This window comes from Coriobacteriia bacterium, from assembly GCA_034370385.1.
Lineage (GTDB): Bacteria > Actinomycetota > Coriobacteriia > Anaerosomatales > PHET01 > JAXMKZ01.
Genome location: JAXMKZ010000059.1, coordinates 57,672 through 173,014, shown reverse-complemented (window position 1 = coordinate 173,014; position 115,343 = coordinate 57,672). Strand labels below are relative to the sequence as shown.

Sequence of the window (115,343 nt, the reverse complement as noted above, 5' to 3'; positions counted from 1 at the left end):
GTTCTGGTTGACGCGCAGGTGCCGCTGCGGATCGCCGGGGGGCTCATGCTGGTTTGGCTCGGCTGGCGCGCAATCTCCACGCCGCCTGCTCACGAGGCGGCGCAGGCGCCGGACTCGGCGAGCGTCGTGCGGCTCTACGGCAGCGCGATTGCGCTCACGCTTACGAACCCGATGACGGTGATGGCCTTCGGCGCTGTGTTCGCCAGTGCCGGCCTGGTGGCCGAGCCGACTCTCGCCGGCGCCGGCGTCGCCACACTCGGCGTCATCCTCGGGTCGCTCGCGTGGTGGCTCGGTCTCACCACGACGGTAGCGTTGTTGCGGCACGCCATCAGCGACCGAGCGATCCTGTGGATCAACCGTGGGTCGGGAGTGCTCGTGGCCGCATTCGGCCTCGTGGCGATCGGGGCTGGGGTCACCGGGATCTCCGGCTGACGGACTCTTCGCCATCAAGATCTCGGTCGCCGAGTAGGATCTGCTAGGGGCGTATCGCCGATGCCGTCTTTGGCGGGCCGGTGCCACCGCGTTTCCACTGCGTTTCGCTTGGCGTTGAACCGTGCTACACTCTGGCTCCCGGTACAACGTCGTGCCGGAATCGAAGAGATCGAGCAACGACGCTCGCCTTGAAACCCACGGGTTTCGCGGCGGGCGTTTCGGGTTTCTTCGGGTGCCGTACACACGAAAGGACTGATGGCCGCATGAAGGAGTTCGCAGTCTTCTGGGGGTGCACCATTCCCGCGCGCTTTCCGTTCATCGAGAAGTCAGTGCGTGTCATGTTCGATGACCTGGGTGCTCAGATCCACGAGCTGCCGGGCCACACCTGCTGCCCCGAGGGTACGCTCGTCAAGGCGAACGACCCTGACTCGTTCTTCACCGCCGCAGCGCGTAACCTCGCCATCGTCGAGAAGGCGGGATGGGACCTGGTCACGCCCTGCAACGGCTGCTACTCGACGTTCAAGGAGTGCCAGAGCCACCTCAAGACCCACTGGCGCGAGCGCGACACCATCAACGACCGACTCGCCACTGAAGATCTGCACTACGACGGGACGCTTCAGGTGGTGCACTTCGCCGAGTGGCTGTCGGAGCACATGGGACCCGGGCTCATCGCCAGCAAGGCGAAGAAGCCGTTCTGGGGCATGAACATCGCGGTCCACTACGGCTGTCACCTGCTGCGCCCGCAGCCGGCGGTCAAGTGGGACGACCCGCTGCATCCCACGAAGGTCGAAGCCATCGTCACGGCGCTCGGTGCGACGGTCGTCGACTACCCGACCAAGATGCAGTGCTGCGGCGGCTACCTCGACCGCGTGGGCGAGCGTGAAGGCTCACTGGCGTTCAACCGGCGCAAGCTCTACGACCTCCAGAACCACCAGGTGGATGCGCTCATCACGGTGTGCCCGAGCTGCTTTCAGCAGTTCGACCTCAATCAGGCCGCGCTCCAGCGCGCGAACGAGCCGATCCACATCCCCGTGCTCTACCTGTCCGAACTCATCGGTCTGGCCTACGGGCATTCTCCCGACGAGCTGGGGATGGACATGCACCGCGTCAGCGTGCAGCCGTTCTTGGACAAGTGGGAGGCGCGCAGTGTCGAGAAGTCGCGACTGGCCCAGGACTTCGACGTCTCGCTGCTCAACAAGTGCGACACATGCCGTGCCTGCAAGGACGACTGCCCGGTGTGCAAGGTCGACCCGAAGTTCGACCCGTGCGACATGATCGGACAGCTCGTCAGCGGCGAGATCGACGAGGTGCTCGATGACCCCAACGTCTGGAAGTGCCTGGAGTGCTACACGTGCCTTGAGATGTGTCACTCCGACATCGGCATGGCCGAGACGTTCCGCAAGCTCAAGGAGCTCGCCATCGTGCGCGGTTCGCGCCCGGACTCGATTCCGCAAAGCTACGAGATGTTCATGACCACCGGCACCCTCGGCAAGCCCAAAGAGGGCGCACGCAAGAAGCTGGGGCTCGGCCCACTGCCTCCTACCGGGGGCGATGCGGTCAAGAAGCTGATGGGTTGCGACGCGGTCATCGCGGCGTGTGACTCCGAAGGAGAGGAATAGCATGGCGTACGAACCGCTTCTGGAGCGGATGCCCACGACGAGGCCTGCGGGCTTCTCGGATCGTGAGGGCATCTTCGACCTTGAGCGTCCCGCGTATCGCGAAGAGGCGTCGTTCAAGATTCACGGTGGCTGCGGCCTCATGGGAATCTGTGACGAGTCCGGCACGCTGATGAGCGGCGAGAACGCCATCAAGGCGATGGCCGTGCAGCGCGACCGGGGCAACGGCCTTGGGGGCGGGTTCGCCGGGTACGGCATCTACCCCGAGTTTCCCGATCATTTCTGCTTCCACATGATGTATCACGACGTGAAGGCCAAGGAGGAGGCGGAGGCCCTCTTCGACCGCTACTTCACCGTCGACCTTGCCGAACCGATGCCGACGCGTGCCGTCAAGGGCATCGCGGATGCCCCGTTGCTGTGGCGCTACTTCCTGCAGCCCGACCCGCACAAGCTCGCTGATGCCGAGATGAGCCCGGAGGACTTCGTCGTTCACCTGGTGATGCTCGTCAACTCGAGCGTGGATGGTGCCTTCGTGGCATCGAGCGGCAAGAACATGGGTGCCTTCAAAGGCGTCGGCTACCCGGAAGAGATCGGTCACTACTATCTGCTCGAGGAGTACGAGGGCCACACGTGGGTCGGCCACAACCGTTTCCCGACGAACACCCCCGGCTGGTGGGGCGGGGCGCACCCGTTCACGCTGCTCGACTGGTCCATCGTCCACAACGGCGAGATCTCGAGCTACGGCATCAACTCGCGCTACCTCGAGGCGTTCGGCTACAAGTGCACGCTGGGCACCGACACCGAAGTCGCCGCGTACCTGTTCGACCTCATGCTACGCCGCCATAAGCTGCCGCTGGAGCTTGCATGCAAGGCGCTCGCGAGTCCGCTGTGGAGCGAGATCGACCGCATGCCGGCCGACGAGCAGGCGGTCATGCGCTCGCTGCGCGCCGTCTACGGGCCAGGCATGCTCAACGGCCCCTTCGCGATCGTACTCGGCTTCAACGGCGGCATGGTGGCGCTCAACGATCGCATCAAGCTGCGGCCGCTGGTGGCGGCCCGCCAGGGTTCCATCGTCATGGTCGCCTCGGAGGAGAGCGCGATGCGCGAGGTCCTCGACGCGCCCGACGACGTCTGGGCACCCAAGGCCGGTGAGCCGGTCATCGCCCGCGTGGCGACCGCCGAGTGGCCGATCCATGGGGACCTGCATCTGTCCGCACAGGAGGTGTCGTGCGCCGTCACCGGCGTCGACGTCTGCGAACTTGAGACCGTCGAGGTGAACTAGCCATGCCCACGAGCCTCATCCAGCCCGAGTTCCGGGTCGATATCGACTACAACAAGTGCCACAAGTGCGGCCGCTGCGTGCAGCAGTGCGGCTGGGGCGTGTACAACTTCAACGAGCGCCCCATACCCGATGACAGCAAGTGCCGCGCATGCCACCGGTGTGTCACGTACTGCCCGGCGCACTGCATCACCATCAAGAAGAACGACCTTGCGCTGCGCGAGAATGCGAACTGGTCGCCCAGCCTGCGCAAGGCCGTTTGGCGCCAGGCGGAGAGCGGCGGCGTCATGCTCACCGGCATGGGCAACGACAAGCCGTATCAGAGCATCTTCGACCATCTCGTCCTTGACGCATGCCAGGTCACGAACCCTTCCATCGACCCGCTTCGCGAGCCGATGGAGTTGCGCACGTACCTGGGCCGCAAGCCCGACTCGGTGGAGGTCGTCTCCGACGGCAACGGCGGCTTTCGTCTTGCCGAAGGCGCGGGCATGGGCAAGAACATCAAGCTCGATACGCCGATGATCTTCTCGCCGATGAGCTACGGCTCGGTCTCGCTCAACGTACACAAGTCGCTGGCGATGGCTGCGGAGCGACTCGGCATTCTCATGAACACCGGCGAGGGTGGACTTCACGCTGACCTGTACCCCTATCAAGACAACGTCATCGTGCAGGTCGCCTCGGGACGTTTCGGCGTAAGCCCGGAGTACCTGCAGCGGGGCGCGGCTATCGAGATCAAGGTCGGCCAGGGCGCCAAACCCGGCATCGGCGGTCACCTACCCGGCGAGAAGATCAACAAGGAAGTCTCTACCACCCGCATGATTCCGCAGGGGTCAGACGCGATCAGCCCGGCGCCTCACCATGACATCTACTCCATCGAGGACCTGCGTCAGCTCATCTACTCGCTCAAAGAGGCCTCCGGCTACAAGCCGGTCGGCGTGAAGATCGCCGCGGTGCACAACGTGGCCGCCATCGCCAGCGGCATCGTGCGGGCGGGTGCCGACTACGTCTACCTCGACGGCTTCAAGGGCGGCACCGGTGCTGCGCCGCAGATCATCCGCGACCACATCGGCATCCCCATCGAGATCGCCATCGCCGTGGTGGACCAGCGCCTGCGCGACGAGGGTATCCGCAACCAGGCGTCGATCATCGCCGCCGGTTCGATCCGATCGTCTGCGGACATGGCCAAGGCGATTGCGCTCGGTGCCGATGTCGTGGCCATCGGCTCGGCAGCGCTCATGGCGCTCGGCTGCCACATGTGCCAGGGCTGCCACACCGGGAGCTGTAGCTGGGGCCTCACGACGCAGAAGCCCGAACTGACCCGTCGCGTGGATCCCGAGTGGGGTGCCGAGCGGCTCACCAACCTCGTCAACGCCTGGAGCCACGAGCTCCAAGAGATCCTCGGTGCGCTGGGTGTCAATGCCGTGGAGTCGCTGCGCGGAAGCCGTGAGCGCCTGCGCGCCATCGGGCTCGACGCGCAGACCTGCGAGATCATCGGCGTCAAGCCGGCTGGAATGTAGGGGAGGAGACACCATGACTACAGCTACCGTGAAGGGCCCGATCGAGGGCTACCTACAGATCGAGCCGACTGTCGCCGTCGATGGTGACACCGCCACGATCGAGTGTCAGAGCGTCTACTACAAGTTCGTCAACGAGGCTATCCGGCGGTGCTTCGCCGACGGCGTCAAGATCGTGAAGCTGATGAACGTCAACGGACAGCGCTACATAGGCACGGGAATCAAGGGCAAGGATCTGCGCATCGAGGTGCACGGCACCCCGGGGCAGGACATGGCGATGCTGATGGACGGCCCGACCGTGGAGGTGTTCGGCAACGCGCAGGATGGCGTCGGCAACACCATGAATGCGGGCACCGTCATCGTGCATGGCTCGGCCGGTGACGTTCTGGGCTACGGCATGCGCGGCGGACGCGTCTTCATCAAGGGCGACGTCGGTTACCGCGTGGGCATTCACATGAAGGCGTTCGAGGATCTGCGACCCACGATGATCTGCGGTGGCAAAGCGCGCGACTTCTTCGGCGAGTACATGGCCGGCGGCCTGCTCATCCTTCTCGGCATGCACTCACGGCTCGAAGGTCCGCTGGTGGGAGGGTACGTCGGCACCGGCATGCACGGCGGCGAGATAATCCTGCGCGGCGAGGTGGAGAGCTGGCAGGTTGGCAAGGAGTGCGGCATCTTCACGATGACCGACGAGGAGCTGGCTGAGCTCAAGCCGCTGCTGGAGGAGTACTGCTCGGCCGTCGGATTCGATGTCGACGAGGTGCTGTCGGTACCGTTCACGCGGCTCGTGCCCATCTCGCACCGGCCGTACGGGAAGATGTACACGTACGTGTAGACGATTCATCCATCGCCACGCCTGATTGGCCGTTTCGTATCGTCAACGGTTGCATCTGGTTGGGACGAAACGGACAGAGGGCGCGGCGATTCCATCGTCTCGTAGTGCGCGAAGGCCGCCTCTTGGGGCGGCCTTCTGCGTTCGGGGCGAAACCGAAACAACTCCGAACCACAAACCCCGCATCTTGCTGCGAACGACGTAGGGCTCCTCTATGAAGAATCCTTGACGTTCTCTATAGCGCGCGTACATAATTACGGTTGCGCGAGCGTACTTAACACTCGTTCGGCAGCGTGTGCGGTTGACCGCTCACCTTTGGCGAGCAGAAACCGCAGTGCGTCCATCCTCTCGCGCACATACTGTCCGAACGTGCTGGGGGCGGCACGGTGGATTGCGCGCGAGCGCGGTCCCGTACCGAGCGGGGGACGACTGTGTTCACTACGCTAATCGCAGGTTCGCGTGGGTTCGGCGCGCGCCAGCCGTTCTTTGTCGCCCTCGCTGCCATCTTGTGTCTGTTCGGGGCGGGAGTTGCTTACGCGGCGCTCGGCGATCCGAGCGCGAGCATGACCATCGAGAACGATGCACCCGTCGTGACGAGGCGCACGGTGACGCTCTACTCGGATGTCACCGATGCGGACGCGATGCGTTTCGTTCCCCCGATTGCCTCGATCGACAGCGGCATGGAGCACACGTTGGTGCTTGCCACCGACGGTACGGTGTGGGCGTGGGGCGTGAACCGCTGGGAGCCATGCGGAGCGCCCAGAGGGCCATTCCGGGCCACCCCGGTGATGATCGGGAGCGACAACGATTGGGTCCAGATCTCGGCCGGTTTCGCGTGCAGTATCGCGCGCAAGGCTGATGGGACGCTCTGGGCCTGGGGCGACAACTGGTACGGACAATATGGCGATATGGCACCGCAGCAGGGTACTCCTCGGCAGATCGGGTCCGAAGCGGGCTGGACCGACGTGTCAGCAGGCAATACGCACGTTCTCGCCATCAGGAGCGGCGAGCTCTGGGCGTGGGGTGAGAACGATCTAGGCCAGCTCGGCAACGATACCCCCGGGACGTCTGGACCGGTCCAAGTGGGTACCGATACCGACTGGGTGACCGCATTTGCGGGCAACCGGTCCAGCTTCGCGATCAAGACGGACGGGTCGTTGTGGGCCTGGGGATCCAATATGACGGGCCAGCTTGGGACCGGAGATGGCGCTAACACATCGACGCCGACGCAGGTGGGCACGGATAACGACTGGCTCAAGGTCTCGATGGGCGAAGTCAGCACACACGTTCTCGGGCTCAAGGCGGACGGGTCGCTCTACGCATGGGGCGACAACTACATCGGGTCGCTGGGGCTCGGGTTCTCGGGTGGAGCGATGTTCGGGCCGATGCCCGTCGCCGTCGGTACCAGCTTCAACGACATAGCGACTGCAGCCTACGCATCGGTGGCTTGTGCGAACGGAACCATGTATTGGTGGGGCAATCTGGGTGCCGAATACGCATCCAGCCCGGCGCAGGTCGTTGGCCTGCCGTACTGCAACATGGTCGCAGCGGTCCCGTGGACCGCATGCTTCGCCGTGAGTGGCGGTGACCTGTGGGGTTGGGGCGACGGTCGATTCCTGGGTAACGACTCGGATGCCATGGTGAGCACGCCAATGCAGATCGGGCACTGGGAATCGTACTCGCCGATGCGTCCGTATCTCTTGCCGGCCGATGACGGCGCGTCGGGCACGCAGGTGGTATCGGTGATGTTTCGCGACGCGGGTGGGGCAACGCGAACGCTGACCGATGAGGTCGCCTATGACTTCAGAGGGGGCACTACGAGCGTCGCCATCAACTGGGGCGCGCCGTATGCACAGTCGACGGCGGTCACGCTGGAGATCGACGCACCGACCGCGGTGGAGATGTCGATCGAAGGTGGGGAATGGGTGCCCGCCGCCGGTTCCGCGCCCTACACGCTGCCCGACGCCGACGGCGAGTACACGGTTGCGGTGAGGTTTCGCGACGCGACACTCACCGAATTCAGCGCGAGCGACTCGATAACGCTCGACCGGCAGGCTCCGCTCGGGACGATGGCGTTGAACCACGCCGCGACCTCCACGCGAGGCCGGAAGGTCACCATCGATTCGGACTTCTCCGACGCTGTCTCGATGCGTATCGGCTATCCGTCGACGTGGAAGTCCGTGTCGGTCGGTGGGTCGCATGCGGCCGCGTTGCGGACCGACGGTTCCTTGTGGACATGGGGCGACGGTGCCAGGGGGCAACTCGGAGACGGGGTCTTGCAGCGCTCGACGCCGGTGCGTGTGCCGGGCGGCACGTGGACCGCGGTGGCTGCCGGGGGTTCCCACACCGGTGCGATCAAGGCCGACGGAACGCTCTGGATGTTCGGCGCCAACGAGTCCGGGCAGCTTGGCGATGTTGGCAACGAGGGCATTCGCGCCGATCGCCAGCTGGCGAGCCAGGTGGCGGTGCCAGGCGGAGGCCAGTGGAGCTTGGTCGCTGCCGGCGAGAATCACACGCTCGCACTGACCACGGACGGGCGCTTGTTCGCTTGGGGGAAGGGCGAGCGTGGACAGCTCGGTGACGGCGGCTTGAGCTCAAGCGACCTCCCGAGCCAGGTAACGCCATGGATGACGTTCACTGCGATCGCTGCGGGCGGCGACTCTTCGTACGCTATCGACTCGGCCGGTGCGCTGTGGGCCTGGGGAGCGAATGACTCGGGGCAGATGGGCAACGGTGCGGTCGGCGACCAGCACGCTCCCGTGTTGGTGTCAGGGGCCGAGCCGGCCTGGACGTCGATCAGTGCTGGCGCCGAGACGCTGGCCGCGCTGCGCAGCGACGGGACGCTTCACTGGTCTGGTCGCCTGGGTGAGATGACCGCGTCGACGCTCACGCAACTCGACGGCACCTGGCTCAGGGCCAGCGCCGGAGACCGGTTCATCATCGCCGTCAAGCATGACGGAACACCGTGGGGCGTCGGGGCCAACGACCTCGGCCAGACGGCTGGCGAGAGTACCGTCGCACGCGTCCTCCCTCTCGCGCTTGACGCGTCCCTGAACTTCTCAGCGCTTGATTCGGGTGGTGCCAGCACAGTCGCCGTTCGAAGCGATGGCAAGCTGTGGGCCTGGGGCGCGAACGGCTACGGTCAACTCGGCGATGGCACCACCAACAACGTGCGTTACCCGATCAACACCGACTGGATGCCGTATGAGGCGTCGCTCGTCCGCCCGCTGCCAGCCGCCTCGGGTACGACCGGGTTCGCTTGCGCCTACAAGGACGCGGCGGGGAACGCCACCACCGCGCAGGACAACATTGTGCTCAATCCGGGCCAGTCGGTCGGGACGATGACGGCGACCAGTCTGGGTGGTCATTCGATCGCGATCGCCTCGAGCGTGCCGACCGCTACGGAGATGCGTATAGCGCAGCCGCCGCTCGCCCTCGGTTTCAGCTCCGGGTACTGGTATCCCTACGACGGAGGCTACCAGAGCGATTCTTCGTTCATCGTCTCCCAAGACGGGCCGCTTCACGCAACCGGCGCGAACTGGGCAGGCCAGCTCGGTGACGGGACCACCTCGCAGCGCTCGGCCTACACGCGCACGCCGGGGCATCAGGCCTGGAAGGCCGTCGCGATGGGGGCCGCCCACACCCTTGCGATCAAGAACGATGGGTCGCTATGGGTCTGGGGATCGGACACCTCGGGTCAGCTCGGCGATGGCGCTGGAGCCAGCGCGACGCCCGTTACCTCGCCCAAGATGATCGATGCGGACGGATGGGTCGCAGTCGCCGCATACGGTAATGCCAGCGCCGCCGTTCGAACCGACGGCTCGCTGTACACGTGGGGTTCCCCGAGCGGCGACTCGGGACTCGTGTACCGCGGCGGCGGCCCGCTCACCGGCATCCGTTACCGTCAGGCATCCCTCGGCAGTCAGCACATGCTGCTGCTGACCGATGACGGCACACTGTACGCATCGGGCGAGAACTACTACGGACAAGTCGGTGACGGAACCCGTACCGGCCGAGAAGCCCCCGTGCTCATCAGCACAGGCTGGAAGTCCGTTTCCGCGGGACACAATCACTCCCTGGGCATCCGCACCGACAACACGCTCTGGGCGTGGGGCAGCAACGCCAACGGTGAGATCGGCAACGGCGGCGGCAGCGACCGCACCGCTCCAACACTGATCGACTCCGGCAGTTGGCAGCGCGTCTCCGCGAGCGGTTCGTACGGTGGCACTTCCTCCAGTGCAGCTATCCGCGCGGACGGGTCGCTTTGGGTCTGGGGTGACAACTCTCTCGGTCAGCTGTGCGATGGCACGTATGAGACGCGTCGCACTCCGCTTCGTGTGGGCACCGGGACGGAATGGTCGCTCGTGGCGGCAGGGCCGACCGGCATGCTCGCGTCCACGACCGACGGTGCGGTGTACGGCTGGGGCACCAACGGGCATGGCGTTCTGGGTCCGGTCCGTACGCCCCGCTGGAACAGCTCACCCTGGCCCGTGCAGCCGGCCTGGTTGCAGGACTGGAATCCGCCACCCGCGATTTGGGAGCCTTACCAGGCGGACAAGACCATCGAAATCGACTGGGCACTGGGGACGACGACTTTTCGTGTCGGATACCGCGACGAGCCGGGCAACATCGACTGGCTCAGTTCAACCGCTTTTGTGGACGTCGCGCCGCCTGAAACCTCGATACTGGCGACTCCCTACGGCTGGTCGCAGACCCCCGTGCGGATCCAGTTGTTCACTTACGACGACTGCTCCCCGACTACGACGTACTACCGACTTGGCGAGGGCGTCACCACGACCTACACGGCGCCGTTCGAGGTGTCTGACCCGGGGGTCACCAGGATCACCTTCTGGGCCGTCGACGCGACCGGCAAGATCGAGGGTGCGCAGACCTACGACGTGAAGATCGACTACGTCGCGCCGGTCACGACGTCCACGGTCACTGAAGGTGTGTTCCACGATGGCGCCATCTACCTCAGCGCTACCGACTCGCTCTCCGGCATCGCGTCGACCTGGTACTCGTTCGATTCGGAACCGGCGAAGCCGATCGCCTTTCCGCTTCCCGCTGTCACGGAAGGCCCCCATACCCTCGAGTACGGGAGCATCGACAAGGCCGGCAACATCGAGACGACCAAGACCGTCAACTTCGTCTACGACCACAACCCGCCGACCACAACAACGACGCCGCTTCCGAGCGGCTGGTCTACTAAGACCGTCGAAGTGACGATAATCGCCGAGGATATCGCGGCGCCGCCGACCGCGTACTACACGCTGGACGGTGGCGTGGTCACCACCTACACGGCGCCGTTCACAATCGGTGACGGCACACATACGCTTCGCTATTGGTCGGTTGACGGGGCGGGGCATGTCGATCCCACGCATACGGTGACCGTGAAGGTCGACACCGCCCCACCGGTGACCGCCGCGAGCCTGCTCGGCGGCACCGCGGTCGAGCTCACGCCGGTCGACGCGGTCTCGGGTTCAGTCGGCACCAGGTATCGCGTCAACGGTTCCGCAGCCGCCACCTACACGGCGCCGATCCCGCTTGGCACCTCCGATATGCACCTGGAGTTCTGGAGCGTTGACGCCGCAGGCAACGTCGAGGAGATTCGGAGCGAGGTCTTCGACGTGCTCCCTCCGACCACCACGATCAGCTCGATCCCAGTGGGCTGGTCGACCGAGTCAGTTGAGATCAGCATAACGGCGTTCGACACGGTCTCTTCAGTGATCGCCTACTACCGCCTCGACAACGGCGCCGTGACTGAGTACTCGGCACCGTTCATGGTCGGCGAAGGTGACCACACCCTCTACTACTGGTCCGTCGATGCGCTCGGCCACGTGGATCCGACCGAGACCGTGCGCGTCCAGGTCGATGGCACTGCGCCGGTGACCACGTGCGACGACACCTGGCCGTGGGACACCATGCCTGTCTTGCACGCGACGGACGGCCTCTCGGGCCTCGGGTCGACGTGGTACTCGCTCGATGGCGGCGCTCCCCGTGAGGCACCCATCGAGCCGCCCCTGACCCAAGGGGAGCACTTGCTCGAGTACTGGAGCATCGACGTGGCGGGCAACCGTGAAACGCCGCACTTGATGACCTTCCGTTACATACTCGCCCCGGCTCCCACCGGCACGGTTTCTTTCGCCAACGACGCCACCGCCATCAACACGATCACGGTGCCGGTGGTCTCGAAGATCACCAGTGTGGTGGACATGAAGCTCGGGTCTGGCGAATGGCAGCCGTACTCAGCGGTCGCCACCATGGCTGTCGATCCGGGCGACGGCCCGAAGCAGCTTTCGGTCCTCTTCCGTGACGAGTACGGGAGAATCACCGAGTTCGCCAGTCAGATTATTCTCGATACACAGGCTCCCACGGGGACGTTCTCAATCAACGCAGGAGATGCCTCGACGAGATTCCGCACGGCGGTTGCGGTGACCTCCGTGAGCTCGGACGCGGTGGGCATCCGGACCGAGCCTCCGGCGGGGTGGGGTCAGATTACAATCGGCTCCAAGACGATGCTCGGCGTCCGGGGCGATGGAACGCTGTGGGGACGCGGTACGGACGAATACTTCGTGTACACCGGCAACGGCCTCTCCACGACGAACCACGTGCCGGGGGTCTTCGCTCAGGCGGGCGACGGAGCCACGTACAGGTCGGTTGCAGTTCACGACTACTTCGCTGCCGGGGTCAAGACGGACGGGTCGCTGTGGGTGTGGGGCGACAGTCAGGGCGGGCAGCTTGGGGTATCCGGCTTCGCCCCGGTGCGCCTACCTATCCGGCTTGGTACCGCGAGCAACTGGTCGACGGTCACCGTCGGGGGCCAGAGCGGAGCTGCCATCACCACAGGCGGCGCCCTGTATACCTGGGGTCACAACGGCCAGGGGCAGTGCGGCCTTGGCAACTCGGTCACCCCGCAACTCACGCCCGTCAACGTCCAAGCTGGCACAACGTGGAAGGCCGTGTCCGGCGGTAGCGGCGACACGTTCGTGGGTATTCGCACGAATGGTTCGCTCTGGACGTGGGGCTTCAATACTTCCGGACAGGTAGGCGACAACACCCAGAGCGTCATGTCGACGCCCGTGCAGCCGAACGGCACGAGCGGATTCACCGACTGGATCTCGGTCTCGGCGCGTGGAACCACGACGTATGCCGTGCGTGCCAACGGCGATCTCTACGCGTGGGGATCCAACAGCTACGGGCAGATCGGAGACGGCACGACGACGGATAGACTCGTCCCGACCCTCATAGGCACGGGTTACAAGTCCGTGGCCGGCGGCGAGTATCACGCCACCGCGGTGAAGGCGGACGGGTCACTTTGGGGCTGGGGCTACAACTCCGATGGTCAGGTGGGCGACGGCACTTCCCAGACCAGACTGACTCCGGTACGGGTAGGTCTAGCGAACAACTGGGCGTCGGTCGCCAATGGTGACAGTGTCAGCATGGCTACCGACAACTCTGGAGAGTTGTGGGTCTGGGGCTTCCCGGTGGCACTGTACGGCAACGAGACCGGTGTCGTACGGCCCGCTCCGGTTCGTGCCGACTGGTTCAGCTACACGCCACAGCACCGGTTCACCTTGCCGGCGGGCAACGGCGTCAAGAACGTCAACGTGAAGGTCGTGGATGCCGCCGGCAATATCGGGTCGTTGACTGACTCGATCACGCTCAACACCGCAGCAACACCGGGGACGGTTGTCGTCGAGGGGGGCGCTGCCTGGGCAGGGACGCAGACGGTGGTCGCCAGCATAACCGTGCCCTTCGCAGTTGAGATGACGAAGGATACGCCGTTCACCGCCGTGGCGGCAGGCGGCAACAGCATCGGCCTCATCCGTGGTGATGGACGACTTCACTCCATGGGTTACAACCCAGTCAAGAAACTCGGCGACACTACCTCGACGAATCGCTCGACGCCGGTGTCATCGACGCCTTTGCGTGACTTCGTTGCGGTCAGCTACGGCATCGAGCATGCGCTGGGGCTCGCCGCAGACGGCACGCTGTATGGCTGGGGCTCGGAGAGGTATGGGGCGGTCGGCACCGGGCACATCGGGGGTCCGTTCGGTAGGACGGCCGCTCAGGTTGGCGCGGCCGGCGAATGGGCCAAGATAGCGGCGGGGGCCAACCACAGTCTGGGCCTCAAGAAAGACGGATCCGTATGGGCGTGGGGGTACGGTGGCAACGGTGCTCTCGGACTCGGGGCAGACGTTCAGGACAAGCCCCTCCCCACGAAGGTCTCGGGCGCGGGATTGGTGTTCACGGCCATCTCAGCCGGATCCACCTACTCGATGGCGGTCCGAAACGACGGAACTCTCTGGGTGTGGGGTACGGGGTCTCAGTATCAGCTTGGGATCGGGGCAGGCACATTTGCGTCCGCACCCATACAGGTCGGCACGGCGACCAACTGGGCGTCAGTCTCCGCGGGCTCTTCGCACGCGATGGGCTTGCGCACGGACGGTTCGGCCTACGTGTGGGGCAACAACACCTACGGGCAGATAGGCAACTCCGGGGCCGCCAGTAGCTACAACACGCCACAGGCGCTGGGGTCGGTGGGCTGGCAGTCGCTGTCGGCCGGTGATGACTTCTCGACGGGCATTCGCACTGACGGCTCTTTGTGGGCATGGGGTCGTTCCGATCGCTACCAGACCGCAACGGGCAACGCCCCCACCGTTCCGCGGCGCATCGATGCAGCCACCGACTGGGTCGCGCTCGACGCAGGCACGGCATCGGTCGTTGCGCTGAAGCGAGACGGCGCCGTCTACACGTGGGGGGGCAACGTCTACGGCGAGCTGGGTACCGGCGCGGGGACGGTAGGCGTCTCGACGTGGGTGCCGACTGCGATCATGCCGTCCGCATGGCAGTCGGTCATTCCGACCGCGGCGGTGTTCGTGGAGCGCGGTGGGCTCGACACCAACATCGCATTCGGCTTCCGCGACATCGCAGGTAACGTCTCTGTGGTCGGCGACCGCATCGGCTTCGACTACACGCCACCGGTCACGACCGCAACAGGCATCCCGCGCTGGTGGGGATGGGATGGGACGTTCACCCTCGCCGCGACCGATCCCGGGGCCGGCGTCGCACATACGTTCTATAACTTCGACGGTGGGTCACCGACGACGTATACCTCGGAAGTAGCAATCAGCACCGAGGGCACCACGCTGGTGGGCTACTGGTCGGTCGACTTGTACGGGAATGCTGAAGCACCCAAGTACGGCTACGTGCTCGTTGACAGTACTGCGCCCGTCATCGGCTGGAACATCCCGTCAGCGGGCTGGCTTGCGACGGACACCCTGAGCGTCTCTGCGACGGATGCGTTGTCTGGCGTGAACTCCCATCACGTCTGGCTGAATGGGTCGCCGAGGGCATATGAGAACCATACGTATGCATACGACGTACACACCGCCACCTACCGCTTGACTGAGGGCAGCCACCTCGTGCGGGTGGAGGCCAGCAACCGTGCCGGCGCCTACAGCGAACGCAGCCAGACGGTGTCGGTGGACTTCACGCCGCCCAGTAGCACGGCTACCGGGATTCCGACCGGATGGTCGCCGACGGACGCGGTCATCTCCATCGCCGCGACTGATGCGCTGTCAGGAATGGCTGGCGTTCGCTACCAGGTCGATGGGTCTGCGGCGAGTACCTACTCGGCGCCCATCGTCATCGGCGATGGGATCCATACCCTGCGCTGGTGGGCGGTCGATGTCGCCGGCAACGCGGAGCCAGCTCACGTTGAGACGCTGACGATAGACACCTCATTCCCGGGCTCGGTGTCGACGATCGATGACACGTGGCGCAAGACGCCTCAGACGTTCTCGATCGTGTCCACGGATGCGCTCAGCGGATGGAGCGGCACCAGCTACCGTATCGACGGCGGTCCCGACATGCCGTACTCGGTACCGGTGACCGTGTCCGACGAGGGCACGCACACCGTCGAGTACTGGGCGTGGGACCTGATGGGCAACATCGAATCCCCGAAGAAGACCGGCACTATCCGGATCGACTACAGTCCGCCGCACACCGTGCTCTTGGGCGCGCCTGCAGGCGTCAGCGCGGCTGTCGTGGAGCTTGTGCCGATGGCGACGGACGCTGGCGTAGGGGTCGCGCAGACGTACTATCGGATTAACGGCGGCCAGGTCCGGCCGTTCACCGCGGATCAGACAGCGATCATCGTTGCGGACGAGGGAACAACCACGGTCGAGTACTGGTCGGTCGATCTGTTGGGCCATGTGGAGAGCCGTCACTCGCTCGACGTCGTTGTTGACTACGTGGCTTCCGGCGGAGGGAGCGGGACCACAACCAGCAATGCACCGTGCATCACGTGCCATGGCGCGGCGGGGGCTCCACCCCAGATGGCGGTCAACTTCGGCGTCCAGAAGGTGGACCGAGAGACGGCATGTCCTCGCTGCCACACGTACGGGCTTGCGGGCACGCACCCCAATCACTATGCAGGCGGCAACTGCGGCGCGGTGTGCCACAGGGGGCTGATGGGCGCGAGCACGCTGGCTGCGACCCCAACGAAGATCACGCCCTACGGATCCTTTGCCTCGTTGGGCTCGAAGGATACGACCTCGGGCGATCTTCATGTGATACACGCTGCCGTTCGTTGGCCCGGTTCGATCACCAAGGGAGACTCCAAGTGCAGCAGCTGTCACGCTCCTGCTGCGTGCGAGGCCTGTCACTCGGGCGCGTTGTCCCCCCTGCATGCCGAGCACAGCAGTATCGGCAATCCCCGCTACACCGCGAGAGCCCCCGTCGCCACACGCATCTGCTACGGCGTGGTGGGCGAGGACCAGTCGTTTGTCTCGGTCACCGAGTCGTTCCAGCAGTGCGGAATCGGCGAGTGTCACAACACCGCAGGTCTGGCCGAGGCCGAGCCGGTGTCTTTCGAGGACTTCACCCATGCGGCGATCGGCACGAAGCCCGCGAACACGGTGGTGAAGACCGGAACGTGGATGACGCAGACGAAGACCGCTTACTCGATGCAACGCCGCAGCGCTTCGGTTGTGAAAGGTTCGACGCTGGGCATTTCGTTCATGGGCACCAAGGTTGCCATCAGTGGCGGTAAAGGACCCAACTTCGGCGAACTCGAGGTCTCGATCGACGGCGTCGTCGTCGCGACAATCAATGGCTACTCTCCGACAGTCGTCGACAAGACGACGCTGTTCACGTCAAGCACGCTCGTTCGTGGACCCCATACGGTCTCAGTGCGCGTCACGGGCGTGCGTCCGGCTGGTTCTTCAGGCATCGCCGTGGCGGTGGACGAGTTCCTTGTCTGGGACAAGCAGCCCTCCGCTGTTGCGCCGGCGTGCACGCAGTCCTGCCACCCGGACCGCGTGACCGCGCACGGCTATGAAGATGTCGATCACGTCGCGGACTCAGGGGCATCCATCGAGCCCGTCAGTGGCGCGCGCTGCGATGCGTGCCACTCGATGGACCTCATGGCGGAGCACACGCGCAAGGGCTCGGTGACTTCTGCCAAGGGCTGCGCCACCTGTCACGACAACCCGCGCCGTACGTTCGGGTCCTGGAACCAGTCCTGCCAGCAGGGCGGTTGCCACACTCCGGGGACGACGGAGCAGCGTCACGCGGGGCTGCCCACCGTGCACGACGTGAGCATGAGCCTCAGTTGCACGAAGAACTGCCATGAGACCGCGGTCTCCAAGGAGCACGCCAAGGACGCTGGTCGGCGCAGCGCTGTTGGGTGTGTCGAGTGTCACAACTCGCCGGAGTACGTGGCCGGAGTGCGATCCGTACCGGCGGCCACGTGGTCTAAGGACTGCAACGCCTGTCACCCGAGCACCCATGCCCCGAACGCTGCGGGCAACGGGCTGTGCCTTGACTGTCACGGCGCTTCCAGTGCTGCGATCGATGCGCTCGTCGGAGCGGGCACCTGGAACAACACCGGCGGTGATCATGGCGCAGGTTACGCAGGGTCGGCCCACGGATCATCCGTGATGGCTGGTTCTGACGGCGCCGTGCCGTCGAACACCGCGTGCGAGGCGTGCCACAACCACAACGCGATCGGCGCAGGCGCGGCCACCGAGTTCCGGACTGCAGGCGGCAGACAGGGGCAGTCGGCACTGTGCTTCGAGTGCCACTCTGCCAGCGGCGACGAGACGCGGACCCCGGTGCCCAACACGTGGAACGGTCGCGATCTCGCGGTTGAGTTCGCCCGACCGAGTGCGCATCCGGTCGAGGGAGCGTCGTCCGTAGGTACCACTCGAGAAGAGACGGTCGGCGTGTTCACCCAATCGACGCCGATCGAACTTGCTGCGAACAACAGCTTCCAGGTCTCGGCTTCGTCCACTATGGGCGCGCAGCTGCTGTGGGATAGCTGGACGATTCCGTCTGTGACCCGCCCGCTTCTGTTCTTGGCACCGGAGAGCGTCCATCCGGATCCTCGGTCCTTCTCGCAGTACGACCCGGACCTGAACGTGTGGAACGGTCACAGTTACGATCCCACGAATCCGGCGGCGGGAACTGCGTACTACGGCAGCAGCGGGCTCGCGGTGCAGGGTAAGTTCGTGTGGAGCGTGGGGCAGGGATTCGACACGAGGATGTCCTACACCCCGATCAACGTTTCAAGCCCCGACTCGTGGAACTCGCTGAGTCCGCTCCCGTTCGTCGCGGACAGGCATGTGCTGTCTTCTGCTGACCCTGATGCAGGGCTTGTATACTACGCAGGAAACAACACGGCAGGCACCGTCTACCGATGGTTCGCACCTACTGATACGTGGATGGCTCCGTTCGTCATGAAGAGCGCTGGCGGCACGCCCATCGACTTCACGAGCTCCGACTTCGCCTACTCGCCCATCAATGACCGGCTCTACGCGGTGACGAAGAACTTCAACCAGGCGCCCGTGATTCGCTGGGTCGATTCACCGTCGACCGCTTCGGGCCAGGCCACCTACAGCCAGCAGGTGCTTGCACAGCCCGGGAGCACGTGGGGCAGCGGCGACCTGTACATGGGTTTGACGCGCTTCACCTTGGGGGGGACCGACTACTTGGTCTACGAGGGGCCGACCTCGGACGCCTTTGGAGGTCAGAGGGCGTACCTGATCAGCGGGCTCGCTTCGGGGGTCCACTCCATGACTCCGCTACCCGAATTCTTCTGGTACCACGGCGGGAAAGGCACAAAGCTTCTGTGGGACGGGGGCGACTACATCTACGCGCTGCACGAGAACAGCGGCCCGAACCCCGGACGCATCCGAGTACCGGCCGACCCGCTCACCGGCGATTGGGGCACATGGGAGTTGCTTCCCACGCCGCCCACGGCACTCGGCGAAGTCCGCAACGGTTCGATGGCGTTCCTGCGCGTTTCGACCGCCAACATACCGGTCACCGGATACCTGGCTTCGGGCACAATGCGTGCTGAGATCGACCTGCCTGCGGACGCAATAGGCTGGGGAGAGTTCGCCTGGGCCAGTTTCGAGCCACTGGGGACAGAGCTCTACATGTCGGTCGAGGGCTGGAATGGAGCGAGCTGGACGGCGCTTCCCGGTATGGCGAACAAGCGGTATGGCCCCCTTGATCTTTCGGGAATCGATTCATCCGCGTATCGCCGGATTCGCCTCACGGCGCAGCTCGTCACGAACTCAGAGACCATTACACCCTCGCTTCGCGGCTGGAGTGTCACTGCTCGCATTCCTGTGGACGATAACTCAGGAGTCGCATCGTTGAGCTGCGCCAGCTGCCACAACTCTCACACGGTTGAGAAGGGTGCGGGGGCGTGGGACGTAGTGCGTGTCTCACAGCCGGGCAACACGACCCTTAGGCCTACCGACATGACGACGTTCTGTCTTGAGTGCCACTCGAGCGGCAACCTGAGCCGCGCGATATCAGCCGGCAACGTGGTGCCCTATGACATCGGATTCAGCGTGTTTGGCAGCGACTCCTTCTTCCCCGGCTGGGAGAAGGATGTCGGTCCGGCCGCATTCAAGAAGTCGGGGCATTTCACGACTTCGGGCACCAAAGCACTGTGTGAGAACTGCCATGACCCGCACGCGTCTCAGAACCCACGACTCACCGCGTGGACGAAGCCCACGGGCTTCGTCGGCGGGCGGGCCGGCACGCGCGACAACACGTCGAGCGCCGGCTTCGAAGAGAAACTGTGCTTCCAGTGTCACGGCAACGGGGTCGTCGGCACGCAGGCACCGGGGGCGCAGGATGTAGCGTCGGTCGTCTTGCTGCCTTATCGACACGATCCATCAGCGTCCGGCCTGCACTCCGACGCAGAGTCGGCAGTCGACAACGGGACGAAGCGACACGCGGAGTGCACCGACTGCCACGACCCGCACGCCGCGCAGCCCGCGGGCGACCGTCTTGCCGGCGGAGTACCCATCGCATCTCCTGCACTGCTTGGTGCCACGGGACTCAAGCCGATCTGGGGCAGCACGCCGGGGTCGACGCTCACCAGCTACACGGCGACGCGGCTCCTGGGTCGCCCGGGCGACGTTGAGGCCTACGTGTGCTTCAAGTGCCACACGTCGGCTTCTGGACGCCCCGCTGCGGCGACATCAGGAGGGGTTCCCTACACCTCCACCGACCTGGCGGCAGAGTTCAACCCGAACAACCAGAGCTTCCACAATGTCCTTGGTCTTTCGAAGGGGATGAAGGACTCGTTCCTGGTGGACGGGACAACCTACACCTGGACGTTGCCCCCGGATGCGAGCTTCCTCAAGCCAGGATGGACCCGCAACTCGGCTGTGACGTGCTCGGACTGCCATACCTCAGGTGCGATGTCGTCGGCGAAGGGGCCGCACGGCTCGAGCGTGCGCTTCCTCATCGATCCGGCGTATCCTGCGGACTATCGCCAAGCCTCACTCGACTGGCGCGAGCCGGACAACGTGTGGCCAACGGGCCAGGTTATCTGCACCAAGTGCCACGTGTTCAGCCCCACCCAGAACGATGCACACGGCGCGCGTGCGCTCGCGCAGGGAGCCGGCAACAAGATCCACACGCGCGAGTACGATGACACGATGAAGTGCACGTCCTGTCACATCGCGATTCCGCATGGCTGGAAGCGCCCGAGGCTTCTCATCAACTCGAGTGACCCGGCAGCTTATCGAAGCCCTTACGCGAGGGGACCGCTCAAGAACATCAAGCTGCGAAACCGGACACCGAACGACTGGCCGGCAAGTGACTGTGCTGGTTGCGGCAGTTGGCCCCACCCCGATCTTGGTCCGGTGTGGCCGTAGGCAACACCCTGGTGTTCAGATCACGCGAAGGCCGCCTCTTGGGGCGGCCTTCTGCGTTCGGGGCGAAACCGAAACAACTCCGAAACATTGACCGTGTATCTTGCTGCCCACGACGTATGAATAACGTCACCGGCGGGCACGCCTGACAGGCGTGCCGGGAAAGGGAGGTCACACGTATGCCGATGTCATTCGACAAGGACTATGTCCTCAAGACCGTCGAGGAGCGCGACGTCAAGTTCATCCGCTTCTGGTTCACGGACGTGCTCGGCGTTCTGAAGTCGTTCGCCGTCACCGACAGCGAGCTCGAAGGTGCGTTCGAGGAGGGCATGGGCTTCGACGGATCCTCGATCGACGGCTTCACCCGCATCCAGGAGTCCGACATGGTCGCGTTCCCTGATGCTTCCACGTTCCAGATCCTTCCGTGGCGTCCGTCCGAGCAGGGCGTCGGCCGCATCTTCGCCGACATCACTACGCCCGACGGCCAGCCGTTCGATGGTGACCCTCGCTATGCTCTCAAGCGCATGCTCAAGAAGGCCGGGGACATGGGCTACACCATGTACGTCGGTCCTGAGCTCGAGTTCTTCTACTTCGCAGATGACGAAGGCACCCAGATCATCGACAAGGGTGGCTACTTCGACCTCACTCCGCTCGACATCGCGAGCGACCTGCGTCGCGAGACCGTGCTGACCCTCGAGAAGATGGGCATCCCGGTCGAGTACTCGCACCACGAGGTCGCCCCGTCGCAGCACGAGATCGACCTGCGCTACCAGGAGGCGCTCACCATGGCCGACGCGGTCATGACGTACCGCCTCGTGGTCAAGGAAGTCGCCATGGCCAACGGCGTGTATGCCACGTTCATGCCCAAGCCCATCGCCGGCATCAACGGTTCAGGCATGCACACCCATCAGTCGCTCTTCACCAAGGATGGCAACGCGTTCTACGACGCATCCAAGCCGGGATTCCTGAGCGACACCTGCCGCCACTACATCGCCGGTCTGCTGAAGTACGCTCCTGAGTTCTGTGCCATCACCAACCCGCTCGTGAACTCGTACAAGCGACTGGTTCCTGGCTACGAGGCTCCCGTGTACGTTTCATGGGCGCAGGCCAACCGCTCCGCGATGGTTCGCGTGCCGCTCTACAAGCCCGGCAAGGAGGCCGCAACCCGCATCGAGCTCCGTTCGCCGGACCCCTCGTGCAACCCGTACCTCGCCTTCGCCGTCATGCTGGGCGCCGGTCTGAAGGGCATCGAGGAGAAGCTCGAGCTCATGCCTGAAGCCACCAACGACATCTTCGAGATGACGCCGGCCGAGCTCGAGGCCGCTGGCATCAAGACCCTGCCGCGTAACCTCGGCGAGGCCATTGAGTGGTTCGAGAAGTCAGAGGCGATGAAGGAGATCCTCGGCGAGCATATCCACACGTTCTACGCCAAGAACAAGAAGGCCGAGTGGACCGACTACATCAAGGACGTCTCTCAGTGGGAGCTGGATCGCTACCTGAGCGTGATCTAGCCCGCGAAACGCAAGCGATAGACGGCAACGACGCCGGGCGGGGAAGCTCTCCGCCCGGCGTCTTGTTCCACAAGATTGCGACGGGAGCGCTAGAATCGTGCACATGCGACACGTGCTCATAGTCTCAGATGACGACCTCTCGCGGGCTTGGATCCGCTCGCCGCTCGACGGCCTGGATGTGGTGATCGTCGAGTGCGGCTTGGCCGAACTTCCCCGGCGCGCCCTCGACGGAAACGTCGAGCTGGTGATACTGGACGGCGGCAGGAGCCCGGAGGCCCTGACTCACGCCGTCGAGAATGCGGCGTCCGGCGGCGCTGAGGTCAAGCTCCTCGTGGTGGTTGAGAGTGAGGCGCTCTCCAGCATGAGGCTTCCCGTGCAGATGCCCAGTGACTTTCTCGTTCGCGGAAGCTCATCTGAGGAACTGGCCGTGCGGGTTCGCAACCTGCTGTGGCCCGGTGAAGAGGTTGCGCGTCAGGAGCTCATCCGCGTCGAGAACCTGACGCTTAATCTGGCCACGTATCAGGCGCACATCGATGGTCAACCCATCGATTTCACCTACCTCGAGTACGCGCTGTTCGCCTTTCTGCTCACCCATCCCGGACGTACGTATTCGCGTGAGGTCCTGCTACGTCGGGTGTGGGGAAGTGACTACTACGGGGGCTCTCGTACGGTCGACGTCCACATTCGACGCATCCGCGCGAAGCTGGGCGCTGAGTTGTCGCGCCGTCTCGACACCGTGCGCAACGTGGGCTACCTCTGGAACGCGTAGTGCGCCAGACGCGCTAGCCCTTCTCGCCCAAGAAGTAGTACGAGCGCGCTGACGTGGGCACACAGGTGCCCGATACCCCCCGCTGTGCCAGATAGGTGCACAGGTCTGCGGGCCGGAAGAAGGCCGCTGGTTCGCCCAGCACGCGCTCTGCCCACACGATGAACCGGATCGCGTCAGGGTCGTAGTCGAGGATGAAGAGCGCCCCGCCCGGCCTCAGCACGCGAGCGATCTGGGCAACGGCGCCGTCCTGATCGCGGAAGTGATGGAACGCGTCTGAGACCACTGCCAGGTCGAACGAGCCGTCGGGAAACGGCAGCGACTCGGCGACCCCCACGAGGCCTGTGACGCGTTCGTGCTGGGGAAGGTAGCGCAGCATCTCGGGCGCAGGGTCGAGCACGGTGACCGTCGCAGGCAGCGCATCGGCCAGCCGGACGGCCAGCGCCCCGGTGCCCCCACCAAGGTCAAGCAGCCGCGCTTCCTGGCCGGCGTACGGGCGCAGGAGATCTGCGATCTCGGAGATGTGATCTTCGCTCCAGCGATTGGCGAAGCGGTGGAACACCGGGGCGGCCCAGTTGAAGAACCCCATCGCGCCTCCGTGTCGGGTGGCTCGGGTACACTCGGAAGTGCGGGTCACCTCGCACTGAATCGGTATCTTCCCGAAAGGCGTCACATGCCCCAGCGCACCATTGCCGTGATCGATGGCAACAGCCTGCTCCATCGCGCCTTCCACGCATTGCCCGAGACGATGACGGCGCCCGACGGGCGGCCCACCAATGCCGCATTCGGATTCCTCTCGATGCTTCTGAAGCTGATCGCAGACGTTCGACCGGATGGCGTCGTCGTGGCCTTCGACCGGGGCAAGCCGGCCTTTCGAACGGAGGCGCTTGCACAGTACAAGGTGCATCGCCCGCCGACCGCCGAGGCGCTTCGCGCGCAGTTCCCCATGGTCAAGACGCTCATCGAAGCACTCGACGTTCCCATCGTCGAGATCGAGGGCTGGGAGGGCGACGATATCCTCGGTACGCTCGCCAGCAGGGGAGACGCTAGCGGGCTGCGCATGCTGCTCGTGACCGGTGATCGCGACGCTTTTCAGCTGGTCGGAGAGAACGTGCGCGTCGTGACCACGCGCAAGGGGATCACCGACATCGCCATCCTCGGTCCCGATGATGTGTTCGAGCGCTATGGGGTTACCGCGGCGCAGGTGCCCGACTACTTGGGCCTGAAGGGCGATACCAGCGACAACATCCCCGGGGTGCCCGGGGTCGGCGAGAAGACCGCCTCCAAGCTGCTCCAAGAGCACGGGACCCTCGACGCGGTGCTCGACGCTGCCCGGCAGGGGCTGGTGCCCGGCAAGGTGGGCGCCAATCTCGTCGAGTTCGAGAGCGCGGCACGGGCAAGTCGGACGGTCGCCACCATCGCGTGCGATGTGCCCATCGAGCTCGACCTCGAAGCCGTGACGTTCGGCCAGTTCGATTCTGTGCGTGTCGCCGAGGCGTTCGGCGCCCTGCGGTTCACCTCGCTGCTGGAACGCGCGATGGCTCTGCGTGGCGCCGGCGCGCCGAGCGACGGGATCTTGGTGGGTGACGTACCGGGAGCAGGCGCCGCCATCGAAACCGCCGCCGCCGAACCGAGCAGGTCCTCCCCCTGCCTGACCGGCTCGGAGGCCACGTCGCGGCTGGACGAGTGGCTCGCGGCGCCGGACGCAACGAGACTCGGCGTCGCCTTCGGACAGGCGTGCGAGACGCTCTTCGACGATCAGCGGGACCTCGCTATCGCGGGACCGGCTGATGTCGCGATCGTAAGTGGTGACGCTGCGCAGGGCACGTTGGCAGAGCTGTTCTCCCGGGCACGGGTGGCTACGTCCGACGCTAAGGCGCTGATTCACGAGATCTGCCCCGCCGACGAGTCACAGCCGTGCGATCACGCGGGGCTCGACGTCGACCCCGCGCGCCTGTTCGACGTCGGCATCGCGGCGTACCTACTCGAGTCGAACCGTTCGGACTACGGCCTCGCCAGTCTGTCAGCCGACTACCTGAACAGGCCGATTCCTGCGACGACGCAGGAGTATCCCGATGCTGCCGCGGCTGCTCGCGCCTCGGTTGACCTGGCCGATGAGCTGGAGCTCAGGCTTGAGGCGGATGGTTCGCTCGAAGTGCTGCGGCGGATCGAGTTGCCGCTGGTACCGGTTCTGGCGCGTATGGAGCGCACCGGAGTCGGGCTGGATACCGCGGTGTTGGAGCGGCTCGCCGTCGAGGCGCGCGAGAGTACAGCCGCCTTGCGCGACGAGATCCACACGCTGGCGGGAGGAGAGTTCCTCATCGACTCACCCAAGCAGCTGGCCGAAGTCCTCTTCGACCGGCTGGGGCTGCCCACGCAGAAGAAGACCAAGACCGGGTACTCGACGGATGCGAGCGTTCTGGCCACCCTCGCACCACTGCACCCCATTGCGCAGAAGGTCGTGGCCTACCGCGAACTCACGAAGCTGACGAGCACCTACCTCGAGGCGCTTCCGCGGATGCTCGGAGGTGACGGACGTCTGCACACGAGCTTCAACCAGACCGTCGCTGCGACCGGGCGCCTGTCATCGAGCAATCCGAACCTGCAGAACATCCCGGTGCGAACCGAACTCGGCCGAAAGATCCGTGCCGCATTCGTCCCGGCGGCCGAAGACGATGTCATGGTGAGCGCTGACTACAGCCAGATCGAGCTGAGGATCCTCGCGCATCTGTCAGAAGACGAAGGCCTGATCGAGGCGTTCACCAGTGGTGCGGACTTCCATGCCGCCACCGCCGCGCGCGTCTTCGGGGTGGATGTCGGAGCGGTCGAGCCGGGGATGCGCGCGCGGGCCAAGGCCGTCAACTTCGGTATCGTCTACGGTCAGACGGCTCACGGGCTCGCTGACTCGCTCAAGATCGGCAACGCAGAGGCCCAAGCGATGATCGACAGGTACTACGCGGCCTACCCCCGCGTTCGGCTCTACCTCGATGAGACCGTCGCTTCCGCGCACCGTGACGGGTTCGCGGTGACCATGTTCGGTCGCAAGCGGCGAATTCCCGAGTTGCTCTCGTCGAACTACAACGTGCGCTCCTTCGGCGAGCGGACCGCCATGAACCACCCGATGCAAGGCAGCGCGGCCGACGTGATGAAGCTCGCCATGCTCGAGGTGGACCGCCGACTGCGAACGGAAGGGCTGGCCAGCCGCATGGTGTTGCAGGTGCACGACGAGCTCGTCTTCGAGGCTCCGCTCTGCGAGGTCGAGCGGCTGACGCTACTCGTGCGAGAGGCGATGAGCGGGGTCGCCGATCTGGCGGTTCCGCTTGACGTGAGTGTCGCGAGCGGCGCTGACTGGGCATCCGCCAAGTGACGATCGACCGATTGCGCTGCTTCGTAGTCGGGTCTTGATTCCCCCGTGTGAGCGAGTAGGATGTGTGATGTACATCACACTACGGAGGTTCAGTTCATGCTTGCAGAAGCAGTTTCGATGGTCCAGATCGGGCATCTTTCTCTGTTCGTCGCAGGACTCGCGTGCTTGTTCTGGGCTGGCCCCGTCTTCGTCGCTTCGTGTGGCACGCGTCAGACCCTGCGCACGCTCCGCCCGCGTCAGGTCTGGGACTATCAGCGGGGTTACGCCGCCCTTGTGCGAGGCACCCGCGTCCTGATGGTCGCGTCCGCGTTGGCGGTGTTCGTGTGGGTGGTCTTCTAGGGCCGTAGGTGCCGCAGCGCACCCTCGTTGCGCGCGGTCACGTGACCGGCACACGAAGGTCTGCTCTCGGCTATGGCTACACCCGGACGCGTGGCTCTGGCGCTCGAGCTTCCAAGAAGCTATAGTTATCAGTCGGTGCGCCAGAATCCGCTGGCGCCGTGACACTGTAGGCCCCCGAGGACATGTAGGCACCTGTAGGCGACGGACTACTACGTAGGCGACGACTCTGTAGGCGACGGACATGAACGCTGGGGCCCCGTGTTTGGAAGGGGTCCACGAAGTGAGCGACCAAGAGCAGCAAGGCACCATCATCGAGCTGACGGATTACACCGACGAAGAGATGAACGCACTCATCGACGGTACGTTGACCGAGTTTGATGATGGCGATCTGGTGAACGGCAAGGTCGTTCGCGTCGAGCGCGACGAAGTCCTGCTCGACATCGGCTACAAGTCCGAAGGCGTCATCCCCGCCCGCGAGTTGTCCATCCGCAAGGATGCCAGTCCGTCAGAGATCGTGTCGGTCGGCGACGAGATCGAGGCCTTGGTTCTCCAGAAGGAGGACAAGGACGGGCGGCTCATCCTCTCCAAGAAGCGCGCCGAATACGAGCGCTCCTGGCATAAGGTCGAGGAGATGTTCGAGTCCGGCGAAGACGTCGAGGGCGAAGTCATCGAGGTCGTCAAGGGCGGTCTCATCATCGATATCGGTCTGCGCGGCTTCCTGCCTGCCTCGCTCGTCGACCTTCGCCGCGTCAAGGATCTCTCTACCTATCTCGGTAGCCGCCTTGAGGCCAGAGTCATAGAGATGGACCGCAACCGCAACAACGTCGTCCTTTCGCGCCGCGTGGTGCTGGAAGAGGGCCGCAAGCACGAGCGCGCCGAGATTCTCGGCAAGCTCCAGAAGGGCATGATCCTGCCCGGTACCGTTTCGAGCATCGTGGACTTCGGTGCGTTCGTCGATCTCGGCGGCATCGACGGCCTCGTGCACATCTCCGAGCTGTCCTGGAGCCACGTCAATCACCCCTCCGAGGTCGTCAAAGTCGGCGACCCGGTCAACGTGCAGGTGCTCGACGTCGACCTCTCGCGTGAGCGCATCTCGCTCGGCCTGAAGCAGACGACCGAGGATCCCTGGAAGCAGCTTGTACAGAACTACCCGATCGGTTCGATCATCGAGGGCACCGTGACCAAGCTCGTGCCGTTCGGCGCCTTCGTCGAGTTGGGTGACGGCATCGAGGGTCTGGTACACATCTCGGAGATGGCCAAGGGCCACGTCGAGACGCCCGACCAGGTGGCGAACGTGGGGCAGAAGGTCCACGTCAAGGTCATGGACGTCGACACCGAGCGCCGCCGTATCTCGCTTTCAATGCGCTCGGCCGCCGAGACTCTTGGTATCGAGATCGAGATCACCGGAGCCACCGAGCCCGAGGAGGGCGAGGACGGCCAGGACGCTTCTGAAGGTGCGGTGGCAGTCCTCGACACTGATGGCGACGGCGAGGCCGACACGGTCGTTGCGGTTCTCGACACCGACGGTGACGGCGACCCCGATACTATGGTGACCCTTGCCGATACGACCGGTGACGGCCAGATTGACACGATGATCGCGGTCCTCGACACCGACGGCGACGGCGAGCCTGACACGATGGTGACTTCAACGGATCTTGATGGTGACGGCGAGCCCGACATCGTCGAGATCGTGACCATCAGCGACACCGATGGCGACGGCGAGCCTGACATGATCGTCACCTCGGTCGACCTTGACGCTGACGGCGAAGTCGATCTGATCGAGGTCGTAGCCGCTGTGGACACCGACGGCGACGGCGAGGTCGATTCGGTCGTCGAGATCATCGCGACCGCCGACGAGGAGCCCGCCGACGAGCCCGAGGCTGAAGAGGAGCCTGCTGCCGAGGTCGAAGACGAGCCCGCCTCGAAGTAGGCGACACTCCCTATAGCGCCATGACGAAGGGCCCGGATCCAGGCACAGCGCCGATCCGGGCCCTTCTGTTGTCATTGGGGATTCGACCGCTTCTGGGTGCGACCGGGCGAAGCGTGCAACTCGGGCCTGTGTGTGGTACCCACTACCTATGAACGTAATCGCTCTGACAGGCGGTATCGGGTCGGGCAAGTCGACGGCTGCGGAGTACTTCAGTTCGCGTGGCGCGGTCGTCGTGAGCCTCGACGAGGTGGCCCGCAACACCCTCACGCCGGGGTCCGCTGCGTTGGCTGCAGTCGTCGCCGCGTTCGGCGAAGGCGTCCTCAGCGCTGACGGTACCCTCGATCGTGACGCTCTGGCTCGCCGGTCATTCTCGAGTCGGCAGGCCGCCGAACGCCTGAACGCCATCGTGCATCCCGCTGTGGCTCGCGAGGTCGGCCCGGCCCTCAGAGAGCTCGATATGCTGCCGATGAGGCCCGAGGTCGTCGTCATCGAGGTCCCGCTCATCGTCGAGGCGCCGGTGTTCGCCGAACTCGCGGACCTGGTTGTGGCCATCGAAGCGCCCGAGGAGATGCGCATCGCTCGGGTCGTGTCTCGCGGGATGAAAGAACCGGATGCGCGGGCCCGTTTGGCGTGTCAGGCGACCGATGCCCAGCGCGCTGAGCTTGCAGACGACGTGATAGTCAATGCGACGACGATTCGTGACTTCCTGAGCGAGCTCGAGCGCTACTGGAACACGCGAGCGGTGCCTATCGCCAGTATCGAATGATCAGGTTGAGCACCAGTGTGAGCAGAAGCGACAGGATGATCGACGCGGTGATCGGCACGAAGCAGCTCCAGTTCTCGCCGTTGAGCTGCAGGTTCCCCGGAAGCCGCCCAAGTCCGAGCCGCGCGCCGAAGTAGAAGAGCGCACCGAGCCCGGCCAGCGCCAACCCGGCGAGAACCATGAGCAGGCCCATCTGGCTCATCGGGTCGACCGGTTGCCGATCCATTCCCCGTCCCTTCTGCGAGAAGCCGTCCCCACACGTAGAGGCGATTCCCTTGCCCGGTTCACGTGCATCATCACGCAACCTGTGGTACCCCTTGACTATGCCTGCATTCAACCACAGAGAAAAGGGCCGCGCGGACGCGCTTGCCACGACACGCTGGGTGATACTGGGCGTGATCGGCCTGCTCGCCCTGGTGACGCTCCTCTTCTTGCGAGGACCTGAACCGTGGCAGCGTCGGTACTATCAGTTGGATCATCGTGAGGCGATCGCCGCGGCATCAGCTCGCCACAAGGTGAGCCCGTTCCTGATCGCGGCGGTCGTCGAGGCCGAAAGCGACTGGGACCCGAGCGCACAGTCTGCCGTGGGCGCGGTGGGCCTGATGCAGGTGATGCCTTCGACGGCGGCCGAGCTCGCCCAAAGGGGCGTGGTCGACGAGGCTCGGTTCTCGCCCGATGATCTGGAAGACCCGGCAACCAACCTCGAGTATGGCAGCGCCTACCTTCGTTACCTCATCGAGCGCTACCATGAGATAGAGCCAGCGCTGGCGGCCTACAACGCGGGGCTCGCCAACGCCGACGTGTGGGCGAAGGGCGGCGGCGACATCCGAGAGCGAATCGAGTTCCCCGCAACGCGGCACTTCGTTCTGAAGGTTTCGCGCGCCAAGGATCGCTACGAGGCCCTGTACCCCGAGGCGTTCGAAGGGTGGAAGCCAGGTGAGTGATGAGAAGAGGGCCGACCTGCCGTCGACCCAAGGGCTGACGAAACCCTTTCGCGTCGTCTCGCCGTTCGAGCCAGCCGGTGACCAGCCCAACGCCATCGCTGAGCTCGAGGAGGGTCTCGGCCAGGGGCTGCGGCATCAGACGCTTCTTGGGGTGACCGGCTCGGGCAAGACCTTCACCATGGCCAAGGTCATCGAAGGGGTGCAACGGCCCACACTCGTGATGGCGCCCAACAAGACGCTGGCCGCCCAGTTGGCGAGCGAGCTCAAGGAGTTCTTGCCGGACAACGCGGTCGTGTACTTCGTGAGCTACTACGACTACTACCAGCCGGAAGCGTACGTGCCCACGACCGACACGTTCATCGAGAAGGATTCGTCGATCAACGCCGAGGTCGAAAAGTTGCGTCACGCCGCGACGGCGGCGCTGCTTTCACGCCGCGATGTGGTCGTCGTGGCAAGTGTCAGCTGCATCTACGGCATCGGATCGCCGGAGGACTACGCCGGCATGGCGGTCTTTCTCGACCTCGAGGTCGGTTACGACCGCGATCAGCTGATGCGCGACCTGATCGAGGTTCAGTACGACCGGAACGACTTCGATCTTGCGCGTGGCACGTTTCGCGTTCGGGGTGACGTCCTCGACGTGTTCCCGCCCTACGCCGACCATCCGGTGAGGGTGGAGTTCTTCGGTGACGAGATCGAGGGAATCAGCGAGGTCGACCAGACAACGGGCGAGGTGCTGAACAAGTTCAGCTCGGTGCCCATCTGGCCAGCCACGCACTACGTCACCGAGAAGCGCAAGCTCAGAAACGCACTCTCGACGATAGCTGAGGAGCTGCAGCTCCGCCTCGTGGAGCTCAAGGCCGGCGGCAAGCTGCTTGAGGCACAGCGCCTGGAGATGCGCGTGAACTACGATCTGGAGATGCTCGAGACGATGGGGTTCACGAGCGGCATAGAGAACTACTCCCGGCACCTCGATGGGCGCCAACCGGGCGAGCCTCCGAACACGCTGATCGACTACTTTCCCGACGACTTCTTGTGCATCATCGACGAGAGTCATGTCACCGTTCCGCAGATCCGGGGCATGCACGAGGGCGACCGCAGCCGCAAGCTCACCCTGGTGGAGCATGGTTTCCGGCTGCCGAGCGCCCTCGACAACCGCCCGTTGCGTTTCGACGAGTTCGAGCAGCGGGTGCCGCAGTGTGTCTACGTGTCGGCCACGCCCGGTGACTACGAGCTCAAGGTGAGCGAGCAGATCGTCGAGCAGATCATTCGGCCGACCGGGCTGATCGATCCAGAGGTCATCGTGCGCCCCGTCAAGGGTCAGGTGGACGATCTTGTGGGCGAGATAAAGGACCGGGTCGCGCGGGATGAGAGGGTCCTTGTCACGACGCTCACCAAGAAGATGTCTGAGGATCTCACGGACTACCTCTTCGAGCAGGGCGTGAAGGTCCGTTACCTCCATTCGGATATCGGCACGCTGGAGCGCGTCGACATCTTGCGCGAGCTCAGGCAGGGGGTCATCGATGTCGTCGTCGGTATCAACCTGTTGCGTGAGGGCCTTGACCTGCCGGAAGTCTCGCTCGTGGCGATTCTTGATGCCGACAAGGAGGGCTTCCTGCGCAACTTCCGCTCGCTCATCCAAACCATCGGGCGCGCTGCGCGCAACGTGTCCGGCCAGGTCATCATGTACGCCGATCGGGTCACCGATTCGATGCGGTTCGCCATCGACGAGACCAACCGGCGGCGTGAGATCCAGGTCGCCTACAACACCGAGCACGGGATCGAGCCGCAGACCATTCGCAAGGCGATAGCCGACATCGTGCAGTACGTCCGACAGGGCGAGTCGATGTCGACGAGTGCGGCAGAGGCAGCTCGCGAGCTGGGCAAGTTGCCCAAGGCAGAGGCGCTGCGCCTGCTGACCTCCATGGAGGACGAGATGGCAGCGGCCGCTCAGGCCCTCGATTTCGAACAGGCTGCGCGGCTGCGCGACCAGGTCGTCAAGTTGCGTGCCGAGATCGAGGGCACCGACACGGACGACGTGCTCGACCGGTTGAAGCAGGGAGCCCGCAAGGGAAGTGCGCACGGCGTTCGGAAGCGCCAGCGATAGCACCTGCGCTGCGTGCTACCCTGTATTCAGGTGAGCGAGCTCGGCGACGGAGGCTGACGCAGTGGATATGGCAGAGTTCCAGCGCGATTGGGCGCGGATCAAGAACGAGCACACACTGGACCGTGATGGTGCCAACAACTACGGCTGTTTCAACGTCGAGGCGTGCCGGAACTGCAACTACGTCTACAACTCGCGCAACTGCATCAACTGCCACAACTCGGACAGCATCATCGACTGCGTGCAGTGCATCGACTGTCGCGACTGTGCCTTCTGCGTCGGACTCAACGGCGCGCGTTTTCACATCCTGAACAAGGAGTACAGCGAAGAGACGTACTACGAGACGCTCCGTTCCTTGGGTATCGACTGGAACATACAGGCCTTCGATCCGCTTATGGACCAGTACGGCCTCGGAGGCTAGGTCCGCACGTGCAAGACCTCATCGCGATCGGTAGCGAACATGCGCTCGAGGCACGCCCGTGAGTAAGCGGCCCACGAATCAGGCGGTACTTGAGCCATGCGTGCAGGCACCGTGTCGCGCCGCGTGGCGCATCGCGGGTTTGGATTGACCCGACTGCGCGCGCACCGTGAGTGCGTCAGTTGCGCGGATCGAAGGCGTACTGTCGGCCGACCTCAACTTCGCAAGTGCGACGTTGCTCGTCGAGTACGATCCCGCGGCGGCGCCCCTTGCCCGCGTCGTGTCCGTGGTCGAATCCACGGGCCACGGCATCGCACCGCTTGATGACCAGGGCGAGACCAGTCCTGTGCCCGCGCGACCGTGGTTGGATCGCCACCTCGCCGGAGTAGCGGCACTCGGTAGTGGCGTCTTCTCGGCCGTGGGCGCGCTTCTTGGCGTGATGGGCGCCTCCGATCTGGCGTCGAGCATCGCGTTCGCGATCGCGATTCTTTTCGGTGGCCTGCTCATCTGGCGTCGTGCGGTGGTGTCACTCAGGGCACGCGTGCTCGACATGAACGTTCTCATGAGCGTCGCGGTCGTCGGCGCTGTTGCGCTGGGCGAGTGGGGCGAGGCGGCCACCGTGTTCTTCCTGTTCTGCGTCGGCGGCCTGCTCGAGTCGCGTTCCCTCGAGCGCACGCGGCGTTCGATTCGCGACCTCATGGACCTCTCGCCCGCGACCGCGCGCGTTCGTCGCGGCGAAGCACTCGTCCAGATCGGCGCCTCCGAAGTCATGATCGGTGAGACGGTGACGGTGCGTCCCGGCGAGCGCGTGCCGCTCGACGGTGACGTCGTGGCGGGATTCTCGGCGGTCGACGAATCGGCGATCACCGGGGAATCGATCCCCGCCGAGAAGACGCTGGGTGATCGCGTGTTCGGGGGGACCCTCAACACGAGCGGCCTCATCGAGGTGCGCGTGACCGCACTCGCGGCCGACTCGACCCTCGCGCGGATCGTCCACCTGGTCGAGGAGGCGCAGGCATCGCGTGCTCCCTCACAGCGATTCATCGATCGGTTCAGCCGCATCTACACGCCGACGGTGATCGTCCTTGCCGCGCTTGTCGCCGTGGTTCCGCCGCTGCTGGGTGCCATCGCAGGGATCGAGGGCATCTCGACGGCCGAGTGGGTCAACCGCGCCCTGGTCGTCCTGGTGGTGGCGTGCCCGTGTGCGCTCGTCATCTCGACCCCGGTGTCGATCGTCTCGGGCATCACGCGCGCCACGCGCGATGGCGTGCTCGTCAAGGGAGGCGTGTTCCTTGAGGCTGCGGCGAAGGTTCGCGCGGTGGCCTTCGACAAGACCGGCACCCTCACCGCCGGCGTTCCCGAGGTGCGTCGAGTCGTCGCATCAGGGCCTTTGGGTGAGGGTGGAGTACTGGCGGTGGCCGCAGCACTGGAGTTCAACTCCTCCCACCCGGTTGCGCGTGCGGTCGTCCGTGCCGCGCAGTCGAGGAACATCACCTGGAGCGAGGCCGGTGCCTTCACTGAGACTCCTGGCCTGGGGGTATCCGGTGTGGTGGACGGGGTTCACTACGCGATCTGTAGTCCGGTGCGCGCGCTTGAGATCGCGGAGCCGGAGGCCTCGACCGTCCAGACGGTAGCCGCTATAGAGGACGACGGAATGACCGTCCTCGTCGTAGTCGGAAGCCAGCGGATCGTAGGTCTGATCGCGGTTGCCGACACGGTGCGTCCCGAGGGTCGTGCTGCCGTCGAAGCGCTGCGCAGGGGCGGCATCGAGCACCTCGTGATGCTGACGGGAGACAACGACCGAGTAGCGCGCGCGGTGGCTGAGCACGCGGGGCTCAGCGAGTTTCGAGCACGACTCATGCCCGAAGACAAGACCGCCGCGGTCTCGGAGCTGGCGAACCGATACGGCACGGTCGCCATGGTCGGGGACGGCGTCAACGACGCGCCCGCACTGGCTGCGGCCACGATCGGTATCGCCATGGGTGCCGCCGGTAGTGATACGGCCCTCGAGACCGCCGATGTCGCCTTGATGCGCGACGATCTTTCGGCGCTACCCGGTTTCTTCGCACTCGGGCGCCGCACCATGCGCGTCATCGCACAGAACATCACGGCATCCATCCTGATCAAGGTGGTGTTCCTCGCGTTGGCGCTCACCGGGCAAGCCACACTGTGGATGGCGGTGTTCGCGGATACAGGCGTCGCGCTTCTGGTCATACTCAACGGGATGAGATTGCTGAGGCCGCTGCGCTAGAGCGCTTCCGCGTGGCGCGAGGGAAAGGACGAGGATGCCGAGCAACGAGGATTTCTTGCGCTTCATGGCGGCATGGGCCCTGGTGCATGAGACGGCAGACGAGGGCTGGAAGGCAGCGGTGGCTCGCGGCGAGTCGGACGAGGCCGGGTCATTGTCGTCAGGCCCTGAGGCGTTCGTTGACGGCCTGTCGGCCATGATCGCAGCTGAGAAGGATCGGATGAAGGCCGAGCTGTCCTCTGTCGACGCGGGTGCCGCTGGGTCGCGCGTGGAGGTAGGGGCGCAACTAGACGAGCTGCGTTTCGAGGTCGCCGAGCTCCGTGGGCGGATCGAATCGCTCCAGACGTCGCTCGATGCGGCGCTGGCGAGACGAGACTCCTAGTGCGCGGTTCCGGACACCGCCGATGAGCCGCACCTTCGTGATCGCGCGTACTCTCGGCGCTGCGGTGCTCGTAGGGTCACTCCACTTCGATCCCGCGCGGCGTCGCGCGGAGCGTGCTAGGCGACTGCGCGAGGGGCTCCAGCGCCTCGGGCCTGCGTTCATCAAACTCGGTCAGGTCATCTCGGTCAGACCGGATGTGTTCGGTCCCGAACTGGTCTTTGAGATGGAGCGGCTCCAGGATTCCGTTCCCGCGTGGCCGGCGCGCCAGATTCGGGACATCATCGAGGCCGACCTTGGAGCCCCGGTAGACCGTCTGTTCGCTGAGTTCGATGATCTGCCCGTCGCGAGTGCTTCGATCGCCCAGGTTCATCGAGCGGTGTTGGCCCAGCCGTACCGGCCCGTCGTGGGCGAAGAACTTCCGGCAGGCACGGTCCTCGCCATCAAGGTCGTTCGGCCGGGCGCCGAGGGTGCGATCCTGGCAGACATCGCTGCGGCCCGTCCGCTCGTCGCGCGGCTTTCTCGCCTTCGTGCGCTACGCCGCTACAACCTGCCGGCGTTGCTCGACGAGTTCGCTGCTTCACTGTGCTCGGAGTGCGACCTGCGCCAGGAGGCTCGCGTGGCGGACCGGTTCGCGTTCGACTTTCGTGACGATCCGCTCATGCTCGTGCCGCGCGTCGTGTGGCCACTGACTGCCCGCCGGGTGATGACGGCCGAGTTCGTCGACGGATGGCGATTGTCCGAACTCGATGAGGCGGCGCGTCGCGGGATTGACAGTCGGGCACTGGCGGTGCACGGGGCCAATGTGTTCTTGCGACAGGTGCTCGAGATCGGTCGGTTCCATGCAGACCTGCACCCGGCGAACCTGTTCGTGACCCCACAGGGCCGCATCTGCTATCTGGATTTCGGCATCATCGGGCGCACCGATCCGAGCCAGCGTGTCGCAATAGCGCAGGTCCTGGCCGCCACGGTCTACGGCGACGCCGACCGGGCGCTTCGGTACTCCGCCGAACTCGGACTGGTTGTGCCATCCGAGGCGCAGACGCGCGTGAAGCGGCGCGTGAGTGAGCTGATGGCTTCGACACTCTCCGCTCCGCCGCGCGACATTCGCGCCTTCGCCATCGGGTTCCTCGGCATCATGGCCGAGGAACGCGTCGCAGTGCCAGCGGGCTACGGATTGCTGATCAAAGCGCTCGTGACGGTCGAGGGTGTAGCTCGGGCGCTGCACCCGGATATCGACATCACCGAGGCCGCGAAGCCCTATGCGACGCGACTCATCGCGCGCGAGATGCTGCGTCCGGCCCGACTGGCGCAGCGGGTTCCGGATGCGATGCGGGCGGCACTACGCGTCCTCGCGGAGTGACGCCTGGTCCGGCCCCGCGCCGCACGAACGAGTGCCTACGGCTCCGGGAGTACCTCGTTAAGTGATCCGGTGCGGTACCCCTCCAGATCCAGGGCCGCGTAAGAGAACCCCGCGAGGCGACCCGCCGCACTGATCGCCTCGCGGGCGAGCCAGGCGGCCTCCATCTCGTCCGGCGCGACTTCGACGCGCGCGACGGTCCCGTGCGAGCGGACGCGAAACTGGCGCAGCCCCAGTCCTCGCAGCGCGTTCTCGGCGGCGGCGACCTGGGCGATTCCTGACTCGGTGATCGCCTCACCGTAGGGGAAGCGCGAGGCCAGGCATGCCATCGACGGCTTGTTCCCGTTAGGGAGTCCGAGTTCGCACGCTATCGAGCGGATGTCAGCTTTGGTCATGCCCACATCCTGCAAGGGGCTGATCACCCCTGACTCTGCAGCAGCACGGCTCCCCGGGCGGTGGTCCGCCAGGTCGTCGGCGTTGCTGCCGTCAGCGATGAACGCCAGACCGTGAGCGTCAGCGACGCCTCGGAGCAGTCCGAAGAGCTCGATCTTGCACCAGTAGCAGCGGTCGGGGGGGTTGGCTGTGAATCGCGCGTCTGCCAACTCCTGTGTCTCGACCTCGATGAGTGAGAGGCCCAGTACCCCGGCCAGTTCGCGTGCCGCCGCCGCTTCGCCTTCGGGAGAGACGTCTCCCACGGCGAGCACGCAACGGCAGCGGTCGCCGAGTGCCGCATGCGCGGCCACAGCGAGCAGCGTCGAGTCGACCCCGCCGGAGTAGGCGACGAGCAGACTCGGCAGGTGGGAGAGGCGCTGGAGCAGGGCCTCGTATCGCGTGAAATCCGTCATCAGGCTCCCGTAGGTCGAAGTAGCGTGAAGTATAGAGGGATGGAAGGCGCACCGGCAGGGTTCGCGGGAAGCACGGGGCGCTTGATGAGCCGATTTCGTGCTCGAATCTCGAGGCGTCGGGACCCCGGAGATCAGGGGCTAAGGGGTTAAGCGTGCTATCATTTGGCCCCAGTCGAGGCGTTCCTCAGTTGCGGTGCTATCTGGCTTGAATCGTGCTGCGAGCGCCTCACCGACAGCCGTGACTTGGAGTCGCACGTTGATGGTTCGCCTTCTGGCCCTGCGCGTCGTGCTGCTGACCGCGGCGTTCGTGGCGAGCGTTGCGGTCCCCCCCGCAGCTCTCGCCGAGCCGTTCGCGGTCGTCGGTGATGGCCTCGCGGACTCAGTCTATCGCGCGTACACGCCGAGTGGATGGCGCAGCGTGCTGTACCCCGTGGACTGGGCCCCGGGCTACGCGGATTCGGCAGGACGAGCCATGGCGGACTTTTCCTACGCCGGCTACAAGCGTGGTGAGCAGCCCATTCCCGTGGTGACGGGCCCTGCCTTCGTGGATGTGTCGCAGCCCCCCTACTCGCTTGAGAGCTCGGTGACGACCGACGTCACGTCGGTGATTCAGGCCGCCCTCGACGACGTCGGGGCGCGAGGAGGCGGCGTGGTCTACCTGCCGCCCGCCACGTATCGCGTGTCTGCTGCTGACGCCGCGAAAGCCGCACTGACGATTCGCTACAGCAATGTGGTGCTGCGAGGCGCCGGCCGCTCCCGCACGTTCCTCGTGAACACGACGAGCGCGATGCGGGGGAAGTCGGTGATTCTTGCCAGTCCGGCGCTGTCGGGCGGATGGCACGTTCCGCCCCCCGGGGCTCCGGCCAACCTCATAGGAGACTCACGTGCCGGTTCGAACGAGGTCATGGTCGACACCCCTCACGACTTCGCTCCCGGGAATCTGATCGTGATTCGAACCGAGGCTACTGCGCAGTGGGTCGCCGAACGCGGAAACCTGCGGAACTGGAACGCAGCAACGATGGATGCGACCACCTACCTTCGACGTGTCACCGGGCTCAAGGTGGGGGGAGTCCTCGTGCTTGATGCGCCGCTACGGACCGATGTGCTTGTGCGGGATCGGGGCACCATGGCCAACGTCTATCGCGCCCGGCCGCATCTGAGTGGAGTCGGCGTCGAAGACCTGTCCATCGGGATGCTCGAGTACCCGCAGTGGGGCAACATCGCCTACGACGTTCACGAGAGCGCTGTGGTGAAGTACCAGAATGTCGAGGACTCGTGGGTGCAGAGGGTCAGCACGTTCAAGCCTGCGGGCAACCGCCGGTCCCACCTCTTGTCGGAGGGGGTATGGATCGATAACAGCCGGCAGGTGACGGTGCGTGAGTGTATCGTCGCCTACCCGCAGTATCGCGGCGCCGGCAACGGGAATGGTTTCGTGATCCGGGGCAGCGACAATCTGCTCGAGGAGTGTGGAGCGGTTGAGGCGAGGCATGCCTACACCTTCGGAATGTGGCAGGCGACGGGTAACGTGATCCGCGACTCGGTGAGCGCCCGGCCGCTGCTCAAGACCGATTTCCACATGTGGTTCTCTGCGGTCAACCTGCTCGAGAAGCTGCTAATGGACGGCCACGGCGTGGATGCCACGTTCAGAAACGACGGAACCAACGCGATTCACGGGCACACAACCTCACAGTCGGTGCTGTGGAATCTCATAGGCGTGCGCAAGCCCACGTCGTGGTCGGCAGGACCACTCGTGGATACCGTTCAGTACGACTGGGGCGCAGCCGTCGGCACGAGTGGGGCGTATTCGTCGATATCGAATGACCCGTCACTCGATGCGCTGAACGCGGACTGGACGCTTGACTTGGTAGAGGGCCAAGGGCGGGGCGGCACGCTGGTTCCGCAGTCCCTCTACCGAGATCAGTTGCGTCGGCGAACGGGTGCGTCCGGCGGCGACACGTACCTGGTCCGCGGGCGCGTCGTAGCGCCGCGCCACGGGTCTGCCCTTATCAAGGGGGGCTCCGTCGGCACCGCCGGCGTGCCGGGCGAGGTGCGTCTGGGCGCGGGGCGGGGGCTGCGTATGACCTTCAGTCTTGTCAGCACCGACCGAGTGAGCCGCGCCCGCCTCGTCCTGACGGGGCGGGTCGGCAAGCGTGCGGCTCGGCTCGTGGTCAGGGGTGTCGATCCATCGTCGGGCAAAACGGTGACACTCGCCTCCGCAGTCCGTACGCGCGCCATGGCCCCCGTGTGGGTCATCGACGTGACTCCCTACCTGCGCGAACGCCGTGTGGCTGGCGCGAGCTCGGTCGTCATCGATCTGACTGAGGAGCTGGGTGCAGGTTCCGAGATCGCGGTGCGCACGGAGTCATCGGCTCCTGCCACGCGGCCTCGGCTTGAGATCGAGACGGCACCGGGACCGGTCCTGACCGGGGCGGCGGTCGTTGAGTCGGGTTCGCCGGCCGCGGTGGCCGCAGTCGACGGGCGCTTGTCTACATCGTTTGCGGCCTCGCCCGGGCGGGGTCTTGTCATCGACCTGGGTGCACCGCGCACCGTTTCGGGGGTGGGAGCGGCCTTCGGTGGCGGGACCACGCGCTTCAGTTTCGCCGAGGTCGAGGTGTCGAGCGACGGCACGTCATGGATTCCCGTGTCCACGCTTATCGGTGGTGGCACAACCGATTCGATCGAGATCTTCGAGTGGGCGCAGCCCGTGAAGACCCGGTACCTGCGCTTCAGTGGACTGGGCACAACGTCGCTCACAACGCCTTCGACCACGTACCTGAGGGAAGTCGAAGTGTACGGCCGCTAGCCTTCCGGCGGTGACGCAGTCGGGTCCCATAGCTCGTCACCGGCGCCTGCCAGTGCGTTGGCGTATCGGGCTCCGGCGAACAGTGCGTCGGAGCAGCGGTTCATGAACGCCAGCACCTGCTCGTCCACGTCTTCAGTGGCCGCCAGCACCACGGTACGCCGCTCGGCCCGTCGGATGATGGCTCGGGCAAGGTGCAGTCGGGCTGACGCCTCACACCCGGCTTCGATCACGAAGTGCTCAAGGGGTCCGGTCTTCTCCTCGAAGCGATCTACCGCGCGTTCGAGAGCCGTGATGTCGTCTGCGGTGATCACCGGTGTGTGAGAACTGCGCGCGCTGGCGGGTGTGGCCAGTGAGCTCGAGCAGTTGAAGAGCTTCTGCTGGATGAAGTGCAATACGTCGTCGAGCCTGGCGTCGGTGACGCAGGCGCGAGCGAGTCCCACAGCGCTGTTCGCCTCGTCCACCGTTCCGTATGCTTCGACGCGTGCGCTGGACTTCGGGACCCGGCTCCCATCGACGAGCGAAGTCGTGCCTGCGTCACCTCGTCGTGTGTAGATGGTCATGCCGGCTCCCGTGCTCGCGCGTGTCGGATAAGCACAGTATGCCCGAGGCGCGCGCGATCGACGCACGGATCACAGCGCTGAGCGCAGTCTCATCGACAGGTGTCCCAGTACCCCTGGGTCGTCGACCGGTCCGCCGTCCTCGCCGACGACGTGGAAGGTGTCACGCACCATCCCACCGATCGTCTGTGCTCGTGCCCACCGGATGTCGAGGCCGGTCGCGTACACCGCATCGGCCAAGTCGTGCAGAAGACCCGGTCGGTCAGGCGCCTGGACGGTCACGGTGGTGTCCCATCCGCTCTGCTCTACGGTCACGCGTTGCCCGCCTACCGCCTTGGGCGGGTAGTGGCGTCGCCTCTCGGACAGGCGGGTGACGAGCTCAAGTCGATCCTTCAAGGCGGCATCCAGGAGGCGCTCAAGCGATGAGAACGTCTCAGTCGATACGGGGCGATCGGTCACCGACGTCACAACGAATGAGTCGAGTGCGACGCCCCCCGTGCCGCCATAGGCGTCGACGGAGAGGATGTCGAGCCCCGCAAGCGCCATGGCCCCCGCGATGCGCGCCAGAAGGCGAGGTCGGTCCCGTGCGATGACGGTGACCTGATGGGTTCCGTCCGCCGGTCCGGTAGAGACAGCGATACGCGACTGCTCGGCGCCAGCTTGCGCAGTGAGCCCGGCAACAAGGTGGGCGTCCCGTGCGATCTCCCGCGGCTCGCGGGACGCGAGGTAGCGCAGCGGGGCCGCTTCGACGAACGCGCGCTCAGCGTCCAGAGCGCCGGACATCGCCGTCAGGGCGGCGTCCCTGTGCTCAACCGCATGCGTCATCAGGCCCGCACCGTCGGCGTCGGGGGAGAGCGCCGCGTCTATGCGCGAGACCAGACGTGCGACAAGAGCAGCGGTCCACGGCGACCAGGTCGCTGTGCCCGTGGCTTTCGAATCGGCTGCCGTGAGCAGGTGGAGCGGCGCCACGAGCTCGCGGCGTCCCACGCGAGCAGCGCAGCGCAGTACGGTGTCCTCGTCATCGAGATCCTCGGTGAACGCGGTCTCAGCAAGGGCAAGATGCAGGGCCACGAGCTCGGCGGCTTCGTTGGCAGCCTGTTCGCCCAGTCCCAGCGCGAGGGCAGCGTCGCGCGCCACCGGAGCTCCTCGCACCGCATGCCCCGCGCCGCCATCCACCTTGCCCGCGTCGTGAACGAGGGCTGCGGCTTGCAGCGCGCGCGGGTCCTTGATCGCACCGAGAGAGGCGCTCAGCGCGTGATCGCCTGCTGTCGAGGTGACGCTCGCAGCGGTGGCAAGCGAATGTGCCCCGACGGTCAGACGATGCCCCAGACCGGGGCGGCGCAGCGCCATCAGTGTGGAGAAGCCGGGTACGAGGGGGTCGAGACGACCGGCTTGGGCGGCAAGCTCGAGCGCGGGCAGGGCGTCTTCGCCCTGATGGAGCAGGTCGAAGAGCGCAGGGGGGTGCATCGGCGCCAGATCGAGCGCCGGGTCGGTTGGGTTGCCTGCGACGCGGGCGCGCACCCGAGCAAGCATCAGAGCCGTCGTGCCCAGGGCAGCGTTCACGGCGTCCGCATCGTCTCGCATCGACTCGGCGATCTCGAAAGCGAACCAGTCCCCCGAGCCAAAGCGGTGGCCGAGCCAGCGCGCGACAGCGACCGTGTCGGCGGCTGCCGACAGCGCGCGGTACTCGTCGGGCGTCATCATGCCGTTTCCGACGAGGGCGCTCGGATCATGCTGCACGGTGCCTTCGAGCAACGCAGCCGTCCACGTCATCTCATCGAAGTCCCGCCTTCCGCCCGCGCCATCCTTCAGGTCCGGCTCGAGCAGATAGGGCGAGCCGGGACGGGTTCTCGTGCGGAGTGCGTCAAGAATCCGGTCCCGGTGTCTGCGTGCATCTGACGTGCACTGGGTGAGCCCGGCGTGCGCCCACGGTTGGTTCCCCGCGATGACGCGTGCAGTCAGACCGGCGGTGCAGGACTTGATATCCGCACGCATGCCCTTGAGCTGCTCTCGGGGAGAGCGCACCTGGTGACCCACCTTCAGGCCGGCATCCCACAGCGGGTAGAGGACCGCCTCGACGAAGGGCTTGATCTTCTTCTCGGGAGCGTCCGACATGACGAGGATGTCGAGGTCGCTGTGGGGCATCAGGGCACCCGAGCCCCATCCGCCGACTGCTACGACGGCCCATCTGGTGTCGAGGCGCGATGAAGCCGTACGGGCGAGATCCCGTACGGCTTCATCGGTCAAATCACTCAGCTGTCTCGCTGCGACGTTCCCCGGCTCAGCTGAGGCGATGAGCTCGTCGCGCTCCGAGACGAACCGCTTCATCTTTGAGGTCCCGTCCTACAGCGCTTCCGGTCCGCGCTCGCCGGTGCGGATACGCACAGCCGCATCGACGTCGATCGTGAAGATCTTCCCATCGCCGATCTTCTCGGTGCGAGCAGCCACGAGGATGGCCTGCTCGGCCGCGCTCGCGATGTCGTCATCGACAACGATCTCGATCTTGACCTTCGGCACGAAGTTGACGGTGTACTCGGCGCCACGATACACCTCGGTGTGGCCCTTCTGGCGCCCGTACCCGCGAACGTCGGTGACGGTCATGCCCGCGATACCGAGCGCGTTAAGTGCCTCCTTGACCTCGTCGAGCTTGTGCGGCTTGATGACCGCTTCGATCTTCTTCACGTCAGTTGCCTCCTTTTGGGCATCCTTGGTCGCACTAGGCGACGTTTTCCGTCACGACGAAGTCGGGATACGCACGGTTGCCGTGCTCGCCGATGTCCAGACCTTCACGTTCTTCTTCCTCGCTCACGCGAACACCAATCGTCGCGCGAATGGCGAGCCAGACTGCCAGCGAGATGGCGAAGACGAAGGCGCCGACCGCCAGCACACCGATCGCCTGCGCGCCGAGCAGCTCGAGCCCGCCGCCGAAGAACAGGCCGTTGCCGGTCGAGGCGCCGGTGATGCCGTCCTGGGCGAACAGGCCCACTGCCAACGTTCCGAAGATGCCGCCGAGGCCGTGAACGGCCAGCGCGCCCACCGGGTCGTCGAGCTTGAACTTGTCGAACATGAGAACGCCATACACGACCATACCACCGGCGATCGCGCCGATGATGAGTGAGCTGACCGTTCCGACGAACGCGCAGCCCGCGGTGATGCCCACGAGGCCGGCGAGCGCACCATTGATGGTCATGCCGATGTCCGGCTTGCCGAGCACGATCCAGGCGACGGCGGTGGCGGCAAGGGCGCCGGCAGCGGCAGCGAGGGTGGTCGTGACGATGATGTGCGAGATCGCGTCCGGGGCCGCAGCCATCGTCGAGCCCGGGTTGAAGCCGAACCAGCCGAACCACAGGATGAGGGCGCCGGTCATCGCTGAGGTCATGTTATGGCCCGGGAGGGCGTTGACCTTACCGTCCTTCGAGTACTTACCGATACGCGGGCCCAGGACGATGACGCCTGCCAAGGCCGCCCACGCGCCGACCGAGTGAACGACCGTCGATCCGGCGAAGTCCCAGAAGCCCAGCGAGGCGAGCCAGCCGCCGCCCCAGATCCAGTGACCGACGATCGGGTAGACGAACGCGACGAGGATGAACGAGAACACGATGAACGAACTGTACTTGATGCGCTCGGCCACCGCTCCTGAGACGATCGTGGCGGCGGTACCCGCGAACACCAGCTGGAAGAAGAACTTCGCCATCAGCGGCACGCCGGTCCAGCTCAGCGCTGAGTAGACGCCCTGGTAGGCGTCACCGGTCGCAGGACTGTTATCCGCGCCGCCCAGCGCGAACAGCCCCTGCAGACCCATGAAGGGGTTGCCGTCTCCGTACATCAGCCCGTAGCCGATCACGAAGAACGCGATCGTCGACACCGCGAAGACAACGAAGTTCTTCGAGATGATGTTGACGGTGTTCTTCGCTCGAGCGAAACCTGACTCGACGAGCGCGAATCCCAGGTTCATGAAGAACACCAGCATTCCGGCGATGAGCACCCAGACGGTGTCTAGGGCGACCTGCATTTCCATGAGTACCTCCTTGTTCCGATGAAAGATGAGGCCCCGAGATGCACCTCCACGAACAGCGTGGGAGCAAGTTGTTTCGTGGGCGTTTCGGGGAGGGGTCGTTCTGGTGAAAGCTCGGCGGCGTATCATTGCGCCACGCACACACAAGGTGACCATCGTGGAGAGGGAGTCAACATGAGCATGCGCAGGATGAGGACCGCGGTGCTGGTCGTGGCAGCGACGGCGCTGGCTTTGTCGACCACCGGCTGTCAGCGGTTGCAGGAGAGGGTCGCCGAAGAGGCGACCGAGGCCGCCGTAGAGAAGGCCACGGGCGGCAAGGCGGAGATCGAGGACGGCAGTGTCTCCATTGAGACTGAGGACGGCACGAAGCTTGAGGCAGGCACCAACAGGGTTCCGGATGATTTCCCGGACAACGTCCCTGTCGATGATGACATCAAGGTCGTGGCAAGCGCCTCGGCGCCTGACGGCAATCGGGGCACGGGGTACACGCTGTCTTACCTCACCAAGATCGACACGGCCAAGGCGATTGCCAAGTTCAAGGCGGGGCTTGTCAAAGAGAAGTGGAAGATCATGATGGAGAACGAGACCGAGGGTACCGCGTACCTGTCGGCCGAAACGAATGACCAGCAGATGAGCGCGACGATCGCGCCTGCGGGAGAGGATGCTGAGGACGGGTACAAGACACTCATCTCCATCGTGGCCGTGCCACGCATGGAGTAGCTCGCCGTCCGTCCCGTCTGGCCGACCTCGCGCATGAATCGATGACGCGTTGTGGCACCTGACCCCCGGAGCCCCCTGCGGGCCCGGGGGTCTATACTGGAGAATCGGCCGCACCCCAAGCGATGAACCAGGAGCGATTCGTGTCACTCGACCGCATCTCGATTCGTGGAGCTCGTGAACACAACCTCAAGGGCTTCGATCTCGACATTCCGCGCGACAAGCTTGTCGTCATCACCGGACTCTCCGGCTCCGGCAAGTCATCGCTGGCTTTTGACACCATCTACGCGGAAGGGCAACGACGCTACGTGGAGTCGCTCTCCGCGTACGCCCGCCAGTTCCTCGGGCAGATGAACAAGCCGGATGTCGACCACATCGAAGGGCTCTCGCCTGCGGTCTCGATCGACCAGAAGACCACGAGCAAGAACCCGCGCTCAACCGTGGGCACGGTGACCGAGATATACGACTACCTTCGCCTGCTGTTCGCGCGGATCGGGATTCCGCACTGTCCGGTATGCGGCAGGCCCATCGAGCGGCAGACGGCCGACCAGATCGTCGACCGCATCCTCGAGCTGCCCGCGGCCACCAAGTTCATGGTGCTTGCGCCCGTCGTCAAGGGCCGCAAGGGCGAGTACGGCAAACTGCTGGATGACCTGAAGCGCGAGGGCTTCACGCGGGTGCGCGTGGACCGTGAGATTCGCGGACTTGACGAGGAGATCCACCTCGACAAGAAGTTCAAGCACGACATCGATGTGGTCATCGACCGGCTGGTCATCAAGGACGACATGCGCACGCGGCTGGCCGATAGCGTCGAGACGGCGCTCAGGCTCGCCGAGGGAACGGTCGTCGTGGCGCTCGTCGATGGGGACGAGACCGCGTACTCCCAGGCGTTGGCCTGTCCGGTACACGGCATCTCGATGGATGAGCTCGCGCCGCGTGACTTCTCCTTCAACGGCCCCTATGGCGCCTGTCCGGACTGCAACGGTCTGGGCAGTCGGCTCGAGGCCGATCCGCAGCTGGTTGTCCCCGACGGGTCTCGCACGCTCGAAGAGGGCGCCATCAAGTTCTTCTTCAGCGGGATGCAGAACTACTATCCTGCGCTGGTTCGCGCCGCGGTCAAGCACCTCGGTTCGGACATGGACACGCCATGGAAGGACCTGCCTCGCGATGTGCAAGACGGGCTGCTGAACGGATTGGGCGACGCGCGCATCAAGGTCGAGTACGTCACGCGCGACGGGCGGGAGACGCACTGGTACTCCCGGTACGAAGGCGCCTTGAACGCGGTGATGCGCCGCTACGAGGAGACCGAGTCCGACGCAAGCCGGGACAAGCTCGAGGAGTACATGGCGGTGATTCCCTGCAAGACGTGCGGGGGCGCACGACTCAAGCCATCGATCCTGGCCGTCACCGTGGGCGGGCTCAACATCCACGACGTCACGATCATGGCTGCTCAGGACTCGCTTGCCTTCTTCGAAGCACTCGAACTGTCGGCACGCGACGAACAGATCGCCCGGCGGGTGGTCAAGGAGGTCGTCGAGCGGCTGCGGTTTCTCGTGGACGTGGGCCTCGACTATCTGACACTCGAACGTGGCACCGCATCGCTGTCCGGGGGCGAGGCGCAGCGCATCCGGCTTGCCACGCAGATCGGCGCGGGCCTCATGGGCGTGCTCTACATCCTCGACGAGCCGTCTATCGGTCTACACCAGCGCGACAACGCACGTCTCATCGCGACGATGGAGCGCCTGCGCGAGTTGGGCAACACGGTCATCGTCGTCGAGCACGACGAGGAGACCATCAGGGCAGCGGATTTCGTCATTGACATGGGGCCGGGGGCCGGAGAGCACGGCGGCGAGATCGTGTGCGTCGGTCCTCCGGCTGCGATTCTGGCGTGCGGTGAGTCATTGACCGCGGCGTACCTCTCCGGGCGGCGAGAGATCTCCGTTCCGGCCGAGCGGCGGCGGCCGGGTCGCGGAGCGGTACGCCTCACCGGTGCGACCGAGCACAACCTGAAGGACATCGACGTCGAGATCGAGATCGGCGCGCTCACGGTTGTCACCGGTGTGAGCGGTTCGGGGAAGTCGTCACTGATAGCCGACACGCTTGCCCCGGCGCTGGCCAACCGTGTCTACCGCACCCGCAAGCGTACCGGTGCGCATCGCGCTATCACGGGCCTCGAAGCTGTCGACAAGGTGATCGACATCGATCAGAGCCCCATCGGTCGTACGCCGCGCTCGAACCCCGCCACGTACACCGGCGTCTGGGATGACGTCCGAGCGCTCTTCGCCTCGACACCCGAGGCCAAGCTGCGCGGTTACTCGCAGGGGCGCTTCAGCTTCAACGTGGCCGGTGGTCGCTGTGACGCGTGCAAAGGCGACGGTCAGATCAAGATCGAGATGCACTTCCTCCCCGACGTCTACGTGCCCTGCGAGGTCTGCAAGGGCGCGCGCTACAACCGGGAGACCCTTCAGGTCACGTATCGCGGCAAGACGGTCACCGACATTCTCGATATGACCGTCGAGGAGGCGCTGCACTTCTTCGAGAACATCCCGCCCATCAGGCGCAAGCTGCAGACGCTCTACGACGTCGGACTGGGCTACATCCGTATGGGCCAGGCTGCCACGACCCTGTCCGGCGGGGAGGCGCAGCGCGTCAAGCTTGCAAGCGAGCTCCAGAAGCGATCGACGGGGCGCACGTTCTACATCCTCGACGAGCCCACGACCGGTCTTCACTTCGATGACGTGAGGCAGCTGCTCATCGTGTTGCAGCGTCTTGTCGACGGGGGCAACACCGTGCTCGTGATCGAGCACAACCTCGACATCATCAAGTGCGCTGACCGCATCATCGACCTTGGCCCCGAGGGGGGGCATCGCGGCGGAGAGATCGTCGTGGTGGGAACGCCCGAGCAGGTCGCCGCCCACCCGGCCAGTCACACCGGCAGGTTCTTGGCGCCGGTACTGGCGGGCAGGGGAGCGACGGCGGCTCCGGAGTTGGGCGAGGGCCACGGAATCAGCGGCGAGAAGCTGGCCGGGGTTTCAAAGAGCCCCGGTGGTCGCCCGAAGAAGACCGGCTAGACGTGGAGCGCCGCAGGTTCATCACGATATTCCTCGTCGTGTTCATGAATGTGTTCGGCTTCGGGATGATCTTGCCCCTGTTGCCGTACTATGCGGCCGAGTTCAACGCGGCCAACTGGACCATCGGCATGCTGGCGTCGTCGTACGCTCTGGCGAGCATCATCAGCAGCCCGCTGCTGGGCCGACTCTCCGACCGCTATGGCCGTCGTCCGCTCATGCTCGTGAGTATCGTGGGCACGATCGCGGGCTTTGTGGTCATCGGCGCCGCCAACGCGCTGTGGATGCTGTTTCTGGGGCGCATACTCGACGGCCTGACCGCGGGAAACATCACGGTGGCCCAGTCCTACATCGCCGACATCACTGACGACAAGAGCCGCGCCCGTGGTCTTGGGATCACCGGTGCAGCGTTCGGACTCGGATTCATCGTGGGACCTTCGGCGGGCGGGCTGCTGTCCGCGTGGGGCTACGGAACGGCTGCGTTCGTCGCTGCCGGGGTGTCTGTGCTCAACCTGATACTTGTTGCGGTGTGGCTGCCCGAGTCCCTCTCAGAGGAGCGCAAGGCGGTCTTGGCTGCTCAGCCCCGCGGTGGCGTGACGCTGTCAAGGCTCCTCGTTGCGCTCCGGCGTCCGCGGTTCGGTCCGGCACTCGTACTGCGCGCCGTGTTCTGGTTCGCGTTCGCCATCTTTCAGACCACCTTCTCGCTGTGGGCGCGGGACTCACTGGGTGCCTCTGCGCGCACGACAGGCCTGATACTCGGATACGTGGGCGTGCTTTCCTTGCTCGTCCAGCTGGTTGTCATCGGACCCCTGACCAAGCGGTTCGCTGAGGGCTCGATCGTCGTCGTGAGCTTGGCGGTCGCTGCAGTGTCACTGATGATCTGGGGCTTCACGCCCACGGTGGCGCTGGTGTTCGTGTCCCTCACGCCGCTGGGCATCGCGGTCGCCCTACAGAACACCACGGCATCGAGTCTGCTCTCGAAGTCGGTCAAGCCATGGGAGATCGGCGGGGCATTCGGTCTGTCCAACAGCCTCACCAGCGTGGGCAGCGTCGTGGCGCCGCTGCTGGGCACGACCTTGCTCACCTTCTCGGGATGGGCGCCCGGCCTTACTGCCGGCCTTATCGCCTTGGCGCTCGTGCCCTACGCGTACGCGATGTTCATGCGGGATGGGCCGACGGCTGACGTGGCGACAGCCCGTCCCGCGACCACCGGCCGGTAGGGCGCGGTATCATCGTGCGCATCATGACCTCGCCCACCATCCGACAGCAGGTCGAGAGCGTCCCCGACACCCCGGGCGTCTACCTGTGGAAGGACGATGCGGGCGCGGTGCTGTACGTGGGCAAGGCGAAGTCCCTGCGCAAACGCATGCGCCAGTACACGAGCGGCCAAGACGAGCGCGAGAAGATCCCGCTCATGATGGAGCAGGTGGCCAGCTACGACTACGTGGTGACGACGAACGAAGTCGAATCACTCATCCTCGAGAAGAACCTGATTCGCCAGTTCAATCCGCCGTACAACGTCGATTATCGAGACGACAAGAGCTACCCGTTCATCGCGCTCACGCTGGACGATCCGTACCCGGCCATCAAGTTCACGCGCGAGAAGCACAAACCGGGCACGCGCTACTTCGGCCCCTACACCGACTCGCGCGCTGCTCGCGAGACGATAGACACGGTGCGCCGGGTGGTCCCCATCTGCCGGGCTACCTGCGCCGAGTGGAAGCGGGTCACGTCTAAGGGTGGCGCTCCCATCGGGCGTGCCTGCTTCGACCACCACGTCGGACTGGGCCCAGGCCCCTGCGTCGGCGCCGTCTCGCACGAGGAGTACGCGGCCAACGTCGAGCGCGTGGTGCGATTTCTCGCCGGGAAACATGACGACCTTGAGGTGGAGCTGGAGCGGTTGATGGGCAATGCCGCGTCCCACCTCGATTACGAGGCCGCCGCGCGCCATCGCAACCGGCTTCAAGCCGTGCGTTCTTTGCGCGAACGGCAGACGGTCGTGAGCTCCCGGCCCCTCGATATGGATGTCATCGGGTTCTTTCGGGAGGAGACCGTGGCCGGCGTACACGTCTTCGTCGTGCGTCACGGGCGAGTCTTGTACGGCAACGAGTTCGTGCTCGACAAGGGGCTCGATGTGCCGATGACAGAGCTCGTCGCCGGCTTCCTGCTCCGCTACTACAGCGAAGTCACCGACATCCCGCGCGAGCTGGTGCTTCCCGAGTTACCCGAGGCGGCAGATGCGGTCGCGGAGTGGCTGTCGGAGACCCGCGGCGCACGGGTTCGGCTCACGGTCCCCCAGCGTGGCGAGAAGCACGACCTCCTCGCATTGGGCGAGCGCAACGCACAGCACACGCTCATGCGATTCAAGGTCCGCACGCGCTACGACGAGGAGCGTCTCAACGCCGCATTGCTGCAGCTGGAAAGCGCGCTGGCGCTTCCGGCGCCGCCTTTGAGAATCGAGGCGTACGACGTCTCGACGTTGCACGGGACTCATTCGGTCGCCTCGATGGTCGTCTTCGCCAACGGGCGTTCTGACTCGAAGAGCTATCGCCGCTTCAAGGTGCGGCTGGACACGGGCGAGGCCAACGACGTCGCCATGATGTCTGAGGTCTTGAAGCGGCGGTTCGCACCCGAGCGGATGGCTGACGGGCGCTTCGGCAGTCGGCCCGGTCTGGTGATCGTCGACGGAGGCAAGCCGCAACTGAGCGCCGCATCGGCGGCGCTGGCGTCACTCGGCCTGAGCGACATCCCGCTTGTGGGGCTCGCCAAGCGCGAGGAGGAGGTCTTCGTGACGTGGGCGGGGGAACCTGTCGTGCTCCCGTCCGGCTCGCCGTCACTGTTTCTCGTGAAGCGCATCCGCGACGAGGCTCACCGCTTCGCCATCGAGTACCACCGCTCGCTGCGCGGCAAGGCGATGACGGCAAGCGTGCTCGACGACGTTGAAGGTGTAGGTCCGAAGCGCAAGAAGGCGCTGCTGCGATATTTCGGTAGCGTCAAGAAGCTGCGCGAGGCCACGGTGGATGAGATCGCGGCGGTCCCCGGCGTGCCGCGTGACGTCGCCGAGGAGATCTTCGCGGTGGTGCAACAGGGGGCACCGACGCCGCGTCAGACGGCAGAGCCGCCCGCTGGAAGCGGCGCGTGAGGCGTCGCCGGAAGCCACTCAGAGTGTCGCGATGTATACGCATCGGTGGCGCTCGGCATGGCCGTCGCTAGACTATGGTCTTGAGCGTGATCGATACGACACGTAGGGAGCTCGGGGAGCATGGCTCGCACTTCGGCCGGCGCAGACATGACTGATGAGTCGCCGCGCACGCGCGTCGGCGCTCGGCAGCGCGCACCGAGACGTCCGCTGCGCATCGCAGCTTCGCTGCTGGTGGCGCTACTCGTGCTCGCGAGCGTCGCAGGAGGCGTAGCCTGGGCAGCGCTCTATCAGCCGGACCATGACATCGAGCCGGGGAGCGCTGTCGAGGTCGTGATCCCCAAGGGTGCGAGCACCGCTTCCATAGCCGAGATCCTGTCGCAGGCCGGCGTCATCCCGAATGCCCTCATGTTCCGGCTCGCCGCACGGGAGTCGTCGGCCGACGGCATACTCAAGGCGGGTGAGTACGCGCTTACCACCGGCATGGGCAACGAGGAGGTCATCTCGGTGCTCGCCAAGGGTCCCGAGATCGTCACCTACCGTGTCGTCATCCCTGAGGGCTTCACCGCTCGGCAGATCGCCGCGCGTTTCGCTGACAAGACCGGTGTCAGCAAGGACGAGCTCACCGAGCTGATGACGAAGGGCGCGCCGCGTTTTGCCGATGAGCATCCTTACGTGAAAGGCGCGTACAAGGACTCACTCGAGGGATATCTCTTTCCGGCGACGTACGAGATACGGGAAGGCACGTCAGCCGAGGGCATCGTCAACAAGATGCTCAATGCGTTCGATGCCAACATCGAGCAAGTCGACATGGCGTATGCGGAATCCAAGAACCTGACGGTCGCCGATGTGGTCAGCATCGCGTCGATCATTGAGCGCGAGGCGAGTATCGCCAAGGAGCGTCCACTGGTCGCTTCGGTCATCTACAACCGGCTGAAGCAGAAGATGCGGCTGCAACTGTGCGCGACTGTCCTCTACGAGCTGCCCGGCAAGAAGTCGCTCACGTACGAGGACCTGAAGCTTGACAGTCCCTACAACACCTACCTGTGCAGCGGCCTGCCGCCCGGCCCCATCGCCAACCCCGGGCTTGCATCGCTGAAGGCGGCAGCGCATCCTCCGAAGACGCAGTACCTGTACTACGTGCTGACGGGCAAGGACGGCTCCCAGACGTTCACGGAGACCTACGACGAGTTCCTGAAGGCGAAGAGAGGCGCGCCGTAGGTGCGTCTCCGGAGGGCGCCTGATCGTCCTTCGGCGTCGGGGCGGTTGTGAGACAATTGGTGTTCAGGACGTGGGGGCTTCCGCGCACCGCGGGCGACCGGTCGAGGAGCACGAGGAGGGGCGCGTGTCCGATCTCGAGCACGCTGCCGAACGCGCCGAACTTGAGCGCATCGACTTCCTCTTGAACGAACTCGCCCGTGCAGTCGAAAGGGGCGAGGTCCATCGCGCTTCCTACGACCTCATGGCGCCGCGCTATCTGGAGCGCCGAGCAGAGATCGTCGCGGCCCTGACGGGTGTTCCGCGTGTCGCGCGGGGAGCGCCGGTCTCAGGCGATACTCCGGGTGTGGCGGGCATGAAGGCGACCGGGACGCTCCATCCCGTGGCCACCCGCACCAAGCCTGCCCCGAAGCCGGTCGACTGGACCACGGTTCTGCTGTTCTTAGGCGCTTTCCTCGTGATCGTGGCGTCGGCGATCTTCTCAGTCGCGGCGTGGGGGCTGCTCGATACCGCCGCGAAGTTCGGATTCATGGCGGCGCTCACCGTGGGTTTCTACGTCGCCGGGTGGTGGGCCAGAACCCGGTTGAAGCTCGTGGTCGGCTCGACCGCCCTGACCGTCGTCGCCTCGGCGATGCTCTTGCTCGACGGATGGATTCTCATCGACGGCTACGATCTGTCGGGCCCGTGGCCGTGGGCCGTGCTCCTCCTCATCTGTTCGGTCGCGTATTGGTACACCGAGGCACGCATCGCGTCGCGATTCTTCGGCGTGATCGGGGCAGCGGCGCAGATCGCATGGTGGTGGTTGCTCGGTGCAGGGCTCGGGCTCCCCGAGCCGGCTCGGCTCGCGGGCTTGGCCGTCGTTGCGCTCCTCTGGCAGGTCGCGGCCGAACGGGGCAAGGGTCGTGCGGCCGTCGGCTCGCTGGCCACGGTCCTGCGGTGGGCGGCGCCGATCCTGTCCGCCGGTGCCGGAGTCGGGCTCCTCGTCGACCTTGCCTTGGTGGGCACGGCCGATGCGCTGACGGTGGCATCGGCGGCGGTCGTTTCGGCCGCCGGCGGGGTCGTGCTGTGGCGGGCTCTGCAAGGCCAAAGGGTTGCGGGATCGATCGCGGCCACCGCGATTCAGCTACCCCTGTTCGTTTCGTGTGTCGCCGCGGCGGATTCGGGGCATGCGTGGTGGATAGTCGCCGTGCTCGCACTTGCCGCGGTCGCCAACGACCTGCTCGGCCTGAGCGGCAAGGGGATCGCGTTCTCGATCGTCGGCTTGGTCGCCGAGGCCGCGGCCGTGCTCGAGGCCTGCCTGGTGCTTGAGGCGAGTCCGACTACGACGATAGTGGTGATGGCCGGTCTGGCGGCTCTGTGGTCGTTGGCTGCGAGGCTCCTTTCCGACCAGGAAGGGCAGACTCCAGCTCTCCGGGGGGCGACGGACACCGCGACCAGTTGTGATGTCGCGGCGTTCGTTCTACTCGTACTGGCCTCGGCGGCTCTACCCGTAGTGACTCTGTCCCTACCGGTGCCGTGGTTCGATATCTCACGCACCGAGGTTCTGGCCTACGTCGGCGTGCTGGCAGCATGGTGGGCCTCCGTTACCATCAGACCCTCGGCGGTCAGTGCCTTCGCGGGAGCGGTATTCTCGTTCGCAGCGCTTGCGGCGGTGGAGACGTGGTCATGGCCGACGCCGTCGGCCGCGCTGTTCGCGCTACCGCTCGTGGGGCTTGCGGGCGTGTGGCTCGCGTCGGGGCGGGTGCTTGAGCCGCGCTATGGCGTGGTGTGGGGCGTCGTCACCCGGGTAAGCGCGCGGGCCGCCCTTGCCGTCCTCGTGCTGGTGCCGGCGGTGCTTCCCGCGCACGAGCCGCAGCGGGTAGGGCCGTGGGGCGGCCCGTGGGATCCGGTTGTGCTGGCGGCCCTGGCTGCGGCCATTCTCTTGGCCGATGGCATCATGTCTCGAAGTCGCGCTTCTGCCGTTATGGCCGGCCCGGTTGCGGTGTTCGGGGGCTGGCTTGTCGGCCCGGCCGTCGTCGCTGGTTCGGGGGTCACGGTCGACCACTCGTTCGGGTCGCTGATCGCGGCCTCGGTCGGAGTCGCCCTGGCGGGTGGAGCATTCGCCGTGCGTCGCAGTCGTGCCGGATCGGTGGGGGCATGGATCGCCGTGTCGGCCACGGTTGCTGCGAGCGCGGCGGTCCTCCTGATGCTTGCCGACGGTGAAAGCGGTCGCGTCTTGGCCCTGTCGGCGCTGCTGGTAGCGGGTGCATGGTGCTTCTCGGGGGCGCTCTCCACCCAGTGGCTGACAGGTGGAGCCGGCGGTGCACTGATCGTCGGATCGATGGCACTGACGACGACCGCGTCTGAGTGGAGTGTCGTCGCGGCGTTCGGGGTGCTCGGGCTGGCGCTCGTCGGGCTGTCGTTCGTGCGCGGCTTCGGGCGGACGGGTCGCCTCGCGCATGTGGGCGCAGCTCAAGCAGTTGCCGGTGTGGGTGCCCTGGGCGTGGCGGTGATGATGCTTGAATCGGGAACGCATCCCCACGCGGTTGCGGTGTTGCTGCTTGCCGTAGGCGGCCTTACGGCGAGTGTGGCCCGCCGGTTCGAGCCCGGCTACTACGCGGCGGGATTCACGTTCGTCGTGGCGATCTGGCTCGAGACATCGATCGTGGGGGACTTCCGTGCCCCTGCCGCCCTGTACGCCCTTCCGCTTGCCGCATATCTCATGGCCAGTGGCTACCTCTACGTTCGGCTGAAGGCGGGGCGCGCGTTTCCGGATGCGCTCGATGCGGCTGCGGTCCTCGTAGGCGTGGGATACCCCCTCGTGATCGCGCTCCAGTCCGCTCCGGACCGAGCCTTGGCGGACTCGCTCGCTGCTGTCGTCATGGCACTGATCGCCCTAGGCGCGGGCATCGGTCTCAAGGTGCGCTGGTACCTGTTCGGTGGAGCTGCGGGGCTTGCGTCGATAGCGTTGTACCGGTCGTTCTCCGCTATCGCCGAATACTGGTGGCTCGTACTCGGCCTCATCGGCATCGCGATGCTCGTCATCGCGCTGACCTGGCAGAGGCAGCGCATCGTAGTCACTGAGGCGCGGGAGTCACTGCGACGCAGCTTCGAGGGATGGCGCTAGCCGTCGACGTCAGTGGGCGCGGGTATACTGACCGCACCGGCCATGCGCTGTCTCAAGGAGACCTGATGTGCGCCAAACGAGAATCTGAAGACCCGGAACCCTCGGCTGCCCCCGAGTTCGTAGTCATCACGGGTATGTCCGGGGCGGGACGCTCCGAGGCGATGCACACGTTCGAGGACCTCGGCTACTTCTGCATCGACAACCTGCCGCCCTCGTTCGTGCCGCAGCTGACCGATCTCGCCGCGCTTCCCGGAAGCAGAATCCACCGTCTCGCCGTCGTATCTGACGTTCGCGCTGCGGAGTTCTTCGACGAACTGGCCGGCGAACTCGATGCCCTGCACGACCGGGGGGTCGCACATCGTGTTCTGTTCCTCGAGGCCGACGATGCCACCCTGGTGAATCGATTCAAGGAAACGCGCAGGTTGCACCCGCTGTGCAGCGAGGCTTCGGGGCTTGCCGACGCCATCGCCGACGAACGCGAGGCGCTCGAGCCGATACGTGAGCGGGCCGATGTCGTGATTGACACGACCGGCTTGCGCCCCGCCGAACTGCGGCGACGTATTCGGGGGGAGTTCATCACCGAGCCGCTCGCTCACTCGCTGTCGGTGAGCGTGGCTTCGTTCGGCTTCAAGTACGGTTCGCCCACTGACGCCGATATCGTGATGGACGTTCGGTTCTTGCCCAATCCCTTCTACAACGCTGATCTCAGGCACCTGACCGGTCTCGATGAGCCGGTGAGGCAGTTCGTTCTGGGTCGGCCGGAGACCGCGGACTTCCTGCAGGCGTGGTTCACGCTGCTCGACCGGGTCATGCCGGGCTACCTTGCCGAAGGCAAGTCACACCTCGGGGTCGCCCTGGGGTGCACCGGCGGGCAGCACCGCTCCGTGGCACTTGCCGAGGCCACAGCCGCGCACCTGCGCAAGGGCGGATACCGCGTCACCGTGTCGCATCGGGATATCCCGCGCGAGCCGGAGGATCAGTGAGCGTCGGCACCGGCCGCGCGGCGGTCGCTATCGGTGGGGGCACCGGTCTGCCGCAGGTCCTGCGCAGCCTGGTCGATCTGGACTTCGCGACAAGCGCCATCGTCACCATGGCCGATGACGGAGGTTCGTCGGGTGTCTTGCGCCGTCAGCTGGGCATCCTTCCCCCGGGCGACGTGCGCAACTGTCTCGCTGCTCTGGCAAGCGACGAGGACTCCGCGATGGCGCGCGTGTTCCAGTATCGCTTCCCCGAGGGTGAGGGACTCGCCGGACACTCCCTGGGCAACCTGATCCTCGCAGCCCTGACCGACATAACCGGTGACTTCGCTGAGGCCGTGGTGGTGGCCAGCGGGTATCTGCACGCACGGGGGACGGTCTTGCCGTCCACGCTCCTGAACGTGGAACTCCACGGCATCGATCGCGCGGGGGTCGAGATCTCCGGCCAGGCGCTGCTCGCCGCGAACCCGACGGCTGTCGATCGGGTGTTTCTCGAGCCCGCCTCCCCGCCCGCGTATCCGCCGGCACTCGAGGCGATAGAAGATGCGGACGTAGTGGTGGTGGGTCCCGGGTCGCTCTACACCTCGGTGATTCCGAACCTGCTGGTTGCCGGCATCGCGGATGCCCTTCGTAGTTCGCACGCGCACCGGGCATACATCTGCAACGTTGCGAACCTTCGCGGCGAGACGAGCGGGCTTGACGCAGCCGATCACGTCGAGGCGCTGATGGCGCACGGGCTTGCGGGCGCGATCGATACCGTCATCGTCCATGCGGGTGCATGCGCCCCCGATGTGGTGTGCGATTATGACTACGATGTCGAGCCTGTCGTCGCAGGCTCGCGTCAAGTCGAGCGCATCGAGGCATTGGGGGTGCGCGCAGTCATGGCGGACCTGGCCGACCCGGGCGATCCGGCACGGCACGCGCGCGACGCACTCGCGCGCGTTCTTGAGGAGGTGCTTGCGTAAGTGTCGTTCACCGCAGAGGTGAAAGACGAACTCTCTCGCGTCGAGCCGCGTCGCTCGTGCTGCAGCAAGGCGCAGCTGGCGGCGCTGGTCCGTGTCGAGGGTACGCTGCATTTCTCCGGCTCTGAGCGCTATCGGCTCGAAGTCGCGACCGAAACCGCGCCGGTCGCGCGCAACGCCATCAAGTTGCTGCATGGGGTCTACGGCCTGAAGACCGAGCTCACCGTTCGCCGTAGCGTCCTGCACAAGACCAACAACTATCTGATCACGGTTCCCACGCAGCCCAAGCTGACGGCGGCTCTGGCCGACTTGGGAATCTTGGGCGAGCACGGGTTGTCCCAGGGCGTGGATCCTGCGCTCGTCAAGCGTGACTGCTGCGCGATCGCCTACCTCAGGGGAGCGTTTCTGGGCGGCGGGTTCGTGGCCGACCCCCACGGCGACTTCCATTTCGAACTCACCGCCGAATCCGAGGCCTTCGCGGAGGACCTCGTCACGCTGATGGCACGCTTCGACATCGAAGCCCGTGTGGCGAAACGCCGGGGTCTGTTCGCCGTGTATCTGAAGGGCGCGGAGCCCATCGTGACGTTCCTGGCGCTTGTCGGTGCGCACCGTGCGCTTCTGCGCACCGAGGATGTGCGCATCGTCAAGTCCATGCGCAACGACGTGAACCGACTCGTCAACGCCGAGATCGCCAATCAGGCGAAGACCACGGAGGCGGCACTTGGTCAGATCGAGGCAATTCGCGTTCTGGCTGCGACGCGTGGTCTGACGAGCTTGCCGCCGGCCTTGGCTGAGCTGGCCGAGCTGCGCCTCGCACACCCCGAGGTGTCCTTGCGAGAGCTCGGCGAGCTGGCGGAGCCGCCGCTGTCGAAATCGGCGGTATATCATAGGGTGCGTCGCATCGAGGAGCTTGCCGAAGAGCTCCAAGCGGGTCACGAAAGCGGCGACTGAGGTTTCGAGGGGTACGCCGCTGGGGCCACGGGTGCTCCGCGTGAAGTGAATGGGTATGCATTCAGGGCGGCCGCAACGGTGCGGTCGCGGGGATCACTAGGAGGAATCACACGTGACGATCAAAGTCGGTATCAACGGGTTCGGGCGCATCGGGCGTCTGGTGTTTCGTGCCATGGAGAACGATCCGGCAGTCGAGGTTGTAGCGGTCAACGACCTCACCGATGCCAAGACCCTCGCACATCTGCTCAAGTACGACTCGGTCCACGGCCGTTTCGACCACGACGTCGAAGTCGTCGATGACGGCTTCGTCGTTCACTCGAAGAACGCGATCGGCGAGTTGCTGGGACTCAAGCGGTCGGTCAGAGTCCTCGCCGACCGTGACCCGGCCAACCTTCCCTGGGGTGATCTGGGTGTAGACCTCGTCGTAGAATCGACCGGCTTCTTCACTGACGCCACCAAGGCCAAGGCGCACATCGACGCGGGTGCGAAGCGGATTATCATCTCGGCACCCGCCAGCAACGAGGACATCACGATCGTCATGGGCGTGAACGACGACGAGTACGATCCGGGGAAGCATTTCATCGTCTCCAACGCGTCGTGCACCACCAACTGCCTTGCGCCGTTCGCCAAAGTGCTGCGCGACACATTCGGCTTGAAGGCCGGCTTCATGAACACCATCCACAGCTACACGAACGACCAGAACATCCTCGATCTGCCCCACAAGGATCTGCGCCGCGCGCGTGCCGCCGCCATGTCCATGATCCCGACGTCGACCGGTGCCGCCAAGGCCATCGGTCTCGTGCTTCCTGACATGAAGGGCAAGCTCGACGGCATGTCGGTGCGGGTCCCCACGCCGGATGGCTCGGTCGTCGACCTCGTGTGCCAGCTTGAGCGTCCTGCGACCAAGGAGTCCATCAACGCGGCCATGAAGGCTGCAGCCGAGGGGCCGATGAAGGGCTATCTCGAGTACTGCGAGGACCCGATCGTCTCGATCGATGTGGTGGGCAACCCTGCTTCATCGGTCTTCGACTCGGGCCAGACGATGGTCATGGGAGGCGAAGGCACGTTCGTGAAGTGCCTGTCGTGGTATGACAACGAGTGGGGTTACAGCAATCGCGTGAAGGACCTCGCGAAGCTGATGATGGGCTAGACGATCAGTTGACGCGCTGAGCATCGGGGCCCCCACCGGGGCCCCGATTCGACTGGCTGACTCGTTCGGAGGTCGTATGTTCTCGAAGAAGACCATCAAGGATGTCGACGTCAGGGGCAAGCGCGTCCTCGTACGCGTGGACTTCAACGTGCCGCTCTCAGAGGGGGCGGTCACCGACGACACCCGCGTGCGTGCGGCGCTCCCGACCATTCGCTACCTGATAGACCACGGCGCGCGCGTGGTGCTGATGAGCCATCTTGGTCGACCGAGCGGCGCTCCGGACCCGCAGTATTCGCTCAAGCCGGTTCGCCGGGTGCTCCAGAGGTTGATCGGGCGCAACGTCGCCTTCTCGCCGGATGCAGTGGGGCCGGAGGCGCAGGACGCTGTCGGCCGCATGATCGACGGTGAGATCCTCATGCTCGAGAACGTGCGCTTCTACTCCGGAGAGAAGAGCAACGACCCCGACTTCGCGGGCCAGCTCGCGTCCCTCGCAGATCTCTACGTGAACGATGCGTTCGGCGCAGCGCATCGCGCACACGCATCGACCGCAGGGGTGGCTGCGCATCTGCCGGCGTACGCCGGCCTGCTTCTCGCCCGTGAGATCGAGACACTGACCGACATGCTTGCCGAGCCCCAGCGACCCTTCGTCGCGATCCTGGGTGGCAGCAAGGTCTCGGACAAGTTCGGTGTGATCGAGCGGCTCATCGACTGCGTCGACGCGCTTCTCATCGGTGGAGGCATGGCGTTCACCTTCCTTGCGGCCAAGGGGCTCGAAGTCGGCGACTCGATCGTCGAGACGGACTGGATCGAGCCGGCCAAGGAGATGCTTGCCAAAGCCGCGGAGAAGCGCGTGGATCTCGTTTTGCCGACCGACTTCGTCGTCGCGGCCGAGATCGCTGAGGACGCGGAGACACGCATCGTCGGTCGCGAAGAGATTCCTGTCGGTATGAAGGGCCTCGACATCGGGCCCAGCTCGGTAGAGCTGTTCAAGGGCGAGGTGGCCGCAGCCAAGACCATCTTCTGGAACGGACCGATGGGCGTGTTTGAGTTGACGCCGTTCGAGACCGGCACAAGGGAGGTCGCGATCGCCGTCGGGCGCAACAACCGCGCCGCCTCCATCATCGGCGGCGGCGATTCGGTGGCCGCTTTGAAGAAGTTCGGGCTCGAGGACCGGGTGACGTTCGTATCCACGGGCGGCGGTGCGAGCATGAAGCTGCTTGAGGGTGCTTCGTTGCCAGGGCTTGAGGCACTGCTTGACGCGTGATCCGAGCACGACTCGTAGAGGCGGAAAGGGGAGCGACGTGGCACGTAGGCCGATGATCGCTGGGAACTGGAAGATGTACAAGACGTCAGGCGAGGGAGCGATTCTGCTTCAGCACCTCGACGAGGGAGTACAGCCCTACTGGTCGACGGTAGAGGTGGTGGTCTGCCCGCCCTTCACGGCGCTGAAGAGCGTCTCGACCGTGATCGAGTTGGACCGTCTGGACATCGGACTGGCGGCCCAGAACGTTCACTGGGAGTCTGAAGGCGCCTTCACGGGTGAAGTCTCGCCGCGCATGCTGGCTGAGCTGCGGTGTGGCTACTGCATCGTCGGCCACTCAGAGCGCCGTGAGATGTTCGGAGAAACGAACGAGACCGTGAACAAGAAGGTTCACGCGCTGCTCGCGGCCGGCATCACGCCTATCGTGTGCGTGGGAGAGTCGCTGGAAACGCGCGACGCAGGAGACACCGAGCGCTACGTACGCGAGCAAGTTCGCGCCGGGCTGGAGGGCATCGACGCCGAGAAGGCCGGCGACATCGTGATTGCCTACGAGCCGATCTGGGCCATCGGTACCGGCAGAACGCCGACGCCGGAGGCCGCCAACGACGTGTGTCGCACGATCCGCGCGACGGTGGGAGCCATCTTCGGTCAACCTGCAGCCATTCGCACTCGAATCCTGTACGGGGGTTCGGCGAAGCCTGAGAACATCGGGTTGTTCATGCCGGAGCCCGACATCGATGGCGCGCTCATCGGCGGGGCGGCACTGGACGCCGGATCTTTCGCGGATATGGTCCGCACGGCTTCATCGTTCGCGGGCTGACAATGACCAAGAATCTGCCGGCACTGCTCGTCATCATGGACGGGCTGGCGTTCGGCACGCCGGGGAGATACAACGCGGTCGAGGCGGCCCAGACGCCGACCCTGGACCGCTTGAGGGCAACGTGTCCCGTGACGACCCTGGCCGCGAGCGGACTGGCTGTCGGTTTGCCTGAGGGCCAGATGGGCAACTCGGAGGTCGGCCACCTCAACATCGGGGCAGGCCGGGTGGTCTACCAGGAGCTCACACGCATCGATCTGGCCATCGAGGACCGCTCGCTGTTTGGCAACCCCGTGCTCCTGGAGGCCATCGACACCGCTGTCTCAGGTGGTCGGGCGGTCCACCTGATGGGGCTGGTGTCAGACGGGGGTGTTCACAGTCACGAGAACCATCTGTACGCGCTGGTTCAGCTAGCCGTGGAGCGCGGCGCAGCAGACGTGCGTATCCACTGCTTCTTGGACGGCAGAGACACCCCTCCTCGAAGCGGCCTCGACTTCGTGAGCAAGCTCGAGCAGCGGTTGACCGCCATCGGTGGCGGTGCCATCGCCACCGTGATGGGGCGCTACTACGCCATGGATCGCGATAACCGCTGGGATCGCGTCGAGAAGGCGTGGAAGGCGATAGTCCTGGGTGACGGCGTTCCCGGCGACGACGCACGCGCGGCGATCGCTGCGTCCTACGAGGCCGGAGTGAGCGACGAGTTCATGGTTCCGGCGATCGTTGGACCTGCCGGTGTGCAGGGTGACGATGCCGTGATCTTCTTCAACTTCCGTCCGGATCGCGCACGCGAGCTGACGCGGGCATTCGTTGACGCGAGCTTCGAAGGCTTCGTCAGGCCGGTGCGGCCCAACGTGCACTTCGTGTGTCTCACCGAGTACGATCCGACGATTCCCGCCGCGGTGGCGTTTGCGAAGTCGTTGCCCGACAACGTGCTGGCAGACGTGCTCGCGGACGCCGGACTGCGCCAGTTGCACATCGCCGAAACGGAGAAGTACGCACATGTGACGTTCTTTCTGAACGGGGGTGCGGAGCCGCCCAAGACAGGGGAGGTGCGCATCCTGGTGCCGAGCCCTCGAGTGCCGACCTACGACCTTCAGCCGGAGATGAGCGCGCCCGAGGTGACCACGCGGCTGGTCGAAGCGATCGCTGCAGGCATAGCTGACGTGTACATCGTCAACTTCGCCAACGGCGACATGGTCGGCCACACCGGCATCTTCGAGGCCACCGTGGCCGCGGTCGAGGCTGTCGATACGTGCCTTGGCAGAGCGCTGGACGCCATCACGGCAGCGGGTGGCGTTGCCCTCGTGACCGCCGACCACGGCAACGCAGAGACCATGGTGGACGCCGATGGTGACACACCCTTCACGGCCCACACGACCACCGGTGTGCCGCTCATCGCGGTCTGCGAGAGCGTTCGCGGGCTGGACGAGGGCGGCAAGCTGGCCGACGTTGCACCAACGCTGCTGGCCCTGATAGATCTTCCGGCACCCGATGAGTGGACGGGACGCAGTCTGCTGCTATACTGATTCACCGCGCCCGTGCTAGGGCGTACGTGTACACGCCCTCAAGAAAGTGAGTCTCTCGTGAATCCGCTGCTGATCATCGTGTTGATCATCTGGTTCGTTTCGGCCATCGGACTGATCGCTTTTGTCCTTCTCCACTCCGGCAAGGGTACCGGCCTGTCGGAGATGCTCGGCGGAGTCATGAGCCCGACGGCTTCAGGTACGAGCATCATTGAGAAGAACCTCGACCGCATCACGATCGTGTTCGCGGCCGCCTTCATGATCAGCCTCATCGTGTTCATGGTGATCTACCCCAACGGCTAGTCACCTTCCGGATAGACGCTGACTACGAACGCCTGTCGCTGCGAAGCGGCGGGCGTTCTGCTTTGCGAAAGGCGAATTGTGGGCACATAATGTCTATGAGGCCAGCACATCCGGGGGAGAGCTCGGGTTCCGAACGACAGACTATGCATTCGGATTATCATTCTATGCGTCGTAGGTCACAGTCATGACGTTTCCTACGGGCGCGGAAGCTCTCTCTATGCAAAGCGCAAGCTGGTAGGGCCATGCGCACACGACCAAGGCGGTCGTGCATCGCCTAGTGGAGTTTGGCGAACCGGAGGGAGGCAGGAGTTGCAGAGGCACACACGTAAGGTGCTCGGCGCTGTTCTAGCCATCGGGCTGATCGCGTCGATCGGACTTGGAGGTTGTGCACCTAATGAGACGGGCGGCGAGACGCCGGTGTCCAACGAGCCGACGAAGGGCGGGACGCTCTCCTACTACGTCGGAGACGTCTCCTACATCGACCCCTACAATATGCAGGAGTCCGAGGGAACGCAGGTCGGACAGTCGGTCTTCGACTCGCTGACCGCGTTCGATCCGCTCGATCCGACCAAGGTGCTACCGGCTGCAGCGGAGAGCTGGGAGTCGAACGCAGATGCGACAGTGTGGACGTTCAAGCTGAACCCGAACGGCATGTTCTCTGACGGCACGCCGGTCACGGCAAACGACTTCGTCTACGGGTGGAGCCGAATCGCCAGCACCCAGACCAAGAACACCTCGACCGGTGAGCCCGATCCTTCGGTCCTCAGCTATCACCTGGCCGCGATCGAGGGCCTAGACGACAACGGCAACAGCGACACAGGCATTTCCGGCCTCAAGGCGATCGACGACCTGACCCTCGAGGTCGCACTCAAGTACCCGTTCGGCGACTTCGAGTATGTCGTTGCCCATCCGGCGCTCGCCCCCGTGCCCCAGAAGTACGTCGAAGAGGGCGTCGACTTCAACGGCGAGAAGGTCGCGTTCGGCGACATGCCGATCGGTAACGGCCCGTTCAAGATGTCCGAGCCGTGGAAGCGCGACCAGTACCTCAAGGTCGTTCAGAACGAGAACTTCTACGGGGACAAGCCCTACGTCGACGGCATCGACTTCAAGATCTTCAAGGACCCGAACACGGCTTTCACCGAGTTCGAGGCCGGCAACCTCGACTTCACCCAGATCGGCGAGGGCAAGATCAAGGACGCGGTTGCCAAGTACGGCGAGTCGGAGAATGGCTACACGGCCAATCCCGGCAAGCAGGTCCTTCTCGGCGCAGAGAATGGCATCTACTACCTCGTGGTCAACCTCAAAGACAAGGTCATGAGCGACCTGAACATGCGCAAGGCGGTTTCGTACGCCATCAACCGCCAGGCGATTTGTGATCTGGCTCTTGAGGGCACTCGTGACCCGGCCGACGACATCGTTCCGCCGGGCATCGCCGGCTACCAGTCGGGCTCGTGGCCGGACGCCAAGTACGACGTCGAGGCCGCCAAGAAGGCTCTGGCAGACGCCGGCTATCCCGAGGGCAAGGGTGCTCCCGAGATCACCGTCACCTACAACAACGACGGCGGGCACGAGAAGGTCATGCAGCTCGTGCAGGCCGACCTGCAGGCCATCGGCCTTGAGGTCTCGTTCGACACTGCCGACTGGACCAACACCCTCAAGAAGTACGACAGCGGGAGTTTCCAGATCGGTCGGGCGGGTTGGCAGGCCGACTACCCGATCATGGACAACTTTCTCTATCCGCTGTTCACGACCGACGCCGGAAACAACCTGGGCAAGTACTCGAACCCTGCCGGTTTTGACGAGCCGATAAAAGAGGCGCGCTCGACCGTTGATGCTGCCGAGAGAATCGCGAAGTACCAGGCGATCAACAAGACTGTCGGTGCCGACCTGCCGAGCATCCCGGTGATGTTCTACAAGCACCACCACGTCGCCTCGGATCGCGTGCACGAACTCACCTACAGCGCTATGGGTCTGGCCGACTTCCAGACCGTATGGTTGGCTGACGCTGCCACTCAGTAGTACTCGACACAGGTAGTCTGTGTGATTGACGGGGGTGGCAGGGTTCCGCTCGCAGGAGCCCTGCCACCCGCCGCGATGAGCTCCCGATTCGAAGGCCTCACATGCTCCGCTTCATCGCACGCAGGGTGCTGCAGTTCATACCGGTGTTCCTGGGCGTAACGCTCATCCTCTTCCTGATGACCACGGTGCTTGGCGATCCGATCCGTCTCAGGTTCGGAGAGCGCGCGATCAATCCCACAGTCTACCGAGAGCTGCAGGTGCTTCACGGCTTCGACAAGCCGTGGTACGAGCAGTACCTGAACTACCTCAACGACCTCCTGCACGGTGACTTGGGTGTCAGCATCAAGTCTGGGCAGAGCGTCGCAGCGATCATCCAGCAGGCATATCCGTACACGATGAAGCTCGCATTCGCCGCGATCATCATCGAGATCATCGTCGGTGTGGGTGCCGGCATGATATCGGCGGTGAAGAAGTACTCCTTCTGGGACGTCATGGTCACGTTGTCGACGTCGATACTCGTTGCCATGCCCGTCTTCTGGCTAGGCCTGCTTCTGCAGATATTCTTCGGCATCATGCTCAAGGAATGGACCAACGGGGCGTTCTACCTGCCCATCTCGGGTGCCGAGAGCGCCCAGTTCCCTCCGGCCGCACACCTCATCCTTCCGGCTATCACCTTGGCGGCAGTCTCGACCGCGTACGCAGCGCGCATCATGCGGAGCCAGCTGCTCGAGGTGCTGAACCAGGACTACATACGTACGGCACATGCTAAGGGCCTTACTGGCAGACGCGTACTGTGGGGTCACGGAATCAAGAACGCGATGATTCCTGTCGTGACGTTCATCGGCCTGGATCTCGGGGCCATGCTCGGCGGTGCGATTCTTACCGAGACGGTCTTCAACTGGCCGGGGATCGGCTACACGATCTTCAAGGCCATTCAGGGCCGCGACTACCCCGTTGTGTTCGGTGGTACGGTTGTGATTCTCATCGCGGTCATGCTAGTGAACCTGATCGTGGACATCAGCTACGCCTTCCTCGATCCGCGAATCCGCTACGGCGGGAAGCAGGTGAGTGACTGATGACAGATCGCATCCCCGGTCACGCCGAGGAGAGGGAGCTCCAGGTCCTCACGGAGGCGCAGGCCGACCGCAGCGGGGAAGCGGGAGTCGAAGAGGTGGGGCCGCAGCGGACCCTGAGCGGTGACGCGTGGTACCGCTTAAGGAAGAACAAGCTCGCGCTGATCTCGCTCGTGTGGATTCTGATCGTTGCCTTCGCGGCGCTGACGGCGGATCTCTGGGTGCCGCAGAACTTCGGCAGTCCAACGGCGATCGACACGGTCAAGGCGATGGAGGAGGCCCTTCAGCCGCCGTCCAGAGAACACCCCATGGGCACCGATGACCTGGGCCGGGACATCTTCGCTCGCGTCATCTACGGCGCGCGCGTGTCCCTCGCGGTGGGCGTCCTCGCGGTGGGCGTGTCCGTCATCATCGGCCTGTTCCTGGGGGCCTTCTCGGGATTCTATGGCGGAATCACCGATGCTTCGATCATGCGCGTGGCCGACGTGTTCCTGGCGTTCCCGTACATACTGTTCGCCATCCTGCTGCTCGCGATCATCCCGCAGAGCTTCAAGACCACGATCTGGCCAGTGGTGTTCACGATCGGCTTTCTGGGGTGGACGAGCATTGCGCGCGTCTTTCGCAGCTCGATCCTCTCAGTCAAGCAGAATGACTACGTCGATGCGGGACGGGCGCTGGGCGCGAGCAATGGCCGGCTGATGGCGCGCCACATCGCGCCAAATGCGATCGCTCCCATCGTGGTCTACGCCACGATGTCGATCGGTGGGGCCATCCTGACCGAGGCGGCGCTGTCGTTCCTCGGGCTTGGAGTGCAGCCTCCTACGCCCACGTGGGGCCGCATGATCGAAGAAGGCCGGTCGTTCATCACGACACAGCCGCTGCTGGTCATCTGGCCGGGTCTTGCCATCATGACCACCGTTCTAGCATTTACGCTGCTCGGTGACGGCGTGCGCGATGCCCTAGACGTGAAGATGAAGGACTAGCGATGGCCGACGAGCTTCTCAGGGTCGACGACATGAAGATGCACTTCCACACCCGCGACGGCGTGGTCAAGGCGGTCGATGGCGTGACCTACACGCTCGACCGCGGGGAGACGCTTGGTGTTGTGGGCGAGTCGGGCTCCGGCAAGTCGGTGCACGCGCTTACCATGATGCAGCTCATCCAGATGCCGCCGGGTCGGATCGAGGGCGGAGACGCCGTCTTCAAGGGCAACTCCCTCATCACCATGAAAGGAGAACAGATCCGCAGAATCCGCGGCAACGAGATTGCCATGATCTTTCAAGACCCGATGACGTCGCTCAATCCCGTCTACCGCGTGGGGACTCAGCTGGCGGAGCCGTTGATCGTGCACAAAGGGATGAGCAAGAAGGAGGCGTGGGACAGAGTCTGCGAGCTGCTCAAGCTTGTCGGCATCCCCCATCCCGAGAAGCGGGTGAGGGACTATCCCCACCAGTTCTCGGGAGGCATGCGCCAGCGGGCCATGATCGCGATGGCGCTCGCGTGCGACCCGGACATCCTGATAGCCGACGAGCCCACCACGGCGCTCGACGTGACCATCCAGGCCCAGATCCTCGAACTCATGCAGGAGCTGCAGACGCGGACCCACTCGGCGATCATCATGATCACGCACGACTTGGGTGTCGTCGCCGACATGGCCGACAAGATCGTCGTGATGTACGCGGGCAAGCTCGTCGAGTACGCGCGCTGCGACGACATCTTCTACCGGCCGCACCACCCCTACACGTGGGGGCTCATGGATTCGCTGCCGCGACACGACATGACCGAGAGGAGCGAGCTGCGCCCGATAAGCGGGCAACCGCCTAGCCTGGTTCGCGTTCCTCAGGGGTGCTCCTTTCACCCGCGTTGTCCCTATGCGAAGGACGTCTGCCGTGCGGAAGTTCCGGGGCTCAAAGCGATCGACGGCGACCACTTGGTTGCGTGCCACTTCGCGGGCGACGACGACTTCACACGCGACGCTCTGGCGTGTGCGGGGGTGAGTGCCTGATGAGCCCGATGCTCGAGGTAGATGGGCTGCAGAAGCACTTCTCGGTCAAGACGGGCGCCTTTTCGCGCACGAAGGGCGTGGTCAAGGCCGTCGATGGCGTCTCGTTCGAGGTGGATGCCGGCAAGACGCTCGGCCTGGTGGGCGAGTCGGGGTGCGGCAAGTCGACCACCGGTCGAGCGATCATTCGGCTGACCCAGCCCACCGGGGGCTCGGTCAAGTTCGAAGGCCGCGACATCGTCTCGTTCAGCCCCGCAGAGCTCAAGGCGTTTCGCCGAGACGTTCAGATAATCTTCCAAGACCCCTACGCGTCGCTGAACCCGCGCTTCACCGTGGGCGAGGTGATCATGGAGCCGCTGATCATCCATGGCATCGCAACGCCGGCCGAACGGCTCACGCGGGCCAAGGAGCTTCTCGACGTCGTTGGTTTGAACCCCGAGCACATCAGCCGCTACCCGCACGAGTTCAGCGGCGGGCAGCGCCAGCGCATCGGCATCGCGAGGGCACTGGCGCTCAACCCCAAGCTGATCGTGTGCGACGAGCCGGTCTCCGCGCTCGATGTCTCGATCCAGGCGCAGGTCCTCAATCTGCTGGAAAAGCTGCAGGATGAGCTGGGGCTCGCATACCTCTTCATCGCTCACGACCTCTCGGTGGTCCAGCACATCTCGGACAACGTTGCCGTGATGTACTTGGGCAAGATCGTGGAGATAAGCGACTGGCGCGGCCTGTACGAGCGGCCCAACCACCCTTACACGCAGTCGCTGCTCTCGGCGGTGCCGGTGCCGGACCCACACGTCCAGCATGCTCGCAAGCGCATTCTGCTGGCTGGCGACCCGCCATCGCCCATCGATCCTCCCAGCGGATGCCGCTTCCACACACGTTGCCCCGTCGCGCAGTTGCCCATCTGTTCGAAGAGCGATCCCGAGCTCAAGGAGGTGGCGCCTGGGCACCGCGCCGCGTGTCACTTCGCCAAGCCGTTCCCGATCGACATCACCAAGCTGAATCAGACGCTCATCGACGAAGAGGCGCTCGCCGCTTTGGCCGTCGGCTGAGCAGGGGAGCTCGGTCCCGGGGCGCCGGAGGCACCGAAGCGCCCTCTCCGACTAGGGGTGGCGCGGCATCCAGTGGGTTGCTAGAATACCCCTCGCTGTCCCATAGGACGGCCTATGTCCGAGTGGCGGAATGGCAGACGCGCTAGGTTGAGGGCCTAGTGCCCGCAAGGGCGTGCGAGTTCAACTCTCGCCTCGGACACCAGTACTGAACAGTGGCTCTCTCGCCAAGGCGAGGGAGCTGCTTTCGTTTCGCGCACGGCTGGCCGTACGCGCATACGGTCTGCGCTAGAATCCTTCGCAGGTGCAACCGATGGCCCGATAGCGGCGAACGTGAGGCGTGCGAGTTGGATGAGCTGGCGAGTTCCCACGAGCGTGACCTGGACGAACTCGTCGCTGACGTCGAGGCCGCCAACCGTCAGCTTGAAGGACTGCTGAGAATCGTCTCCAGCACGGTCGGCCGGGTTGACGTCGCAACCCTGATTCCCGAAGTGCTCTCGGCGCTTCGCGAGGTGATGGGTGCCCAGTCGGCGATCTTCTTCGTACTCCGCGAGGATCGGTGGTGCCTTAAGCATCAGTCGGGACTCAGGGAGCCCAGAGCGATCGGCTTCTCGATGGCCGCTGATCAGGGGTTCGCGGCTCGGGTCGCCTCCGCGGGGGAGCTGCTGTGGACGCCCGACGTCGCCGCTACGCCCGCGCACCTGAGCAACCATGACGACTACGGCATCAAGGCGATGCTGGGCATACCCCTTTTCGTTGACGGCGAGCTCTTCGGAGTGCTCGAGTGCGCGTGGTCGAGTGAACGCCTCATCAGCGATGCGGAGAGTGTGATGCTCAAGGTGGCGGCAGACCGGATCATGGCAGCCCTGGCTGGGGCCCGTCGCTTTGAGTCCACGAGCCGCTTGCGTGAGTTGGAGGCCGGGCTCGCCGAGGCATCTGCGCTGCTGGCCGTGTCGCATGACCTCTCGCAGACCGTTCCCGGCGCGCTTCGGGTCATGGCTGAGCACCTTGACTGCGACCGCGCGGCATTCGGCCTGTATCGCGACGGGGTGTTCGACGTCGCGCACGGCCATGGAATCGACGCCCGTCGCATCGAGGTACCGCATCATCCCCGTCGCGATCCTCAAACGGGATCTCAACTGCCCGTCGTGCGCTTGGGCGCACACCGCGCATCGGCCGGGTGGCTACGCGGTTCACTGGGTCTGGCCGAAGCCCTGATCGTGCCCGTGCGGGTGCGCGGCGAGTGGATCGGCGCCGTCGTCTTCGGACGCGAGGTCGAAGGCGAGGGATTCGATCCCGCGATCGACGAGTATCTGAATCGCCTGTCGACCGTGCTCTCTCTGGCCTATGCGAATGCACGGGACTTCGACGCCGAGCGCCAGATCGCCGCGACTCTTCAGGAGTCCATTCTGACTTTGGACTCCGACGTCGATGGAGTCATCTTCGATCACTGTTATCGCTCATCCACCCTTACCACCAGGGTTGGCGGTGACTTCTACGATGTCTTTCGCATGCACGGTGGCCTCGTGGGAATCATGATCGGTGACGTTTCGGGCAAGGGGCTCGAGGCAGCGGTCTTCACGACTCTTGTGAAGCACACGGTGCGCGCCTTCGCACACGAGTCCTCGTCTCCGTCGCAGATCGTCGCGCGAGCCAACTCCGCGTTGCTAGCCCAAGCGCGGATGCGTGACTTCGCCAGCGTCCTGCTCGTCGTTCTCGATCCGGCGTCCGGTGCGGCGACGTACTGCCAGGCGGGTCACCCGCCCGCGCTGCTCGTGCGCGCGGGAGGCTTAGTGGATCAGACCCTGTGTGCGTCGCCGGTGGTCGGAGCGTTTTCGGACATGGCGTACGAGGAGGGATCGTTCGAGTTGGGCGAGGACGACCTGCTGGTGCTCTACACGGACGGCGTGACTGACGCGCGTGACGAGGCGGGCGAATTCTTCGGCGAGGCACGCCTGATGCGTGCGGCCGCGGAGTCGGGCGGCAGGGATGTCGCCTCGGCCGTCAGAGCCATCGATTCTGCGGTCCAGAGCTTCTCAGGCGGCCGACGGACGGACGACATCGCAATCGTATGCCTCAGGCGTGCAGGATCTTCCGTCCGCTAGACTGCTGGGTGCGAAGAAGGAGGCCTGTCAGTCCGTGATCACGTTCGCCCAGATCGCCATCGGTGAAGGTGGACTCGTTGCGTGCACGCGGTGCACCGACTCGTCCACCGGCTTGACTGCCTCGCCGCGGGATGCGTCGGAGGTCGCGCGTGAGATCACCGCGGCAGCCGGATCGTGGTCACGTGGACCCGGACCCAACGTGACGTTCGTGGGCTTCGAGCCCTTCGCGCATCCGGCGCTGCCGCAACTGATCGCCGAGGCGGTGGCGGCTGGTGTCGTGAGGCTGCGGCTGCGCACCGACGGTGGCGCGCTCGCAACGGGTGCAAACGCAGTCGGCATCCTGGCAGCCGGAGTGCGGCACCTGGAAGTGGTCGTGCTGGCTGCCGGTGAAGAACACGACCGCCTCTCCGGGCGCAGCGGCCTGGCGGCCGCCTGCGATGGCGGGGTTCGCGCGTTCGTAGCGGCAGCGGCGCGCGACGGCCTCCGCGTCGCGGTGACGGGACGGGTGCCGGTGTGTCGGCACAACGCCAGAGGTGCAGCGGGTGCTGTCGCGTGGCTCGCCTCGCTCGGCGCGGTTGCGGTCCACCTCGACGCGACCGCGTGCCGCGAGGCCGACGGCCCCCTCGTTCTCGCCGCACTCGATACGGCGGCGGTTCACGGGCTTGCCGCTTCGGTTTCGGGAGACCTGTTCGCGATGGCGCCGCAGTGGGCTCACCGCGCGTGGGCCGAGATCGAGGTCGGAGAATGACTCGCAGTTCCCTCAGGGTCGCGCTCGTCGGGGTGACGACTCCGGGGTATCGCTCGCTGGCCGTCGATTATCTCGAGGCCTCGGTTCGCGTCGACCCGCGCTTGGCTGACGTGGCCCTCGCCAGAATCGATGTCGATATCTCCTCGGACGCCTGGTGGACGGCGTATCGGGTGCTCGCGCTCGACCCTGTGCCCCAGGTGGTCGCGTTTCCCGTCTACTGCTGGACTGCGCGGCACGTGTACGAGGCCGCTCGGGTGATCGTTGCGGCGTTGCCCGACACGATCATCGTCGTCGGAGGGCCGGAGGTTGGTCCGATCGCCGATGACGTGCTCGCTGCCCGACCCTACATCCATGTGGTGGCGCGTGGCGAAGGCGAACGGGCGCTAGCTGACGTGCTCCACTCGTATGTGCGCGGAGGCGATCTGGGTAGCGTGCCAGGCGTCAGTGCCCGCGTCGGGGGCGTCATCGTGCACGGGCCGGAGTCTGCACCCGTCGATGATCTCGACACCCTCGCTTCCCCCTTTCAGGGCCGAACGCATGCAACCGACGGTTCGGCGTACATCGAGACCTATCGCGGCTGTCCGCACCGCTGCGCGTACTGCTACGAGGGCAAGGGGCTGACCCGTATTCGCTCGTTCTCATGGGACCGGATAGCCGCCGACGTGGAAGCGGTCGCATCGGTGCCGGGTATGCAGTCGTTCAGCTTCATCGACCCGGTGTTCAACTTGACTCCTGACAGGCTCGAGCGCCTGAGTGAGATTCTTTCGCCGTTCGCCGCACGAGGCGTTCGCCTGCACACCATCGAGGTCGACATCGAGCGTGTCGATGCCCCACAGGCCGCCCTGTTGGCTCAGTCCGGGGTCGTCAGCGTCGAGACGGGGCCCCAAAGCGTGGGCCTGCGCTCGCTCAAGACGTGCAACCGATCGTTCGATCGCGAAAGGTTCGCCTCGGGTGTTGCCGCCTGCCGGACGGCCGGCATCTCGGTGGAGTGCGATCTCATCGTCGGTCTTCCCGGTGACACAGCCGCCGATGTGCTGGCCGGCATCGACTTCGCCATCGGCCTTGACCCGGGCAAGGTTCAGCTGTCGACGCTCCACGTGCTACCAGGCACCGAACTGTGGCGACGTGCGGACGAGCTGGGCCTGGCCTACGACCCTGAGCCGCCCCACGAACTCATCGCCACCCCCGATATCGGCTACGCTGATCTGCGCCGTCTCGAGGAACTGGGTAGTGCTGCGGCGGCCATCTACCGGGCCCGAATCGAACCGTGAGAGGACTGGCGAGCGCATGACACCCATCTCCCGTCGTGCAGAGGCGATCCGACCGTTCGTCGTCATGGATGTAGTTGCGCGGGCGAAGGAACTCGAGGCCACAGGGCGCGATATCGTCCGCCTTGAGATCGGCGACCCGGACTTTCCGACGCCTGACGTGATCACGCGGGCTGCCGAGGAGGCTATGGCTTCAGGCTCGACGCACTACACCCAGTCGCTCGGGCTCCCCGATCTGCGCGCGGCGATCCGTGATCACTACCGCGCCGCATACGACGTCGGCATCGATCCTGAAGACATCGTCGTCACCCAAGGCACCAGCCCGGCGATGCTGTTGCTGTTCGGCGCGCTGCTCGATCCGGGCGACGAGGTCGTGATGCCCGATCCGTGCTATCCCGCATACCCCAACTACGTGTCATTCCTGGGCGGAGTGCCCAAGATGCTGCGCGTGCGTGCGCGGGACGGGTTTCGCTACGACCTCGATGAGCTCGAGGCCGCTATCACGCCTCGCACGCGGGCCATCATGATCACCTCGCCGAGCAATCCGACCGGTGCGGTGCTGAGCCGTGAAGACCTGATGGCGCTCGCGGATCTCGCGGAGCGCACGGGCGTTCACATCGCCAGTGATGAGATCTATCACGGCCTGACGTTCTGCGGCGCGGAGCACTCGATCCTTGAGTTCACCGATCGCGCCTTTGTGCTCAACGGCTTCTCAAAGGCGTACGCGATGACCGGGTGGCGCCTCGGCTATCTCATCGCACCGCGCGAGTACGTGAGGTCCGCCGAGAAGATCCAGCAGAACTTCTTTCTCGCGGCCAACGCGTTCGTTCAGCAGGCGGGCGTCGTGGCGCTGACGCAGGCGCAGGATGATGTCGTGCGCATGCGCGATCTCTATGACGAGCGCCGTCGATTCCTTGTGCCGGCCCTTCGACGTGTCGGGCTGACGATCGACTGCGAGCCGTGCGGCGCCTTCTACGTGTTCGCCGATGCGCGCTGTTGGGGCGAGGATTCCCTGGCCCTGACGGGGCGCTTGCTGGAGGAGGCAGGGGTGGCGTGTGCGCCGGGCATCGACTTCGGAGCCGGGGGCGAGGGATTCCTGCGCTTCTCCTATGCGACGGGTCTCGACCGGCTTCATGAGGGCGTTTCGCGGCTCGAGCAGTGGGCACGGGTCCGCTGATCGAGGCGGGTTGAGCTGTGCGCACCGACAGCGGGCTGTCCGCGAGCGGCGGGAGGGGCTCATGTCGAGGACTTTCTGGCCGATACACAGAGAGTGCGCGGTTTTGGTCAGCGGCTTGCTAGATGGGTGCCCTTGGGTGCACAATCGGACCTCATGGGTCCTCGATGAAGGGGAAACTCACCGCGTGAAATCGTCTCAGGCTTGGGGCAAGGCCGACATACACATTCACTCGGACCATTCCGATGGGACCGCGAGTGTTCCCCAGATCATGGAGTTCGTGCAGAACCGCACGGACCTCGACGTCATCGCCATCACGGATCACAACACCATCGAGGGCGCGCTGTTCGCCCAGTCCCTGGCCGAGCTGTATGACTTCGAAGTCATCGTCGGCGAAGAGGTCTCGTCGCGCGAGGGCCACATCCTCGGACTGTATCTGACCGAGGCCATCCCGGCAGGCATGAGTTCGCGAGATACCGTGCGTGCGATCGAGGCCCAGGGCGGCATCGCGATCATCGCCCACCCGTTCTCGAGCCAGGGCGTGTTCGGGCCGTTCGGGCGCAACCTGCTGGCGGACGCGGTAAACGATTGGGCGTTCCACGCCCTCGAGATCTACAACTCGTTACCCTTCCTCGTCTGGGCCAACAGCCTGGCCGCCAAGATGTTTGCCGGCGGTCATGGCATAGCGGCAACCGGGGGCAGTGATGCTCACTACCTTGAGGCGGTCGGTAAGGGCTTCACGCTCTTCCGCGGTTCGACAGCTGAGGAGCTTCGGCAGTCGATCCTGAAACTCGAAACGCGCGCCGACTCGCGCCCCCAAGGATTGTCGTTCGTATGGCGGCTTGCGCGTAACTACCCGCGCATCCGACAGCTCCAGGCGCTGAACTGGGAGCGCTGCAAGGCGCCGCACGCCGAGGCGGAGTCTACTGGTCGTCTCTGAGCGCGCGCCTCACCGAATCCGCGATAGCCCCCACCACCGGGGATTCACTTCCCCATGCGGGCATGATCATGACCTCGGCGGATTCGTCGAGACGTGACGCACGAATCGCCGCGCGCAGGTCCGAGGAGGTGGCGAGCGATTCTATCGGGCGCGTCGCCGGCACCACGCGGATACGGGTGCACCCGAGTGCTGCCAGGTGGCGCACCTCCTGGGTGACATCGGGCTCCTCCCACTCGGACCACGCGATGCGCACGTGATCGCCCGACATCCCCTCGTCGCGCAGGATCATCTTGAGTCGGTTGAGAAACGACGTCTCGCGCTCGCCGAACCGGGGGTCCAGGGTCGCCCGCTCGCGCGGCTGTCCGATTCCTACCAGCACCACGCCGCTGTCCGCTTCGCCTTTGCATGCGGCGAGGATCCGGTTCGCCAGGTGGCGCAGCACGGAATCGGCGTCGCGCATACAGGTGGTGTGAACGATCGACGTGTGGGGAGCGGACGCGCACACCGCATCGGCCTCAGCCACAGCTCGCTCGAAGTGGATGCCGGGAGCCACGGAAAGATCGACCACGACGATGCGTCGGTGGCCGGCGGACACAGCCTGCGAAACCCGCACCGCCAGGCGGGCGGCCCCGCTGCAGGTGGCCCAGGTCACCGACGGGTTCACCTCTCTCATCGAGTCTTGGAGCCGGGCGGCCACGGTGCTGAGGTCCCGGACTCCCTGACTCGCGCCGCCGGCCAACCGGTAGCGTGCCTTCTGGGCGAAGAACAGCAGGGGCAGTGTCCCGACCGACGGCTCCAGAAGTCCCTCTGAAGCCAGGCCGTCAAGCATGCTCGCCGTGCTCGAGAACGCGTAGGACTCCGGCTCAACACACCGGCAGATGATGACGGCGGGTCGCGGGTCTTCGTTCGCGGTCTCAGTCGCCTGTGCCGGCGCCGGCGGGCGCACCGATGAGAGAAGCAGGGTGGACGCCAGAGCGTAGCCGCCCCCCGCGAAGGCCAAGAGGAAGGTGAACGCGTACAGGGCGACGTTGACGCGGGGGGTGGTTCCCACGATGGCGGCGAACGATGTGAGGGCGGCTGCGGCGACGAGCGCTCCCAAGACGGCGAAGAGCGCCTCAGTCCGACGGGGCGCGACAAGCACCGCCGTCACCGAGGCGCCGGCCAACAGCGCGCCCCCAACGAGTGCTATCCACCACGCGGTCCCTGGATCCACGGCTCCTCCTGATGGCGATGATACTCGATGCGAGCGCAGCCAGTGCTCTCGGTGCTTGACCACGGGATACCCCATGGGGTATAAAGGAAGCACGCAGAATCACCAAGGATAGGAGTCTCCAATGAGCAGTGCGATCGATGTGGATGCAAGTACGTGGCGCGAGAAGGTGCTGGAGTCCGATGTGCCGGTGGTCGTTGATTTCTGGGCACCTTGGTGTGGTCCGTGCCGGATGGTCGCTCCTGAGATAGACAAGTTGGCCTCTCGAGCGGGTGACGCTGTTGCGTTCGTCAAGCTCAACATCGATGAATCCAGAGACATCGCCGTCGAGCATGGGGTCATGAGCATCCCCACGATCGCCAAATTCGATGGCGGTAAGTTGGTGGCCCAAGTGGTAGGTGCCAGGGGAGCGGATGCCCTGTCCCAAGAGCTTGGTCTGGGGGTCTAGATGCCCACGTACGAGCTGAGGTGCCGCTCGTGCGGTCATCAATTCGACCGATTCCTCATGCGCCTTCTGCGTAACGAGGACCTGCTGTGTCCCGAGTGCGATTCGACCCAGATCGACCGAGGTGTCGGCGGTGGGATTCTCGGGTCAGGAACGTGCACGACGACTTCAAGCGCTTCCACAGCGAGCTGCGGTGGCAGCCGGTTCACTTGAGGCTAGGGCGCCCTCCGGTCGGAGGGCAGGACCCTACGTGACATGAAACGTGGCCCCGACGGCGATCGAGTCGCGGGGCCACGACAGCGTCTGAAGGCGCTCGAGGCGCCTACTTCACACAGGATGAGTACTTGAGGAACACCTTGATCGCCTCGTCGATGAGCTCCTCGCGCGTGGCGGCTTCTTCGTCGATGAGGCAGTTCTTCATGGCGTGCCCGATGATGTGCAGTCCCACTTGGTTGAGCGCGGATTTTGCAGCCATGACCTGTGTGAGAATCGCGTCGCATTCCTGACCGGACTCGATCATCGTCTGAAGGCCGCGAATCTGTCCCTCCAGGCGCTTCAGCCGGTTCACCATGGCCTTGCGTTGCTCCTCATCGGAGATGACGGTGGTTTCCGGTGAGTCAGTCATCACAGTCTCCGCTTCTGATACCTTGAATGGGTTGTTCTTGAACGATGATACCCCCTAGGGGTATGTGGCACAAGGGGAGGAACGACCAGGTGGGATACACGAGACCATCGGACAGCGAGGCCGGGACGCTGCGTGTCAAGCGTATTCGGACCGTCCTGTGGGCCGTGCTCGCCTTGAACGTCGGCGTCGCGCTCGCCAAGATCGGGTGGGGTACGGTTTCCGGGTCGGCGGCCATGCAGGCCGACGGCTTTCACTCGCTGTTCGACGGGGCCAGCAACGTCATCGGGCTCGTGGGCATGGCCATCGCCGGCCGGCCGGCGGACCGCGACCATCCCTATGGGCATGACAAGTTCGAATCGTACGCCTCGGCAGCCATCGCGGGCATGCTCGCGTTCGCCGCATACCGCATCGGCTCCAGCGCCCTGTCGCAGCTTTCGGGGGCCGTCAGCCCACCCCAGGTCGATGCGGTCTCGTTCGCTGTCATGATCGCTACTCTGGCGGTCAACATCGGCGTGAGCACGTGGGAGCGCCGGGTAGGGCGGGAGCTCGGCTCCGAGATCCTGATCGCCGACGCCAGTCATACCCGCTCTGACATCTTCGTGAGCCTGGGGGTCATCCTCTCACTCGTGATGGTCAAAGCCGGCTTCCCTCAAGCCGACCCGGTCGTCGCGCTGCTGGTATCGGCCATGATCGTGTATACGGCCGTCGCGGTCTTTCGCCAGGCCAGTGCCACGTTGTCAGACTCCGCGCGCATATCCACCGATGAGATATGCGCGTGCGTTCTTGCCGTTGCGGGAGTGCTTGGATGCCACCACATCCGCACGAGGGGGTCGGAGTCCGCTGTCTACGTCGACCTCCATGTTCAGGTCGACGAGACGCGCAGCGTGGCCGATGGTCATGAGATCGCCGAGAACGTCGAACGCGCGATCGGCGCCGCGTTTCCCCAGGTCGTTGACGTCATAGCGCACCTCGAACCCTACGACGAGTATCAGGCCACCAAGACCGAGCGCGAACAGACCTCCGCCCGTGGCTGAGGCGCGGGCCGTCCGCATGCGCGGCTACGGGTTGGTCCTACTTGCCGCGGCGTGCTGGGCCAGCGGCGGTCTCACGGCGAAGTGGCTGTTCACCGAGGCGACCGCCGAGACCGCCGCGTGGCCCGTTCCCCCGCTGGGGATCACGATCGACCCGACGGCACTCTCCGCCGGGCGGGCGTTCGCGGCATGCGTGATCCTGCTCGCGTACCTGCTTGTTTTCAGGCGCGAGGCGCTCGTTGTGAGGCCGAAGGACCTTCCGTTCCTGGCCGTCTTCGGCGTTGTCGGTCTGGCGGCGGTCCACTACACCTACTTCAAGACCATCTCGCTCACGAACGTGGCCACAGCCATCCTTCTGGAGTACCTTGCGCCGGTCCTCGTCCTTATCGTGGGCGTGGTGTTCATGAAGCATCGATGGACGTGGTCGCTGCCGGCGGGAGTGGCGCTGTCGGTGACGGGATGCGCGCTCGTTGTCGGCGCGATCGGAGGAGAGGGCCTGGTGGTGTCACCGGCCGGAGTTGCATGGGGGCTGGCCTCAGCCGTCTTCTTCGCCGCCTACTCGCTCATGGGCAGTGTCGCCGCCAAGCGGTTCACGCCCTACACGACGCTCGTGTACGGCCTTGGGTTCGCCTCGCTGTTCTGGTTGCTCGTGCTGGGCCCCGAGTCGACGATTCAGCTCTTAGCGGTGCCCGAATCCTTGGCCGCGGTCGTCTTTCTTGCGGTAGTGAGCACCGTGGTGCCGTTTTCGGCGTTCCTCATGGCGCTCAAGTACATCCCTCCCACCAACGCGACGGTGACCTCCACCGTGGAGCCGGCGCTTGCCGGTATCGGCGCGTTCGTGCTCTTCGGTGAGTCCTTGACGGCTGCACAGCTGCTGGGTGGTCTGCTGGTTCTCGCGGCGATCGCCATCGTGCAGCTGCCTGAGCGTGATCCCGCGCCCATACTGCCGCCACCGGACTGAGCGCGACGGCTCTGTTTGCCCTGCGCTTCTGCGCACTTGGTGGAGTAATCCTGATGCAGCGGGAGAAGAGGCGGGCACAGCGGTATACTTTTTGCATGGCGGCGCACTTGCGTCGACCACCGTTGCGGACGGCAAAGGGGGTGGGCAGTGGAACTCTCGCAGCGTCCTGACTTGCGACAGAAGGTCACCCTCTCGCCCCAGGTCTACCAAGGGCTGAGTATCCTCGCCATGCCCGTCGCCGAGCTTCAGCAGATGGTCGAAGTGGAGATGCTCGAGAATCCGGTGCTCGAGGTCGACGAGACAGAATCCGAGCCGGTAGAGGGCGAGGATCAGCCTGAAGACGCGCGCGACGACGAGCGCTCCTGGGACGAGTGGCTCGAGATGTATGAGGACCTCGACCAGCTCGGCGCCACGGCGCCGCGCGATCCCAACGCCGAGCAGACCAACACCGAGGACTACGTCGGCGGCATTCAGAGTTTTGACGACTACCTGCTCGATCAGGTCGCGCTGCTCGATGTGGATGAGGATGTCGAACATGCGGCGATGGCCGTGGTCGGCTCCCTTGATGGGGACGGCTTCTTCACCGGCTCGCTCGACGAGATCGCGGCGTTGGTCGGAGTCTCATCGACCGTAGCGGAGGCCGGGTTGCGTGCCGTGCAGCAGCTCGATCCTCCCGGCGTCGGAGCTCGGGATCTCAGCGAGGCGCTCTGCCTGCAGCTGGAGTTCCTCGGCATAGATGAGCCGCTCATGATGACCATCGTCAGGAATCATCTCGACGATGTCGCGTCGAATCACTTCCGCAAGATCGCGCGCGCGCTCCACGTGGACGAGGATGAGGTACGCAGGCTGGTCGAAGTTCTCAAGGTTCTCAACCCCCGGCCGGCCGGCGCGTTCTCGCCGGGCCCATCGCCCGGCTACATCGTGCCTGACGTCACGCTTCGGCGCTTCGACGATGAGTGGCTCATCATCCCGAACAACGAAGCGCTGCCCACTCTGCGGGTCTCGCCGCGATACCGGGCGATGCTCAAGAGCGGATCGAACGCCGACGACGAGACGCGGCGCTACCTCAAGGACAAGATCCGCTCGGCTGAGAGTTTCATCCGGAATGTGGACCGGCGTAAGGACACGGTCAGCCGTATCACCGAGATCATCATGGAGGTGCAGCGCGACTTCTTCGAAGACGGCAAGGGACCGCTGCGGCCCCTGCGTCTGGAGGACGTCGCCGTTGAGATCGGCGTCCATCTATCCACCGTCTCTCGCGGAGTCACAGGCAAGTACATGGCCACGCCGTATGGGCTCTACGAACTCAAGCACTTCTTCAGCGGTGGCTATCGGACGTCGAGTGGGATGGACGTGGCGGCGACGACCGTGAAGAGCCGTCTACGCGAGTTGGTCAAGGAGGAGGATCCCGCCAAGCCGCTGTCTGACCAGAAGCTTGCGGAGCTGCTTTCCGATGAGGGCGTGACGGTCGCCCGTCGCACCGTCGCCAAGTACCGCGAGGAACTCAGCATCGAGCCGAGCTGGGCCAGGCGCCGTCGATGACGCCGCAGAAAAGCGGTTTGGCCGGCGCAGGTCGGGAATCGGGACCGCAGCGCGACATCGACCACGAAGAGCGTCGGCGGGCCGGACGAGCGATTGTCGCCATCAGCGTGATGATCGTCTTCGTGACGCTTCTGCACATGTTCACTCCGGCGAGGAGCCTCCCGCTTCACATGCTCTACCGTCGCCTGTACTTCGTTCCGATCATCTACGCGGCCTGGGTGTTCGGAAGACGGGGCGGGCTGATCACCGGGGTCATCTCAGCCGTTCTGTACGGGGCGCACGTGTCCCTGATGCTCGGTGGGTCAGTGAGTCGATTCGACACCTGGCTTGAGATGATCTCGTTCGTCGCGCTCGGTCTGCTGTTCGGCGCATTGCGCGACATAGAGGTGCGCCGCTCCAGTGACCTGCAGCAGGTCTCATCGCAGTTGGAGGAGGCGTACAAGAAGCTCGAAGAGCGCGCCATCCAGCTCATCAACGTGCAGGATTACACCGCTTCGATCTTGCGCTCGATCACTTCGGGAGTGCTTACCGTGGGGCCCGATGGCTCTATCGCCACGGCCAATCCCGCCGCGGAGCGGATGCTTGGCATGACGGAGACCCAGATGGTTCCCCGGCCGATCGAGATTCTCTTCCGTGAAGACGGAGGGATTGCAAGTGACGTAGCCAAGGTGCTGTCCGGGCGCGTGCCCATGGCTCATCGTGAGGCGACGTTCGTCACGCCGATCGGGCGAGTCGTCCATGCTCAGGTGTCAACCTCGCGCATGAGGGCCGTCGGGGGATCGATTCTCGGGGCGGTCGTCACCCTCGAAGATGTCTCCGACATCCGTACGTTGACCGATCAGCTGATTCGAGCAGACCGTCTTGCCGCGATGGGCGAGCTCACTGCGGGTGTGGCTCACGAGGTACGCAACCCGCTGGGGGTGATCCGGGCAAGTGTGCAGCTGCTCGAGGATGCCCAGTGTGATAAGGAGCGCATCCACGTCGCAGCCGGGGTGATCAAGCAGGAGATCGACCGGCTGGACAGGGTCATCAAGGCGCTGCTCGATTTTGGTAGGCCAAGCAAGCCTACACTGGTGGATACCGACCTCGCCGGGGTGCTCGAGGACGTCGTGCTCTTCACGAGCCGCTTCGCCAAGCAGGCCAGCGTCCATATATCGTACGCGCGGCCTGAGGGGCTGCCACCCGTCTATGGTGATCCGGATCAGCTCAAGCAGGTCTTCTTGAACCTCGTGACCAACGCGGTACAGGCTATGGATGAAGAAGGCGGCAACATCGGCATCTTCGCGGAGTCCGACGGAGATTACGTGGTGGTCACGGTGGCGGACACGGGACCGGGAATCGCCGATGAGGACATCACGAAGGTGTTCGACCCCTTCTTCACGAAGCGGGCGGACGGTACCGGACTGGGATTGACGATCGTCCATCGCATCATCGACGAGCACGATGGTCATATCGAAGTCGAATCGTCGGAGCGGGGCACGACCTTCACGGTCTCGATGCCTGCGGTATTCAAGGAATAGGGACGGGGAGCGCATGCAGAAGAGAATCCTGATAGTCGACGACGAGAAGAATATGCGGTGGGTGCTCGGGCAGGCACTCACCGCTGAGGGGTTCGAAGTCGCCGAGGCGTCTGACGGCAAGGAGGCGCTTGCGGCCGCTGCCGACTTCGAGCCTGACCTCATGGTCCTCGACCATCGCATGCCTGCTCCGGACGGGATGGAGGTTCTGCGCCGCCTCAGGGGCAAAGGCGTCTCGTTCCCCATAATCATGCTCACGGCACACGGCAACGTCGAGCAGGCGGTTGATGCCATGAAGGCCGGAGCGAACGAGTATCTCACCAAGCCCTTCGACCTGGAGGAGCTCAAGCTCGCCATCAGCAAAGCGCTCATGTACCGGGACCTTGCCGCTGAGGTCGAACGCCTTCGCGAAGAGATCGGGCGTGAGTACGATGTTCAAGGAATCGTAGCGTCGGATCAGCGCATGCTTGAGGTCCTTGAGACCGTGCACAAAGTGGCTCCGACGAGCGCGACCGTCATGATCTACGGTGAGTCGGGCACGGGCAAGGAGCTTATCGCACGCGCCCTCCACAATCTTTCGGAGCGAGCCACGAAGCCGTTCGTGTCCGTGTCTGCCGGCGCGTTGCCCGAGACGCTGCTGGAGAGCGAGCTCTTCGGTTACGAGAAGGGCGCGTTCACCGGCGCCATGACAGGCAAGCCCGGGCGATTCGAGTTGGCAAACACCGGGACCATCTTCCTCGACGAGATCGGCGACATCTCGGCGGCGACTCAGGTCAAGCTCCTGCGCGTCTTGCAGGAGCGACGCTTCGAGCGGCTCGGCGGAACGCGCTCCATCGACGTCGACGTACGTATCGTCGCCGCTACGAACCAGGATCTGCAGCAGTTGATCGTCGATGGCGGATTCCGCGAGGACCTCTTCTATCGCCTCAACGTCGTCCCCGTGACCTTGCCCCCGCTGCGCCAGCGCTCAAGCGACATCTCGCTTCTGGTGGCGCACTTTCTTGAGAAGTCGAACGCGGGTAGCAAGGTGATCTCAGGTGAGGCGATGCAGGCGCTCGCCTCTTACCAGTGGCCCGGAAACATCCGCGAGTTGGAGAACACGATCGAGCGCATGGTCATCCTGTCCCACGGCGATGAGATAGGAGTCGACGACCTGCCTGCAGAGGTCCGTTCCGGTGTCGTCAGTGCGGGGCGGGCGAGCTGCGGTTTCGTACTGCCGGAAGACGGGACGAACCTTGAAGAGGTTGAACTCGACCTCGTTCGTCAGGCACTCGACCGCACCGGTTCGAACCTGCCCAAGTCCGCGAAGCTTCTGGGACTCACGACCAAGACGCTTGAAGCCCGCATGCAACGTCTCGGGTTGTAGGGCGAGGGTCTGCCGCTGGCACATCGCTTGCACTGACGTAGTGCAAGCAGTTCACCTTCGTCTGAGAGTCCCTTGTCCATGCAGACACCGCCCGCCTTCGTCACAAGTGTCTTGGATCGAATCTTCGGGCTCTCTGGGCGCGACGGTTCGGCAGTGACTCCGGGCGTCGGGTTGACGTGCCCCCAGTGCGACGGTCCGGTCAGGACCGATTGGCGGCTCTGCCCTCACTGCGGAGCGCTCCAGACGACGGAGAGGGCTGACGGGTCCAACGGCAGCCTTCTGACAGGGCCGATCAAGGGGGGCGAGTGAACGTATGGCTTCGAAGACGGTCACGCTGAGCACTTCAGGGATGCACTGCGGTTCGTGTTCGATGCTGATCGACATGACTCTTGCTGACGTGCCGGGGGTCGAGTCGAGCAAGACGGACCATGTCGACGGGACGACCCTCGTGTCCTACGACGACGATCGGGTCACCATCGACGAGATCATCGCCGCCATCCGCGTGGTCGGCTACGAGGCGGCTCAGTTGTAGCGTTCTGGTGTGGCGGCACGCGCTTTGGGGGACGGTCTTACTGAACCACGGTCGTTGCACAACGTATACCCCATAGGGTATAGTAGCGTCTCGAACGTGCGAAGCGTGTTCGTCGCGACCGGTTCTTCCCAAAGGGTGGTGCTCAGTGTCTGAGGTAGTTGCTCTTGGCGTGGCGTTTCTCGCCGGCGTGTTGTCGTTTCTCTCACCTTGCGTGCTCCCGCTGATTCCCGCCTACCTTTCGTTCATGACCGGGTTGACGAGCGCCGAGCTCTCGGGTGGAGCGTCTCGCATCAAGGTCGTGGTGCCAGCGGTGCTGTTCGTGCTGGGCTTCTCCACCGTCTTCGTGTCGATGGGCGCGACGGCGTCGGTGCTGGGTCAGTTCCTGACGGAGTATCGGGAGATCATCGAGATGGTCGCGGGAGCCGCTGTCATCGCGTTCGGCGTGTTGATGCTCGGCATCATCAAGGTTCCGTGGCTCTATAGCGAAGCCCGCATGGACCTCGGGCGCTCCCGCTCCTTCGGGCGCGGTGCCGCGTTCGTCATGGGTGCTGCGTTTGCGGCGGGCTGGACGCCGTGTGTCGGACCCATTCTGGGCACCATACTCACGATGGCGGGCTCGTCGGCGAGTGTCGCTTCGGGCGCGCTGCTTCTGCTGGCGTACTCGATGGGACTCGGTCTGCCGTTCATAGCGGTCGCACTGCTGTTCGGGCGCATGACGGGGCTTCTGAAGTGGCTGAACCGGCACTCGTTGGTGATGAATCGCATCGCCGGGAGTCTGCTCATCGTGATTGGCCTGCTGATAGTCACCGGTCAGTTCGGAGCTGTGGCGGCGTGGTTGACGCAGTCCATCCCGGCCATTGAGTTCGATCTGCCGACGCTCAACGAATGATCGCGTGGCTCTGAGGCGCTGCGCGCCGGACCGTCTTTCGGGTACGATTGATAGGTTCGCCGCACTCGCTGCGTCGTTGAGGGAGCCATGGTCAGACGTCCGCGCGCTTCACAAGGGCTTTCGGCGAGAGTCGTTCGCGCCACCCTGACCGTCGGCATCGCGACGGTGTTCGCCGCTGCGGTGGTGGCCATGATCACCACGTCGAATCTCGCCTCGGAGCGGGCCGACGCCCGCGATCTGGTGGCAGTACAGCTTGTCGAGGACGCCATCAACGAGCGCCTGTTTGCCGCCGACGAGGTCATCGAGCGCACGAGCGCGACCGCTGCCGCATCGAAGACCGAGATGGAGCTGGTCTCGTCCGTCGCTTCGCTGCCGGCAGGTGGCGGCGGCATGTTCGATCGCATGATGGTGGTGGAGGCTGGAACCGCGCGAAGCCTCGCAGGCTCTCCCGATCGTCTGTCGTCAAGACAGGTTCGCGCCCTCAGGGCGTACAAGGATGCCATCAGGGGATCCACGGGCTTCGCGAGCTTCAAGACGGAAGATGGCGAGCACGCCATCTGGGTCACCAGGACGACGGCGACTGCGTGGGGTTCGCCGGTCGTCGTGCTCGCACGGCTCAACGACGACTTCATCGAGCGCGCGCTGGCGGCCGCGGTCCGCAATCAGCCAGGACGCCTCATGGTGCTGATCGACTCGGGTGAACTGGCGGGGTTCGCGGGGCAGCGCGCGGCGCCCCGGCTGGAAGGCGCTCGTTGGGAGCCGGCAGGTAATGGCATCGGCCGCGTGACGTTCGCTGTTGCGAGCGGTGAGCGGTACTCGGGCTTCTACAGTGACATCCGCGGAGCTACCGGAATCGACTGGCGAGTGGCTGCAGCTGAGCCGGCGGCGGCGGACACCCGAGCCTCGTTCATGACGGTGGCCCCGTTCTTCATGGTTCTTGTCTTCGGCGGGCTCGTGGGCGTGGCGCTCGCCTGGAACGTGACTCGACAACTGGTCAAGCCGCTCAAGGATCTCGAGCGGGTGGCGCGGGCCGCCGCATCCGGCGCGTACGTCAAACCGCTGCCGATCTCGGAGACCGATGATGAGATCGGTCGAGTGGCCCAGGCGTTCAATCAGGTCACGCTGCGTCTCAATGCACTGCACGATCTCTCCCAGTTGCTGGCAAGTGCGTCCCGGCTCGACCAGGTTCTGGACGGCATTCTATCGGCGATGGGTCACATCGTCGGGCCGGGCGCGTCAGCGGTCTACCTGCTGGATCACGAGCGTGCCCGATTGGTTCCCGTTCGCGCGCGCGGCATCGGCATGTCGAGCGTGAGTACCGTCGACACATCGACGGGGGGCTGGCTTGTTGAGGCTCTGGGCAGCACGGGTCCCGTGACGTACTCCGCAAACCCCGGACAGCTTGCCAACGAGCTTCCCGGTCTGGCCAGCTCGGCCCGCTCGGCGCTGGCGGCGCCGCTCGTGGCCGGTCATGAGGCACTCGGACTCGTGGTCATGCTCCGCGACTCGGAAGACGAAGTCACTGAGGCCGAGATCGAGATGGTGCGGACCTTCTCCGCTCAGGCGGCGGTCGCCGTCCAGACGTCACGCCTGTTCGAGATCGAGAGCGAGTCGAGGCACGTTGCCGAGGCGCTGCGTGCGGTTGCAGAGGAGCTTGTGCGACCCGCGACGTTGGCTGCGTCGCTCGGCATCGTGGAAGAGATCATCTCCGACCTGTTCGGTGCGAGCGCGGCACGGATCGTGATCGTGGACCGTGCCGTCCTCGGGCTGGCTCCGTCGACCAACGCGGGCGAGGACGATTCCTTGGTGGCGATCGCGCAGCTCCATCTCCAGCCGGATGGCGCCACGGTCATCGTCAAGCGAGGAGAGGACTTCGCAACCGACAGGGCCCTCGACGATCATGATGGCGAGCTGCTCATGCTCGTTCCGATCGATTTCGAGAGCGACCATGGAGCCGCGTTGGCGGTATTCATGACCGAAGGCGCCGACACGGGCAGCATGGACATCGCCCGCGCCCTGTCAGACGAAGTCGCACTGGCGCTCGAGAATGCCTACTTCTACGAACGTGCGCTTGCCCGAGCGGCCAATCTCGAGACCATCTTCCGCATCAGCCAGGACGTGGCGTCGGAACTCCAGGTGAACGTCGTGCTCAACCGCGTCATCGAGGTCGTTCAGAAGATCCTCTCGGCGGAAGCGGTCATGCTCTGGTCGTACGACAGCAGGCGACGCACGCTCGGAACCGCGATGGTACGTGGTGTTGTCCCCGCGCATATCGTTGCGCTGGAGCTCGAGCCCGGACAGGATCTGCCCGGGCGTGTGTTCGCATCGCGGACCCCTGTCTCACTGCCGAGCCTCTCGCTTGGAATGGGGGGTGTGGCCGGCAGCGCGGCGTCGCAGGGGCTCAATTCGTTGCTCGCTGTGCCGCTGCTGGCGCGTGGCCGCTCGATCGGCGTGCTCATGGTGCTGGCAGAGGCTGCCGGGGCGTTCAGCGACGAGGACATGAGCATCATGCAGACGTTCGCTTCCCAGGCGGCTTTGGCGATCGACACAGCGCGCATGTACAGCCGCGAACATGAGGTGGCGCACGTGCTGCAGCAGTCGATCCTCCCCAAGGCGCTGCCCGATTTCCCTGAGGTCACGACCTCGAGCGTCTACGAGCCTGCGGGTCTGGATACCGATATCGGCGGCGACTACTACGACCTGTTCAGGGCGTCCGATGGGGCGATCTGGTTGGCTATCGCCGACGTGTGCGGCAAGGGCGTTGAGGCCGCGACGAAGACCTCGATGATCAAGTACGCGGTCAGGGCATTCGTCGCGGCGGGACTGATGCCCGGAAGCGTCACCACTGAGGTCAACCGCATGACAGCGCAGTCCGGTGACCCGAGTCAGATCGTGACGTTGTGGGTCGGGAGGTACGACGTGGTGGGCGGGCGTCTGTCGTGGGCGGACGGAGGGCACCCGGCGGCGATACTTCAGCGGGCGGATGGGTCCTTGGACATGCTGGGCCCCACAGGTCCGCTGTTGGGCGCGATAGCTGAGGTTGAGTTCGATGAGAACGAGGTCGATTTCGTCGCAGGGGATCGGCTCCTGCTCTACACCGATGGAGTCACCGAGGCCCGACAAGGGAATACGTTCTTCGGAGAGGAGCGCGTGACCGCAGCCATGGTCGGCGGCGCCACGGTAGAGGAACTGGCCTCCCGACTGCTCGCGGCGGTACAGGATTTCGTGAGCGGCGAGTTGCGCGACGACATCGCCATACTTGCCGTCGAGGTGTGCAGCGTGCTCGGCGACGCCGACAAGAAGGAGTGACCCGACAGCCCCATGACCTCCAATCATGAACTAACCCACGAACTAGGACCGAGGGCATGCGTCGTTCGGCTCAGCGGCGATCTTGATATCGCTGTCGTGCCGGAGCTTCGCCGTGAACTCGTCGGTGTACTTGAGGGCGGGTGCGCGAATCTGGTCTTGGACCTGTCCGAAGTCGACTATGCCGACAGCACCGCCTTGGGACTGCTCGTGTGGCTGGATCATCGTCTTCGACCGGCCGGCGGCAGATTGGTACTGGCGGGAGCCAATCGGGACGTGTCTCGCATCCTTGAGCTGTCGGGGCTTGCGGCTGTCGCTTCGAGCATCTCCACATCATCCTCGCTTGCAGAAGCTCTCGAGGGCCTGGAACTGGGTGAGCCGGACTCCGAACCACTCTGGGAGCAGGAGTTCGACATCGAGGCCGACGTCGACCATCTCTCGGCTTCACGCTCGGTGATCGCCGACTCGCTCCGATCTTTGGGATTGCCTGAGGCGGCACTGTTCGATGTCAAGGTCGCCTTGGGTGAGGCGCTCGCCAACGCCATTCGCCACGGCGCACCGACGAGCGGAAAGGCCGCTGTGCGCGTGAGGGTGGTCGCCTTTGGCGACCGGGTCGTCTTCGAGGTCACGGACAACGGACCGGGGTTCAACGGCGCCCCTAAGGACAGCGACGATCTGTATGCCCCCGGAGGACGCGGGGTCATGTTCATGCGGGCGCTGATGGACAGAGTCGAGTACGGTGAAGCGCCGTCGGGTGGCACCCTGGTGCGCTTGACGAAGCATCGCGCCGGTGTCAGCTGATGCCAAGACGACGCGATTCATCCCGGCGCGTGTTGGTCACCCATTCATCCTACGGTGGCCCCTCTCAGGCGATCGCCGAGGCGCTTGCCGCGGGCCTCAAGTCCGGTGCCGGTGACGTGCGCGTGGACACCCTCGATTTCCTTGATCGGGAGATGCCGAATCTGGGTGTCCTGGCGCGCTTCGCCTACCAGCAGACACCGGAGTTCTTTCCGGGGTTCGCGGGTAGCCTGGCCGATGCACCGCAGGACGGCGCTCTGATCGAGGAGACGCGGCGGCGGGGGATTCCGGCTGCCGCTTTGCAGTGGGCACAGACGGGTGCGCGCGCGGTCGTCTCGACCTGCCCCATCGCGACGGCCGCGTTCGCTGAATCGCGGCCGAGTGTCGATGCACTGGTGGCTGCAGTGATCTCGGACTACTCGGCCCATCACCTGATCTTGCACCCGAAGGTTGACCTGCTCTTCGTTCCGACGGGTGAAGCGCGCGACGATCTGGTCGTCCGTGGGTTCCCCTACGACCGGATCGTCGTGGCCGGGACCCCGGTACACGATCGAGTGATCGGCCGCGCTTCGCGAGCGGCGTGTGCGACGGAACTCGGGTTTGCCGACCGTTTCACCGTCGCGGTCGCCGGAACCGGGATTCTCAACGCAAGCCGTGACGTGGTATCGGAGCTGGCGGCGTCGGGCATCCAAGTCGCCGCATTGGCCGCCGGAGAGCCGCGCGTGCGGCGCAGGCTCGATGCTGCGGCCGCAGAAACGGGCTCGGTGGCCGTCGTGAGCGAGACCCGTCGATACGGTAGTGCCCTGAGTGCCGCAGACGCGCTCGTCGCCCCGGCAGGCTCTCCACGTGTCGGTGAGGCCCTCGCATGCGGACTGCCGATCGTCCTTTATAATCCCCTACCGGCGAGGGAACTGTTCAACGCCGATTTTCTCGTCAACTGGGGAGCGGTGCTGCTGGCGCGTGACGAGGATGACGTCGTGGAGAAGTGTCGCTATCTTGCGTCCCACCCACCGCGACTCGCGCAGGTCGCCGCCGCCGCCGCAGCCCTCGGTCGACCCGGGGCGACGCGCGCCATCTGTGACCGCGTTCTTGCAGCGCTGTGACGTCTCGGGGGGAGGAAGACGTGGAACGAGCGGGTCACCGAACGAGCACCGGACCTGCCTGCCGCGTCTCCCTCTGCGCCACGGTGTCGACGTGCTGAAGGCAGTCTTCTTCGACGTGGGCAATACGTTGCTCGCTCCGTTCCCCAGCGTGTCGGAAGTTGTGAGACAGGTGCTCGCCGACGAGGGGCACCTGAGGGACCTCTCGGCCATTGACGCGCTTCTTCCGCTCGTGGACGAGTACTACGAGGACCGATACCGTACGGACGATACATTCTGGACAAGCGAGCAGGAGACGTCGCAGGTATGGGTCGGCATGTACTCACTGCTCTGTCGCCGTCTCGGAATCGATCTGGACGCCGAGAGAATCGCCCTGCGCGTGTATGACGAGTTCGGTTCCGCCGACCGCTGGAGAGCCTATGAAGATGTTGAGCCGGCGTTCGAACGACTCTCTTCGGCCGGCTTGGCGCTGGGCCTCATATCGAACTGGGATCGCCGGCTTGGCGGGTTGATCGAAGGGCTGGGTCTTTCTCGCCATTTGGATGTCATCATCTCGTCGGCGCACGTCGGTCTGCACAAGCCCGACCCGCGTATATTCGAGCTGGCATGCGAACGCGTGGGCGTGGCGCCGTCAGAGGCTGCCCACGTCGGCGACCACCACTATGCCGACGTGCTCGGGGCGATGTCAGTGGGAATGACGCCCGTGCTCATCGATCGTCATGGGCTGCCGGTGCCCCCCGAAGCTCCTGAGCGCGTCCTCACCACCCTCGACGATCTCGAGGCCGTACTGGGACTGGAGGGCTGATACATGAGGACGTTCTTGTTGTGGCTCGCGATTCCGCTCATGGTGCTCGGCTCGTTGACCCTCGCGTACGGCGCATACGATATGGCGTCGGAAGCTTGGGACGGAATCGTCGACTATCAGACACCCTACCTGGCAAGCGATCTTCCTGCCTCCTACGCGGGCCCGCCCGTCGCCGAGAGCGTCATTCTGATCATCGTCGACGGGCTACGCGAGGATGCCTCACGGGAGATGTCGTCGCTGGAGTCGCTGCGGGACTATGGTGCCTCGCTGATCCTGACAGCCCCCCAGCCTTCGTTGAGCTACCCCAACTGGACCACTGTCCTCACCGGCACGCGTCAAGATGTGCACGGTGTGGTGACGAACTGGCATGAGGGACGAATCCGAGCCGAGACGCTGCTGGACACCGCCTATCAGGCCAAGATTCCCTACGTCGTCGTGGGTCCGAGCGACATCGCGACGCTGTATCCCGCGGCGCGGCAGGCGACGGGCTCTTTCTTCCTGGACTGGTCCGAGGAGTATCTGAGCGGACGATATATCGATGAGACCCTCCGGCTGATCCGTGAGAAGAAGCCGCGTTTCGTGCTGCTTCACCTTCCCGATGTCGATGAGGTGGGGCACAGCTTCGGCGGCGGGAGTCCTGAGTACGCCCAGATGGTCGGGCGCGTCGACACGGATCTGCGCCGACTTGTCGAGCAGACGCAGGGCACCGGGGCCGCCTTCGTGGTGGTGGCGGATCACGGCCACATCGACACCGGTGGTCACGGCGGGTGGGAGCCGGAGGTGGTTTCCGTACCAGGTGTGATCGCCGGCGAGGGCGTCCGGGTCCTCGAAGGCGAGGCGCGTCTCGAAGACATCGCGCCGACCGTCGCTGTCATGGCAGGCTTCCCATCGCCACGCAACGCGACCGGCCAGACGCTGGACAGTGCGCTCGCGACCTCATCCGCCGCTGGGGTACTGGCGTCTCAGGCACAACGAAACGCCGCAGCGCGTGCCTATGCCGAGGTCATTGCAGGACCTGCGGGGGTGGCCTACGATCGTCAACTGCCGCCCACGGCGACGGCTGAGGTCACGACCCAGTACCTGCAGGATGTGTCCGATGCGCGGCTTGCGGCGGACCGTGCAGGGCGGCTTTCTGGCCAAGGGGTGCAGCTTGCGATCGCCTCGGTGCTCACGCTGCTGTTCGTCCTCGTGGCATCGTGGAGGGCCTTCGTCGCTGCAATCTGTGGCTCGGCGGCCTACTACGCGGTCTACAACATCCTGTTCTTCGTCGTTCACGGCAATCGGTGGTCGCTCTCGTCGTTCAACTCGGAGGACTTGATCGAGGCGTGGATGAACACGAGGCTCATCGAAGCCGCCATCGCCGGTCTGGTAGCTGCGGTGGTGGCCGCCGCCGTGTATCCGCTGCTGCGCCGTCATCCCAAGCAGCCGTCCGGGCGCTATCTCCCCGGATGGCTCGTGCTCGGCCCGCTTGCCGTCGTGGTGACCCAGTTGACGCTCGCGCTGCAGGTCGCGTGGTTCCTGTGGGCATGGGGACTTGAGCCTACGTGGCGACTTCCCGATCTCATGTGGGGGTTCAAGTGCGACCTTGATCTCGTGCAGATCACCGCGCTGGGAGCCGCTGTTCTGCTTTCACCCGCGCTGACCTATGTCGTGGGACGGTATCATCCCCTAGTCCGCGTTCACTCCTCCAAGGAGGCGTAAGAGATGGCGTTCAAGGATCTTCGCGAGTACATGACCCTGCTCGAGCAGCGGGGCCAGCTGCGGCGTATTACCACACCCGTCGACCCCAACCTGGAGATCTGCGAGATCGCGGACCGCGTGAGCAAACAGGTCGGGCCGGGACTGCTGTTCGAGAATCCCGTGAACCGCCAGACCGGCGAGCAGTACTCGATGCCTGTCGCAATCAACCTCATGGGCAGCTACGACCGCATGGCGTGGGCGCTCGGTGCTGACGCCGAGACGGGTACCTGGCGCGATCTGGATGCGAAGGCGCGCGAGCTCATGGAGCTCCTGCCCCTCGACATGCCTGCTGGCATGAAGGGCAAGCTCGATGTGCTCATGGGTCTCAAGGATCTCGCCACAGCGGGGGCCAAGGAGATCAAGCGCGCACCGGTCCAAGAGGTCGTGTTGCGCGGCGAGGACGTGGATCTGGGCAAACTCCCGGTGCTCACGACATGGCCTGAGGATGGCGGGCCGTTCATCACGCTTCCCCTCGTCGTGACGAACAACCTCAAGGGGCGCCCGAACGTGGGCATGTACCGGCTCCAAGTGTTTGACAAGAACACCACCGGCCTGCACATCCATGAGCATCACGACGGAGCGAAGAATCTCCGCGCCTGGAAGGACTCCGGCGAACAGCGCATTCCCGTTTCGGTGGCGCTCGGGGCCGATCCGGTCACCATCTTCTCAGCGACCGCTCCGGTGCCGCCGATGATCGACGAGTACCTGTTCGCAGGCATCCTGCGTGGCGAGCCCGTTGAGGTCGTCAAATGCGTGACGAACGACCTTCTCGTGCCGGCGCACGCAGAGATCATCCTCGAGGGATGGTGCGATCTGGAAGAGACGCGGTGGGAAGGTCCGTTCGGGGATCACACGGGCTACTACTCGCTTGCTGACTACTTCCCGGTGTTCCACGTCGAGGCCATCACGATGCGCCGTGACGCGATCTACCCCACCACGATCGTAGGCCGACCGCCGATGGAGGACTGCTACCTCGCCAAAGCCACCGAGCGCATCTTCTTGCCGGTGGTCAAGGCGATGATGCCTGAGGTCGTCGACTACGACCTGCCGCTTGAAGGGGTGTTCCACAACTGCGCCATCTTCCAGATTCGCAAGGAGTTTGCCGGGCAGGCGTTTCGCGTGATGAACTTCGCCTGGTCGATGGGTCAGATGATGTTCACGAAGTACGTCATCGTCGTGGACGAGGACGTCGACTGCCATGACTACAGCCAGGTGGCGTGGCGCTGCTTCAACAACGTCGATCCGAGCCGTGACATCCTCATAAGCAAGGGGCCGCTCGACCGGCTCGACCACTCATCCAACTTCGAGAGCTTCGGCTTCAAGATGGGCATCGACGCGACCCGCCCGATCGCGGGGGAGGGCCACGAACGTGACTGGCCGGATGCCTTGGAGATGGACCCCGAGGTCAAGGCACGCGTTGACGCTCTGTGGGCGGAGCTCGGTCTGTGAGCGAGAAGATGGCTGTGGCCGCGCGCCCACCCTCGAAGGTCCAGGTCTTCCTCGAGCTGGTGAAGTTTGAACATTCGGTGTTCGCGCTTCCTTACGCCTACATCGGCGCCCTCTACGGGGCGATGTGGGCCGGTGTCGGCGCGGACCAGTGGCCGACGGCTGCGGACCTCGTGTGGATCACCGTAGTGATGGTGGGCGCGCGGGCGTTCGCGTTCGTACTCAATCGGGCTATCGACAAAGAGATCGATGCACGCAATCCGCGCACGGCGGGCCGTGCGATTCCCGCGGGCCTCATCAAGGCCTGGGAGCTCTGGCTCTTCACGGGAGTCATGCTCGCCGCGTACCTGGTCGGGGTGTGGCAGCTCGCGCCCATCACCCACGTGCTGTGGCCGATTCCCCTGATCGCGTTCGCGATCTACCCCTACACGAAGCGCTTCACGCCCCTGTGTCACTACTGGCTCGGGTTGTGTCTGGGCCTTGCTCCGGTGGGAGGGTGGGTCGCTGTGGGCGGTTCCATCAGCCATCCGGCGCCATGGGTCCTCGGACTGGGTGTCCTGCTGTGGACGGCGGGATTCGACATCATCTACGCCACGCAGGACGTCGAGTGCGACCGGCGTGACGGGGTCCACTCCATGCCCGCCGACTACGGGGTGCCTGCAGCATTGGTGCAGACGCGCATCGCGCATGTGCTCACCATCGTTCTGCTGGCCACCGGTGGATGGCTCGCCGAGGCCGGGTGGGCATGGCTCGCCGGTGTGGCTGTCGCGGCCGTGCTGTTGGGGTACGAGAACCTCATCGTGCGAGCTGATGACCTGAGCCGCGTCGACGCGGCATTCTTCACCGTGAACGGGATTATCGCCGTGGTAGTGGGCACCGGTGCGTTCGTGGATCGGTTGCTCTCCTGACGAACAGGGGTGAACGCATGGCACGCATCGCACTCATCATGACCGGTGCCTCGGGAAGCGCGTATGGCATGCGAATCACCGAGCAGCTCCTCGTGTTGGGACACGAGGTCGTGTTCTGCGCGACCACGGCGGGTCGGGAGGTATGCGCCTACGAACTCGGCTTCGAACTTCCGTCCGATGATGCGGCTACGGCGGCTACGGCCCTGGGTTCCTTCCTCGAACTACCGGGAGTGGACCGGCTCAGAGTCGCGATGCCGCAGGACCTGTTCGACCCGATCGCGAGCGGATCTCACCAGCTGGATGCCGTGATCGTGGCGCCGGCAAGCATGGGCTTTTGTGCGAGTGTCGCTGCCGGCCTGGCGTCAGATCTGGCTCAGCGGGCCGCCGATGTGGCGCTCAAGGAGCACCGACCACTCGTGGTGATGCCACGTGAGACACCCTTGTCGCTCGTGCACCTACGCTCACTGACCGCCCTCACCGAGGCGGGAGCGATCATCGTCCCGGCGATGCCCGCGTTCTATCAGCGGCCCTCGAGCATCGATGACATGGTCTCCTTCATGGCAGGGAAGGTTCTCGATGTGCTCGGAATCGAACATGCGCTGTTCACCCGATGGGGAGACGGCGAGCAAGACCGCGCCTGAAGGGGGATTCTCGGTTCTCGAGGGTTAGTCTTCGGGCTTGGTGGGTTATAGAAGTGCTATGGGTACCGCGACTCCCGGGAGGGACCATGACAGACGAGAGCAATGCCCCCACGCCCGATTTGCCAGGTGAGCCTGATGCCGCCGTCGAGGCGGCGCCGGCGGTTGAGCCCGATGCCCCCGCACCGATGATGGAGCCATCCGAGTCAGTGGCCGAGGCTCCCGTTCCGGCGGCAGACCCGATACCGGACCCGCCGCCTGCCCCACTCGCGCCGGAGTACACACCTGCCGCCCCGCCGCCCGCACCGCCGCAGCCGGAGTACGCACCGGCTGCCGCCCCGCCGCCCGCACCGCCGCAGCCGGAGTACGCCCCTCCGCCCGCCCCGCCGATGCCTGGCTATGTAGCCCCGACCGCTCCTCCGCAGCCGACCTACGCTGCCCCGGTGGCTCCGGCGGGGGACAAGCAGAAAGTCGTAGCTGGAATACTTGCGATCTTGCTGGGTGCTTTCGGCATCCACAAGTTCTACCTCGGCTACAACAAGGAGGGCATCATCCTTCTGGCGGTCTCGCTGATCTCGTTCGGAATGCTCGCATGGATACCTTCGATCATCGGCCTCGTTGAGGGAATAATGTATCTGACGAAGACCGACGAGGAGTTCTACGCCATGTACGTCGCAGGCAGGAAGGCGTGGTTCTAGCCTGTTTCCGCAGTTCGCAAGGTTGTAGAAGGGCCCGGGGGAGATCCCGGGCCCTTTGAGCTTGACGAACCTCGACCTCAGGTTCAGACTGATGGTTGTTGGGTCAGTGAACACAGCACAGTCGTAGCAGTAGTCGTAGCACAAGAGGAGTAGCCATGACCCTGGCGCAGGCGCGCAAGCGCTTCCCCAACGTTCCCACCGATATCGTCAAATGGGCGGTGGAGAACATCCGTGATCCTCGCGATCTTGAACGAGGACTGAATCGTCTCGAGCAGGCACGGCGCGTTCAGATCAAGTACGCGGGCTGACAGCATCGCCGCCGGCGCTCTTGCGCCGCAAGGGTAGCGCCAGACGACGCCGCGGGCGGTAGTCGTTGATTGCGCGCTCGTAGTGGTGCTCGAGCCTCTCCGCCTGGTGCTCGATCGAGAAGTGGCCGGCGCGCTCGCAGGCGGCATGCGCGAATCGTACTCGGCGCTCGTCGTCGGCGAGGAGCGCGTCGAATGCGTGTCCGAGGTCTTCGGCCCGTCCAGGGGTGATGAGCCCGGTCCGGCCGTCGATGACAAAGTCCTCGACGGCGCGGTCCTCGACGGCGACTATCGGCAGACATGCCGCCATCGCTTCGCCGATGACGAGGCCTTGGGTCTCGCTTGTGGATGCGAAGGCGAAGCCGTCGGCAAGGTGATACGCGGCCACGACGTCCTCACGGTCCAGGTACCCCACGAAGGTGACCCTGTCGCCCAGATCGAGCTCTTCGACGATCGAGTCCAGTTCGCCTCGGTATGGTCCATCGCCGGCGATCACCAGTCGGATGCGTGCGTTCCTGGTGTGCCACAGCGCACGCAGGAGCAGCTCGACGTTCTTTTCTCGTCCCAATCGACCCATGAACAGAAGAACGCGGTCTCCGGGGCGGGGCCGTATGCGCGCTTCCATTCGGGTGAGCGCCTCGGGGGTCGGAGCGGCGAAACGGCGGGTGTCGACGCCCGTGGCTATGACGTCGATCGGTACTCGCACACCCCAGTCGCGCAGGTGCAGCTCTATCTTCGTGGACGGGGCGATGATGGACGTGCACATCTGACAGAAATCCCGAGACAGTCGTTCGGCGAGCTTTCGGGTGAGGCGGGTCTCCCACACGTAGTGGACGTACTCGGGGTAGAGCGTATGGTACGTGTGCACGTAGGGAATCTTGGCGCGACGGGCGACGTTCAGTCCGTAGAGACCGATCGCGAACGGGTCGTGCGAATGCACGACGTCCAAGTCGACGGCATCAAGAATCCGCAGGGCCTCGATGGAGATTGGCGTTGCAAGCCGCATCTCAGGCTGAAAGACGAAGGGGAGCGACGGAAATCGGATGACCCGGACCCCGTCGGCCTCGTGTTCAGGCGTGGGGGCGAACACGTACACCTCGTGCCCACGGCGTTCCAGCGCGTCCTTGAATAGCTGGATCGACGTGACCACCCCGTTGATCTGGGGGGTGTAGGTATCGGTGAAGAATCCGATCCGCACAGGGCTCCCCTCAAAGGAGTTGGTGTCGCCGGTGGTCTAGTGGCGCCGCGGGTGAGTGTAGCAAAGTGACCCGAAACGGTCTCCGTGACAGCGAACGGCCGACCGGTACGCGCCGGTCGGCCGTGTGCAGAGTCTGGAGGCGACGCCCAGATTCGAACTGGGGATAAGGGCTTTGCAGGCCCCTGCCTTGCCACTTGGCCACGTCGCCCTATTGGTGGCGCCGAGCGCCGTGTCAAACAGCGGAGGTCGGCCTCATCGGGCCATTCGGGCCACTAAGACCGACCTCCGTCGAGGTGCGATGGAGCGGACGACCGGATTCGAACCGGCGACCCCAACCTTGGCAAGGTTGTGCTCTACCAACTGAGCCACGTCCGCGCGCAACGGCTAGTCTAGCGATTGGGTATGGGTGGCGCAAGAACAATTTGGAGCGGTCCTAGCCGCTCGGCAGATTAGGGTCTAGGCATCGCCGCCTGCTTTGGTAAACTATCGTTCGCTGTCCTCACGGACAACGTCGCATCACAGATGGGCGCTTAGCTCAGGGGGAGAGCACTTCCTTGACGCGGAAGGGGTCAGAGGTTCAAATCCTCTAGCGCCCACCATTCACAGACACGACCCGCCACCCGCGAAAAGACGCGGTGGGCGGGTCTTCTGTTTACGGGGAGCCGGACTCACTCCTGTATCCTCAGGGAATCGCGAAGAGGAAGGGATCGCCTTGTTCGCCGAAGCCATCGATGTCGCATCTGGTTTCACCTTTCCCTACGTGGGGCTGCGACGTCGCGCCGACGGGTCGGTATTCACCGTTGTCGCCAGCTTCGTGGTCATCAACTCCGACGGCTGGGTGGTCACATCAGCTCACATCGTTGAAGAGATGCTCGCCGCTATGCGATCCGCCGAACAGGCGGCCGCGGACCCGGGGCGACCCTTGTCTGCTGAGCTCGTGACCGAACGCACAGAGATCTGGGCGCTGAACCCGGCGGCGAACTCTCAGTTGGTCGGGGGCCGCGTCAACCGTGCCGCCGATCTTGCCATTGGCAGACTCGAGCCCTTCGACCCCGCTTGGCTCCCGGTCGCACCGGTGCTTCGCGACACTGACACTGCCCCCCTCAGGCAGGGCGAGTCGGTCTGCCGACTGGGCTTTCCGTTCCATACGGTGGAAGCGGCGTGGGATGGCGACGAGAACCGATTCGCTCTTGCGAAGAACGCATTCCCCGCGCCACGGTTCGCGCTCGACGGCATCATCTCGCGATTCAACCGGCGCACTTCGGTCGACGGGGCGGAGGTGACGTTCGTGGAAACCTCCTCTCCGGGGCTGAAGGGACAGTCGGGCGGACCGCTGCTCGACACGGCGGGACGGATCATCGGTATCCAGTCGCAGACCGCTCATCTGGATCTTGGCTTCGACGCCCGCTACCCGGCATCGGACGGGCAGCCGGTCATCGAGCGGCAGTTCCTGAACGTCGGGCTGGCGACTCACGTGTCGGATCTCAGGGGCATACTCGATGTCGAGGGCGCGGCATACACGCTCGGGTGATCGACGTGATGCGAGTTCAGTGCGCAGGGGTACATAGGTCGCAAGACAAGCAGGGTACAGCGGTGTCTTCCAAGGAGGTTGCTATGTTTCGTGTTCTCAGTTTGGCAGCTGGGCTGATGTTGTCGCTCGCCCTTCTATTCTCCGTCGCGGGATGCGGTTCCGAGTCCGAGCCGACCACCCCGCCGCCTGCGGCCGAGACCAGCCCTGCGGAGGTCCCTGCAGAAGCCCCTGCGGAGGCCAGTCCGGGTGAGGCGCTTGTCGCCCAGAAGTGCAGGATGTGCCACACCCTGGATAGGGTCAACGATGCCTCCTACGATGCGGCTGGATGGACCACCAACGTGGAGCGCATGGAGAAGAACGGGCTCGTCATCAGCGCAGACGAGAAGGCTCAGATCATCGACTACCTTTCGACGAGGTAGCGCTTCGGCGCTCTCGAGGTTCTTTTTGACGGTGACGGTTCTGGCGCCCGCCGGGGCCGTCACCGTCGTGTGAAGGCCGCTGAGGCCCAGGCGCTGTCTGCCGGCCGTCAGGAACCGACTGGCTCGCGGTAGGGGGAGCTGTCGCCGACGATCAGCGTGGTGGCTGCCGGGAGCACCCGCGCCGCACACGGTGTGAGTGTCGGCAGCAGGTCGCCGTCGTACTGCATCGCCAAGGGCGGGTACGCGCTCACCTCGACCTCGGAAGCCAGGTACACGTCGACGCTGGGATCGCGCTCAGATCCTTCGATGATGCGCTCGAGCATCGCGGCAAAGACCACGGGGATGAGGCCTGCCAGGCTTTTGGAGCGCAGCACCACGACCTCGAGCTTGCCGTCCTGGGGATCGCCTCCCTGGGTCAGGCTCAGGTCGAACTGGATGCGACCGAAGTTCACGAGTAGGACCGCGATGCCGCTGGTGTGGATGTGCTCGCCGTCAAGCACCAGCTCGAAGTCAGAGACGGTCGGCGCAAGGTTCGACACCGCCGCCAGCAGGTAGGCCGCGGCGCCGAGCGTCGACTTGAGCGGCTGTGCGGCCTGCATGATTGTGGCGTCAAAACCGGCGCCGGCGATCATGGCGAATCCGAGATGGTCCGCATCGCCGCGGGGATTCGGCAAGATGAGCTCTCCCAGATCGAACGGGACAGCGGTTCCCTCAAGCGCGAGCTTGGCCAGCGAGGCGGGATCAGACGGCAGCCCGAGGTTCATGGGTAGGAGGTTCGCCGTTCCGGCCGGGTACGCCAGAATCGGAACGTGCAGGTCGCGTGTCTCGTAGGCCACGGTCGAGAACGTGCCGTCGCCCCCGACCGCGACGATCCGGTCGAACTGGGCGGCGTCAGTCGTGAGGCCTTCGAGTGACTGATCCTGGCTTGCGAATCGCACCACTGTCTCCGCGCCGGTGAGTCCGATGGCGCTGATGAAGTCGTAGAGCCCGGGGCCGACGTTGCCCGCGCGGCTGTTCACTATCACGAGGATTCGAGACGGCATGTTTCTCCGGGAAATAGGGGGCGCCTCGTCAGGGGCGCCCGGCTGGTCTACCCTGCCCATAGTAGATGAGATTCCCGACGAGACGGAGTTCGATGCGCGCAGGAACACGCGAGATGTTCGTGTCCGACGATTCGGCGATGCACGAACTGGTGGCGATACTCGGATCTTCACGCATTCTCGCGATTGACACCGAGTTCATGCGCGAGAAGACCTACTTCGCAAAGCTGTGTCTGATTCAAGTGGCGAATGAGAGCGTCGCGGCCATCATCGACCCCCTGGCCGTGAGTGACCTCTCGCCCTTCCTCGACCTACTGGCCGATCCCGGAATCGTGAAGATCTTGCATGCCGGTAGCCAGGATCTGGAGATCTTCTACCGACTCACGGATTCAGCGGCCGCCCCCGTGTTCGACACACAGATAGCGGCGACGCTCGGCGGGTTCCCGCAGCAGGTGGGGTACGGGGCACTCATCAGTGAGCTGCTCGGTGTCAAGCTTGACAAGGGCGACTCCTTCACGGACTGGTCGCGTCGTCCGCTGACCGCCACTCAGGTGGAGTACGCGCTCAATGACGTGCGCTACCTTCCGGCTGCCTACGAGGCGCTCACCCGCAAGCTCACCGAGGGCGGCAGGTTGCTGTGGCTCTCGAATGACTTCGCGCGACTCGAGGACCCGGCGACCTACCTGATCGTCCCTGAGGATCAGTGGCGACGCGTGAAGCGGATATCGTCGCTGAACCGACGACAGCTTGGCGTGGCTCGCGAAGTCGCTGCATGGCGAGAACTCGAAGCGATCCGGCGCGATATCCCCAAGCGGTGGGTGCTGGGCGACGAGAGCGTCGTGGAGGTCGCTCGCCGCACACCGCGCACGCCCGCCGATCTGCAAGCTATTCGTGGTGTCTCGGACAAGGTGGGGCGTGGTTCGACGCCCGGGCTTCTCGAGGCGGTCGCTCGTGGTCTGGCGGTTGCCGAGGATGACCTGCCGTCACTTGGCAAGCGCAAGCGTCTGGTCGGCGACGTCGACGCAGCGGTCGACCTGATGGTGGCTGTGGTCCGACGCCGCTCTCGAGAGAACGGCGTCGCGATGCCCCTGCTGGCTTCGCGCGACGATCTCGAGCGTCTAGCGGGGGGAGACCGAGAGGATCATCCGCTCCTTACCGGGTGGCGGGAAGACATGATCGGTCGCGAGCTGACGCGACTGCTTGACGGTGAGATAAAGCTTTCGATCCACGATGGAGAACTCATGATCGAGGAGGGAGACTGAGCGAGCGGCACGGCACTCGCTTCAGACGCCATCTCAAGCTGCCTTACGCGCCGATGACGGAGGAAAGATGTTTCTCGACCCCACCTACCTGTTGATCATGGTCGTGTCCGTTGGACTGGGTTTCGCGACTCAGGCTTACATCAAGTCGACGTTTCGCAAGTGGAGTCATGTACCTCTTTCGACCGGTCGCTCCGGAGCCGACGTCGCCCGCGCGATACTCAACTCATCCGGTCTGTCCGGCGTTGAGATCGTTGCGGTGCCCGGAGAGCTGACCGACCACTATGATCCGCGGTCCAAGAAGCTTGCGCTCTCTGAGGCGGTCTACGCTCAGCCGAGCGTGGCCGCTGCGGGCGTGGCGGCGCACGAGGCAGGACATGCCATTCAGGATGAGCAGGGATACGTGTGGGGCAAGGTGCGCACATCCCTCGTGCCGGTGGTGAACTTCGGCTCCTCGTCGGCGGGCATACTCATCTTGTTGGGGCTGTTCACGAGCATCACGGGTCTTCTGTGGCTCGGGATCATCGCCTACTCGTTCGCGGTCCTGTTCCAGCTCGTGACGCTCCCCGTTGAGTTCGATGCGTCCAAGCGGGCCATTGCGAACCTCGAGACGATCGGGATGGTCTCGCCCGATCAGATCTCCGGTGCTCGCCAGGTTCTCAATGCGGCCGCCCTGACCTACGTCGCGGCCGCCCTCATCTCACTTCTGAACCTGGTGTACTACTTCGGTCTGGCGCGTCGGGACTGAACCAGATCGCGTCTCGGGTCGTTTCACGCGATGTCAGAGACCCTGGGTAGAATCGCGGGGAGCGAGGGGAGAGAAGCGTGGAGCAGGACCGTGCGCTGTCGGTGACAGAAGCGATGAACCGAGCCAAGGGCGCGCTCGAGGCCGTACGGGTCCGCGTCGTCGGCGAGGTTTCGGAGTTCAACGACAAGCCGGGGTACAAGGCGGCCTACTTCACCGTGTGTGACGGTTCGGCGGCGATGCCCTGTCTCATGTGGCGCGACGTCTACGACGGATCCGGCATCTCACTGAGGTGCGGCATGCTCGTCGAGTTGACCGGGCAGTTCTCGGCGTACGTTCCCAAGGGCCGCATGCAGTTCACCGTCAGGCGCCTGGAGCTGGCCGGCGAAGGCCGACTTCGCCTGCAGGTTGCAGAACTCGCCCGACGCCTGGAAGCGGAAGGGCTGATGCGCGCCGAGCGTAAGCGAGCGCTACCGAGCCATCCGCAGCGCATCGCGGTGGTGACCTCACCGCGTGGCAAGGCCATCCACGACGTGCTGCGGACGCTGCGTCGCAGATATCCTCTGGCCGAGGTCTTGGTGGCGGGCGTCCAAGTCGAGGGCGATGGCGCGGAACGTGAGCTGGTAGGCGGGCTACGCACGGCCTGTGATGCAGGCCCCGATGTGGTGCTCCTGGTCCGGGGAGGCGGAAGCTACGAGGACCTGATGCCGTTCAACTCAGAGGCGGTAGCGCGTGCTGTGGCCGCAAGCCCGGTGCCCGTCGTGACCGGCATCGGACATGAACCGGACACGTCTATCGCCGACATGGTCGCCGACGTGCGTGCCTCGACGCCCACGGCGGCTGCCGAGGCTGTGGCGCCGGCGATGGAAGACGTATCGAAGATGCTCGATCGAGACCGACGATCGTTGGCGCATGCGCTTCATCACCGTGTCTCGCGCTATGAGCATCGCTTGCTCCGGCTTGCGGAGCGCCCGGCGCTATCGGATCCCTATGCCGTCTTGGGACCAGCGAGTCAGGCGATCGATCTGGCCTCCATGCGGCTGCGACGAGCGATTCCCGAGCGCATCTCGCGCGATCTGCAGCGCGTCGGGCACGCCCGGCAGAGACTGGTCACGGTCGGACCGAGGCTGCTCGAACGCACCAGTGCCCGGCCAGCGGTACTCGCAGCTCGGCTTGAGGATCTCTCCCCACTGGGTATCCTGTCGCGGGGATGGGCCGCCGCATTCGGTGCTGATGGACGAACGGTGGTTCGCAGTGTCGTTCAGGTGTCCCGGGGCGATCACCTGAATGTGCGCGTGTCAGACGGTGTCATCGCATGTACTGTGGATGACGTGACGAACGGAGAGAATCGTGGATGAGGTCTCGCGTCCGGATGTGACGGACCTTCCCTTCGGGGCGGCGCTCGCCGAGCTGGAGGGGATAGTCGCGGAGTTGGAAAGCGGCGAACTCGAGCTTGAGGACAGCCTTGAGCGCTACGAGCGAGGAGTCGCGCTGCTCAAGGCACTCCAGACAAGGCTCGCCGACGCACAACAGAAGGTGACCATGCTCATCGGAGAGATCGAGCCCGATGATGCGAGCGAGGCGAGGGAGTGAGCATGGACCACTGCGTCTTCTGCAAGATCGTCGCGGGTGAGATCCCCTCAACAGTGGTGTGGGAGAACGACCATGTCATCGCGTTCGATGACATCTCGCCGCAGGCGCCGGTACACACCCTCGTCGTTCCGCGTGAGCACCACGTGACCCTTGGCGACGACATGAGTGAGCAGCTTTTAGGTGCCCTGATGGCTGCCGTGCCGCAGGTCGCACGCCTCAAGGGCGTCGAGCAGTCGGGGTATCGGGTGATCGTCAACAACGGCCGCGACGCCGGGCAGTTGGTCGGCCACGTACACGTACACGTGCTCGGCGGCCGTGCGATGGCTCCCGGCATGGTGAGGTTCGAAGGCGAGTAACCCGAATGCCGCTGTGCCCGGTGTCATTTCTGCCCTCGAGGGCAACCGCATGGGTCGAGGAGGGGACGTCCGTGCTGGCGGCGTCGCGCGCGGCAGGTTTGACCTTCGACGCGCCGTGCGGCGGTCGCGGGGTGTGCGGAACCTGCGGAGTGCGCGTCATCGAGGGGGAGTTGGGTGAGCCCGATGAGCAGGAGCGGGCCGGACTGAAGCGGGCCCCGTCGGGCGTCCGACTCGCGTGTCGCTCACAGGTCGTCGGGCCGGTCGTCGTGCGACCGCTGGTTGCGCCCGCTGCGATGTCGGCGGAGATCTCCGGCGGTGGGCGCGCGGCGCTTGTCGCCGGGGTCGACCTCGGAACCACCAACGTCTCCGTCGTCGTCGTCGACCGCGCCACCGGGCGCCAGATCGGCATGGCGACGGTTCCCAATCGGCAGAGGTCTTTCGGCGCTGATGTCATCACTCGAATCACCGCTGCGCTTGGAGGGGATGCCGCGGCGCTCTCAGTCGCTGCGTCCGAGAGCGTGGCCTCCGCCCTGGAGGTCGCATCGGGGGGTCAGGCGGAGAACGTGCAGCGGGTGGTCATTGCGGCAAACACCGCGATGGCGGCGCTGCTTGTGCAGGCGGACGTGTCGGTGCTGTCGGTTGCACCGTACGCTGCCCCGGTGATTCCATCGTCAATGGAAGCCTCGAAGATTCGGGGGCTCGATTCTGAGGCTGAGGTCATGTTGGTACCTCCCCTCGGGTCTTTCGTCGGTGGCGACGTACTCGCCGGACTGGAGTTCCTGGCCGCAGCGGGCGCTGACAGCCCGGTGCTGCTGGTAGACGTCGGCACCAACGCCGAGGTCGCGCTCCTTGTCGGCGACAACCTCACGGTGGCTTCCGCTGCTGCCGGCCCCGCTTTCGAAGGGGTCGCCGGTCTCTGCGGCTCTGAGGTGGTCGCCGCTCTGGCCGACCTCAGACGTGCCGACATACTGGACGAAGACGGATTGATTCGACCAGATGGTGTCGGGGTGAGCTTGGACGAGAATGGCGTACGGGTGGTTTCGGTGGGGCCGGAAGAGGACGCACTCCTCACCCAGCTCGATATCCGGGAGCTGCAGCTGGCCAAGGCCGCCGTATTCGTAGCGGTGCAGGGAGTCCTTTCTGCGGCGGCCCTCAGCGCGCAGTCGCTGTCGCGGGTGTGGGTCGCGGGTGCATTCGGTGGCGCGCTGCGCCCGGCTGACCTCGTCGCCATCGGCATGATGCCCGTTGAGGTGGGACAGGTCCTGAGTGCGCCCGGCAACGCGTCACTGGGCGGTGCAACCAAGCTCGCTCTCTCGGGCGACCTGGGTGCGGTGCGCGGGTACCTACAACAGGCGCATCACGTCGGACTGGCGTCTGACCCGAGATTCGCTGAACGTCTGCTCGACGCGGTCCGGCTGGCACCGCAGCATCTCTGATGGCACTGATGCCGTCTCCAGAATAGACGGAAGCCCCGGCCTTCGGGCCGGGGCTTCCTCAATCCTTCCCTGCTAAGTACCCCTGAGTCTCAGTCGGGCGGGCGGTCCTTAGGAAAGTCCGCCAGTACGGGCGATGCCGGTCGCCTGTCGCCCATTAGCCGGTTGCCGTCCGGATCCCCCGGAAGCGGCGTTGTGAGGGAAGGGAAACCTGTCAACGAGAAGAAGATACTCCTCCGGCCACCCCTCGCACAAGACCTCTGGGTGCCGTTGACCGACGAGGACGCGCCGTTAACCCGTTTCGGGAGGCAAGACAGACGGGTAGCACCCCTACTATGGGTCCTGCGGTCCCTACGGGGGACCGTCCTGTTCATAGGGGTACATCGGTCGGAATGCTTCAGGTCTGATCGCCGTACCACGAGAAACGAGAAGGAGGACGGTATGACTGACGAGTCTGTCGCCATCGAGTCAATGGCGGGTGTTTCGCAGGTCATCAACCCGCCCGCCTGGGTGTCCGAGCGCGCGTGGATCAAGTCGATGGATGAGTACCAGGAGATGTACGACCGCTCGGTGAACGATCCCGAGGGTTTCTGGGCCGAGATGGCCGAGGAGTACCTCCACTGGGAGAAGAAGTGGGACACCGTCCTCTCCTACGAGTTCGACACTCCGCGCGTGGAGTGGTTCAAGGGCGGCAAGACCAACGTCGCGTACAACTGCCTCGACCGCCATCTGACGACATGGCGTCGCAATAAGGCCGCGCTCATCTGGGAGAGCGACGAAGGCCGCAGCAAGATCTACACCTACCAGTCGCTCTACTACAAGGTGTGCCGCTTCGCCAATGTGCTGAAGAAGCACGGCATCAAGAAGGGCGACCGCGTCGCCATCTACATGCCGATGATCCCTGAGCTCCCCATCGCTATGCTCGCCTGTGCACGCATCGGCGCGATTCACTCGATCGTCTTCGGGGGCTTCTCGTCTCAGGCGCTGCGTGATCGCATCCAGGATTCGTCGTGCAAGATGCTCATCACCGCTGATGAAGGCGTTCGTGGTGGACGCCTCGTCCCCCTCAAGGCGATGGCCGATGAGGCTTTGCACGAATGCCCCTGCGTCGAGAGCGTCATCGTTGTCTCGCGCACCCAGAACCGCGTCGACATGGAGCCCGGTCGCGATTTCTGGTACCACGAGGAGATTCGCAGCCCTGATATCGCCAAGCACTGCGACATCGAGTGGATGGATGCTGAAGACCCGCTCTTCATCCTCTACACCTCCGGCTCGACCGGAAAGCCGAAGGGCGTCCTTCACACCACCGGCGGATACCTGCTCTACGCGACCATGACGTTCAAGTACACGTTCGACTATCACGACGAGGACGTCTTCTTCTGCACGGCTGACATCGGCTGGGTCACGGGCCACACCTACGTGGTCTACGGTCCCCTGAGCCTCGGTGGCACCTCCCTCATGTTCGAAGGGGTGCCCACGTATCCGGACGCGGGCCGCTTCTGGAACATCGTCGAGAAGCACGGCGTGAACCAGTTCTACACCGCGCCTACCGCCATTCGTGCCCTCATGAAGTCTGGTGAGGAGTGGCCTGCCAAGTACGACCTGACGAGCCTTCGCGTTCTGGGCACCGTCGGCGAGCCAATCAACCCCGAGGCGTGGCTGTGGTACTGGCGCAACATCGGTCGCTCGGAGATTCCGATCGTCGACACGTGGTGGCAGACCGAGACCGGTGGCCATATGATCACGAACCTGCCGGGTTGCACACCCATGCGTCCTGGCTCTGCGACGAGACCGTTCTTCGGAATCCAGCCAATCATTCTCAACGAGGACCAGTCTGAGACCCCGTGCGGATCAGGCGGACGCCTGTGCATCAAGTACCCGTGGCCGGGCATGCTGCGCGGCACGTGGGGTGACCCTGACAACGCTCGCGTCAAGGAGGTCTACTTCACGACCTTCCCCGGTAAGTATTTCACCGGTGACGGGTGCCGCCAGGACGAGGACGGCAACTACTGGCTGCTTGGCCGCGTGGACGACGTCATCAATGTCTCAGGGCATCGTATGGGCACGGCAGAGGTTGAATCCGCGCTCGTCAGCAACCCGCGGGTGGCCGAGGCGGCCGTCGTCGGTTTCCCGCACGACATCAAGGGCGAGGGCATCTACGCCTACGTCATCCTCAAGACCGGCGAAGAACCCAACGATGAGTTGAGGAAGATGCTCGTCGGTCACGTGCGCAACGAAATCGGACCGATTGCCAGCCCCGATCGGTTGCACTTCGTCCCCGAGCTGCCCAAGACCCGCTCCGGCAAGATCATGCGCCGTATTCTGCGCAAGGTAGCCGCGGGTGAGCGGGACTTGGATGCGTTCGGTGACATCTCCACTCTGGCGGATCCGTCGATCGTCCAGACGATCGTGGATACCGCCCCGGATCACTAGGTCCGCACATCGTCGTTCCGACTCGAAGGCCCCACTCTCTGCGAGGGAAGTGGGGCCTTCGTGCGTGGTATGATGAACGCTCGGCGCCCATGGGCGCCCTCCTCATGCATGCCCCACGAAAGGATCCAAACCGATGGCGATGAACGACCTCTTCTTGCGCGCCGCGCGCCTCGAGGCGACCGAGCGCACTCCTGTGTGGATGATGCGACAGGCCGGCCGGTACATGCCCGAGTATCGGGCCATCCGCGAGAAGCGCGGCTTTCTCGAAATGTGCTACAACCCTGAGCTCGCAGTCGAGGTGACGCTGCAGCCGGTGGACCTGATCGGTGTCGACGCGGCGATTCTGTTCTCCGACATTCTCGTGGTGTTCCCCGGAATGGGACTCGATCTGGAGTTCAAGAGCGGTGTCGGTCCGATAATCAACAACCCCGTCCGTTCGGTCGCTGACGTGCAGAACCTGGGTATCTCGGATCCGATCGAGAACACCGGCTACGTCATGGACGCCATCAAGATCCTCCGTCGCGAACTTGAGAACAAGGTGCCGCTCATCGGTTTTGCCGGCGCGCCGTTCACCCTTGCGAGCTATGCGATCGAGGGCCGGGGCACGCGCGACTACGAGAACTGCAAGGCTCTCATGTGGAGCGAGCCCGAGGCGTGGGACCTGTTGATGAACAAGTTCGCCGACACCGTGACGGCGTACCTCTGTGCCCAGATCGATGCCGGCGCGCAGACCGTTCAGATGTTCGATAGCTGGGTCGGCTACGTGGCCCCCTGGGACTACGAGCGATTCATCCTGCCGTACTCCAAGAGGGTGCTGGCTGCTGTGAAAGCCCACGGCGACAGGGTCGTCGAGGGCGGCGTGCCGGTGATTCATTTCGCCAACGGTGCCACGTCGATGATCGATTTGGTACAGCAGGCGGGCGGCGATGTCGTCGGCGTCGACTGGCGCCTGGATATGGCACGCGCCGTCGAGCTCATCGACCCGAAGTTCGGCATCCAAGGCAATATCGATCCGGTGGCGCTCTTTGGCCCGGACGCTGAGATCGAGCGTCAGGTGGTGCACATCTTGGAGGCGGTAGGAACACGCCCGGGGCACATCTTCAATCTAGGACACGGGATCCACAAGACGAGTGATCCGGAGAAGGCGAAGACCCTCATTCGCCTGGTTCACGAGCACTCGGATCGTATCAGGGGCGGAGTGTAGTCCGATGGTCAAGACGGGAGTCCTCATAACCGGCTTCGGCGGACCGAACTCGATCGAGGCCGTGGCGCCGTTCATGTGCAACCTGATGGGGCAAGAGCCTTCCGAGGAGCTCGTCACCAGGGTCTGCGCAAGGTACCTGGCAATCGGTGGCTCGTCGCCTCTGAATGAGATCGCGAAGGGTATCGCGCGCAAGATGGAGAGCTCTCTTCAGGCGGGCGGTCATGATGTACCCGTCGCCGTGGGCATGCGCTACTGGGATCCCTACATCGGCGATGCGCTTGCAGGGCTCAGGGAGCGGGGATGCGAGCGCGTCATCACCGTTTCACTCTCGCCCTTCGAGAGCAAGGTCGCCCACGGTGCCTACCGTGAGGCCGTCGACGAGGCCGTCGCATCTCTTGGCGGCATGACGGTGATCGAGGCTCCTTTGGTGTCGACCCTCGACGCGTTCGCAAGTTTCTACGCGATGTCGACCGCTGCCACGTTGGTTGAGGTCGAGAACAACGAGGGACTGGTGCTCGCATTCACCGCGCACTCGCTGCCCGAGGGCGATCTGGTGCAAGACGATCCCTATGTAGGCGGTCTGCGCGCGGTCGCCGACGCGGTGGTCGAGCAGCTGGGGCTGGAGCCGGGCGTCGAAGACGCAGGTGCGCCGATATTCGAGAGCTTCCAAGCGTATGGGGCGGCGAAGGCCCCCCGTCCGTGGTTTCTCGTCTACCAGTCGAAAGGCAACCGCCCCGGCGGGTGGCTGGGGCCCGACATCGATGAGTTGATCGATGCCGTCGCCGCCTCGGGTGCTCACGGGCTCGTCGTCGTACCCATCGGTTTTCTCACCGACCACATGGAGACGCTCTACGATCTCGACATCGTCGCGGCGGGCAGGGCGTACGATTCAGGGCTGGAATTCGTGCGTGCCCCTGCGCCCAATGACGAGGATTCCGTCATCGACGCAGTCACCGCCTCGGTACTCTCCCTGCTCTGAAGATAGTGGCCGAGTCCGCCCGCGCCGGCACGCGTGCGACCCCAACGACGCGAATACAGGAGCTCGATACGCATGAAGCATGTCATCATCATCGGCGGTGGGGTTGCCGGACTTGGCGCCGCCTACAAGGTGTCCCGGGCCGCTGAGGCGGGGCACGAGGTGTCCTTCACGCTCGTCGAGAAGGACGATCGTCTGGGCGGGTCGCTCTCGACGGAGTACATCAACGATCCCGAGACCGGGCAACCCTACATCGTCGACGGCGGCTCTGACGCGTTCATCACCTCCAAGCCCGGCGTGCATCGAGTCGCGAAGCTGCTCGGAATATTCGATGACGAAGTGCGCACGTGCGATGAGAACAAGAAGACTCTCATTGCGAAGGGCGGACGCCTCGTCGAGCTTCCCGACGGGATCATGATGTTCGCCCCGACGAAGCTGGTTCCCCTCGCGACGACGTCGCTCTACTCGTGGGCTGCCAAGCTCCGCATGGCGCTTGACCTGCTGATTCCACGCAAAGAGCGCTGGCCTGCGGGCGACACCGCCCAGCAGCACGATGAGACGCTCGAGAGCTTCGTCGTTCGCCGAATGGGGCGGGAGTCGCTCGATCGGCTCGCTGAACCGCTGGTAGGCGGAGTCCACGCATCGGATCCCGGCAAGATGTCGCTCGCCGCGACGTTCCCGAATCTGCTGGAGATGGAGCAGAAGCACGGCTCACTCATACGCGGTTTCCTGGATCAGCGCCGACTCGTCGAAGAGCAGAAGCGCAAGCACCCGCCCAAGCCCGGCGCGAAGCGGTTCACATTCTTCTCGAGCTTCCATGACGGTATGCAGTTCTTCGTCGAGAAGCTTGCTGACGCAGCCGGGCGCGACTCCATCCGCACCGGTATCGGCGTCAAGAGCGTGGCGAGCGCCGGAGACGGTTCATGGAGCGTCGTTCTGGATTCTGGAGCGACCTTGAAGGGCGACGCGGTCATCATCGCGACCCCGTCGTGGGCGGCCAGCCAGATGCTGGTTGACGCCGACAGCGACATGAAGGCACTTCTCGACAGCATCCCGTTCTCGTCGTCTGCCACGGTCCCCATGGCGTTTCGCGCCGAGGACTGCCCGTTCGATACGAAGTTCTTCGGCATTCTCGTGCCGCTCGTTGAGAATCGCCCCGTGATGGCCGTGACGATGTCGTCTTCGAAGTGGCCCGATCGGGCACCTGAGGGCCGGGTGCTGCTGCGAGGCTTTGTTGGCGGCCCGCGCAATCAGGCGATCATGGAGAAGTCGGACGACGAGCTGATCGACATCGTTCGCCAGCAGCTTGTCGAGATGCTTGGCCTGAAGGCCGACGCGAAGCCGCTGTTTGCGCGCGTGTTCCGTTGGACTATGGGGATGCCTCAGTACACGATGGGCCATCTCGACCGGATGGATCAGCTGGAGGCCATCACGGCCGGCATCCCCGGGCTGGGGCTTGCAGGCGGTAGCTATCGCGGCGTCGGTGTTCCCAACTGCCTTGAGGGCGGGGAGAGTGCCGTGAGCAAGGTTCTGGGCGATTGGGGAATCACGCTCGAAGAAGACGCCGTTGAAGAGAAGCGGGTCTGGTAGGTCGGGTGATCGGCGCGGTCGCTGCGCCAGTGAGGGGCGGACTAGTGAAGCGGGTCATCATCATCGGCGCAGGCGTGGCGGGGCTTGGCGCGGCCTATAAGGTCAAGCGTGCAGCTGACGAGGGTCACGACGTCGAGTTCGTGGTGGTTGAGAAGAACGACAGGGTCGGCGGCAAGATCGCGACCGAGATCGTGGCCGACGAGTGGGACCCGGTCGGCGAAGACGCGTCCTTCGTGGTCGATGGCGGCCCCGACTGCTTCCTCACCGAGAAGCCCGCCGTTCACCGTATCGCCAAGCTGCTCGGCTTCTTCGACCACGAACTGCCGACAGATGACGCGCGCAAGAAGACATTGATCTTGTCGCGTGGTCGACTGTTCGAGATGCCCGATGGCGTGATGATGTTCGCTCCGACCAAGTTCGTGCCGTTCGCCACCACAGGGCTCTTCTCTTGGGCCGGCAAGATCCGGATGGGCATGGATCTCCTCATCCCTAAGAAAGTGCTGGCAGAAGGCGAGTTCAACGACGAGACCCTCGAGAGCTTCGTGACTCGTCGCATGGGCAGTGAGTGCCTCGACCGGCTCGCGGAGCCGCTCGTCGGCGGTGTGCATGCCTCGGACCCCGCTCTGATGTCGCTTGCCGCGACCTTTCCCCGCTTGCTTGAGATGGAACAGAAGTACGGCTCACTGATGCGCGGATTCCTCGCCGCGCGCAAGAAGGTCGAGGAGATGCGCAAGAAGTACCCGCCCAAGCCCGGCGACAAGCCGCGGACGTTTTTCACGTCGCTCACGCGCGGGATGGCCGAGCTTCCCGAGGCCATGGCAGACGGCGCTGGTCGGGAGAGCATCAGAACCGGCGTCGCCGCCGTGGGCGTCACGCGTTCTGACGAAGGACGGTACTCCGTCAAACTGTCGGATGGTTCAACCGTCGCGG

General features: G+C 64.7%; 84 protein-coding genes, 4 tRNA genes and 1 pseudogene (2 of these 89 cut by a window edge). 76 read left to right on the top strand and 13 right to left on the bottom strand.

The window, feature by feature from the left end; translation table 11 throughout:
• From U1E26_12455 to U1E26_12420, 8 genes are all read left to right on the top strand, one after another.
• Positions 1–432: the 3' portion of a LysE family transporter gene (locus U1E26_12455; GenBank protein ID MDZ4170444.1), read on the top strand. It extends 204 nt beyond the left edge of the window; the window shows 432 of its 636 coding nt (coding positions 205–636); its start codon lies off the left edge, out of view; its stop codon occupies positions 430–432.
• Positions 433–695: 263 nt separating this feature from the next.
• Entirely contained in the window at positions 696–2,051 is a 1,356-nt protein-coding gene (locus tag U1E26_12450) for a heterodisulfide reductase-related iron-sulfur binding cluster (GenBank protein MDZ4170443.1), read from the top strand.
• A gap of 139 nt (positions 2,052–2,190) precedes the next feature.
• Positions 2,191–3,330: a glutamine amidotransferase family protein gene (locus U1E26_12445; protein ID MDZ4170442.1), complete on the top strand. Its 1,140-nt coding sequence runs from the start codon at positions 2,191–2,193 to the stop codon at positions 3,328–3,330.
• A gap of 2 nt (positions 3,331–3,332) precedes the next feature.
• Positions 3,333–4,844 (top strand): glutamate synthase-related protein, encoded by a 1,512-nt coding sequence (locus U1E26_12440; protein MDZ4170441.1) that lies wholly within the window; start codon positions 3,333–3,335, stop codon positions 4,842–4,844.
• A 13-nt stretch (positions 4,845–4,857) separates the two neighbouring features.
• A complete protein-coding gene (locus U1E26_12435) occupies positions 4,858–5,676 on the top strand; it encodes a hypothetical protein (GenBank protein ID MDZ4170440.1) in 819 nt (272 codons plus the stop codon).
• Positions 5,677–6,104: 428 nt separating this feature from the next.
• Positions 6,105–20,861 carry a cytochrome c3 family protein gene (locus tag U1E26_12430; GenBank protein ID MDZ4170439.1) on the top strand — a complete coding sequence of 4,919 codons (14,757 nt, stop codon included), beginning with the start codon at positions 6,105–6,107 and terminating at the stop codon, positions 20,859–20,861.
• Between the two features lie 176 nt (positions 20,862–21,037).
• Entirely contained in the window at positions 21,038–22,369 is a 1,332-nt protein-coding gene (locus U1E26_12425; GenBank protein MDZ4170438.1) for a glutamine synthetase family protein, read from the top strand.
• 103 nt (positions 22,370–22,472) lie between these two features.
• Positions 22,473–23,138: a response regulator transcription factor gene (locus tag U1E26_12420; protein ID MDZ4170437.1), complete on the top strand. Its 666-nt coding sequence runs from the start codon at positions 22,473–22,475 to the stop codon at positions 23,136–23,138.
• 13 nt (positions 23,139–23,151) lie between these two features.
• Here the strand turns inward: U1E26_12420 and U1E26_12415 are convergent, their stop codons facing one another.
• Positions 23,152–23,724 carry a class I SAM-dependent methyltransferase gene (locus U1E26_12415; GenBank protein ID MDZ4170436.1) on the bottom strand — a complete coding sequence of 191 codons (573 nt, stop codon included), beginning with the start codon at positions 23,722–23,724 and terminating at the stop codon, positions 23,152–23,154.
• 84 nt (positions 23,725–23,808) lie between these two features.
• Between U1E26_12415 and polA the strand changes: the two genes are divergently transcribed.
• The 4 genes and pseudogenes from polA (at position 23,809) to coaE (ending at position 29,537) form a co-directional block, all read left to right on the top strand.
• Positions 23,809–26,502 (top strand): DNA polymerase I, encoded by a 2,694-nt coding sequence (gene polA / locus U1E26_12410; GenBank protein ID MDZ4170435.1) that lies wholly within the window; start codon positions 23,809–23,811, stop codon positions 26,500–26,502.
• A gap of 96 nt (positions 26,503–26,598) precedes the next feature.
• Positions 26,599–26,841, top strand: coding sequence for a hypothetical protein (locus U1E26_12405; GenBank protein MDZ4170434.1), 243 nt, complete (start codon positions 26,599–26,601; stop codon positions 26,839–26,841).
• A 340-nt stretch (positions 26,842–27,181) separates the two neighbouring features.
• Positions 27,182–28,246: pseudogene (rpsA, locus tag U1E26_12400) on the top strand (30S ribosomal protein S1).
• 673 nt (positions 28,247–28,919) lie between these two features.
• The gene (gene coaE / locus U1E26_12395) at positions 28,920–29,537 is read left to right on the top strand and encodes a dephospho-CoA kinase (protein MDZ4170433.1); all 618 of its coding nucleotides are present in this window, start codon (positions 28,920–28,922) and stop codon (positions 29,535–29,537) included.
• Here coaE and U1E26_12390 read toward each other — a convergent pair.
• Complete coding sequence (locus U1E26_12390) at positions 29,518–29,760, bottom strand: DUF2905 family protein (protein MDZ4170432.1); 243 nt, start codon at positions 29,758–29,760, stop codon at positions 29,518–29,520. The genes coaE and U1E26_12390 overlap by 20 nt on opposite strands.
• A gap of 97 nt (positions 29,761–29,857) precedes the next feature.
• Here U1E26_12390 and U1E26_12385 point away from each other — a divergent pair, with 97 nt between their 5' ends.
• From U1E26_12385 to U1E26_12360, 6 genes are all read left to right on the top strand, one after another.
• Positions 29,858–30,478 (top strand): lytic transglycosylase domain-containing protein, encoded by a 621-nt coding sequence (locus tag U1E26_12385; protein MDZ4170431.1) that lies wholly within the window; start codon positions 29,858–29,860, stop codon positions 30,476–30,478.
• Positions 30,471–32,582 carry an excinuclease ABC subunit UvrB gene (gene uvrB, locus U1E26_12380; GenBank protein ID MDZ4170430.1) on the top strand — a complete coding sequence of 704 codons (2,112 nt, stop codon included), beginning with the start codon at positions 30,471–30,473 and terminating at the stop codon, positions 32,580–32,582. Before U1E26_12385 ends, uvrB begins: the two co-directional genes overlap by 8 nt.
• A 61-nt stretch (positions 32,583–32,643) precedes the next feature.
• Positions 32,644–33,000, top strand: coding sequence for a hypothetical protein (locus U1E26_12375; protein MDZ4170429.1), 357 nt, complete (start codon positions 32,644–32,646; stop codon positions 32,998–33,000).
• Between the two features lie 166 nt (positions 33,001–33,166).
• A complete protein-coding gene (locus tag U1E26_12370; protein MDZ4170428.1) occupies positions 33,167–35,248 on the top strand; it encodes a heavy metal translocating P-type ATPase in 2,082 nt (693 codons plus the stop codon).
• A gap of 34 nt (positions 35,249–35,282) precedes the next feature.
• Positions 35,283–35,627: a hypothetical protein gene (locus U1E26_12365; GenBank protein ID MDZ4170427.1), complete on the top strand. Its 345-nt coding sequence runs from the start codon at positions 35,283–35,285 to the stop codon at positions 35,625–35,627.
• Between the two features lie 22 nt (positions 35,628–35,649).
• Entirely contained in the window at positions 35,650–36,987 is a 1,338-nt protein-coding gene (locus U1E26_12360; GenBank protein ID MDZ4170426.1) for an AarF/UbiB family protein, read from the top strand.
• Positions 36,988–37,022: 35 nt separating this feature from the next.
• Here U1E26_12360 and larE read toward each other — a convergent pair whose 3' ends face one another.
• Complete coding sequence (gene larE / locus U1E26_12355; protein MDZ4170425.1) at positions 37,023–37,829, bottom strand: ATP-dependent sacrificial sulfur transferase LarE; 807 nt, start codon at positions 37,827–37,829, stop codon at positions 37,023–37,025.
• A gap of 259 nt (positions 37,830–38,088) precedes the next feature.
• Between larE and U1E26_12350 the strand changes: the two genes are divergently transcribed.
• Entirely contained in the window at positions 38,089–40,632 is a 2,544-nt protein-coding gene (locus U1E26_12350; protein MDZ4170424.1) for a discoidin domain-containing protein, read from the top strand.
• Here U1E26_12350 and U1E26_12345 read toward each other — a convergent pair.
• The 4 genes from U1E26_12345 to amt form a co-directional block, all read right to left on the bottom strand.
• A complete protein-coding gene (locus U1E26_12345) occupies positions 40,629–41,192 on the bottom strand; it encodes a cob(I)yrinic acid a,c-diamide adenosyltransferase (GenBank protein ID MDZ4170423.1) in 564 nt (187 codons plus the stop codon). The genes U1E26_12350 and U1E26_12345 overlap by 4 nt on opposite strands.
• 69 nt (positions 41,193–41,261) lie before the next feature.
• Positions 41,262–43,517 carry an HD domain-containing protein gene (locus tag U1E26_12340; GenBank protein MDZ4170422.1) on the bottom strand — a complete coding sequence of 752 codons (2,256 nt, stop codon included), beginning with the start codon at positions 43,515–43,517 and terminating at the stop codon, positions 41,262–41,264.
• 15 nt (positions 43,518–43,532) lie between these two features.
• Positions 43,533–43,871, bottom strand: a complete 339-nt coding sequence (locus U1E26_12335; GenBank protein ID MDZ4170421.1) for a P-II family nitrogen regulator — start codon at positions 43,869–43,871, stop codon at positions 43,533–43,535.
• Between the two features lie 34 nt (positions 43,872–43,905).
• On the bottom strand, positions 43,906–45,207 hold the full coding sequence (amt, locus tag U1E26_12330; GenBank protein ID MDZ4170420.1) for an ammonium transporter: 1,302 nt from the start codon (positions 45,205–45,207) through the stop codon (positions 43,906–43,908).
• Positions 45,208–45,378: 171 nt separating this feature from the next.
• Here amt and U1E26_12325 point away from each other — a divergent pair, with 171 nt between their 5' ends.
• The 25 genes from U1E26_12325 (at position 45,379) to U1E26_12205 (ending at position 76,774) form a co-directional block, all read left to right on the top strand.
• Complete coding sequence (locus U1E26_12325; protein ID MDZ4170419.1) at positions 45,379–45,924, top strand: hypothetical protein; 546 nt, start codon at positions 45,379–45,381, stop codon at positions 45,922–45,924.
• Positions 45,925–46,064: 140 nt separating this feature from the next.
• A complete protein-coding gene (gene uvrA / locus U1E26_12320; protein MDZ4170418.1) occupies positions 46,065–48,992 on the top strand; it encodes an excinuclease ABC subunit UvrA in 2,928 nt (975 codons plus the stop codon).
• Between the two features lie 2 nt (positions 48,993–48,994).
• A complete protein-coding gene (locus tag U1E26_12315) occupies positions 48,995–50,209 on the top strand; it encodes an MFS transporter (GenBank protein ID MDZ4170417.1) in 1,215 nt (404 codons plus the stop codon).
• A gap of 23 nt (positions 50,210–50,232) precedes the next feature.
• Positions 50,233–52,131 (top strand): excinuclease ABC subunit UvrC, encoded by a 1,899-nt coding sequence (gene uvrC / locus U1E26_12310; protein ID MDZ4170416.1) that lies wholly within the window; start codon positions 50,233–50,235, stop codon positions 52,129–52,131.
• A 120-nt stretch (positions 52,132–52,251) separates the two neighbouring features.
• On the top strand, positions 52,252–53,349 hold the full coding sequence (gene mltG / locus U1E26_12305) for an endolytic transglycosylase MltG (GenBank protein MDZ4170415.1): 1,098 nt from the start codon (positions 52,252–52,254) through the stop codon (positions 53,347–53,349).
• A 124-nt stretch (positions 53,350–53,473) separates the two neighbouring features.
• Complete coding sequence (locus U1E26_12300) at positions 53,474–56,452, top strand: hypothetical protein (protein MDZ4170414.1); 2,979 nt, start codon at positions 53,474–53,476, stop codon at positions 56,450–56,452.
• Positions 56,453–56,517: 65 nt separating this feature from the next.
• Positions 56,518–57,435, top strand: coding sequence for an RNase adapter RapZ (rapZ, locus tag U1E26_12295; GenBank protein MDZ4170413.1), 918 nt, complete (start codon positions 56,518–56,520; stop codon positions 57,433–57,435).
• Complete coding sequence (locus U1E26_12290) at positions 57,432–58,394, top strand: gluconeogenesis factor YvcK family protein (GenBank protein MDZ4170412.1); 963 nt, start codon at positions 57,432–57,434, stop codon at positions 58,392–58,394. Before rapZ ends, U1E26_12290 begins: the two co-directional genes overlap by 4 nt.
• Positions 58,395–59,342 carry a DNA-binding protein WhiA gene (gene whiA / locus U1E26_12285; GenBank protein ID MDZ4170411.1) on the top strand — a complete coding sequence of 316 codons (948 nt, stop codon included), beginning with the start codon at positions 58,395–58,397 and terminating at the stop codon, positions 59,340–59,342.
• A gap of 112 nt (positions 59,343–59,454) precedes the next feature.
• A complete protein-coding gene (gene gap / locus U1E26_12280; protein ID MDZ4170410.1) occupies positions 59,455–60,492 on the top strand; it encodes a type I glyceraldehyde-3-phosphate dehydrogenase in 1,038 nt (345 codons plus the stop codon).
• A 76-nt stretch (positions 60,493–60,568) separates the two neighbouring features.
• On the top strand, positions 60,569–61,756 hold the full coding sequence (locus U1E26_12275) for a phosphoglycerate kinase (GenBank protein MDZ4170409.1): 1,188 nt from the start codon (positions 60,569–60,571) through the stop codon (positions 61,754–61,756).
• Positions 61,757–61,793: 37 nt separating this feature from the next.
• Entirely contained in the window at positions 61,794–62,573 is a 780-nt protein-coding gene (tpiA, locus tag U1E26_12270) for a triose-phosphate isomerase (GenBank protein MDZ4170408.1), read from the top strand.
• A gap of 2 nt (positions 62,574–62,575) precedes the next feature.
• On the top strand, positions 62,576–64,096 hold the full coding sequence (gene gpmI / locus U1E26_12265; GenBank protein ID MDZ4170407.1) for a 2,3-bisphosphoglycerate-independent phosphoglycerate mutase: 1,521 nt from the start codon (positions 62,576–62,578) through the stop codon (positions 64,094–64,096).
• 57 nt (positions 64,097–64,153) lie between these two features.
• Positions 64,154–64,396, top strand: coding sequence for a preprotein translocase subunit SecG (gene secG, locus U1E26_12260; GenBank protein MDZ4170406.1), 243 nt, complete (start codon positions 64,154–64,156; stop codon positions 64,394–64,396).
• A 309-nt stretch (positions 64,397–64,705) separates the two neighbouring features.
• Positions 64,706–66,415 (top strand): ABC transporter substrate-binding protein, encoded by a 1,710-nt coding sequence (locus U1E26_12255; GenBank protein MDZ4170405.1) that lies wholly within the window; start codon positions 64,706–64,708, stop codon positions 66,413–66,415.
• A gap of 101 nt (positions 66,416–66,516) precedes the next feature.
• Positions 66,517–67,491: an ABC transporter permease gene (locus U1E26_12250; protein MDZ4170404.1), complete on the top strand. Its 975-nt coding sequence runs from the start codon at positions 66,517–66,519 to the stop codon at positions 67,489–67,491.
• Positions 67,491–68,471: an ABC transporter permease gene (locus U1E26_12245; protein ID MDZ4170403.1), complete on the top strand. Its 981-nt coding sequence runs from the start codon at positions 67,491–67,493 to the stop codon at positions 68,469–68,471. The genes U1E26_12250 and U1E26_12245 overlap by 1 nt, the downstream gene beginning before the upstream one ends.
• Positions 68,472–68,473: 2 nt before the next feature.
• Entirely contained in the window at positions 68,474–69,493 is a 1,020-nt protein-coding gene (locus U1E26_12240) for an ABC transporter ATP-binding protein (protein MDZ4170402.1), read from the top strand.
• Complete coding sequence (locus U1E26_12235) at positions 69,493–70,542, top strand: dipeptide ABC transporter ATP-binding protein (protein ID MDZ4170401.1); 1,050 nt, start codon at positions 69,493–69,495, stop codon at positions 70,540–70,542. The genes U1E26_12240 and U1E26_12235 overlap by 1 nt, the downstream gene beginning before the upstream one ends.
• A 116-nt stretch (positions 70,543–70,658) precedes the next feature.
• Positions 70,659–70,744 (top strand) — tRNA-Leu (locus U1E26_12230).
• Positions 70,745–70,886: 142 nt separating this feature from the next.
• Positions 70,887–72,644 carry a GAF domain-containing SpoIIE family protein phosphatase gene (locus tag U1E26_12225; GenBank protein MDZ4170400.1) on the top strand — a complete coding sequence of 586 codons (1,758 nt, stop codon included), beginning with the start codon at positions 70,887–70,889 and terminating at the stop codon, positions 72,642–72,644.
• Positions 72,645–72,678: 34 nt separating this feature from the next.
• Positions 72,679–73,392, top strand: a complete 714-nt coding sequence (locus U1E26_12220; GenBank protein MDZ4170399.1) for a hypothetical protein — start codon at positions 72,679–72,681, stop codon at positions 73,390–73,392.
• Positions 73,389–74,663, top strand: coding sequence for a B12-binding domain-containing radical SAM protein (locus U1E26_12215; GenBank protein ID MDZ4170398.1), 1,275 nt, complete (start codon positions 73,389–73,391; stop codon positions 74,661–74,663). Before U1E26_12220 ends, U1E26_12215 begins: the two co-directional genes overlap by 4 nt.
• 16 nt (positions 74,664–74,679) lie before the next feature.
• Positions 74,680–75,837, top strand: a complete 1,158-nt coding sequence (locus U1E26_12210; protein MDZ4170397.1) for a pyridoxal phosphate-dependent aminotransferase — start codon at positions 74,680–74,682, stop codon at positions 75,835–75,837.
• A gap of 184 nt (positions 75,838–76,021) precedes the next feature.
• Positions 76,022–76,774, top strand: coding sequence for a CehA/McbA family metallohydrolase (locus U1E26_12205; GenBank protein ID MDZ4170396.1), 753 nt, complete (start codon positions 76,022–76,024; stop codon positions 76,772–76,774).
• Here U1E26_12205 and U1E26_12200 read toward each other — a convergent pair.
• The gene (locus U1E26_12200) at positions 76,758–77,987 is read right to left on the bottom strand and encodes a CbiX/SirB N-terminal domain-containing protein (GenBank protein MDZ4170395.1); all 1,230 of its coding nucleotides are present in this window, start codon (positions 77,985–77,987) and stop codon (positions 76,758–76,760) included. The genes U1E26_12205 and U1E26_12200 overlap by 17 nt on opposite strands.
• Positions 77,988–78,108: 121 nt before the next feature.
• On the opposite strand from U1E26_12200, the gene trxA reads away from it, so the two are divergent.
• Positions 78,109–78,432 (top strand): thioredoxin, encoded by a 324-nt coding sequence (trxA, locus tag U1E26_12195; protein MDZ4170394.1) that lies wholly within the window; start codon positions 78,109–78,111, stop codon positions 78,430–78,432.
• Positions 78,433–78,751: 319 nt separating this feature from the next.
• Here trxA and U1E26_12190 read toward each other — a convergent pair whose 3' ends face one another.
• Positions 78,752–79,054, bottom strand: coding sequence for a metal-sensitive transcriptional regulator (locus U1E26_12190; protein MDZ4170393.1), 303 nt, complete (start codon positions 79,052–79,054; stop codon positions 78,752–78,754).
• Positions 79,055–79,143: 89 nt separating this feature from the next.
• Between U1E26_12190 and U1E26_12185 the strand changes: the two genes are divergently transcribed.
• The 17 genes from U1E26_12185 to U1E26_12105 all read left to right on the top strand — a co-directional run bounded on the left by U1E26_12185 (position 79,144) and on the right by U1E26_12105 (position 98,639).
• Positions 79,144–80,088 carry a cation diffusion facilitator family transporter gene (locus U1E26_12185; protein ID MDZ4170392.1) on the top strand — a complete coding sequence of 315 codons (945 nt, stop codon included), beginning with the start codon at positions 79,144–79,146 and terminating at the stop codon, positions 80,086–80,088.
• The gene (locus U1E26_12180) at positions 80,081–81,046 is read left to right on the top strand and encodes an EamA family transporter (GenBank protein ID MDZ4170391.1); all 966 of its coding nucleotides are present in this window, start codon (positions 80,081–80,083) and stop codon (positions 81,044–81,046) included. Before U1E26_12185 ends, U1E26_12180 begins: the two co-directional genes overlap by 8 nt.
• 147 nt (positions 81,047–81,193) lie before the next feature.
• On the top strand, positions 81,194–82,588 hold the full coding sequence (gene rpoN / locus U1E26_12175; GenBank protein ID MDZ4170390.1) for an RNA polymerase factor sigma-54: 1,395 nt from the start codon (positions 81,194–81,196) through the stop codon (positions 82,586–82,588).
• Positions 82,585–84,108: an ATP-binding protein gene (locus U1E26_12170; protein MDZ4170389.1), complete on the top strand. Its 1,524-nt coding sequence runs from the start codon at positions 82,585–82,587 to the stop codon at positions 84,106–84,108. Before rpoN ends, U1E26_12170 begins: the two co-directional genes overlap by 4 nt.
• A gap of 13 nt (positions 84,109–84,121) precedes the next feature.
• Complete coding sequence (locus U1E26_12165) at positions 84,122–85,471, top strand: sigma-54 dependent transcriptional regulator (protein ID MDZ4170388.1); 1,350 nt, start codon at positions 84,122–84,124, stop codon at positions 85,469–85,471.
• Positions 85,472–85,784: 313 nt separating this feature from the next.
• On the top strand, positions 85,785–86,003 hold the full coding sequence (locus U1E26_12160; protein ID MDZ4170387.1) for a heavy-metal-associated domain-containing protein: 219 nt from the start codon (positions 85,785–85,787) through the stop codon (positions 86,001–86,003).
• Positions 86,004–86,148: 145 nt separating this feature from the next.
• On the top strand, positions 86,149–86,892 hold the full coding sequence (locus U1E26_12155; protein MDZ4170386.1) for a cytochrome c biogenesis protein CcdA: 744 nt from the start codon (positions 86,149–86,151) through the stop codon (positions 86,890–86,892).
• A gap of 87 nt (positions 86,893–86,979) precedes the next feature.
• Positions 86,980–90,201 (top strand): SpoIIE family protein phosphatase, encoded by a 3,222-nt coding sequence (locus U1E26_12150; GenBank protein MDZ4170385.1) that lies wholly within the window; start codon positions 86,980–86,982, stop codon positions 90,199–90,201.
• A 12-nt stretch (positions 90,202–90,213) separates the two neighbouring features.
• The gene (locus tag U1E26_12145) at positions 90,214–90,999 is read left to right on the top strand and encodes an anti-sigma factor antagonist (GenBank protein ID MDZ4170384.1); all 786 of its coding nucleotides are present in this window, start codon (positions 90,214–90,216) and stop codon (positions 90,997–90,999) included.
• The gene (locus tag U1E26_12140; GenBank protein ID MDZ4170383.1) at positions 90,999–92,099 is read left to right on the top strand and encodes a glycosyltransferase; all 1,101 of its coding nucleotides are present in this window, start codon (positions 90,999–91,001) and stop codon (positions 92,097–92,099) included. The genes U1E26_12145 and U1E26_12140 overlap by 1 nt, the downstream gene beginning before the upstream one ends.
• A 91-nt stretch (positions 92,100–92,190) precedes the next feature.
• Positions 92,191–92,901 carry an HAD-IA family hydrolase gene (locus tag U1E26_12135; protein ID MDZ4170382.1) on the top strand — a complete coding sequence of 237 codons (711 nt, stop codon included), beginning with the start codon at positions 92,191–92,193 and terminating at the stop codon, positions 92,899–92,901.
• 3 nt (positions 92,902–92,904) lie between these two features.
• A complete protein-coding gene (locus U1E26_12130) occupies positions 92,905–94,602 on the top strand; it encodes an alkaline phosphatase family protein (protein MDZ4170381.1) in 1,698 nt (565 codons plus the stop codon).
• Between the two features lie 3 nt (positions 94,603–94,605).
• The gene (locus tag U1E26_12125; protein MDZ4170380.1) at positions 94,606–96,090 is read left to right on the top strand and encodes a menaquinone biosynthesis decarboxylase; all 1,485 of its coding nucleotides are present in this window, start codon (positions 94,606–94,608) and stop codon (positions 96,088–96,090) included.
• A complete protein-coding gene (locus tag U1E26_12120; GenBank protein ID MDZ4170379.1) occupies positions 96,087–96,995 on the top strand; it encodes a UbiA-like polyprenyltransferase in 909 nt (302 codons plus the stop codon). The genes U1E26_12125 and U1E26_12120 overlap by 4 nt, the downstream gene beginning before the upstream one ends.
• 17 nt (positions 96,996–97,012) lie before the next feature.
• Positions 97,013–97,636, top strand: a complete 624-nt coding sequence (locus U1E26_12115) for a UbiX family flavin prenyltransferase (GenBank protein MDZ4170378.1) — start codon at positions 97,013–97,015, stop codon at positions 97,634–97,636.
• 86 nt (positions 97,637–97,722) lie between these two features.
• Positions 97,723–98,331: a TM2 domain-containing protein gene (locus tag U1E26_12110; protein ID MDZ4170377.1), complete on the top strand. Its 609-nt coding sequence runs from the start codon at positions 97,723–97,725 to the stop codon at positions 98,329–98,331.
• Between the two features lie 155 nt (positions 98,332–98,486).
• Entirely contained in the window at positions 98,487–98,639 is a 153-nt protein-coding gene (locus tag U1E26_12105) for a hypothetical protein (GenBank protein ID MDZ4170376.1), read from the top strand.
• Here the strand turns inward: U1E26_12105 and U1E26_12100 are convergent.
• The 3 genes from U1E26_12100 to U1E26_12090 all read right to left on the bottom strand — a co-directional run bounded on the left by U1E26_12100 (position 98,623) and on the right by U1E26_12090 (position 100,209).
• The gene (locus tag U1E26_12100; GenBank protein MDZ4170375.1) at positions 98,623–99,834 is read right to left on the bottom strand and encodes a glycosyltransferase family 4 protein; all 1,212 of its coding nucleotides are present in this window, start codon (positions 99,832–99,834) and stop codon (positions 98,623–98,625) included. The genes U1E26_12105 and U1E26_12100 overlap by 17 nt on opposite strands.
• Before the next feature lie 134 nt (positions 99,835–99,968).
• Positions 99,969–100,042, bottom strand: a tRNA-Cys gene (locus tag U1E26_12095).
• Between the two features lie 91 nt (positions 100,043–100,133).
• A tRNA-Gly gene (locus tag U1E26_12090) sits at positions 100,134–100,209 on the bottom strand.
• Positions 100,210–100,358: 149 nt separating this feature from the next.
• Here U1E26_12090 and U1E26_12085 point away from each other — a divergent pair.
• The 3 genes from U1E26_12085 (at position 100,359) to U1E26_12075 (ending at position 101,784) form a co-directional block, all read left to right on the top strand.
• Positions 100,359–100,433, top strand: a tRNA-Val gene (locus U1E26_12085).
• 113 nt (positions 100,434–100,546) lie between these two features.
• Positions 100,547–101,365 carry a serine protease gene (locus U1E26_12080; protein MDZ4170374.1) on the top strand — a complete coding sequence of 273 codons (819 nt, stop codon included), beginning with the start codon at positions 100,547–100,549 and terminating at the stop codon, positions 101,363–101,365.
• A gap of 83 nt (positions 101,366–101,448) precedes the next feature.
• Positions 101,449–101,784, top strand: a complete 336-nt coding sequence (locus U1E26_12075; protein ID MDZ4170373.1) for a hypothetical protein — start codon at positions 101,449–101,451, stop codon at positions 101,782–101,784.
• 107 nt (positions 101,785–101,891) lie between these two features.
• On the opposite strand, the gene U1E26_12070 is transcribed toward U1E26_12075, so the two are convergent.
• Entirely contained in the window at positions 101,892–102,827 is a 936-nt protein-coding gene (locus U1E26_12070; GenBank protein MDZ4170372.1) for a diacylglycerol kinase family protein, read from the bottom strand.
• A gap of 92 nt (positions 102,828–102,919) precedes the next feature.
• Between U1E26_12070 and rnd the strand changes: the two genes are divergently transcribed.
• The 11 genes from rnd to hemG (U1E26_12015) form a co-directional block, all read left to right on the top strand.
• Positions 102,920–104,086 (top strand): ribonuclease D, encoded by a 1,167-nt coding sequence (rnd, locus tag U1E26_12065; GenBank protein MDZ4170371.1) that lies wholly within the window; start codon positions 102,920–102,922, stop codon positions 104,084–104,086.
• A gap of 67 nt (positions 104,087–104,153) precedes the next feature.
• Entirely contained in the window at positions 104,154–104,831 is a 678-nt protein-coding gene (locus U1E26_12060; GenBank protein MDZ4170370.1) for a zinc metallopeptidase, read from the top strand.
• Between the two features lie 77 nt (positions 104,832–104,908).
• A complete protein-coding gene (gene xseA / locus U1E26_12055) occupies positions 104,909–106,186 on the top strand; it encodes an exodeoxyribonuclease VII large subunit (GenBank protein MDZ4170369.1) in 1,278 nt (425 codons plus the stop codon).
• The gene (gene xseB / locus U1E26_12050; GenBank protein ID MDZ4170368.1) at positions 106,179–106,421 is read left to right on the top strand and encodes an exodeoxyribonuclease VII small subunit; all 243 of its coding nucleotides are present in this window, start codon (positions 106,179–106,181) and stop codon (positions 106,419–106,421) included. The genes xseA and xseB overlap by 8 nt, the downstream gene beginning before the upstream one ends.
• 2 nt (positions 106,422–106,423) lie before the next feature.
• Complete coding sequence (locus U1E26_12045; protein ID MDZ4170367.1) at positions 106,424–106,777, top strand: histidine triad nucleotide-binding protein; 354 nt, start codon at positions 106,424–106,426, stop codon at positions 106,775–106,777.
• A gap of 5 nt (positions 106,778–106,782) precedes the next feature.
• The gene (locus U1E26_12040) at positions 106,783–108,213 is read left to right on the top strand and encodes an ASKHA domain-containing protein (protein MDZ4170366.1); all 1,431 of its coding nucleotides are present in this window, start codon (positions 106,783–106,785) and stop codon (positions 108,211–108,213) included.
• A gap of 438 nt (positions 108,214–108,651) precedes the next feature.
• Positions 108,652–110,643 (top strand): acetate--CoA ligase, encoded by a 1,992-nt coding sequence (gene acs, locus U1E26_12035; protein ID MDZ4170365.1) that lies wholly within the window; start codon positions 108,652–108,654, stop codon positions 110,641–110,643.
• A gap of 139 nt (positions 110,644–110,782) precedes the next feature.
• Positions 110,783–111,847, top strand: coding sequence for a uroporphyrinogen decarboxylase (gene hemE, locus U1E26_12030; protein MDZ4170364.1), 1,065 nt, complete (start codon positions 110,783–110,785; stop codon positions 111,845–111,847).
• 4 nt (positions 111,848–111,851) lie between these two features.
• On the top strand, positions 111,852–112,826 hold the full coding sequence (gene hemH / locus U1E26_12025) for a ferrochelatase (protein ID MDZ4170363.1): 975 nt from the start codon (positions 111,852–111,854) through the stop codon (positions 112,824–112,826).
• 72 nt (positions 112,827–112,898) lie between these two features.
• A complete protein-coding gene (gene hemG, locus U1E26_12020; protein ID MDZ4170362.1) occupies positions 112,899–114,413 on the top strand; it encodes a protoporphyrinogen oxidase in 1,515 nt (504 codons plus the stop codon).
• A 44-nt stretch (positions 114,414–114,457) separates the two neighbouring features.
• Positions 114,458–115,343, top strand: the 5' portion of a protein-coding gene (gene hemG / locus U1E26_12015) for a protoporphyrinogen oxidase (protein ID MDZ4170361.1). It continues 629 nt past the right edge of the window; the window shows 886 of its 1,515 coding nt (coding positions 1–886); it begins with the start codon at positions 114,458–114,460; the stop codon falls past the right edge of the window.

What these genes read in the sequence shown, in the direction of transcription:
- U1E26_12115 (MDZ4170378.1), top strand. Translation starts at nt 97,013, where the DNA reads ATGGCACGCATCGCACTCATCATGACCGGTGCCTCGGGAAGCGCGTAT.
- U1E26_12340 (MDZ4170422.1), bottom strand. Translation starts at nt 43,517, where the DNA reads ATGAAGCGGTTCGTCTCGGAGCGCGACGAGCTCATCGCCTCAGCTGAG.
- U1E26_12240 (MDZ4170402.1), top strand. Translation starts at nt 68,474, where the DNA reads ATGGCCGACGAGCTTCTCAGGGTCGACGACATGAAGATGCACTTCCAC.
- U1E26_12190 (MDZ4170393.1), bottom strand. Translation starts at nt 79,054, where the DNA reads ATGACTGACTCACCGGAAACCACCGTCATCTCCGATGAGGAGCAACGC.
- larE (MDZ4170425.1), bottom strand. Translation starts at nt 37,829, where the DNA reads ATGACGGATTTCACGCGATACGAGGCCCTGCTCCAGCGCCTCTCCCAC.
- U1E26_12215 (MDZ4170398.1), top strand. Translation starts at nt 73,389, where the DNA reads ATGACTCGCAGTTCCCTCAGGGTCGCGCTCGTCGGGGTGACGACTCCG.
- hemH (MDZ4170363.1), top strand. Translation starts at nt 111,852, where the DNA reads ATGGTCAAGACGGGAGTCCTCATAACCGGCTTCGGCGGACCGAACTCG.
- U1E26_12415 (MDZ4170436.1), bottom strand. Translation starts at nt 23,724, where the DNA reads ATGGGGTTCTTCAACTGGGCCGCCCCGGTGTTCCACCGCTTCGCCAAT.
- acs (MDZ4170365.1), top strand. Translation starts at nt 108,652, where the DNA reads ATGACTGACGAGTCTGTCGCCATCGAGTCAATGGCGGGTGTTTCGCAG.
- hemG (MDZ4170362.1), top strand. Translation starts at nt 112,899, where the DNA reads ATGAAGCATGTCATCATCATCGGCGGTGGGGTTGCCGGACTTGGCGCC.
- U1E26_12420 (MDZ4170437.1), top strand. Translation starts at nt 22,473, where the DNA reads ATGCGACACGTGCTCATAGTCTCAGATGACGACCTCTCGCGGGCTTGG.
- U1E26_12060 (MDZ4170370.1), top strand. Translation starts at nt 104,154, where the DNA reads ATGTTTCTCGACCCCACCTACCTGTTGATCATGGTCGTGTCCGTTGGA.
- amt (MDZ4170420.1), bottom strand. Translation starts at nt 45,207, where the DNA reads ATGGAAATGCAGGTCGCCCTAGACACCGTCTGGGTGCTCATCGCCGGA.
- U1E26_12105 (MDZ4170376.1), top strand. Translation starts at nt 98,487, where the DNA reads ATGACCCTGGCGCAGGCGCGCAAGCGCTTCCCCAACGTTCCCACCGAT.
- U1E26_12360 (MDZ4170426.1), top strand. Translation starts at nt 35,650, where the DNA reads ATGAGCCGCACCTTCGTGATCGCGCGTACTCTCGGCGCTGCGGTGCTC.
- U1E26_12160 (MDZ4170387.1), top strand. Translation starts at nt 85,785, where the DNA reads ATGGCTTCGAAGACGGTCACGCTGAGCACTTCAGGGATGCACTGCGGT.
- U1E26_12345 (MDZ4170423.1), bottom strand. Translation starts at nt 41,192, where the DNA reads ATGACCATCTACACACGACGAGGTGACGCAGGCACGACTTCGCTCGTC.
- U1E26_12365 (MDZ4170427.1), top strand. Translation starts at nt 35,283, where the DNA reads ATGCCGAGCAACGAGGATTTCTTGCGCTTCATGGCGGCATGGGCCCTG.
- coaE (MDZ4170433.1), top strand. Translation starts at nt 28,920, where the DNA reads ATGAACGTAATCGCTCTGACAGGCGGTATCGGGTCGGGCAAGTCGACG.
- U1E26_12390 (MDZ4170432.1), bottom strand. Translation starts at nt 29,760, where the DNA reads ATGGATCGGCAACCGGTCGACCCGATGAGCCAGATGGGCCTGCTCATG.
- U1E26_12405 (MDZ4170434.1), top strand. Translation starts at nt 26,599, where the DNA reads ATGCTTGCAGAAGCAGTTTCGATGGTCCAGATCGGGCATCTTTCTCTG.
- U1E26_12450 (MDZ4170443.1), top strand. Translation starts at nt 696, where the DNA reads ATGAAGGAGTTCGCAGTCTTCTGGGGGTGCACCATTCCCGCGCGCTTT.
- U1E26_12275 (MDZ4170409.1), top strand. Translation starts at nt 60,569, where the DNA reads ATGTTCTCGAAGAAGACCATCAAGGATGTCGACGTCAGGGGCAAGCGC.
- mltG (MDZ4170415.1), top strand. Translation starts at nt 52,252, where the DNA reads ATGGCTCGCACTTCGGCCGGCGCAGACATGACTGATGAGTCGCCGCGC.
- U1E26_12325 (MDZ4170419.1), top strand. Translation starts at nt 45,379, where the DNA reads ATGAGCATGCGCAGGATGAGGACCGCGGTGCTGGTCGTGGCAGCGACG.
- polA (MDZ4170435.1), top strand. Translation starts at nt 23,809, where the DNA reads ATGCCCCAGCGCACCATTGCCGTGATCGATGGCAACAGCCTGCTCCAT.
- U1E26_12440 (MDZ4170441.1), top strand. Translation starts at nt 3,333, where the DNA reads ATGCCCACGAGCCTCATCCAGCCCGAGTTCCGGGTCGATATCGACTAC.
- U1E26_12110 (MDZ4170377.1), top strand. Translation starts at nt 97,723, where the DNA reads ATGACAGACGAGAGCAATGCCCCCACGCCCGATTTGCCAGGTGAGCCT.
- U1E26_12445 (MDZ4170442.1), top strand. Translation starts at nt 2,191, where the DNA reads ATGGGAATCTGTGACGAGTCCGGCACGCTGATGAGCGGCGAGAACGCC.
- uvrC (MDZ4170416.1), top strand. Translation starts at nt 50,233, where the DNA reads ATGACCTCGCCCACCATCCGACAGCAGGTCGAGAGCGTCCCCGACACC.
- U1E26_12425 (MDZ4170438.1), top strand. Translation starts at nt 21,038, where the DNA reads ATGCCGATGTCATTCGACAAGGACTATGTCCTCAAGACCGTCGAGGAG.
- rapZ (MDZ4170413.1), top strand. Translation starts at nt 56,518, where the DNA reads ATGTGCGCCAAACGAGAATCTGAAGACCCGGAACCCTCGGCTGCCCCC.
- U1E26_12350 (MDZ4170424.1), top strand. Translation starts at nt 38,089, where the DNA reads ATGGTTCGCCTTCTGGCCCTGCGCGTCGTGCTGCTGACCGCGGCGTTC.
- hemE (MDZ4170364.1), top strand. Translation starts at nt 110,783, where the DNA reads ATGAACGACCTCTTCTTGCGCGCCGCGCGCCTCGAGGCGACCGAGCGC.
- trxA (MDZ4170394.1), top strand. Translation starts at nt 78,109, where the DNA reads ATGAGCAGTGCGATCGATGTGGATGCAAGTACGTGGCGCGAGAAGGTG.
- U1E26_12040 (MDZ4170366.1), top strand. Translation starts at nt 106,783, where the DNA reads ATGCCGCTGTGCCCGGTGTCATTTCTGCCCTCGAGGGCAACCGCATGG.
- U1E26_12070 (MDZ4170372.1), bottom strand. Translation starts at nt 102,827, where the DNA reads ATGCCGTCTCGAATCCTCGTGATAGTGAACAGCCGCGCGGGCAACGTC.
- U1E26_12435 (MDZ4170440.1), top strand. Translation starts at nt 4,858, where the DNA reads ATGACTACAGCTACCGTGAAGGGCCCGATCGAGGGCTACCTACAGATC.
- U1E26_12250 (MDZ4170404.1), top strand. Translation starts at nt 66,517, where the DNA reads ATGCTCCGCTTCATCGCACGCAGGGTGCTGCAGTTCATACCGGTGTTC.
- gpmI (MDZ4170407.1), top strand. Translation starts at nt 62,576, where the DNA reads ATGACCAAGAATCTGCCGGCACTGCTCGTCATCATGGACGGGCTGGCG.
- U1E26_12075 (MDZ4170373.1), top strand. Translation starts at nt 101,449, where the DNA reads ATGTTTCGTGTTCTCAGTTTGGCAGCTGGGCTGATGTTGTCGCTCGCC.
- rnd (MDZ4170371.1), top strand. Translation starts at nt 102,920, where the DNA reads ATGCGCGCAGGAACACGCGAGATGTTCGTGTCCGACGATTCGGCGATG.
- U1E26_12130 (MDZ4170381.1), top strand. Translation starts at nt 92,905, where the DNA reads ATGAGGACGTTCTTGTTGTGGCTCGCGATTCCGCTCATGGTGCTCGGC.
- U1E26_12145 (MDZ4170384.1), top strand. Translation starts at nt 90,214, where the DNA reads ATGACCTCCAATCATGAACTAACCCACGAACTAGGACCGAGGGCATGC.
- U1E26_12150 (MDZ4170385.1), top strand. Translation starts at nt 86,980, where the DNA reads ATGGTCAGACGTCCGCGCGCTTCACAAGGGCTTTCGGCGAGAGTCGTT.
- U1E26_12140 (MDZ4170383.1), top strand. Translation starts at nt 90,999, where the DNA reads ATGCCAAGACGACGCGATTCATCCCGGCGCGTGTTGGTCACCCATTCA.
- U1E26_12245 (MDZ4170403.1), top strand. Translation starts at nt 67,491, where the DNA reads ATGACAGATCGCATCCCCGGTCACGCCGAGGAGAGGGAGCTCCAGGTC.
- U1E26_12385 (MDZ4170431.1), top strand. Translation starts at nt 29,858, where the DNA reads ATGCCTGCATTCAACCACAGAGAAAAGGGCCGCGCGGACGCGCTTGCC.
- U1E26_12235 (MDZ4170401.1), top strand. Translation starts at nt 69,493, where the DNA reads ATGAGCCCGATGCTCGAGGTAGATGGGCTGCAGAAGCACTTCTCGGTC.
- U1E26_12210 (MDZ4170397.1), top strand. Translation starts at nt 74,680, where the DNA reads ATGACACCCATCTCCCGTCGTGCAGAGGCGATCCGACCGTTCGTCGTC.
- U1E26_12045 (MDZ4170367.1), top strand. Translation starts at nt 106,424, where the DNA reads ATGGACCACTGCGTCTTCTGCAAGATCGTCGCGGGTGAGATCCCCTCA.
- U1E26_12165 (MDZ4170388.1), top strand. Translation starts at nt 84,122, where the DNA reads ATGCAGAAGAGAATCCTGATAGTCGACGACGAGAAGAATATGCGGTGG.
- U1E26_12170 (MDZ4170389.1), top strand. Translation starts at nt 82,585, where the DNA reads ATGACGCCGCAGAAAAGCGGTTTGGCCGGCGCAGGTCGGGAATCGGGA.
- U1E26_12125 (MDZ4170380.1), top strand. Translation starts at nt 94,606, where the DNA reads ATGGCGTTCAAGGATCTTCGCGAGTACATGACCCTGCTCGAGCAGCGG.